At 72.8% G+C, this 99,050-nt stretch carries 78 protein-coding genes, 3 pseudogenes and 1 riboswitch; of the genes and pseudogenes, 44 read left to right on the forward strand and 37 right to left on the reverse strand.

The window, feature by feature from the left end; genetic code table 11:
- The 5 genes from LZF96_RS15160 to LZF96_RS15180 form a co-directional block, all read left to right on the forward strand.
- The coding region (locus LZF96_RS15160) for a copper resistance protein CopC (RefSeq protein ID WP_308294212.1) at nt 1-2,120 on the forward strand (2,120 nt) is incomplete at its 5' end.
- Nucleotides 2,121-2,391: 271 nt separating this feature from the next.
- On the forward strand, nt 2,392-3,678 hold the full coding sequence (gene efeB / locus LZF96_RS15165; RefSeq protein WP_233872010.1) for an iron uptake transporter deferrochelatase/peroxidase subunit: 1,287 nt from the start codon (nt 2,392-2,394) through the stop codon (nt 3,676-3,678).
- Between the two features lie 43 nt (nt 3,679-3,721).
- Entirely contained in the window at nt 3,722-4,669 is a 948-nt protein-coding gene (gene pheA, locus LZF96_RS15170) for a prephenate dehydratase (protein WP_233871828.1), read from the forward strand.
- Nucleotides 4,670-5,624: 955 nt separating this feature from the next.
- Nucleotides 5,625-6,935: a serine--tRNA ligase gene (serS, locus tag LZF96_RS15175; RefSeq protein ID WP_233871830.1), complete on the forward strand. Its 1,311-nt coding sequence runs from the start codon at nt 5,625-5,627 to the stop codon at nt 6,933-6,935.
- Complete coding sequence (locus LZF96_RS15180) at nt 6,932-7,753, forward strand: HAD family hydrolase (RefSeq protein ID WP_233871832.1); 822 nt, start codon at nt 6,932-6,934, stop codon at nt 7,751-7,753. The genes serS and LZF96_RS15180 overlap by 4 nt, the downstream gene beginning before the upstream one ends.
- Before the next feature lie 105 nt (nt 7,754-7,858).
- On the opposite strand, the gene LZF96_RS15185 is transcribed toward LZF96_RS15180, so the two are convergent.
- The 5 genes from LZF96_RS15185 to LZF96_RS15205 form a co-directional block, all read right to left on the reverse strand.
- Nucleotides 7,859-8,626, reverse strand: coding sequence for an ABC transporter permease (locus LZF96_RS15185; protein ID WP_233871834.1), 768 nt, complete (start codon nt 8,624-8,626; stop codon nt 7,859-7,861).
- Nucleotides 8,627-8,638: 12 nt separating this feature from the next.
- The gene (locus LZF96_RS15190; RefSeq protein ID WP_233871836.1) at nt 8,639-9,556 is read right to left on the reverse strand and encodes an ABC transporter ATP-binding protein; all 918 of its coding nucleotides are present in this window, start codon (nt 9,554-9,556) and stop codon (nt 8,639-8,641) included.
- Nucleotides 9,557-9,558: 2 nt separating this feature from the next.
- A complete protein-coding gene (locus LZF96_RS15195; protein ID WP_233871838.1) occupies nt 9,559-10,506 on the reverse strand; it encodes an ABC transporter permease in 948 nt (315 codons plus the stop codon).
- Entirely contained in the window at nt 10,496-11,602 is a 1,107-nt protein-coding gene (locus LZF96_RS15200; RefSeq protein WP_233871840.1) for an ABC transporter ATP-binding protein, read from the reverse strand. The genes LZF96_RS15195 and LZF96_RS15200 overlap by 11 nt, the downstream gene beginning before the upstream one ends.
- 717 nt (nt 11,603-12,319) lie before the next feature.
- Nucleotides 12,320-13,270, reverse strand: a complete 951-nt coding sequence (locus LZF96_RS15205; RefSeq protein ID WP_233871842.1) for an LLM class flavin-dependent oxidoreductase — start codon at nt 13,268-13,270, stop codon at nt 12,320-12,322.
- A gap of 185 nt (nt 13,271-13,455) precedes the next feature.
- Between LZF96_RS15205 and LZF96_RS15210 the strand changes: the two genes are divergently transcribed.
- The gene (locus tag LZF96_RS15210) at nt 13,456-14,304 is read left to right on the forward strand and encodes an HAD hydrolase family protein (protein WP_233872012.1); all 849 of its coding nucleotides are present in this window, start codon (nt 13,456-13,458) and stop codon (nt 14,302-14,304) included.
- A gap of 324 nt (nt 14,305-14,628) precedes the next feature.
- On the opposite strand, the gene LZF96_RS15215 is transcribed toward LZF96_RS15210, so the two are convergent.
- The 4 genes and pseudogenes from LZF96_RS15215 to LZF96_RS15230 form a co-directional block, all read right to left on the reverse strand.
- Entirely contained in the window at nt 14,629-14,922 is a 294-nt protein-coding gene (locus LZF96_RS15215) for a DUF397 domain-containing protein (protein WP_233871844.1), read from the reverse strand.
- Nucleotides 14,919-15,128: pseudogene (locus LZF96_RS15220) on the reverse strand (Scr1 family TA system antitoxin-like transcriptional regulator); the annotation flags it as partial. The gene LZF96_RS15215 and the pseudogene LZF96_RS15220, both read right to left, overlap by 4 nt.
- A 144-nt stretch (nt 15,129-15,272) precedes the next feature.
- Entirely contained in the window at nt 15,273-16,220 is a 948-nt protein-coding gene (locus LZF96_RS15225; RefSeq protein ID WP_233871848.1) for a hypothetical protein, read from the reverse strand.
- A 473-nt stretch (nt 16,221-16,693) separates the two neighbouring features.
- Complete coding sequence (locus tag LZF96_RS15230) at nt 16,694-17,734, reverse strand: metallophosphoesterase (RefSeq protein ID WP_233871850.1); 1,041 nt, start codon at nt 17,732-17,734, stop codon at nt 16,694-16,696.
- 830 nt (nt 17,735-18,564) lie between these two features.
- Between LZF96_RS15230 and hisC the strand changes: the two genes are divergently transcribed.
- From hisC to LZF96_RS15280, 10 genes and pseudogenes are all read left to right on the forward strand, one after another.
- Nucleotides 18,565-19,695 carry a histidinol-phosphate transaminase gene (hisC, locus tag LZF96_RS15235; protein WP_233871852.1) on the forward strand — a complete coding sequence of 377 codons (1,131 nt, stop codon included), beginning with the start codon at nt 18,565-18,567 and terminating at the stop codon, nt 19,693-19,695.
- 439 nt (nt 19,696-20,134) lie between these two features.
- Entirely contained in the window at nt 20,135-21,676 is a 1,542-nt protein-coding gene (locus LZF96_RS15240) for a cytochrome ubiquinol oxidase subunit I (protein ID WP_233872014.1), read from the forward strand.
- Between the two features lie 19 nt (nt 21,677-21,695).
- Complete coding sequence (gene cydB, locus LZF96_RS15245; protein WP_233871854.1) at nt 21,696-22,826, forward strand: cytochrome d ubiquinol oxidase subunit II; 1,131 nt, start codon at nt 21,696-21,698, stop codon at nt 22,824-22,826.
- Complete coding sequence (cydD, locus tag LZF96_RS15250; RefSeq protein WP_233871856.1) at nt 22,823-26,899, forward strand: thiol reductant ABC exporter subunit CydD; 4,077 nt, start codon at nt 22,823-22,825, stop codon at nt 26,897-26,899. Before cydB ends, cydD begins: the two co-directional genes overlap by 4 nt.
- Nucleotides 26,900-26,914: 15 nt before the next feature.
- Nucleotides 26,915-28,648: a GAF domain-containing protein gene (locus LZF96_RS15255; protein WP_233871859.1), complete on the forward strand. Its 1,734-nt coding sequence runs from the start codon at nt 26,915-26,917 to the stop codon at nt 28,646-28,648.
- Between the two features lie 91 nt (nt 28,649-28,739).
- Nucleotides 28,740-29,042, forward strand: a complete 303-nt coding sequence (locus tag LZF96_RS15260; RefSeq protein WP_233871861.1) for a hypothetical protein — start codon at nt 28,740-28,742, stop codon at nt 29,040-29,042.
- 2 nt (nt 29,043-29,044) lie between these two features.
- A complete protein-coding gene (locus LZF96_RS15265) occupies nt 29,045-29,362 on the forward strand; it encodes a type II toxin-antitoxin system PemK/MazF family toxin (RefSeq protein WP_308294213.1) in 318 nt (105 codons plus the stop codon).
- Nucleotides 29,363-29,621: 259 nt separating this feature from the next.
- A pseudogene (locus LZF96_RS15270) lies at nt 29,622-29,969 on the forward strand (SDR family NAD(P)-dependent oxidoreductase); the annotation flags it as partial.
- 143 nt (nt 29,970-30,112) lie between these two features.
- On the forward strand, nt 30,113-30,490 hold the full coding sequence (locus LZF96_RS15275; RefSeq protein ID WP_233871867.1) for a PadR family transcriptional regulator: 378 nt from the start codon (nt 30,113-30,115) through the stop codon (nt 30,488-30,490).
- Nucleotides 30,487-31,305 (forward strand): hypothetical protein, encoded by an 819-nt coding sequence (locus LZF96_RS15280; RefSeq protein WP_233871870.1) that lies wholly within the window; start codon nt 30,487-30,489, stop codon nt 31,303-31,305. The genes LZF96_RS15275 and LZF96_RS15280 overlap by 4 nt, the downstream gene beginning before the upstream one ends.
- Nucleotides 31,306-31,370: 65 nt before the next feature.
- On the opposite strand, the gene LZF96_RS15285 is transcribed toward LZF96_RS15280, so the two are convergent.
- The 3 genes from LZF96_RS15285 to thiC all read right to left on the reverse strand — a co-directional run bounded on the left by LZF96_RS15285 (nt 31,371) and on the right by thiC (nt 34,431).
- The gene (locus tag LZF96_RS15285; protein ID WP_233871873.1) at nt 31,371-31,664 is read right to left on the reverse strand and encodes an MTH1187 family thiamine-binding protein; all 294 of its coding nucleotides are present in this window, start codon (nt 31,662-31,664) and stop codon (nt 31,371-31,373) included.
- A gap of 206 nt (nt 31,665-31,870) precedes the next feature.
- Nucleotides 31,871-32,305 (reverse strand): ester cyclase, encoded by a 435-nt coding sequence (locus tag LZF96_RS15290; RefSeq protein WP_233871876.1) that lies wholly within the window; start codon nt 32,303-32,305, stop codon nt 31,871-31,873.
- Between the two features lie 182 nt (nt 32,306-32,487).
- A complete protein-coding gene (thiC, locus tag LZF96_RS15295; RefSeq protein WP_233871879.1) occupies nt 32,488-34,431 on the reverse strand; it encodes a phosphomethylpyrimidine synthase ThiC in 1,944 nt (647 codons plus the stop codon).
- Nucleotides 34,426-34,538, reverse strand: a riboswitch (TPP riboswitch). It overlaps the preceding gene by 6 nt.
- 73 nt (nt 34,539-34,611) lie before the next feature.
- On the opposite strand from thiC, the gene LZF96_RS15300 reads away from it, so the two are divergent.
- Nucleotides 34,612-35,952, forward strand: a complete 1,341-nt coding sequence (locus LZF96_RS15300; RefSeq protein ID WP_374203244.1) for a YibE/F family protein — start codon at nt 34,612-34,614, stop codon at nt 35,950-35,952.
- Nucleotides 35,953-36,019: 67 nt separating this feature from the next.
- Here the strand turns inward: LZF96_RS15300 and LZF96_RS15305 are convergent, their stop codons facing one another.
- Both LZF96_RS15305 and LZF96_RS15310 read right to left on the reverse strand, forming a co-directional pair.
- The gene (locus LZF96_RS15305) at nt 36,020-36,235 is read right to left on the reverse strand and encodes a DUF5326 family protein (RefSeq protein WP_233871885.1); all 216 of its coding nucleotides are present in this window, start codon (nt 36,233-36,235) and stop codon (nt 36,020-36,022) included.
- 224 nt (nt 36,236-36,459) lie between these two features.
- Nucleotides 36,460-36,777, reverse strand: coding sequence for a cupin domain-containing protein (locus LZF96_RS15310; protein WP_233872016.1), 318 nt, complete (start codon nt 36,775-36,777; stop codon nt 36,460-36,462).
- A gap of 71 nt (nt 36,778-36,848) precedes the next feature.
- Between LZF96_RS15310 and LZF96_RS15315 the strand changes: the two genes are divergently transcribed.
- The 4 genes from LZF96_RS15315 to LZF96_RS15330 all read left to right on the forward strand — a co-directional run bounded on the left by LZF96_RS15315 (nt 36,849) and on the right by LZF96_RS15330 (nt 40,196).
- Nucleotides 36,849-37,220 (forward strand): phage holin family protein, encoded by a 372-nt coding sequence (locus LZF96_RS15315; RefSeq protein WP_233871888.1) that lies wholly within the window; start codon nt 36,849-36,851, stop codon nt 37,218-37,220.
- 163 nt (nt 37,221-37,383) lie between these two features.
- Nucleotides 37,384-38,049 (forward strand): low molecular weight protein-tyrosine-phosphatase, encoded by a 666-nt coding sequence (locus LZF96_RS15320; RefSeq protein ID WP_374203245.1) that lies wholly within the window; start codon nt 37,384-37,386, stop codon nt 38,047-38,049.
- A 202-nt stretch (nt 38,050-38,251) separates the two neighbouring features.
- Nucleotides 38,252-39,511 carry a cystathionine gamma-lyase gene (locus tag LZF96_RS15325; protein WP_233871891.1) on the forward strand — a complete coding sequence of 420 codons (1,260 nt, stop codon included), beginning with the start codon at nt 38,252-38,254 and terminating at the stop codon, nt 39,509-39,511.
- A 145-nt stretch (nt 39,512-39,656) separates the two neighbouring features.
- On the forward strand, nt 39,657-40,196 hold the full coding sequence (locus tag LZF96_RS15330) for an NUDIX domain-containing protein (protein ID WP_233871894.1): 540 nt from the start codon (nt 39,657-39,659) through the stop codon (nt 40,194-40,196).
- A gap of 541 nt (nt 40,197-40,737) precedes the next feature.
- Here LZF96_RS15330 and LZF96_RS15335 read toward each other — a convergent pair.
- Nucleotides 40,738-41,928 (reverse strand): pyridoxamine 5'-phosphate oxidase family protein, encoded by a 1,191-nt coding sequence (locus LZF96_RS15335; RefSeq protein WP_233871897.1) that lies wholly within the window; start codon nt 41,926-41,928, stop codon nt 40,738-40,740.
- 1,149 nt (nt 41,929-43,077) lie between these two features.
- Here LZF96_RS15335 and LZF96_RS15340 point away from each other — a divergent pair.
- Nucleotides 43,078-43,479, forward strand: coding sequence for a GNAT family N-acetyltransferase (locus LZF96_RS15340; protein ID WP_233871900.1), 402 nt, complete (start codon nt 43,078-43,080; stop codon nt 43,477-43,479).
- A 157-nt stretch (nt 43,480-43,636) separates the two neighbouring features.
- Nucleotides 43,637-44,074 carry a VOC family protein gene (locus LZF96_RS15345; RefSeq protein ID WP_233872021.1) on the forward strand — a complete coding sequence of 146 codons (438 nt, stop codon included), beginning with the start codon at nt 43,637-43,639 and terminating at the stop codon, nt 44,072-44,074.
- On the opposite strand, the gene LZF96_RS15350 is transcribed toward LZF96_RS15345, so the two are convergent.
- Together LZF96_RS15350 and LZF96_RS15355 are read right to left on the reverse strand one after the other, a co-directional pair.
- Nucleotides 44,022-44,657, reverse strand: a complete 636-nt coding sequence (locus LZF96_RS15350) for a helix-turn-helix domain-containing protein (RefSeq protein WP_374203246.1) — start codon at nt 44,655-44,657, stop codon at nt 44,022-44,024. The two genes, LZF96_RS15345 and LZF96_RS15350, sit on opposite strands and share 53 nt — an antisense overlap.
- Nucleotides 44,658-45,013: 356 nt before the next feature.
- Complete coding sequence (locus LZF96_RS15355; protein ID WP_233871903.1) at nt 45,014-45,475, reverse strand: MarR family winged helix-turn-helix transcriptional regulator; 462 nt, start codon at nt 45,473-45,475, stop codon at nt 45,014-45,016.
- Nucleotides 45,476-45,991: 516 nt separating this feature from the next.
- On the opposite strand from LZF96_RS15355, the gene LZF96_RS15360 reads away from it, so the two are divergent.
- A complete protein-coding gene (locus LZF96_RS15360; RefSeq protein WP_233871906.1) occupies nt 45,992-47,386 on the forward strand; it encodes an MFS transporter in 1,395 nt (464 codons plus the stop codon).
- A gap of 42 nt (nt 47,387-47,428) precedes the next feature.
- On the opposite strand, the gene LZF96_RS15365 is transcribed toward LZF96_RS15360, so the two are convergent.
- From LZF96_RS15365 to dnaB, 4 genes are all read right to left on the reverse strand, one after another.
- Entirely contained in the window at nt 47,429-47,758 is a 330-nt protein-coding gene (locus tag LZF96_RS15365; protein ID WP_233871909.1) for a hypothetical protein, read from the reverse strand.
- Between the two features lie 203 nt (nt 47,759-47,961).
- The gene (locus tag LZF96_RS15370; RefSeq protein ID WP_233871912.1) at nt 47,962-48,858 is read right to left on the reverse strand and encodes an RNA polymerase sigma-70 factor; all 897 of its coding nucleotides are present in this window, start codon (nt 48,856-48,858) and stop codon (nt 47,962-47,964) included.
- Nucleotides 48,859-49,054: 196 nt separating this feature from the next.
- Nucleotides 49,055-50,302, reverse strand: coding sequence for an FAD-dependent oxidoreductase (locus tag LZF96_RS15375; RefSeq protein ID WP_233871915.1), 1,248 nt, complete (start codon nt 50,300-50,302; stop codon nt 49,055-49,057).
- 199 nt (nt 50,303-50,501) lie between these two features.
- Nucleotides 50,502-51,941 (reverse strand): replicative DNA helicase, encoded by a 1,440-nt coding sequence (gene dnaB, locus LZF96_RS15380; protein ID WP_233871918.1) that lies wholly within the window; start codon nt 51,939-51,941, stop codon nt 50,502-50,504.
- A 579-nt stretch (nt 51,942-52,520) separates the two neighbouring features.
- Here dnaB and LZF96_RS15385 point away from each other — a divergent pair.
- Nucleotides 52,521-53,954, forward strand: coding sequence for an MATE family efflux transporter (locus LZF96_RS15385; protein WP_233871921.1), 1,434 nt, complete (start codon nt 52,521-52,523; stop codon nt 53,952-53,954).
- Between the two features lie 232 nt (nt 53,955-54,186).
- On the opposite strand, the gene rplI is transcribed toward LZF96_RS15385, so the two are convergent.
- From rplI to rpsF, 4 genes are all read right to left on the reverse strand, one after another.
- Nucleotides 54,187-54,636: a 50S ribosomal protein L9 gene (gene rplI / locus LZF96_RS15390; RefSeq protein ID WP_233871924.1), complete on the reverse strand. Its 450-nt coding sequence runs from the start codon at nt 54,634-54,636 to the stop codon at nt 54,187-54,189.
- Nucleotides 54,637-54,652: 16 nt separating this feature from the next.
- Nucleotides 54,653-54,889: a 30S ribosomal protein S18 gene (gene rpsR / locus LZF96_RS15395; protein WP_233871927.1), complete on the reverse strand. Its 237-nt coding sequence runs from the start codon at nt 54,887-54,889 to the stop codon at nt 54,653-54,655.
- Nucleotides 54,890-54,931: 42 nt separating this feature from the next.
- Nucleotides 54,932-55,543, reverse strand: coding sequence for a single-stranded DNA-binding protein (locus tag LZF96_RS15400; RefSeq protein WP_233871930.1), 612 nt, complete (start codon nt 55,541-55,543; stop codon nt 54,932-54,934).
- 160 nt (nt 55,544-55,703) lie between these two features.
- Complete coding sequence (rpsF, locus tag LZF96_RS15405; protein ID WP_233871933.1) at nt 55,704-55,994, reverse strand: 30S ribosomal protein S6; 291 nt, start codon at nt 55,992-55,994, stop codon at nt 55,704-55,706.
- Between the two features lie 337 nt (nt 55,995-56,331).
- On the opposite strand from rpsF, the gene LZF96_RS15410 reads away from it, so the two are divergent.
- The 3 genes from LZF96_RS15410 (at nt 56,332) to LZF96_RS15420 (ending at nt 59,724) form a co-directional block, all read left to right on the forward strand.
- The gene (locus LZF96_RS15410) at nt 56,332-56,628 is read left to right on the forward strand and encodes a hypothetical protein (protein WP_233871936.1); all 297 of its coding nucleotides are present in this window, start codon (nt 56,332-56,334) and stop codon (nt 56,626-56,628) included.
- Between the two features lie 677 nt (nt 56,629-57,305).
- Nucleotides 57,306-58,439 (forward strand): peptidoglycan bridge formation glycyltransferase FemA/FemB family protein, encoded by a 1,134-nt coding sequence (locus tag LZF96_RS15415; protein WP_233871940.1) that lies wholly within the window; start codon nt 57,306-57,308, stop codon nt 58,437-58,439.
- Nucleotides 58,440-58,692: 253 nt separating this feature from the next.
- Nucleotides 58,693-59,724, forward strand: a complete 1,032-nt coding sequence (locus LZF96_RS15420) for an alanine racemase (protein WP_233871943.1) — start codon at nt 58,693-58,695, stop codon at nt 59,722-59,724.
- Between the two features lie 125 nt (nt 59,725-59,849).
- Here the strand turns inward: LZF96_RS15420 and LZF96_RS15425 are convergent, their stop codons facing one another.
- Together LZF96_RS15425 and LZF96_RS15430 are read right to left on the reverse strand one after the other, a co-directional pair.
- Entirely contained in the window at nt 59,850-60,932 is a 1,083-nt protein-coding gene (locus LZF96_RS15425) for an inositol-3-phosphate synthase (RefSeq protein WP_233871946.1), read from the reverse strand.
- Nucleotides 60,933-60,983: 51 nt separating this feature from the next.
- Nucleotides 60,984-61,694, reverse strand: a complete 711-nt coding sequence (locus LZF96_RS15430; RefSeq protein WP_233871948.1) for a PadR family transcriptional regulator — start codon at nt 61,692-61,694, stop codon at nt 60,984-60,986.
- Between the two features lie 480 nt (nt 61,695-62,174).
- On the opposite strand from LZF96_RS15430, the gene LZF96_RS15435 reads away from it, so the two are divergent.
- The 4 genes from LZF96_RS15435 (at nt 62,175) to LZF96_RS15450 (ending at nt 68,766) form a co-directional block, all read left to right on the forward strand.
- Nucleotides 62,175-64,928, forward strand: coding sequence for a transglycosylase domain-containing protein (locus tag LZF96_RS15435; RefSeq protein ID WP_233871951.1), 2,754 nt, complete (start codon nt 62,175-62,177; stop codon nt 64,926-64,928).
- An 85-nt stretch (nt 64,929-65,013) separates the two neighbouring features.
- On the forward strand, nt 65,014-66,744 hold the full coding sequence (locus LZF96_RS15440) for a glycosyltransferase family 87 protein (RefSeq protein ID WP_233871954.1): 1,731 nt from the start codon (nt 65,014-65,016) through the stop codon (nt 66,742-66,744).
- A complete protein-coding gene (locus tag LZF96_RS15445; protein WP_233871957.1) occupies nt 66,744-68,018 on the forward strand; it encodes an MFS transporter in 1,275 nt (424 codons plus the stop codon). Before LZF96_RS15440 ends, LZF96_RS15445 begins: the two co-directional genes overlap by 1 nt.
- A gap of 223 nt (nt 68,019-68,241) precedes the next feature.
- Complete coding sequence (locus LZF96_RS15450) at nt 68,242-68,766, forward strand: hypothetical protein (protein ID WP_233871960.1); 525 nt, start codon at nt 68,242-68,244, stop codon at nt 68,764-68,766.
- Nucleotides 68,767-69,169: 403 nt separating this feature from the next.
- Here the strand turns inward: LZF96_RS15450 and LZF96_RS15455 are convergent, their stop codons facing one another.
- Nucleotides 69,170-70,702, reverse strand: a complete 1,533-nt coding sequence (locus LZF96_RS15455; RefSeq protein ID WP_374203247.1) for a CCA tRNA nucleotidyltransferase — start codon at nt 70,700-70,702, stop codon at nt 69,170-69,172.
- 264 nt (nt 70,703-70,966) lie between these two features.
- Between LZF96_RS15455 and LZF96_RS15460 the strand changes: the two genes are divergently transcribed.
- From LZF96_RS15460 to trxA, 7 genes are all read left to right on the forward strand, one after another.
- The gene (locus tag LZF96_RS15460; protein WP_233871963.1) at nt 70,967-73,459 is read left to right on the forward strand and encodes a DUF6049 family protein; all 2,493 of its coding nucleotides are present in this window, start codon (nt 70,967-70,969) and stop codon (nt 73,457-73,459) included.
- A gap of 134 nt (nt 73,460-73,593) precedes the next feature.
- Entirely contained in the window at nt 73,594-76,050 is a 2,457-nt protein-coding gene (murJ, locus tag LZF96_RS15465; protein WP_374203248.1) for a murein biosynthesis integral membrane protein MurJ, read from the forward strand.
- 432 nt (nt 76,051-76,482) lie between these two features.
- The gene (locus LZF96_RS15470) at nt 76,483-78,132 is read left to right on the forward strand and encodes a protein kinase family protein (RefSeq protein ID WP_233871969.1); all 1,650 of its coding nucleotides are present in this window, start codon (nt 76,483-76,485) and stop codon (nt 78,130-78,132) included.
- 61 nt (nt 78,133-78,193) lie between these two features.
- Nucleotides 78,194-78,919, forward strand: coding sequence for an RNA polymerase sigma factor SigM (gene sigM / locus LZF96_RS15475; protein ID WP_233871972.1), 726 nt, complete (start codon nt 78,194-78,196; stop codon nt 78,917-78,919).
- Nucleotides 78,916-80,139, forward strand: a complete 1,224-nt coding sequence (locus LZF96_RS15480; RefSeq protein ID WP_233871975.1) for an anti-sigma factor — start codon at nt 78,916-78,918, stop codon at nt 80,137-80,139. Before sigM ends, LZF96_RS15480 begins: the two co-directional genes overlap by 4 nt.
- 283 nt (nt 80,140-80,422) lie before the next feature.
- Entirely contained in the window at nt 80,423-81,391 is a 969-nt protein-coding gene (trxB, locus tag LZF96_RS15485; RefSeq protein WP_233871978.1) for a thioredoxin-disulfide reductase, read from the forward strand.
- A gap of 113 nt (nt 81,392-81,504) precedes the next feature.
- Nucleotides 81,505-81,834, forward strand: a complete 330-nt coding sequence (gene trxA / locus LZF96_RS15490; protein WP_233871981.1) for a thioredoxin — start codon at nt 81,505-81,507, stop codon at nt 81,832-81,834.
- Between the two features lie 512 nt (nt 81,835-82,346).
- Here trxA and LZF96_RS15495 read toward each other — a convergent pair.
- The 9 genes from LZF96_RS15495 to rpmH form a co-directional block, all read right to left on the reverse strand.
- Complete coding sequence (locus LZF96_RS15495) at nt 82,347-82,976, reverse strand: GNAT family N-acetyltransferase (RefSeq protein WP_233871984.1); 630 nt, start codon at nt 82,974-82,976, stop codon at nt 82,347-82,349.
- Nucleotides 82,977-83,110: 134 nt separating this feature from the next.
- Nucleotides 83,111-84,367: a ParB/RepB/Spo0J family partition protein gene (locus tag LZF96_RS15500; RefSeq protein ID WP_233871987.1), complete on the reverse strand. Its 1,257-nt coding sequence runs from the start codon at nt 84,365-84,367 to the stop codon at nt 83,111-83,113.
- Nucleotides 84,364-85,425, reverse strand: coding sequence for a ParA family protein (locus LZF96_RS15505; protein WP_233871990.1), 1,062 nt, complete (start codon nt 85,423-85,425; stop codon nt 84,364-84,366). Before LZF96_RS15505 ends, LZF96_RS15500 begins: the two co-directional genes overlap by 4 nt.
- Before the next feature lie 1,513 nt (nt 85,426-86,938).
- On the reverse strand, nt 86,939-87,715 hold the full coding sequence (gene rsmG, locus LZF96_RS15510; RefSeq protein ID WP_233871993.1) for a 16S rRNA (guanine(527)-N(7))-methyltransferase RsmG: 777 nt from the start codon (nt 87,713-87,715) through the stop codon (nt 86,939-86,941).
- The gene (locus LZF96_RS15515) at nt 87,712-88,215 is read right to left on the reverse strand and encodes a R3H domain-containing nucleic acid-binding protein (protein ID WP_233871996.1); all 504 of its coding nucleotides are present in this window, start codon (nt 88,213-88,215) and stop codon (nt 87,712-87,714) included. The genes rsmG and LZF96_RS15515 overlap by 4 nt, the downstream gene beginning before the upstream one ends.
- A 17-nt stretch (nt 88,216-88,232) precedes the next feature.
- Nucleotides 88,233-89,393, reverse strand: a complete 1,161-nt coding sequence (gene yidC, locus LZF96_RS15520) for a membrane protein insertase YidC (RefSeq protein WP_233872026.1) — start codon at nt 89,391-89,393, stop codon at nt 88,233-88,235.
- A gap of 12 nt (nt 89,394-89,405) precedes the next feature.
- Entirely contained in the window at nt 89,406-89,693 is a 288-nt protein-coding gene (gene yidD / locus LZF96_RS15525) for a membrane protein insertion efficiency factor YidD (protein ID WP_374203249.1), read from the reverse strand.
- On the reverse strand, nt 89,690-90,064 hold the full coding sequence (gene rnpA / locus LZF96_RS15530) for a ribonuclease P protein component (protein WP_233871999.1): 375 nt from the start codon (nt 90,062-90,064) through the stop codon (nt 89,690-89,692). Before rnpA ends, yidD begins: the two co-directional genes overlap by 4 nt.
- Before the next feature lie 23 nt (nt 90,065-90,087).
- Complete coding sequence (gene rpmH, locus LZF96_RS15535; RefSeq protein WP_233872002.1) at nt 90,088-90,225, reverse strand: 50S ribosomal protein L34; 138 nt, start codon at nt 90,223-90,225, stop codon at nt 90,088-90,090.
- Nucleotides 90,226-90,747: 522 nt separating this feature from the next.
- On the opposite strand from rpmH, the gene dnaA reads away from it, so the two are divergent.
- The 5 genes and pseudogenes from dnaA to LZF96_RS15560 all read left to right on the forward strand — a co-directional run bounded on the left by dnaA (nt 90,748) and on the right by LZF96_RS15560 (nt 98,776).
- The gene (gene dnaA / locus LZF96_RS15540; RefSeq protein ID WP_308294214.1) at nt 90,748-92,769 is read left to right on the forward strand and encodes a chromosomal replication initiator protein DnaA; all 2,022 of its coding nucleotides are present in this window, start codon (nt 90,748-90,750) and stop codon (nt 92,767-92,769) included.
- 1,969 nt (nt 92,770-94,738) lie between these two features.
- Nucleotides 94,739-95,869 carry a DNA polymerase III subunit beta gene (dnaN, locus tag LZF96_RS15545; protein WP_233872031.1) on the forward strand — a complete coding sequence of 377 codons (1,131 nt, stop codon included), beginning with the start codon at nt 94,739-94,741 and terminating at the stop codon, nt 95,867-95,869.
- A 100-nt stretch (nt 95,870-95,969) separates the two neighbouring features.
- Nucleotides 95,970-96,884 (forward strand): annotated as a pseudogene (gene gnd / locus LZF96_RS15550) (phosphogluconate dehydrogenase (NAD(+)-dependent, decarboxylating)); the annotation flags it as partial.
- Nucleotides 96,885-97,053: 169 nt separating this feature from the next.
- The gene (recF, locus tag LZF96_RS15555) at nt 97,054-98,193 is read left to right on the forward strand and encodes a DNA replication/repair protein RecF (protein ID WP_233872006.1); all 1,140 of its coding nucleotides are present in this window, start codon (nt 97,054-97,056) and stop codon (nt 98,191-98,193) included.
- A gap of 1 nt (nt 98,194) precedes the next feature.
- A complete protein-coding gene (locus LZF96_RS15560; protein ID WP_374203250.1) occupies nt 98,195-98,776 on the forward strand; it encodes a DUF721 domain-containing protein in 582 nt (193 codons plus the stop codon).
- Nucleotides 98,777-99,050: the final 274 nt, after the last annotated feature.

Here is a 99,050-nt window from a genome sequence, read left to right on the forward strand (position 1 = left end):
CCCCCAACCCCACGATCCCCCGGCCGGCTCCTTTCCCCCCGCCGAACGGCGGCCGGGCCAGTGCCGTCCGGCGCGCGGTGGCCCTCGCCGGCGCGACGCTGCTGGCACTGCTCGCCGTCCTGACCGGCGCGGGCCCGGCCGCCGCGCACGCCTCCCTGACCGGTTCCACGCCGGAACGGGACAGCGTGCTGGACGACGCCCCGGTCGGCGTGGAGCTGACCTTCTCCGAGGAGGTCGGCGTCTCCGGCGACTCGATCCGGGTCCTCGACCCCACCGGGGAACGGATCGACGACGGCGAGGTGACCGGCGGATCCGGCGCCTACTCGGTGGGCCTGAACCCCGACCTCCCGGACGGCACCTACACCGTGGTCTGGCAGGTGGTCTCGGCCGACAGCCACCCGGTGGGCGGGGCGTTCACCTTCTCCATCGGGGCGCCCTCCCCCACCGCCGTGGCGATGCCGGAGACCACGGTCGGGGGCGGCCTGCCGGGCTTCCTCTACGACACCGCCCGGTGGACGGCGTACGCGGGATTCCTGCTGCTGGTCGGCGGGGCGGCCTTCGTGCTGCGCTGCCGGCCGGAGGCGGCGGGGTTCCGTCCGGTGCAGCGACTGATCGTGCTGGGCTGGACGCTGATGACGGGGGCCTCCCTCGCCCTGCTGGTGCTGCGCACCCCGTACCTGACCGGGGAGATGGCGGACATCACCCGGCTGTCGGCGGTGCGGGACGTGGTGACGGAGGGATGGGGCACGGCCCTGGTCTCCCGGCTGCTGCTGCTCGCGGCGGCGGGGATGTTCCTGGCGGTCCTGCTGGGCACCTGGGCCCGGTTGACCGTCCCACCGGCGGAGGCGACGACGGACGGGGACACGGCGGCGGACACGGCGGCGTCCGCCGGAACGGGCACCGTCGAGAAGCCGTCCGCGACGGACGGCGCCGGTGTCCCCGGTGTCCCCGGGGACACCGGTGGGAGCGAGGCCGAGCGCCGCGAGGCGGCCCGGCGCGACCTCTCCTTCGGCCTGACCGTCGGCGGCGGCATCGTGGCCTGTGGCCTGGCCGCCACCTGGGCGCTGTCCGAGCACGCCTCCACCGGCCCGCAGACCTCCGTCGCCATCCCGATGGACATCGTGCACCTGCTGGCCGCCGCCGTCTGGCTGGGTGGTCTGGCGACACTGGTACTGCTGTTGTTCCGCGACCCCGCCCTGCCCGGCGAGACGGTGCGACGGTTCTCCCGCCTGGCCTTCGGCAGCGTGGTGCTGCTGGTGGTCACCGGCGTCTACCAGTCCTGGCGACAGGTCGGCTCGGCGGACCTGCTCTTCTCCACCGACTACGGGCAACTGTTGGTCGCCAAGGTCGCGCTGGTGCTGTTGTTGCTGGCCGTGGCGTGGATCTCGCGCCGCTGGACCGCGCTCCTGACCGACCCCGGGCCGGGCGCGCCGGCCGGGCCCGCCCCGGGGCCCGGGGCCGGACGGGACACCGGTGACGACACCGATGGGGGGTCCGGTGAGCCGGTCGCGGTCGCCGTCGGCGGAACCGGGGACGAGGAGCCGGCGGTGGATCCGGCGCGAGCGGCGCAGCTCGCCCGCCAGCGCACCGCCGTACTGCGGGCCGGAAGACGCCGGGAGCTGACGGCCGCCCCCCACCGGGCCGGCCTGCGCCGATCGGTGCTGACGGAGACCCTCATCGCGGTGGTCGTGCTGGTGGTGACCACCGCGTTGACCGGCACGCCCCCGGCGCGCACCGCCGCCGACGCGCCGGCGGAGGCCGGGACGGCCGTACCGGCGGAGGGCGTCTCCCTGGAGCTGCCGTTCAGCACCGGCGGCCCGAACGGCACCGGGACCGCGCTGGTGGACGTGGAGCCCGCCGTCACCGGCGAGAACGTCCTGCACGTGCGCACGGTGGACGCCGACGGGGAACCGATGTCGGTGGAGGAGGTCCGGGTGGCGCTGGTGCTGCCGGCCGAGGACATCGGACCGCTGCGCTTCGAGCCGCTGCGGATCGACACCGGCCACTGGACGGTGGCCGACATGCAATTGCCGCGCCCCGGCGAATGGGGGCTCTCCCTGACCATCCGGACCTCGGAGATCGACCAGATCACCGAGACCGACATCCTGTCGATCGGCTGATCCCGTGAACCTCCGAAGGACCCGCCCCGCACGCACCGGCCCCCCGCGCGACGACGGCACCCCGTCTCACGGCGCCGGTGACGACACCGCGCACCCCGACACCCCGCGCCCCGGTACCGCCCGGGCCGGGAGCGCCCGCACCGGCGAGGGCGACAGCGCCACCCCCACCGCCGCCACCGCACGCCACGGCACCGCACGCCACGGCACCGCGCGCCCCGGCCCGACGCGTGCCGAGGCCGCACGCGCCCGCGCCGCCGGGACCGCCCCCGGCGTGGCCGGCACCGGGCCCGAACCGGCCGCCCCCGGCGCCGGCGTGCGGGCCGGTGTCTCCCGGCGCCGCCTGCTCGGCACGGCCGGCGCGGCGGGCGCGACCGGCCTGGCCGTCGGGGCCGGCGGCGGCAGGCTGCTCACCGGTCCCGACGGGGCGGCCGACCCGAACGCCCCGGGCGGGACCGCGCCGCTCTCCTCCGTCGGTGCCACCCGTCTCGACTTCCACGGCACCCACCAACCGGGCATCACCGGACCCGCCCGCGCGCACGGCGAACTGCTGGCCTTCGACCTGCTGCCCGGCGCGGGGCGCGGGGAGGCCGCGGCGCTGCTGCGGCGCTGGTCCCGGGCGGCCGAGGCGATGATGGCGGGCGAGGCCCCGGACGCGGACAACGGGGTCGCCGGCGGCACCGGACCCTCCGGTCTCGCGGTCACCCTCGGCTTCGGCCACGACTTCTTCGACGCGGTCGGCCTGGTCGACGCCCGGCCCCGGGCACTGGACCCGCTGCCGGAGTTCTCCGCCGACGCACTGGACCCGGAGCGGTCCGGCGGCCAGCTGTGGATCCAGGTGGAGGCGGACGACCCGACCATCGTCTTCCACGCGGTGCGCACCCTCCAGCGGGCCGCCGGCGGCACCGCGCGGGTGCGCCACCGGATGGCCGGCTTCAACCGGGCCCCCGGCGCGGCCTCCGGGGAATCGGGCCCCCGCAACCTGATGGGTCAGATCGACGGCACCAACAACCCCCGTCCCGAACAGGAGGACTTCGCCGGGCGGGTGTTCGTGCCCGCCGACGGGGAGCCCGCCTGGATGGCGGGCGGCAGCTACGTGGTGGTCCGGCGGATCCGAATGCTGCTGGACTCCTGGGAGGAGGAGCCGACGGAGACGCAGGAGCGGATCCTGGGCCGCCGGAAGACCGACGGGGCACCGCTGACCGGGGGCGGGGAGACCTCGCCGGTGGACCTGGCGGCGGTGGACGAGCGGGGCCGGCCGGTGATCCCCGCCGACGCCCACGTGCGGGTCTCGGCACCGGAGAGCAACGGCGGGGCGGCGATGCTGCGGCGCTCGTACTCCTACCACGACGGCTTCACGGAGGACGGCTCCCCCGACGCCGGCCTGTTGTTCGTCTGCTGGCAGGCCGATCCGGTGCTGGGTTTCGTGCCGGTGCAGCGGAAGCTGGACCGGGGGGACGCGCTGTCGGCGTTCATCCGGCACGAGGCGAGCGGCCTGTTCGCGGTGCCCGGCGGCGCCGAACCCGGCGGATACGTCGGGCAACGCCTGCTCGAAGGATGAGATCGAGCGGGCCGGGGCACCGGGGAGCCGCTACCGTGGCGGCATGACTGCCGGCCGCTATACGTATCTGGGCCCGGAGGGCACCTTCACCGAGGCCGCGCTGCGCACGCTGCCGGAGGCCGCGACCCGCGAACTGGTGCCGATGGTATCGGTGCCGGCCGCGCTGGACGCGGTGCGCAACGGCGAGGCGGGGGGCGCCCTGGTCCCGATCGAGAACTCGGTCGAGGGCGGCGTGACCGCGACGGTGGACGAACTGTCCTCCGGTGAACCGCTGTTGATCTACCGTGAGGTGTTGCTGCCGATCGCCTTCGCGTTGCTGGCCCGCCCCGGCACCGAGTTGGACGCGATCAAGACGGTCACCGGGCACCCGGTGGCGCAGGCGCAGGTGCGGCGGTGGCTGCAGCGGAACCTGCCGGACGCCCAGTGGGAGTCGGCGGCCTCCAACGCCGACGGGGCGCGACTGGTGCAGGAGGGGCGCTTCGACGCGGCGTTCGCCGGGGAGTTCGCGGCGGTGACGTACGGGTTGGAGCCGCTGGTCACCGACATCCACGACGCGCAGCACGCGGTGACCCGCTTCGTGCTGGTCGGACGGCCCTCGCGGCCGGCCGCGCCGACGGGTGCGGACAAGACCTCGGTGGCGCTGTGGCTGCGCTCGGACCGGCCGGGCGCGCTGCTGGAGGTGTTGCAGGAGTTCGCGGCCTGCGGGGTGAACCTCATGCGGATCGAGTCGCGGCCGACCGGTGAGGGTATCGGACGGTACTGCTTCCAGATCGACTGTGAGGGGCACCTGGCGGATCGCCGGGTGGGCGAGGCCCTGATGGGGTTGCACCGGCTCTGCTCGGAGGTGCGCTTCCTCGGATCGTACCCGCGCGCGGACGGAGCGCGACCCACCCTTCACCCCGGTACCACGGATGCGGACTTCGTGGCGGCGGCGGAGTGGGTGCACCGCAGCCTGGACGGCCGGCCGGGCGAGGTCCGTCCGCCGCGCTGAGCCCCTCCGTCCCGGGGTGCCGCGGGATGCCCCGGGGCGTGCTGGAGGTCGTTCCCCGGGGAGCGGACCGGGGCGGATTCGGGGTAGGGTTCCCTCTCCTCCCCGTTGATCGGACGAGCGACCGCCGGAGGCCCTCCCGACACTTCGCCGGGCCGGGGTTCCGGGAGTGTGGGGGGACGGGAATCGTTCCGGTTTCCCGTGGTGTTCCGTGCCGACCGGCCCGTCGTGTTCACCGGCGTGACGATCCTCCCGGAGCGCTCCCGACCGGCATCCGGTGGGATGCCGGCCGTTGTCCGACCGGCGAACTCTCCCCCGCCCGGGACTTTCCGCTTCGTGAACAGCCGGCGCCGAGTTTTCCACAGGAAGCTTCACCCGCCTGTGAATAAGTCGATGTTGACGAAGTCGCAAAGCGGACATTTCACCCTCAGCTCCCCAGGGTGATCGAGGATATCCCCAGCGTCGATTCCGCCCTCTCGTGTCAATCTGTTTTACTTAGGTCACACTGGAGGGGGACCACAAAAGGGACAAAACCGGAATTCCCTCAGGCAAACCGGGCGAATCACCATGAGCCGACCAACCCCCTCCGGAGTTTTCCACACCTTCGAGCGATGCCCTGTGGAAAAGCATGTGGACGAGTCACCGGCTGTGGATGTACGCGGAGATCCGGGTATCGCGGAGTATCAACTCAGGCCCGAGCATATCCCGCATAGACCACCATTCCGCGCCATTTGCCACATGAGGGACAAAGAGCCCTAATCGGGCATAACGCTTCATTCGCCCATGATCTACCGCGCACCCCGGCAGCCCTGCATCCCTCGCACGGCCGCCGACCCCGCCGAACACCCCTGGTCCGCGCATCGTGACCGAACGTGACAAGTCCACCGGGGCCCCCGGGGGCCCGCCGGCCCGACACCGGCGGTCCCGGGCCGGCGGGGTTCCCCGGTAGCCTGGGGGCGTGATTGACCTTCGCCTGCTCCGTGAGGACCCCGACCGAGTCCGCGCCTCCCAGCGCGCCCGCGGCGAGGACGTCGACCTCGTCGACGCCCTGCTCGCCGCCGACGAGCGGCGTCGGTCCTCCGGCAGTCGCTTCGACGAGCTGCGGGCCGAGCAGAAGCGACTCGGCCGGCTCATCCCCCGTGCCGAGGGTGGGGAGCGCGCCACCCTGCTGGCCCGGACCGGTGAGTTGGCGGCCGGCGTCAAGGCCGCCGACGCCGAGCGCGACGAGGCCGACGCCACCGCGCGGGAGTTGCTGCTGCGGCTGGGCAACCCGGTGCACCCCGAGGTACCCGTGGGCGGCGAGGACGACTTCGTCGTCCGCGAGACGCACGGCACCATCCGCGACTTCGACGCCGAGGGCTTCCCCGCCCTGGACCACCTCGAGCTCGGCACCCGTCTGGGCGCCATCGACATGGAGCGCGGCGCCAAGGTCTCCGGCTCCCGCTTCTACTACCTGACCGGCGTCGGTGCCCTGCTCGAGCTGGCCCTGGTCAACGCCGCCATCGCCCGCGCGATGGCGGCCGGCTTCACTCCGATGCTCACCCCCGCGCTGGTCAAGCCGCGTGCCATGGAGGGCACCGGCTTCCTCGGCCAGGCCGCCGACGACGTGTACCACCTCGAGAAGGACGACGCCTACCTCGTCGGCACCTCCGAGGTCCCGCTCGCGGCCTACCACATGGACGAGATCCTCCCCGCCGAGAGCCTGCCGCTGCGGTACGCCGGCTTCTCCCCCTGCTTCCGCCGCGAGGCCGGCAGCTACGGCAAGGACACCCGGGGCATCTTCCGGGTCCACCAGTTCGACAAGGTGGAGATGTTCTGCTTCGTGGCCCCCGAGGAGGCCGAGGCGGAGCACGAGCGGTTGCTCGGCTGGGAGAAGGAGTGGCTGACCGCCCTGGAGCTGCCGTTCCGGGTGATCGACGTCGCCTCCGGCGATCTGGGCGCCTCCGCCACCCGCAAGTACGACTGCGAGGCGTGGATCCCCACCCAGGGCAAGTACCGCGAGCTGACCTCCGCCTCCAACTGCACCGAGTTCCAGGCCCGCCGGCTGCGGGTGCGGATGCGCGAGGGGAAGACCACCCGCCCGCTCGCCACCCTCAACGGCACGCTGTGCGCGGTACCGCGCACCATCGTCGCCCTGCTGGAGAACCACCAGCTGCCGGGCGGCGCGGTGCGGGTGCCGGAGGTGCTGCGTCCGTACCTCGCCGGCCGGGAGATCCTGGAGCCGACGGCGGGCGGGACCGGCGCGGCGGGCGGGACGACCGGCTCGTGAGCGGCCCGACGGGATTTCCCTTCGGGCTGGTCGCCACCGATCTCGACGGCACCCTGCTGTGCTCGGACGGCACGGTCTCACCGCGCACCCGCAAGGCGATCCGCGCCGCCCGGGAGGCCGGGGCGCTGCACATCGTGGTCACCGGCCGGGGCGTGCCCTGGACGCGCCCGGTGCTGGACGCGCTCGGCTACACCGGCCTGGCGGTCTGCGGGCAGGGCGCCCAGCTGTACGACGCCGGTGAACACCGGCTGCTGACCTCGGTGACCCTGGACCGGGAGATCGCCCGCCGGGCGGTCACCGCGCTGGAGTCCGAGTTGGGACCGATGTGGGTGGCCGCGAGCCGGGACGGCATCGACGGGGCGGTGATCGTGGACCCGGCCGGGTTCACGGTGGAGCCGGCCCGCGACGGCGCCCTGCCGACCCTGACCTACACCGACCGGGCCGAGCTGTGGGCGGAGCCGCTGGCCAAGCTGTACCTGCGCCACCCGGGGCTGGGGGACGACGAGCTGGCCGGCGCCGCGCACGAGCTGGTCGGTGGATCGGTCGGCATCGTCATGGCCGGACCCGGCACCGTGGAACTGCTGCCGCTGGGACTGTCGAAGGCCACCGGGCTGTCGATGGCCGGACGCCGGCTCGGCGTGCGCGGCGAGGAGACGATCGCGTTCGGCGACATGCCCAACGACATACCGATGTTCGGCTGGTCGGCGCACGGCGTGGCGATGGGTGACGCCCACCCGGAGTTGCGGGCGGTCGCCGACGAGGTCACCTCCGGCTGCGACGAGGACGGCATCGCCGAGGTGCTCGAGCGGCTGCTGTAGTCGGCCGACACCAACGGCGAACCACGTACGGCGACGGGCCGGGCCCGGGGAACGCGCGTCGCGTTTCCCGGGCCCGGCCCGTCGCCGTACCCCGCCGGTGGGCGGTCACTCCCCCGTCATGGTGAGGGCGCGCAGCCGCCGCATCGCGTACCAGGTCGCCGCGCCGGTGGTGACGCACAGCAGGACGACGCCCAGTGTCAGGGACACCTCGGAGGTCACCATCCCGCCCTCGGCGATCCGCGCCGCGACGGACAGCGACCACTGCTGCACGCTGAGGGTCTGCGCACCGGGCACCAACTGCCCGAACAACGCCTCCCACACCAGCGCGTAGATCAGGCCGATGACCACCGCGTTGCGCGAGATCACGCCGAGCAGCAGGAAGATCGCGCCGTAGGCGACCGAGGCGATCGCCGCCGCTACGGCGAAGGCCACCGCGATCCGCCGGCCGTTCTCGTTGAGCAACACGCCGGCGAGCAGGATCGACGGCACGGTGAAGAGCATGGTGACGCCGATGGCGACGACCAGTTTGGTGAGGACGATCGTGGAACGGCGCACCGGCGTGGCGAGCAGGTGCGCGATGGAGCCGTCGTCGATCTCGGGGGCGATCGCGCCGGTACCGGCGACGACGCCGATCAGCGGCACCATCGCGGCCAGCGCGAAGCCGTTGAGGATCTCGACGGCCGCCCGGTCGTCGACCCCGGCCTGGAACCGGACGAGGGCGGCGATGATCAGCAGCAGGACGGGCAGGGCGAGCAGGATGAGCGCCCTGCGACGGCCCAGCAGCGCGCGACGGGTCAGCCGCGCGACGGTCGGGTGGTAGAGGCGCGGTCCGGCGGGTGCTCGGCCGGCCCGGTTCTGGGTGGTGACGGACATCGGACGGACTCCTCAGGCGCTGACCAGGTAGGCGAAGACGCTCTCCAGCGACTCGTCCGAGGGCGAGACGGTGAGCAGACGGACCCGGTGGTCCCGGGCCAGACGGGGCAGGCGCTCCGCGAAGCGGAGGAAGTCGCCGGCCTGGACGCGCAGCGCGTTCTCCGCCGCGTCGAACTCGATACCGCTGACCGAGGGGTCGGCGATGAGCGCGGCGGCCAGGACACGGTCGTCGTCGGAGCGGATCAGGTACCGGTGCGGGCGGTTCGTCATCAACCGCCGGATGCGGCGGAAGTCGCCGGAGGCGGCGTGCCGGCCGGCGACGATCACCTCGATGTGCGAGGCGAGCTGCTCGACCTCCTCCAGGATGTGGGAGGAGAACAGCACGGTGCGGCCCTCGGCCCCCATGCCGCGCAGCAGTTCCATCAGCTGCATCCGCTGGCGCGGGTCCATGCCGTTGAAGGGCTCGTCGAGCAGCAGCACGGTCGGATCGTGCACCAGGGCGGCGGCCATCTTGACCCGCTGGCGCATCCCCTTGCTGTAGCCGGAGACGCGCCGGTCGGCGGCGTACTCCATCTCCACGGTGGCCAGCGCCCGGTCGGTCGCGGCGCCGGGCTCGGGCAGCCCGTGCAGTTCGGCGGCGGCCCGCACGAACTCACGGCCGGTGAGGAAGTCGTACATCCCCTCGCTCTCGGGGACCAGCCCGATGGAGCGGTAGGCCTCGGGGTTGCGCCAGATGACCCGGTCGTCCAGGGTGACGCGGCCGGTGGAGGGGGCCAGGAAGCCCGCCATCATGTGGATGAGGGTCGACTTGCCGGCGCCGTTGGGACCCAGCAGGCCGGTGACGCCGGGGCCGATCTCGAGGCTGATGTCGTTGACGGCGACGACGTTCCCGTACCAGCGGGAGACCTTGTCGATGTGCAGGGTGGCCACGGTCAGATCCCGACCTTCCGGTAACGGCGCGACAGGAGCAGCACGCACAGGGCGGAGACACCGAGCGCGACCAGCAGGAAGACCAGGCCGACGGCGGTGTCCGGCTCGGTGCCCGACGGGTAGTTGGAGGTGCCGCCCAGGAGCGCCGCCTGGAGGCCGTCCAGCAGGGTGCCCGGCGAGAGCAGGCCGAGCCAGGTGACGGCGGTCGTGCCGCCCTGGTCGTGGAGCACCCACTGCACGCTGACCACCGCGAAGTAGGGGATGGTCAGCACGGCGATGACGGCGGCGACGCCGAAGCCGCGGCGGGGGGTGAAGGAGGCGATGAGCAGCGCGATGCAGGCGTGCAGGATCGCGAAGATCACCGCCAGTGCCAGGCCCTGGCCGTACATGCGGGTCTGGTCGGCGAAGTCGAGTTCGCCGAGCAACGCGCCGATCCACATGATGGTCAACGGGATCGCGGTGAAGAGGAAGAGCGCGGCGGTCAGCGCGCCGAGCTTGGCCAGCACGTAGTCGACGCGCTCGATGGGGCGCGAGAAGTACAGCGGGGTGGTGTGGTGGCGCAGGTCCAGGGAGACCATCTGCGGCGCCGCCAGCGCGATGTACAGCGCGACGAGCTGCGCCATGTACAGCGGGTACTCGCTGTAACGGATCGGGAGTTCGTCCAGGCCGACGGTGAGGGCGACCGCGACGAAGATGACCGCGGGGAAGCAGACGATCCCGAAGAGGATGAACGGCATGATCTTGGAACGGGCCGAGCGGCCCAGTCCGTAGGCGCCGCGCAGGGAGTGCTCGAAGAGGGCGCGGCGGCCGGCGGAGCGGCCCAGGCGTTCGCCGGAGTAGCCGCGGTAGCCGATGTCGTGGATGCGGGCGTCGCCGCGTCCGCCGTCACCCGGTGCGTCGGCGGTGGCGGTCGGGGCTCCGGAGGGCGTGCCGGGGGTCTCAGCGGACATCGGCGGTGGCTCCCTTCCGCTCGTCGGGGGCGGCCTGCGTCGAGGGCCGTTGTTGGAAGACCTCGGCGATGCGGTGGCGGCGCTGTTCCATGCGGACCAGGCCCAGGCCGAGGTCGGCGACGGTGTCGCGGACGAGGTCGTGGGTGTCCCGGGTCCCGTCGGCCGAGGTGGCCGGGGCGACCGGGGCGGTGTCCGGTGTGACGCGCGGGTCGGCCGGGTCTCCCGAGGGGGAGGACGCGGACGCGCGCGGGTCGGTCGGCGGGTTCACCGGCTTCGGGGCGGTCGGCTCGGCCAGTTCGACCAGCAGCCGTCGGCCGGGCTCCTCGACGACGGCCAGTCCGGCGGCGGTCAGGGCCTCGCGCAGCGCCGCCGCGCCGTTGGGGTGGGCGTCGGTGTCGGTGACCTCGACGGCCAGCGAGCCGATGGTGGCGGTGAAGCCGGTGGTGGCCTGCGAACTCAGCAGCTTCCCGCCGTCGATGACGACGATGTGGTCACAGGTCCGTTCCAACTCCCCGAGCAGGTGGGAGGTGACGAGCACCGAGATCCCGAAGTCGGTGTGGATCCGGCGGATCAACCCGAGCATCTCGTCGCGGCCGGCCGGGTCCAGGCCGTTGGTCGGCTCGTCCAGCAGCACCAGTTCGGGGTCGTGCACCAGCGCCTGGGCGAGCTTGACCCGCTGCTTCATGCCGGTGGAGTAGCCGCCCATCGACCGGTAGCGCTCCTCGTAGAGCCCCACGTGCCGGAGGGTGTCGGCGGTCCGCTCCCGGGCGGCGGTGCGCGGCAGGCCGGACATCCGGGCCATGTGCACCACGAACTCGGTGGCCGAGACGTCCGGTGGCAGGCAGTCGTGTTCGGGCATGTAGCCGACACGTTCGCGGATGGCGGAGCCGTCGCGCGCGCTGTCGCGGCCGAGCACCCGGGTGCTGCCCTCGGAGGCCGGGGCCAACCCCAGCAGGATCTTGATCAGGGTGGATTTACCGGCGCCGTTGGCGCCCACCAGACCGGTGACCCCCGGCCCGATGTCCACGGTCAGCCGGTCCAGCGCGGTAACCCCGGGGTACCGCTTGCTGAGGCTGTGGGTCTCGATGACTGTCACAGGCCCGACGGTAGACCCCCGGGGCCCCCGGAGTCGTCCCCCCGTGGGGGCACCCGCCGGGGGGAGCGGGTCGGTCCGCAGGGGGACCCGGGGTCCGCCGCCGGTCGGCCGCCGGGGCGGAACGCCCCCGGCTTCCCCCGGGGGTGGAACCGGGGAAACCCCGGGGTCGCGCGGTGGAACCGCCGGCACGGCCGGCCGGGATCGCCGCAACGGCCGGGTCGGGCAACGGGATCGCCGGCCGGGGCGGCGGACCCGACGCCCCGGTGGCCCCGGCGTGGTTCCGCTCCCCGGAGGTCGGGCCGGCGCGTCCGGGCCGGGGCCCGGCGACCCGCGATCCGCGATCCGCGATCCGCGATCCGGGGACGCACACCCGCCGAACAGCCACACCGGGCAACGAAGTGCTCGGGCCCGGAACCGACGAACCCGACACCCCGGATCCGGACCGGGGAACCGGCGACTTCCCAGCCGGGGCACTCGCCGGGCCGAACCGTCGCACCGGACGACGAGGGGGTCGGCTCCCGGTCGGCGAACCCGACGGCCCGGATCCGGAAAGCGGGGAACGTGAACCGAGGGGCCGAAGACCTCCCGCCCGGCCCCGGCGCGGGACCGACTCGGCGGGACCGGGCCGGGGGCCGACAGCCCACGCGCCGGGGGCACGCGCCGGGGCCGAACCGTCGCACCGGACGACGAGGGGCCGGGCCCGGCCCCGGGCCGGGCTCAGCGGGTGAGCTGGGCCGGCCCCTCGGAGGCGATGCGCTCGAAGACCTCCTGGTCGGCCTCGAACGGCGAGTCGGGGATCGGCCAGTGCAGCGCCAGCTCGGTGAAACCGAGTTCGGCGGCCCGACCGGTGAAGTCGACGAAGGCGTCGAGGGAGCGCAGCGGCCGGTGCGGGGTGAAGCCGGTCAGCAGGATCCGTCCCAGCGCGGCGGGCTCCCGACCGGCCTCCTCGCAGATGGCCTCCAGCCGCTCGACCTGACGGGCCAGATCGCGCCAACCCTGCTCCTCGCCCGCCGTCGGGTCGCCGGCCGGATCACCGATGGTGACCCATGCCTGGCCGTGGCGGGCCGCCAGCCGCATACCGCGCGGCCCCCCGGCGGCGACGGCGAAGGGCAGTCGGGGCCGCTGGACGCAGCCGGGGATGTTCCGCACCTCGTGGGCGGAGTAGAAGTCGCCCCGGTAGGAGACACCGGTCGGACCGCCCTCGCTCAGCAGCCGGTCCAGCAGGGGGACGAACTCCGTGAAGCGGTCGGCACGTTCACGCGGGGTCCAGGCGTCGTGCCCCAGGGCGGTGGCGTCGAAGCCGGAGCCGCCGGCACCGATGCCGAGGGTGACACGACCGCCGGAGACGTCGTCCAGGGTGATGAGTTCCTTCGCGAGGGTGACCGGGTGACGGAAGTTGGGCGAGGTCACCAGGGTGCCCAGGCGCATCCGATCGGTCACCGTGGCGGCGGCGGTGAGGGTGGGCAGGGCTCCGAACCACGGGCCGTCGCGGAAGGAGCGCCAGCTCAGGTGGTCGTAGGTGTAGGCGGTGTGGAAGCCCAATTCCTCCGCGCGCCGCCAGGTGTCCCGGCCGCCGTCGGCCCAGCGCCGCACCGGCAGGATCACGGTGGACAGGCGGGGGATGCCGGGGGTCGACGGGAGCGGGGCGTAGCAGTCGGAATCAGCCATGGGGGGCAGCCTAGGCCCTCCGGCCGGCCGGGGGACGCCGATCGGCCATGGCGCAAAGCGGCGCACCACGGCTCACCCGGGCTCACACCCGCACACATGTGCCGGCATATGCGCGATGATGTACCGCTGTGACCTCTCCCTCCTGCCTCTCCGCCTCCGCCCTTTCCGACCGCATTCGTCCGAAGATGATCGCCACGGATCTGGACGGCACACTTCTTCGTCGTGACAAGACCGTCTCCGACCGAACCAGGGCAGCCCTGGCCGCCGCCGACGCCGCGGGCATCGAGGTGGTCTTCGCCACCGGCCGCCCCCTGCGGTGGTTGCGGGTGGTGGAGGGCGTGCCCGGGGCGTCCACGGCGGTGTGCGCCAACGGCGCCGTGGTGGCGGACCTGCGCCCCGACGGACATCGCGTGACCCGACTGCGCCCCCTGGACACCACCGCCGCGCTGCGCGTCGTCGCCGCGCTGCGCGCCGTGGCACCGGGCACCTCCTTCGCCCTGGAGAGCACCGAGGGCATGTGTTACGACCCCGATTACCCGCCGCTCTTCCCCGACCCGGGCGCGGCCGTCGGCCCCATGGAGGACCTGCTGAGCGGGGCGATCGGCCCGGCCGCCGCACGGGACACCGGACCCGGTGGGCCGCCCACCGTGGTCAAACTCCTCGCCCACCACTCCGAGCTGGAGCCCGACCGCTTTCTCGACCTGGGGCGCGGGGCCGCCGCCGGGGACGCCGATGTGACCCGTTCCAGCCCCACGGCCCTGCTGGAGATCAGCGGCGCCGGGGTCACCAAGGCCAGCACGCTGGCCGCCCACTGCGCGCACCGCGACATCTCCCCCACCGAGGTGGTGGCCTTCGGGGACATGCCCAACGACCTGGAGCTGCTCTCCTGGGCCGGCGCCGGGTTCGCCATGGCCAACGCCCACCCCGACGTGCTCGCCGCCACGCCGTGGCACACGGCGGACCACGAGGAGGACGGGGTGGCGATGATCATCGAGCGACTGCTGGAGCTCCCGGCCCCGCCGCCCGGCCCCTGAACCGCCGCCCGGCCCGGTTACCGCTGTCGGCGACGACCCGGCGGACGAGCGGCGCGCACCTCCGGGCGACGGGGACGGTGCTCCCGACCCGGGTCGCTCCCGCGAGCCAATATCTCGAAGTCCGGCTCGGCGGTGATATTCGGTGGCTTTCCCGGGCCTTCTGGCCGTGCGGCTCATCGCACGCCTTCTCCATGGGTGACTGCGCGAGTGCGCGGCAGATGAAGGCAGCTGGAGGTTCTGTGCGGCACAAGTCCGCCGCTCATGCCTCATGTTGACGGCAGAGGCACCTGAACAGGTGATTCGGTACCACTGCCGTATCGAAGCTCACCCAAATGAGTGACTCTGTGCGGTTGCGTGAGTCCCGCATCCGGGCCCCGGGTAGCGGGGAGAGGGGATGCCGACGGCGCGAGGCCGGATGGCTCGGTCCGTGACGGCCGCGATGAAGGTGTTCCAGGCCGGGGCGGAGAGGTTCAGGCCGGGGACGGCGGTGTCCTTGGAGTCTCGGACGGCGAGGCCGCCGGGGATGGGGGCGACCTCCACGCAAGCTTCACCGCCGTTGCTGTAGGAGGACTTGCGCCAGTCGGTGGGCGCCGGGGCGGTGATGTGGTGAGGGGTCACGGGATGCTTCCTTCCATGGTTTTCCCGGTGGTCTCCCGGGAGTCGTCCACCGACAGTGCGGCGGCCGGGACCCGGTCGAAGGCGGTCTCGAAGACCTTCACGTCGTCATCGGCCTCCACGAGGTATCCGTCGCGCGGATTCTCCGGGAAGACGACGGTGGGCCAGGGGCGGGAGAGTCCGACGACTTCGAACAGACCGAGCACGCCGGGGGCGTGCGGTGGCGAGGACCGGCGGACGGACGGGGTCCGCCCCCGGGGGACCGCGGGGCCACCTCTCCGAGGGGCGTCCCGGGCAGGGGAGCGTGAAGGTGGCCGGTGAAGGCGTGCGCCCGGGCGGAGCCCCCGGCGGGATCACTCCCGGCCGGTGGGGCCACCCTCCGCCGGGCTGGTGTACCGGGGGCTGCTGAACCCCGGGTGGTCGTACCCCGGCGAGTCGTATCCGCGACCCGGCTCGCGCTCGGTCCGCCCCTCGTTGGGGCCGCCGAACCCGGGGCTGCTGTAGGACAGTCGCGGGGTGCGGCCGTCCGCGCCGCCCCGGCGGGCGGGCGGACCTCCGGGACCGGACGGGTTCGAGGGGTCGGCCGGCCCGGGGGACTCCTGCGCCGTGTCGCGCAGGAAGGGCAGCAACCCGCGCTCCATGAGTGCCTTCTCCCATGCCTCCCGGGCCCGGCCCACCTCATCCGTTTCCGCCTCCGGCGAGCCCGATTCCACGCCGACCGCGCCGGTTTCCGAACGACCGGAACCGTGTCGACGCGCGGTGATCAACAATTCCGCCCCGGCGACCAGAATTCCGATCCCCATGAGGATGAGGAAGAACCATCCGGCGCCCCGGATGGTCGCCGCCGCGACGGGTTCCGGTTCCATCAACCGCAGTAGGTGGCCGAGGGTGAGGAAGATCGCCGCCGCGATTCCGGCCAGCACCGGGAGCAGCACCGAGATCATGGCGGCCAGGCCGGCGCCGGCCTGGCCACCGGATGCGCCGGACCCCTCTCCGCGAGAGGTGTCGCGGCCCGGGGCGCGGCGGTTCGACCCGTCGGCGGGGTTCGCCGGAGCCCCGTCCGCCGGGCGGTCGCGCTCCCGGGCGTCGAGCAGGCGCCCGTACTCCACCGCCGCCACGGCGGTGATCAGCGGGGCGGCGTCCCGCGCCGTGCGGCGCAGGTTCTCGATGTCCACGCGGGCGGGCCCACGGGCGCCGGTCGAGGAGTCGCCGGGCCCGGGGTGGGTCCGGCGGAGTGCCTCGTCCAGTAGACGTTCGAACTCGGGACGATCCTCCGACAGGAGGTGACGTGCGGTGTTCATGTGGGTTTCCCCCAGTGCTCCGTTGGGCCGGGACTGCCGACCGGGCCGCCGGGAACGGGCGGAGAGCTTGTGGGCAGGACCGATATCGTAAAGCGGTTCGCCCTTTCCGCACAGGGAATGGCGCGATGAACTCCGTTCAACGGGCCCGCTTTCGGATATTCCCCGAACCGACGGTCCGTCCGTCCCCGGGTTCCTCCCCCCGTTCGGCGGTGTTCCGCCGCACTTCGGGCCACAACGGCCTCCGCCCGGGGGAAGTGGAGAGGAAACCGACTTCGCGGGTGAGCCCCTTGATCACCGCCGGTGGGAGAGGCCGGGCACGGGGCGAATTCCGGCCGGCCGGGAGGCTCCCGGGGACGTTCCCGAGACTTCCCCGGCTCGACGCCGGGGAAAACCCGCCCGGACCCGCGGGGCATCCGGACGGGGGAACGATCCGCCCCGAAGGGAGCACCCGCCGACGCCGCGCGCGCCGACGCTCAGTCCTCCAGGGGGAGGCGCACGACGAGCAGTGGGCCGTCCATCGTCACGCCGCCGTCCATGGCGATGGCCAGGTCGTCCGCGTACACGTGGGGAAGGCGCGGACGCGGCGCGGGCGCGCCGTCCACCGGGTCCGGCTCGGGCTCCTCGCCGGTGAGGTAGGGGATCGGGCTGTGCCCGTGCACGACGCGCTCCCCGCCGTAGGCCGCCAACAGCTCCCGGGCGGCCTGCGCGCCACCCTCGTCCCGGAAGGCGAACCGTCGGGTGAAGTCGCGGAACAACTCCCAGGTCTCGTCCGGGTCCTGACGCAGCAACACCTGTTTGATCGTCTCGTTGGCGTCCTCCGGTGTGGCGCCCCGGTCGAGGTAGGCCGTGGTGTCGGAGTGCAACAGCAGGTGGCCGTCGACCACGGCGAGGGAGTCCAGGCGGGACATCCACTGCACGTGGTGGTCGCACAGACGTTCCATGTCGGCGGCCTGGCCGCCGTTGAGCATCCAGGCGGCGCGGAAGGAGGCGGTGCCGGCTCCGGAGTCCACCGGGGTGTCGCCGAAGCGGTGCGCGCCCAGCAGCAGCACCTCGTGATTGCCCAGCAGCGCCTTGCAGTACCCACCGGCGGCGGCGGCCTCCGCGGACAGCCGCATGACCAGGTCGATGACGCCGATGCCGTCCGGTCCCCGGTCGGTGAAGTCACCGAGGAACCACAGTCGGGCGGTGCCGCCGGACCAGGCGTCCTCCGCGTCGATCAACCCGACCTCGCGCAGCGCGGCGCGCAACCGGTCGAGGTAGCCGTGCACGTCGCCGACCACCCACAGCGGGCCGGTGCCCTCCTCCCCGCGGGTCCCGGCGACCGGCTCCGGCGCGGCGACGGCCGGCGGCGGCCCGGCGGGATAGGGAGGGGGGGCGTCGGATGCCCCCTCCCCGGGAGGGGCGACGGGTACCGTCGGCTCGACGGACGGCGGAGCCACCGTCGCCGTCGACACCCCGGTGTCCGGGGTCGTCTCCCACCTCGTCGCGGGCTCCTGGCCGGCCCCCTGAGTCATCGACCCCTCCACCCGTCGCGCGCCACCTCCACCGGTTCACCGCCCGGTCGTGGCGATTCCCGATGCCGTGCGCCCCATCATAGGAATCCCGGGGCGGTTTCGTGAGTCACCGGGGCCCCCGGAAGCGGGAGCGGGAGCGGAACCCGTCCCTCCGCGATCCGATCCGTTCCGCTCCGGTCACCTCCCGATCACCGACGGACGTCCCCGACGGCCATTCGTTCCCACCGGATATCCCGTCGGCGGATCGCGTCCCCGTGCCCGTCCGGCGCCCGAACGCCACCCGTTTGCCGCCCGACCGGCGAGGGTTCCCGCGGGGCCGTTCCCCGGACCGGGTCGACCGGATGACCGATGCCGGCCCGTCCACCCCACCCGGAAGGGCCGGCCTCTCCCGGTCCGGCCCCGCGAGGGGGTGCGGGTACGCACCCGTACCCACCGGCGTACCCGCACCCGTACCCACCGTCCGCGCCGGGTCGGGATGCCCGGCTCCGGTCCCAGCCGCGGTCCCGGGAAGGCGGGAGCGCCCGGAAGAACCCCCCGGAACCTCCGGGGGAAGGAACGACGGGCCGTCCGGGCAGGGGCGCACCCGGCCGGCGCCACGCCCCGGTACCCGTGCGGCACGGAGGGTTCGGGACGCGGCCCCGCCCGGGGCCCGCGCCGTCGCCCCGGGGCGGGGCTCCGGGTGCGGAGAAGGCTTCCGGGCCGGCGTCGCGATCGGGCGCGTGTCGCCCGACGCCTGCCGGGGACCCCGTGTCGGGGCCCCCGGGGCGGGGCGCGAAGGGGTGACGGCCGGGGGATGGGCCCCGCCGACCTTTCCTCCTAAAGTGTGGAGGATGAGCTCTCCGACGCCCTCGCCGATCCCCGCCACGGACGCGCAGACCGGCACCGGTCCCCGTCTGCGCGCGGTACTGGACGACATTCCGACCTACCGCCCGGGGCGTTCCGCCGGCCCCGGCACCGATGGCGGCCCGGTGCCGTACAAGCTCTCCTCCAACGAGAACCCCTACCCGCCGCTGCCCGGTGTGCTGGAGGCCGCGACCACCGCGGCCGGCACGTTCAACCGCTACCCGGACATGTTCTGCGGCGCGCTGATGGCCGAGCTGGCGGAGCGGTTCATGGTGCCGGTGGAGCACCTGGCGACCGGTACCGGCTCGGTCGGGGTGGCCCAGCAACTGCTCCAGGCCACGGCCGGCCCGGGCGACGAGGTGATCTACGCCTGGCGTTCCTTCGAGGCGTACCCGATCATCACCCGGATCTCCGGGGCGACCTCGGTGCGGGTGCCGCTGACCGCCGGCGAGGAGCACGATCTGGACGCGATGGCGGCGGCGATCACCGATCGCACCCGGCTGATCTTCGTCTGCAACCCCAACAACCCGACCGGGACCGCGATCCGCCGCGCGGAGTTGGAGTCCTTCCTCAACCGGGTGCCGGACGACGTGCTGGTGGTGCTGGACGAGGCGTACCGGGAGTTCGTGGACGACCCGCTGATCCCCGACGGCCTGGACCTGTACCGGGAACGGCCCAACGTCTGCGTGCTGCGGACCTTCTCCAAGGCGTACGGTCTGGCCGGCCTGCGGGTCGGCTTCGCGGTGGCGCACGCCCCGGTGGCGGACGCGCTGCGCAAGACGGCGGTGCCGTTCGGCGTGAGCGGCATCGCGCAGGAGGCGGCGATCGCCTCGTTGCGCGCGGAGCCGGCGTTGCGGGAGCGGGTGGCGGCGCTGGTGGCCGAGCGGGGTCGGGTCTCGGCGGAGCTGTCCGGGCAGGGTTGGACGGTGCCGGAGACCCGGGCGAACTTCGTGTGGCTGCGGCTGGGGGCGGAGACGGTGGAGTTCGCGGCGGCCTGCGAGGCGGCCGGGGTGCTGGTGCGGCCGTTCCCGGGCGAGGGGGTGCGGGTGACCATCGGCGAGCCGGAGGCCAACGACCTGTTCCTGCGGGCCGCGGCGGGGTTCCGCAAGGGCCGGTAGGCCCGATCGGGGAGTCCGCCGGCGCCCGGGAGGGACCCGGCGCGCGCCCTACCGTATGGGGGCCGGCGCGGAACCGTCCACGGACGGGCCGCGCCGGTCCAGCCCGTTTCCGGGCGTGGTCGGGGCTCGTGGAGCGCGGGGGGACCGGAGGGATCCGGGCGAGACCGGTCTCACACCCCCCGGGCACGGATGGTCCGGGGGCATGGGGGATACTTGCTTGTGAATGTGAATACGTTCACAAGCTGGCCTTGTCGTGTTCGCTGCCCACCTTCTCGTCCCATCGTGTCCCGAGCGGATGGGTCGGACGGATCCGGCGTTTCGGGAGATTCCTCCCCCGACCCGGAACCCGACCGCCCGTCCCCGACCGGGAACCGACGGCCGGGGACGGGCGCCGAAGAAGGAGAGCACCACCGTGGACCCAACCGCCGCGGCCACAGCCATGAACCTCACGGGCGATCTCGTCGGTCTCGCCCTCGCCGACGAGACCCTCGCCCGGTGGCAGTTCGGCATCACCACCGTCTACCACTTCCTCTTCGTCCCACTGACGATCTCCCTGGCGACCCTCGTGGCCTGTCTCCAGACCGCCTGGGTGCGCACGGGGAAGGACCGCTACCTGCGGGCCACCAAGTTCTGGGGCAAGCTCTTCCTGATCAACATCGCCATGGGCGTGGTCACGGGAATCCTCCAGGAGTTCCAGTTCGGCATGAACTGGTCCGACTACTCCCGCTTCGTCGGCGACGTGTTCGGCGCCCCGCTCGCCTTCGAGGCGCTGATCGCCTTCTTCTTCGAATCCACCTTCATCGGCCTGTGGATCTTCGGCTGGGACAAGCTGCCCAAGAAGCTGCACCTGGCGACCATCTGGATGGTGGCGGTCGGCACGATCCTGTCCGCCTACTTCATCCTCGCCGCCAACTCCTGGATGCAACACCCGGTCGGCTGGACCTACAACGAGGAGGCGGGCCGGGCCGAACTCACCGACTTCGTCGCCGTCCTCACCCAGAACACCGCCGTCGCCCAGTTCTCCCACACCATCACCGCCGCCTTCCTCACCGGCGGCGCCTTCGTCGTCGGCATCGCCGCCTGGCACCTGCGCAAGGGCCGGCACATCGAGGTGATGCGCACCTCGCTGCGGATGGGCCTGGTCACCATGGTCGTCGGCGGCCTGCTCACCGCCGTCAGCGGCGACCACCTCGCCAAGATCATGTACGAGCAGCAGCCCATGAAGATGGCCGCCGCCGAGGCCCTGTGGGACACCGAGGGCCCCGCCCCCTTCTCCGTCTTCGCCATCGGCGACGTCGACGAGGGGCGCAACGTCGTCGCCCTGGAGATACCCGGCCTGCTCTCCTTCCTCGCCCACGGCAACTTCTCCGACCCGGTGCCCGGCATCAACGACACCAACGAGGCCATGCGGGCGGAGTTCGGCCCCGGCGACTACCGGCCCAACATCCCGGTCGCCTACTGGAGCTTCCGCTGGATGATCGGGTTCGGCATGACCTCCTTCGCGCTGGGCGTCGTCGGACTGTGGCTCACCCGCCGCAGGATCTTCCTCTCCGACCGCCTCCGCGAACGCGCCGCCGACACCGAACGGGTACCGCCCCTGGCCCTGACCCGCGACGGCGAACTCGGGCCGACGCTCACCCGCCGGTACTGGCAGCTCGCCTTCCTCACCCTCGCCTTCCCGCTGGCCGCCAACGCCTGGGGCTGGATCTTCACCGAGATGGGCCGTCAGCCCTGGGTGGTCTACGGGGTGCTGCCCACCTCGGCGGGCGTCTCCCCCAACGTCTCGCAGGGCGAGGTCATCCTCTCCATGAGCGTCTACACGGCGCTGTACGCGGTGCTCGCCGTCATCGAGGTCAAACTCCTGGTCAAGTACGCCAAGGCCGGACCACCCGAGCTGACCGACGCGGACCGCAACCCGCCCACCCGCATCGGCGGCCACGACCGCGAGGACGCCGACCGCCCCATGGCCTTCTCCTACTGAGCGGCGAAAGGAACGCACCGTGAATCCCGTCGAACTCGCGCAGAGCGCCCTCGAGCCGCACGCGTTGAACATCGTCTGGTTCTCCCTGATCGCCGTCCTGTGGATCGGCTACTTCTTCCTCGAGGGCTTCGACTTCGGCGTCGGTGTGCTGACCCGGGGCCTGGCCCGCGACCGCCGCGAACGCCGGGTGCTGATCAACACCATCGGCCCCGTCTGGGACGGCAACGAGGTCTGGCTGCTCACCGCCGGCGGCGCCACCTTCGCCGCCTTCCCCGAGTGGTACGCCACCCTCTTCTCCGGCTTCTACATCCCGCTGCTGATCATCCTGATCTGCCTGATCGTGCGCGGCGTGGCCTTCGAGTACCGGTCCAAGCGACCCGAGGAGAACTGGCAGCGCAACTGGGAGCACGCCATCTTCTGGACCTCCCTGCTGCCCGCCTTCCTGTGGGGCGTGGCCTTCGCCAACATCGTGCGCGGCGTCCCGATCGACGCCGACGGCGAGTACGTCGGAAACCTCTTCGACCTGCTCAACGGCCACGCGCTGCTCGGCGGCGCCGTCACCCTCGCCCTCTTCACCTTCCACGGCGCGGTCTTCGTCGCGCTCAAGACGGTGGGGGACATCCGGCGGCGGGCCCGCGCCCTGGCCGGCGGCCTCGGGGCGGTCACCGCCGTCCTCGCGGTGATCTTCCTGGGGTGGACCCAACTGGGCGCCGGCACCGCCTGGTCGCTGCTCGCCATGGTGATCGCCGCGGGCGCGCTGGTCGCCGCCCTGGTCGCCAACCGGGCCGGGCGCGAGGGCTGGGCCTTCGGCCTCTCCGGCGTCACCATCGCCGCCGCCGTGACCATGCTCTTCCTGACCCTCTACCCCGCGGTGATGCCCTCCTCGCTGAACGCCGAGTGGGACCTGACCGTGGTCAACGCCTCCGCCACCCCCTACACCCTGACGATCATGACCTGGGTCGCGGCCATCGCCACCCCGATGGTGCTGCTCTACCAGGGCTGGACGTACTGGGTGTTCCGCAAGCGGATCGGGGTGCAGCACCTCGCCCCCGACCCGCACGGTCCCGCCGACGACGGGACCGGGGGAGGCGGCGGGACGGGCGACCCGTCCGGACCGACCGCCCCCGCACGGAAACCCGGATCGCCATGAAGCCCGTGGACCCCCGCCTCCTCCGCCACGCCCGCGCCACCCGCGGGTTCCTCGTCGGATCGGTCCTGCTCGGCCTCCTCAACGCCGGCCTGGTCATCGCGCAGGCCGTGTTGATCGCCGACATCGTCGTCGGCTCCTTCCAGGGGGGCCTCGGCTCCGACGAGCCGACCGGCCCCGTGGCGCTGCTCGCCGCCACGGCGGTGGGCCGCGCCCTGGTCTCCTGGCTCACCGAGCGCGCCGCCCACCGGGCGGGCGCGGCCGTCAAGTCCGAACTGCGGATGCGGCTGGTCGAACACGCCGCCGCGCTCGGCCCCGGCCGGCTCGACCACCGCCGCAGCGGCGAACTCGCCGTCCTCGCCGGACGCGGCATCGACGCACTGGACGACTACTTCGCCCGCTACCTGCCCCAACTCGGCCTCGCCGTCGCGGTGCCCGCCGCAGTGCTCGCCGTCATCCTCATCGAGGACCGGGTCTCGGCCGCGATCATCCTCGGCACCCTGCCGCTGATCCCCCTGTTCATGGTGCTCATCGGCTGGGCCACCCGCTCCCACATGGACCGGCAGTGGCGCCGGCTGACCCGGCTCTCCCACCACTTCCTGGACGTGGTCGCCGGCCTGCCCACCCTCAAGGTCTTCGGCCGCTCCCGCGCCCAGGTGGAGAACATCCGGGCCATCACCGCCGACTACCGCCGCACCACCGTGCGCACCCTGCGCCTGGCCTTCCTCTCCTCCTTCGCGCTGGAACTGCTCGCCACCATCTCGGTGGCGCTGGTCGCCGTGACCATCGGCATGCGCCTGGTGCACGGCGAGATGGACCTGCACACCGGTCTGGTGGTGCTGATCCTGGCTCCCGAGGCGTACCTGCCGCTGCGCCAGGTCGGCACCCACTACCACGCCGCCGCCGAGGGACTCTCCGCCGCCGACGAGGTGTTCGGAGTGCTGGGGACCGAGCGCCCCCGCCCCGGCACCGACCCGGCCCCCGACGCGCGGACCGCCGAGCTGCGGTTGGAGCGCGTCACCGTGCGGCGGGAGGGCCGCGCCGGCGAGGTGCTGCGGGAGGTGGACCTGACCCTGCGGCCCGGCGAGACGGTCGCCGTGGTCGGCCCCTCGGGCGCCGGCAAGACCACCCTGATCAACGTGCTGCTGGGCTTCGTGCGGCCGGAACCGGGCGGCCGGGTGCTCGTCGGGGACCGCGACCTCGCCGACCTCGACCCCGCCTCCTGGCACCGGCAGGTGGCGTGGGTGCCCCAGCACCCCCACCTGTTCGCCGGGACCATCGCCGAGAACGTCCGGCTGGCCCGTCCCGACGCCGACGACGAGGCCGTGCGCCGCGCCCTGCGCGACGCCGCCGCCGACGCGGACCTGCCCCCGGAGCGCCGGGTGGAGGAGGGCGGCACGGGCCTGTCGGCCGGGCAACGACAGCGCGTCGCGCTGGCCCGCGCCCTGCTCACCGAGCGGCCGGTGCTACTGCTCGACGAGCCGACCGCCGCGCTGGACGGCCTCACCGAGGCGCGGGTGCGCAAGGCGCTGCGGGGAGCCGCCGCCGGACGGACGGTGCTGATCGTCACCCACCGGCCGGCCCTGCGCGACCTCGCCGACCGGGTGGTGGAACTGCCGCCGCCGACACCGCTCCCGGCGGAGACCGCCGGGGCCGGGAGCCCGGCCGGGGCGGCCGGGGCGGCCGGGGCCCGGGACACGGGCGACGCGGGCGACACGGGCGACGCGGACGGACCGACCGGCACGACCCCCGGCGCGGCCGGCCCGGCCGAACCCACCACCGGAACCGGCTCGGGCGCCGGGGCCGCGACCGGTCCCGGGCGCGCCAGCGGAACCGGCGGCCCGATCCACCCGGGGCGGGAGTCCGGGTCCGCCGATCGGCGGACCGCCGGGTCGGCGCACGTCCCCGGCCGCGACCTCCCCTCCGGGGCGGTCCCCGCCGCCGGGGCGGGCCGTTACCGGGTCACGTCCGACACCCCCGTCGGCGACGCGCTCGCGGGCCGGGACGCGGCGGCGTCCCCCGTCGGCGGGTCCGAGGCGCCCGTCCCGGCCCCGGTCGGCACCCACCGGGAGCCGACCGCGCCCGGCGGATGGATCCTCGGCGACTTCCTCGGCGCCCCCGCCGACGGCGACACCCCCACCGACCCCGCCGCCACCTCGACGGCCGGGCCCGCCGCCCGCGCGCCGCGCCGCCTCCCGCCGATCGGCCGGACCACCGGCGCCCGCCGCCTGCTGCGCGACGCCGCCCGCCCCCGGGCCGGCCGGCTCGTCCTGACCGCCGCGTTCGGCGCCCTGGCCCTGGCCTCCGCGACCGGCCTGATGGCCGTCTCCGGCTGGCTGATCTCCCGGGCCTCCGAGCAGCCGCCGGTCCTCTATCTGATGATCGCGGTCACCCTCACCCGCACCTTCGGCATCGGCCGGGCCGTCTTCCGGTACGTCGAGCGGTTGCTGGGCCACGACGCGGTGCTGCGGATGCTGGCCGACCTGCGGGTGACCGTCTACGGGCGGCTGGAGCGACTGGCCCCCGCCGGGCTGCGCCGCACCCGGCGCGGCGACCTGCTCTCCCGCCTGGTCTCCGACGTGGACGCCCTCCAGGACCACTGGTTGCGCTGGTTGCTGCCGGCCGGCGCGGCGGCGGTCGTCTCCACGGCGGCCGTGATCTTCACCGGATGGTTGCTGCCGGGCGCGGGCGCGGTGCTGGCCGCCGGTCTGCTCGCCGCCGGTGTCGGCGTCCCCCTCCTGACGGGGGCGATCGCCCGCCGCACCGAGCGGCGGCTCGCCCCGGCCCGGGGCCGGCTGGGCACCCGGGTGGTGGACCTGCTCACCGGCACCGGTGAGCTGACCGTCGCGGGCGCGCTGCCCGGCCGCATCGCGGCGGTGCGCGACAGTGACCGGGAGCTGACCGGCCTGGCGGCCCGTTCCGGCTCGGCGACCGCCTCGGCGGCGGGGCTGGGCGCGTTGGCCGCCGGCCTGACCGTGGCCGCCGCCGCCCGGGTGGGGGCGGACGGCGTGGCCTCCGGCGCTCTGGCCGGGGTGTGGTTGGCGACCGTGGTGATGGTGCCGCTGGCCGCGTTCGAGGCGGTCAACGGCCTGTCGGTCGCCGTGCAGCACCGGCAGCGCGCGGGTCGGGCGACCGAGCGGGTGGCCGAGGTGCTGGACACGCCGGATCCGGTGCGCGAGCCCGCCGAACCGGCGGAGCCCCCGGCCGGGCCGTTCCCGCTGGTGGTGCGCGGTCTGACCGCCCGCCACCCGGGGCAGTCCCCGGACGCCGCGCCGGCCCTGTCGGGCGTGGACCTGGAGCTGACGCCGGGCCGCCGGATCGCCGTGGTCGGCGCCTCGGGGGCGGGCAAGACGACGCTGGCGCTCTGCCTGCTGCGCTTCCTGGACCCGGAGGCCGGCGGATACACGCTCGCCGGCGTCGACGCGACCTCCCTGCGCGGGGAGGACGTGCGGCGGATGGTCGGCCTGTGCGCGCAGGACGCCCACCTCTTCGACAGCACGCTCCGGGAGAACCTGCGGCTCGCGCGCCCCGGCGCGACGGACGGAGAGCTGCGCGCGGTTCTGCGCCGGGCGCGGCTGCTGGAGTGGGTGGACGAGCTGCCGGCCGGTCTCGACACGTCGGTCGGCGAACACGGCGCGGAGTTGTCCGGCGGCCAGCGGCAGCGTCTGGCGCTGGCCCGGGCCCTGCTGGCGGACTTCCCGGTGCTATTGCTGGACGAGCCGGCCGAGCACCTGGACACCGACACCGCCGACGCGCTGACCGCCGACCTGTTGGCGGCCACCGCCGACCGCACCACGCTGCTGATCACCCACCGGCTGGTCGGCCTGGAGGAGGTGGACGAGTTGCTGGTGCTGGACGGCGGGCGGGTGGTGCAGCGCGGCCCGCACGCGGAGTTGGCGCGGCGCCCCGGACCGTTCCGGCGGATGCTGCGGGCGGCCGACCCCGACGCGAACGCGGGCGCCGACGCGACCCCGGGCGCTGTCCCGGATGACGGGCCCCCCGGGAGCGCACACCTCACGAAATCTCATGAGAGCCGCACATCCGGACACAGCCGACTTTCCTCGCGGGTCGGGTGATTCTAGGCTCACACCATGGCAGAGACAGTGCGGCACCGGTCCGCCGACCGACCGGGATCCCCCGGCGGATCGAACGGGGGGCCGTCCGGGAACGCCGACACCCCGCAGGGGAGCTCCCCCGAGCTGGCCGGACGCATCCCCCGCCTGCTGCGCGCCATGGTCACCATCGGCGGTGACGTCGAACTGCACACCCTGCTCGACCGGGTCGCCGAGGCCGCCGCCGAACTGGTCGGCGCCCGCTACATCGGGATCGGCGTCCTGGACGAGGAGGGCGGCATCGGGGAACTGGTCACCCGGGGCGTGGAGCAGGAGGTCATGGACCGCATATGGAACCTGCCCGACCGGGACCGGCGGATCTCCGTGATGCTGGAGAGCCCCCGCCCGGTCCTCATGGACGACATGAGCGAGGACCCCCGGTACACCGGGCTGCCCGGCCCCGACGGCGTCCCCGCCATCCGCTCGCTGATCGGCGCCCCCATCCGGGTGCACGGCGCCGGCTTCGGCGCCCTCTACCTGGGCGACCCCCGCGCCGGGATCTTCACCCGCGACGACCTCCAGCTGTGCCAGATCCTCGCCACCGAGACCGGCATCGCGATCGGCAACGCCCGGCTCTACGAGGCGGTGCGCCAGCGGGCCCGATGGATGGACGGCAGCGCCGAACTGTCCACCTCCCTGCTCTCCGGGGACGGCGACAACGCGCTGGCGGTCGTCGCCGAACAGGCCCGCCGGTTGGCCGACGCCGACGCCGGCCTGGTGCTCCTCCCCGACGAGGACGGCGGCCTGGTCGTGGTCGCCGTCAGCTCCACCGAACCCGCCGGACTGATCGGTGCCGAGATCCCCCCCGGTGACTGGGCCAACGAACTGCTGCTCTCCGGCGATCCGGCGTTCGTCGAGCACACCGAGGACGACCCCTGGCGCTCCACCCACCTGGCCGGCCGGTACGGGCCGAACATGCTGCTGCCGTTGGGCAGCGACGGTGAACTGATCGGTGTGCTGTCCGTGCCGCGCGCCCCCGGCGCACCCCGCTTCACCTTCGCCGAACGGGCGATGGCCACCCAGTTCGCCCAGCAGGCGGCGCTGGCGCTGCTGCTCACCGAGGCCCGCCGGGACCGCGAACAGCTCGCCGTCTACGCCGACCGCGACCGGATCGCCCGGGACCTGCACGACCTCGTCATCCAACGACTGTTCGCCACCGGGATGCTGTTGGAGAGCGCCCGGCGCGCGGCCGGGGAGCCGCGCCTGTCGGCGCGCATCGGCAAGGCCGTGGACGAACTCGACGCCACCATCCAGGAGATCCGTACCGCCATCTTCGCCCTGCAACAGGGCCCGGAGGACGCGCCGACCGGCCTGCGCACCCGGGTGCTGCGGGAGACCGGGACGGCCGCCCGGTCCCTGGGCTTCCAGCCGTCCGTCTCCTTCGTCGGACCGGTGGACGCCCGGGTGGACGACCTGATCGCCAAGAACATGATCGCGGCGGTGCGCGAGACGCTCTCGAACGTGGCCCGGCACGCCGGCGCCAGCCGGGTGGAGGTGGTCGTCGACGTCACCGAACCGCTGCCGGACGGTCGGCCCACGGTTCGACTGACCGTCGCCGACGACGGGGTCGGCCTGCCGCCGGACGGGACGGGGCGGCGCAGCGGGCTGGTGAACCTGCGGCGACGGGCTGAGTCGCTGGGCGGCGGCGTGGAGTACGGCCCCGGTCCGGACGGCCGGGGCACCTCGGTCCGCTGGTGGTCCCCCCTGGGGTGAGCCGCCGGAGACCGGGCGACGGAGCCCTTGATCCACATGAAGCACATGGTGAGGCTTGCAGGGCGGCAAAAAACGCATCACACTGTGAAGCATGGCCACGCCCACCCGGAAGAGCATCCCGATAACGGAAGAAGACCAGTCCATCGCGACCCGAATCCGCGACACGGACAGCAGTGAACGTGCGGCTCTCCTCGCACTGGGAGTGGAGCTGTCCTCACGCCCCTCCGAGGCCGAGGTTCTTCATGCCCTGCTCACCGCGGGGCGCAAAGCCGTCGAAGAGGGAGCGATGCTCCACGGCTACGCCGCCCTCGCCGCACAGGAGGATGAGGAGGATCGCGAGTTCCACGCGGCCGTGCGCGGGCGACGACGCGGCACCGGGGAAGAGGAGGCGTAGCCGTGTCGGAGATCATTCCGATCAGAGGACGGGTTTACACGGCCGATGTGGGCCATGGCAGGAAGCCCTGGCTGGTCGTCTCGAACAATGCCCGCAACACTCGGCTCAAGGACTGTCTCGCCACACGCATCACCACGAGTACCAAGCCCCCCCTTCCCTCGATCGTGGAGTTGAGCACCGCCGATCCACTCGTGGGAAGAGTGTTGTGCGATGACCTCGTCAACCTCTATCGGGACGAACTGCTGGAAGATCGCGGGGCCCTGTCCCACCACACCATGGTGAAGGTAAGCCAGGGACTCCGAGCCGCCCTGGCCATCTGAGACCTCCCCGTTCCGGGTGTACGGGGAGGGGTGCCCCGAAGGACCATGGATTCCATGGATTCACTCTCATGGGCAGGTGAGGGGCCGGCAAGCCGGGAGGGATGGGCGACAACCGCCGGCGATCGGGTCGTGATGTGCCTGGCGTGAGGCCATGTCCCCCTCCTCGGCTTCCCCGGCTTCCTCCACTTCCGACTCCCCCTCCCCGCACGCCGATTCCTCCGACCACGGGCACGGGGGTACCGGTCCGTCCCGCCGCGTCCTGATCACCGGGGGCGGGACCGGCATCGGCCTGGCCGCCGCCCGGGCCTTCGCCTCCTCCGGCGACCGCACCCTGCTGGTCGGCCGTCGATCCGAGGTGATCGAGCGGGCAGCCGCCGCCATCGACGGCGCCGGGGCGTTCACCGCCGACCTCACGGAACCCACCGGGGCCGCCGCCCCGGCCGACGCCGTCCGGGAGCGGTGGGGCGGGGTGGCGGAGACGGTCAACGGCCGGGCGGGCACCCCGGAGGACGTGGCGGCCACCCCGCACCGGCTCGCCTCCCCGGCGGCGGGGGGGCACGTCACCTCGCAGATCATCCGGGTCAACGGCGGTGCCGAGCGCGGTCACCGACCCGCCCCGCGCGCCGGGACCCCCACTTCCGGCTTCCGTGCCGATCCTCCGGGGCCCGATCCCCCGGGACCCCGGAGGATCGGGAGATCGGCGCGGCCACATAGGTTGTGTTCCTAACTAGATCGGTGTTCAATACGTGTATGGCCACCGACCGCAGAGCCAGTTGGCTCAAAGGCGTCCTCGACCTGCTCGTCCTCGCCTGCCTCACCGAGGAGGAGAGCTACGGCTACGAGATCGCCCGTCGACTGGAGGAGGCCGGACTCGGCACCATCCGGGGCGGCACCCTCTACCCGGTGCTCAACCGACTGGAGGAGGCGGGCCTGCTCGACGCCGAGTTCCGCGCCGCCGAGCGCGGGCCGGGCCGTCGCTACTACCGACTCACCGACGCCGGCACCGCCGTCCTGCGGGAGCAGGGCGCGGCGTGGGCGGAGTTCCACCGTCTCGTCGGTGAACACCTCGCCAACGGGCTCACCGGGGGACCCGCCGGGGGACCCACCGAGGGAGGACCGACCGCATGACCACCGAACGGGGGAACGACGAGATGGGCACCACGAACGCCACCGGCGGAACGGGCACCGCGAACGGCACCGGATGGTTCACCGAGTTGGCGGAGGAACTGCGCCGGCGGGGGATGGCCGAGCGGCGGGTCGGCGAGACCGTCACCGAACTCTCGGACCACCTGCTGGACAGCGGCGCGGACCCGGCCGACGAGTTCGGCCCCGCCGCCGACCTGGCCGCCCGCCTCGCCGGCGACGGCACCGGCCCGACCGACGGCGACGCCCTCCCGGAGAGCGCCGACGACGCCGGGGCCCGCGAGTGGCGCTTCGTCTGCGACCAGTACGTGGACCGCGATGTCCTCAACCGCCAGGGGGACCTCGGCTGGGAGGTGGTCCGCATCGACGCGCTCGGTCGCTTCGTCTGCCGGCGCGACCCGGCGGAGCCGCTGCGCTGGGAGTACCGGCGCGAGGTGGTGCGTCGCCGCGAGCGCGGGGAGCACGCGGCCGAACTGGCCCCGGACGGCTGGGAGCCGTGCGGGTACTGGCTGTACATGGCGTACTACAAGCGGCCGTTGTCGGCGGCCACCGGTACGGCCGGGGCGCTGGAGCCGGGTGACGCCGAGCCGGGCCGCCCGTGGTACTTCGGTCGACGGGTCCGGGTGATGTACCTCGCCTGCGGCGTCGTGCTGCTGTGCACCGTTCCCGGCGTCTTCCTCAACGGCGGCCCGGATACCGCGACCTGGATCGGCGCGGCCGTGGGCGGGGTCATCGGCGGGGGCGTGGGCTGGTGGGCCATGCGCCGGGACATCGTGCGCGGCGTGCGCGACGACATCTGAGACCGGGGGGAGGGCCGTCGGGACGGGGGCGCACGGGGGTCGCGCCCGTCCCGACGGCCGGACGGTCACTGCGCCAGGTACCGCTCCACGGTCTCCACCTTCGAGGTCAGACCGTCGGTGACGCCCTCGCGGATGTCCGCCTTGAGCACCACGCTCACCCGGGAGGAGCGGGCCCGCACCGCGTCCACGGCCCGCCGGACGACGTCCATCACCTCGTCCCACTCGCCCTCGACGCTGGTGAACATCGCGTCGGTGCGGTGGGGCAGGCCGCTCTCGCGCACCACCCGCACCGCCTCGGCCACCGCCTCCCCCACGTCCTCGCCGGTGCCGATCGGGGTCACCGAGAACGCCACGATCACGTCGTTCCTCCCTGCTCCGCGCGTTCGCGCGCGGCTCGCCGCCTGTCGTCGCCGTTCGCGGCCGACCGACCCGTACCGTGCCGGCCGGCCGCGACACCGCGCGCCGGGGACCGGTGTCCCCGGCCCCCATCGTGCCCGGCCCGGACGGCGGAAAGCCCGCTCCCGCGCGGGGCAGCCGGGCGGGAGCGGGCGGTGCGGGTCTCCTCTCAGGATGTGGACTCCGGCAGGAGTCCGAGTTGACCGAGGAACTCCACGCGGTCGAAGTAGACGCGGTGCTCGACGATGTGCCCGTCCGCGACGGTGGCGCGATCGCAGCTGACGACCCGGATGCGCCGGCCGGTCGGAGGGATCCTCTCCCCGTCGGGGGCGCTGAGCGGGCCGGTGTTGGTCCCGACCATGAATCCCTCGTCGATGGCGGAGTCGCCGTCCTCGTGGAGGGCGAGCGGCTCGAAGGAGGCGTCGGGCACGGCGTCGATGAACTGACGCCAGTACTCGACGATCCGCTCCCGCCCCCGGAGTTCCCCGGCGTCCGGGGTGACGACCACGGCGTCCTCCGCGAAGCACTCCGCGACGGTCTTGAGGTCCCGGGTCGTGGTGAGCGCCTCGGTGAGGCGGTCCATGACCTCGCGTGCCTGTCCCATGATTCACCTCCCATCGTGCGGAGGTCCTTCCACCGTACATCCGACAAAAGCCGCACAACAGGTGTCGCAGGGAGGAACGCGCCCCCGGGCACCGCGCCGCGCCCCGATGCCGTCGGGACACGGCGCGGGCCACCCCCGGGGTGGGGGACGGCCCGCGCGCGGGTACCGCGAAAGGGGCGGGATCAGTCCGCGAGCGGGAGGTAGACGCGGTTGCCGGACTCGGCGAACTCGCGGGACTTCTCCAACATCCCCGCCTCGATCTCCTCCGGGGTGGCGTCCCCGGCGCCGAGGTCGCCGCCGAACCGCTCCCCGATCTCCCGACTGATCTTCATCGAACAGAACTTCGGCCCACACATCGAACAGAAGTGCGCGGTCTTCGCCGGCTCCGCCGGAAGCGTCTCGTCGTGGTACTCACGGGCGGTGACCGGGTCCAGGGAGAGGTTGAACTGATCCTCCCAGCGGAACTCGAACCGGGCGTCGGACAGCGCGTCGTCCCACTCCTGCGCCCCCGGGTGCCCCTTGGCCAGGTCGGCGGCGTGCGCGGCGATCTTGTACGTGATCACCCCGGTCTTCACGTCGTCCGGGTTCGGCAGTCCCAGGTGCTCCTTGGGGGTGACGTAGCAGAGCATCGCCGTGCCCCACCAGGCGATCATCGCCGCGCCGATGCCACTGGTGATGTGGTCGTACGCCGGGGCGATGTCCGTGGTCAGCGGACCGAGCGTGTAGAACGGCGCCTCGTCGCAGATCTCCTGCTGGAGGTCGACGTTCTCCTTGATCTTGTGCATCGGGACGTGACCCGGGCCCTCGATCATGGTCTGCACGTCGTGCGACTTGGCGATCCGGTTCAGCTCGCCCAGCGTGCGCAACTCGGCGAACTGCGCCTCGTCGTTGGCGTCCGCGATGGAGCCCGGCCGCAGACCGTCGCCGAGCGAGAAGGTGATGTCGTAGGCGCGCAGAATCTCGCAGAGTTCCTCGAAGTGCGTGTAGAGGAAGCTCTCCTTGTGGTGGGCCAGGCACCAGGCGGCCATGATCGAACCACCGCGCGAGACGATGCCGGTCTTGCGGCGCGCGGTCAGCGGCACGTACCGCAGCAGTACGCCGGCGTGCACCGTCATATAGTCCACGCCCTGCTCGGCCTGCTCGATCACGGTGTCCCGGTAGACCTCCCAGCTCAACTCCTCCGCCCGGCCGTCCACCTTCTCCAGCGCCTGGTAGAGCGGCACCGTGCCGATCGGGACGGGGGAGTTGCGCAGCACCCACTCGCGGGTGGTGTGGATGTTGCGGCCGGTGGACAGGTCCATCACGGTGTCCGCGCCCCAACGGGTGGCCCGGGTCATCTTCTCCACCTCCTCCTCGATGGAGGAGGTGACGGCGGAGTTGCCGATGTTGGCGTTGATCTTCACCAGGAACCGCTTGCCGATGATCATCGGCTCGATCTCCGGGTGGTTGACGTTGGCCGGCAGCACGGCCCGACCGGCGGCGATCTCCTCGCGCACCACCTCGGGTTCCACGTTCTCCCGGATCGCGACGAATTCCATCTCCGGGGTGATCTCCCCCCGGCGGGCGTAAGCGAGTTGGGTGACGGCCCGGCCCTCGAGGGCCCGCCGGGGACGACGCGGGCGACCCGGGAAGACGGCGTCGAGGTTGCGCAACCCGCCCCGGGGCGAGGTGTGCTTGATCCCGTCGTCCTCGGGGCGCGGCTCCCGCCCGGCGTACTCCTCGGTGTCGCCGCGTTCGATGATCCACCCCCGGCGCAGCGGCTCCAGGCCGCGCCGCACGTCGGTCTCGACACCGGGGTCGGTGTACGGACCGGAGGTGTCGTACAGGGTGATGTCCCGGCCGGTGGTCAGGTGCACCCGCCGGACGGGAACCCGCAGGTCGGGGCGGCCTCCCTCCAGGTAGCCCTTGTGCCAACCGAGCCGGCGCCCGGGGGCGTCCGGGCCGGCGGGCCCGTCGGCGGTGGTGTCGGTGTCGGCGGTGGCCGTGTCCCCCTCGGTGGCCGTGGCGGTGGCCGTGGCGGTTGTGGTGGCGGTGTTCGTCGTGTCGGTGACACCGGAACCGTTCGCACTCGCGTCGATACGGTTGGTGTCGGTGGTGGCGCGCGTGTGCGCGTCCCGTGCGGTCATCGAAGACCCACTCCCTACGCCGGCATTACCCGGTAACAGGTTCGGCGGTCGGCGCAGCTGTTCAGCGCCCTCTCAGCCCCGTGCTCGGAGCTCCCGCGATGTCACATGAACGTCCCTCACGCTAACGGCACACCGGTGGGGATGGCCAGGGGGCACCCCCTCTCTTGCGATGATCCTCCCGTGAAGCCTCCCCACAGCACACCCGAGAGCCACGGTCCGCACGGGCACGGTGACGACCCCGGCGACGCGTTCGACGCGCACGCCCACCCGCACGGGCACACCCACCAACACGGCCCCGCCGCCCCCGTCTCCGGCCGGCTGCGCCGGGTGATCGCGGCGGTCCTGGTGCCGTTCGCGGCCTTCGTCGGCGTCGGCATGCTCCTGCTGTGGCCCGGCGGTGTGCCCGACCAGGACGACCGCACCGGCGTCGGATTCGACCGGCAGATCCAGGACGCCCGGGTGACCGAGGTGCGGGAGGCCCCGTGCGCGGACCTCGGGGTGGCGGTGCGGCAGGGGGTGAGCGGACCGTGCGAGCTGGCCACGGTGGAGGTGACCACCGGCCCGGACGCGGGCCGCACCTTCGAGGAGGTCGTCCCGCCGGACGCCACCCAGCGCTTCGACACCGGCCAGGAGGTGAAGGTCGCCTACGCGCCCGACGCCCCGGAGGAGTTGCAGTACTCCGTCTTCGACGTCGAGCGGTCGGTGCCGATCCTGCTGCTCGCGGCGATCTTCGCGGTCGCGGTGGTGCTGGTGGGCCGGCTGCGGGGATTCCTGGCGCTGATCGGTCTGATCGTCAGCTTCGCGATCCTGACGCTGTTCATCCTCCCGGCGATCCTGCAGGGCTCCAATCCGCTACTGGTCGCGGTGATCGGCGGCAGCGCCATCATGTTGGCGACGCTCTACCTGTGCCACGGATTGACCGCGCGCACCTCGGTCGCGGTGTTGGGAACGCTGATCTCGTTGGTGCTGATCGGCTTCCTGGGCTCGGCGTTCATCGACTGGGCCGCCCTGTCGGGCAACACCAACGACCAGACCGGGCTGGTGAACGCGCTCTACCCCGACATCGAGATCCGGGGCCTGCTGCTGGCCGGCATCCTGATCGGCTCCCTGGGCGTGCTCGACGACGTGACGGTCACCCAGACCTCCGCCGTGTGGGAACTCAAGCAGGCCGAGCCGGACGCGAGCTGGCTGAAACTGTACCGAGCGGGGATGCGGATCGGTCGGGACCACATCGCCTCGGTGGTGAACACGCTGGTGCTGGCGTACGCGGGTGCCGCGCTGCCGCTGCTGCTGCTCTTCTCCATCGCCGGGCAGAGCGTGGGAACCGTCGCCTTCAGTGAACTGGTGGCCGAGGAGATCGTGCGCACCATGGTGGGTTCGATCGGGCTGGTGGCCTCGGTGCCGATCACCACCGTCCTGGCGGCGCTGGTGGTCAGCGCCGACCGGGAGGGAGTACTGCCCTCCCCCGGCACGGCGCCGGGCCGGGGCGGCGGGGGACGCCGGCGGCGGGCCCGCCGCTGACGGCGCGGGCCGGGGGGCCGGCGGACCCCGGGGATCGGCGGACGACCGACGCCGGCCGGCGGCTCCGCTACCAGCCCCCGGAACCCGACGAGGAGGACGAGGAGAACTTCCGCACCAGGAAGATCACCAGGGCCACCAGGACGGCGAAGACCAGGATCTTGAACGCCAGACCCACCACGAAGGCGATCAGGTCGAGCAGCAGCCCTCCGAAAACCGCCAGGGCCAACAGCGGAATGACCACCCACCGCACCCACCACGGCAGGCTCATGAAGGTGTCCTTCATCGCCGACTCTCCTCTCCACATGTCGCTCGGGACCGGGAAGGGCGGGCGGCGCGCCGGATGCGCCGCGAGGAACGCCTTCCCTTCATCCCACCGCCGATGCTAGGCGGCGTCCGTACCGGACGGGGGCCCGCGACCCCTCGTTGGTCCCTGAGCGAACCCCTACGGGGCCCGGGGCCGCCGGAGGCCCGGCGGAGGCCGGTGGAAGGGCTCCGAAGGTCGCCGGATCAGCTCTCCGGGGGAGAGAAGACCACCAGGACCCGCAGGTCCTCGGTGATGTGGTGGAAGCGGTGCGGGACGCCGGCGGGCACGTACACCACGCTGCCCCGGCCCACCTGGACGGTCTCCTCACCGACCGTGAGCGAACCCCGGCCACTGACCACCACGTACACCTCGTCCTCGCGGTGGGGCGACTGCGGGTCGGGCTCCCCCGCGTTGAGCGCGTACAGCCCCACCGACATGTTCCGTTCGCGCAGGAACTGCAGGTACGCCCCATCGTTGGCGAGGCGCTCCGCCTCCAGTTGGTCGAGTCGAAACGCCTTGATCACGCCGTCATCCCCGTCATACCCGCCTGCCCTCTTGCCCCGGTACCGGTGTCGTCTGGAACGATCCCCATATGACGAACCTTCTGATCAAGTTCATCGCCAACGCGCTGGCGTTGGCCGCGGCCGTCTGGCTGGTCGGTGGCATCTCCCTCGGTGGCGAGAGTGCGGAAACCGGCAGCCAGGTCCTGACCCTGGTGATCGTCGCGCTGATCTTCGGCCTGGTGAACCTCTTCGTCAAGCCGGTCCTCCAGTTCTTCGCCCTTCCCCTGCTGATCCTCACCCTCGGGCTGTTCGCCCTGGTGATCAACGCCCTGATGCTGATGCTGACCGGCTGGCTGGCCGGCGGTTCCTTCCAGGTGGACGGTTTCTGGTCCGCGCTGCTCGGTGGTCTGATCATCTCCATCGTCACCTGGGCGGTCACCTCCCTGCTCGACCGGGAGTGACCCGCCGGCCCGGGGCGCGACCGGGGTTCGCCCCGGGCCGATCTCCTGCCGGTGCCCCGTGGTCGCGCCGGTGAGCCGGTGAACGGTGGGGTTCGGGCGGTCGGCGGATGGGGCGGCGCGAGCCCACTCACGGGGCGCGGCACGCACCACTACCCTGTCGCACATGCCCGATTCCCCGTCCGAACCGGTGACCGACCCCGCGCGTCCGACCGACCACCGCGCCACGCGCCGTATCCGCACCCGCACCGACCCCTCGGTGCGGGTGTGTTTCGTCTGCACCGGCAACATCTGCCGCTCCCCCATGGCCGCCGCCGTGCTGCGCGAACGCCTGGCCGAGGAGGGCCTGACCGATCGGGTGGCGGTGGAGAGCGCCGGGACGGACGGGTGGCACGCCGGGGACCCCGCCGACACCCGGGCCGCCGCCACCCTGCTGGCCGCCGGCTACGACGCCGGGCACACCGCCCGCCGTTTCGAGGCCGACGAGTTCCCCCGCCACGACCTGGTGGTCGCCCTGGACACCGGCCACCTGCGCCGCCTGCGCGCGCTCGCCCCCGGACCGGCCGAGGCGGCACGGGTGCGACTGCTGCGGTCCTTCGACCCGTCGCCGGGGGCCCACCGCCTGCCGGACGTCCCCGACCCCTACTGGGGCGAGACGGAGGCCTTCGCCGAATGCCTGGAGATGATCGAGGCGGCGATGCCGGGTCTGCTCACGGAGATCGGGGAGCTGCTCCCCGACCGGGGCGGCGACAGCGACGAGGACGGCGACCGTGACGACGCCGGAGCGGCCCACCGCGGCGCGGATCACGGCGGGGCACCCCGTCCGGGGTGACACCGGCAAACCGGCGCCCGGGCGCGCGCCCGGGCGAACCGCTCGGGGGTCCTCGCCCCCACGTCCCTCCCCGGCGGGGGTTACGGTGCGCGGTGCGGGGCGGTGACACGCGCCGCCCGGGCCGGGTGACCACCGGCACCGCGAGGCATCACACGCACCCCGACCGGCGGTCGGCGGGGCGCGGCGAGAAAGGCGGAGAGGGATGACGGGGAACAACGGGGGCCCGGTGGCGCGGAACGCGGCCACGGGGGCGGGCCGCGGGGACGCGGGGGGCACCGGGGGCACCGCCCCGGGACCCACCGGCGAGGCGACCCGGGCCGTGCACGCGGGTCTGCCGGAGGCGGAGCCGTACCGGGCGCCGATGCCCGGACCGGTGCTCGCCGCCCACTACCACCTGCCGGGCGATCCGACGGGTGCCGAGTACGCCTACGGTCGGGACTCCAACCCCACCTGGACCGCCCTGGAGCGGGCCGTCGCCGAGCTGGAGGACCCCACCGGCGGGGCCCGGGCGGTGGCGTTCGGTTCCGGCATGGCGGCCATCTCCGCCGCGTTGCTCGCCCTCACCGGGCCCGGTGACACCGTCGTCCTCCCGGCCGACGGCTACAACCTGCTGCAGCGGGTGCGGGAGCGACTGGAGGCCGGCGGCGTGACCGTGTCGACCGTTCCCACCCCGGGGCCGGAGGCACTGCGGGCCGTGGAGTCCGCGACCAACCTGCGGATGCTGTGGCTGGAGACCCCCTCCAACCCCGGGCTCGACGTCTGCGACGTGCGGGAACTGGCGGCGGCGGCGCACGCCCGGGGCGCGCTGGTGGCCGTGGACAACACCCTCGCCACGCCGCTGGGCCAGCGCCCGCTGGAACTGGGCGCCGACCTCTCGGTGGCCAGCGGCACCAAGGCCCTCAACGGCCACGGGGACGTGCTGCTCGGCTACGTCGCCGCCCGGGACGCCTCGGTGATCGAGCGGGTGGTGGGATGGCGCAAGATCGTCGGCGCCATCCCCGGCCCGATGGAGGCGTGGCTGGTCCACCGCGGCCTGGCCACCCTGGAGCTGCGCACCTCCCGCCAGCAGACCAACGCGCTCGCGGTGGCCGAGGCCCTGTCGGACCGGACCGCGACCCGGGGGGACGTGACCGGCGTGCGGTACCCGGGGCTGCCCGGTGACCCGGCGCACGCCCTCGCCGCGCGGCAGATGCGGCGCTTCGGTTGCGTGATCGGCTTCACCCTGCCCGACCGGGGGTTCGCCGAGCGGTTCCTGGCCGCGCTGCGGATCGTGGAGGAGGCCACCAGCTTCGGCGGGGTGCGCTCCACCGCCGAGCGGCGGGGCCGGTGGACGACACCGGGCGGCGCGTCCGCGGACGCGGTGGCCGAGGGCTTCGTACGGATGTCGATGGGCGTGGAGGACCCGGCGGACCTGGTCACGGATGTGCGGCGGGCACTGGAGATCGCGCGCGGGGGCGCCTGACCCCACCATCGCGCGCCGGGGCGTTCCGGGGTGTCGGTCCGGGGCCCGTGCGCGCCGGTGCTCCGGTGCCCCGGCGCGACGCCCGGCGGCGACGGATCGGCGGCGGCGAGGTTTGGCCCGGGCCCGGGCCGGCGAGATCCCTCCCATGACCGACGCGCCATCCGTGGTCAAGCGCACCGCCCGGGCCATCCTCCTGGACACCGGGCCCCCCGGGTGCGGGGAGCGGCCCCGTGCCCCCGAGATGATCGTCATCAAGCGGACCAAGCCCGGCATGGCCCCGTATTGGATCACCCCGGGCGGCGGCGTGGAGCCGGGGGACGCCACGGTGCTGGACGCCCTGCACCGCGAGGTGTTCGAGGAACTGGGCGCCAAGGTCACCGATGTGGTCCCGGCCTTCGTGGACACCGTGCCGATCGGCCCCGCCGACGGGCACGAGGCGTTGCGGGCAGCCGGACCGCACGCGGTGAAGGTGCAGCACTTCTTCGTCTGCCGTCCCGCCTCCATCGATCCCTCCCTGCGGCACGGTCCGGAGGTGGACGAGCCGTGCGGCGAGTACGAGACGGTGCGGTTGCCGTTCACCCGGGCCGGGCTGTCCTCGGTGAACCTGGTGCCGGAGACGCTCTACCGATACCTGATGCGGAACATTCCCGGCGTCCTCTCCCTGCTCGCCCCCGACCTGCGCTGACGCCCCGTGTCGGAGGTCGCCGGAGTCCGTGCCCGGGGACGCGACACCACCGTGTCGGCCCTCGTGTCGTCGCCGGACGTGCGCACGGCCGGCGACGGGGCCCGGAGGCCCGCCCCGCACCGGGCCGCGCAGGCTCCCACTCCGGGGAACCGATGGGCGCCCGGCACCTCGCGGCACCCTCCCGAACCCCCGCCGCCACGCCGCGCCCGGCGCCGAACCGACCGCACGAGCCATACCACCGAACGGCCGCACCGCCGCGGGGATCCACCGGCCACGGAGCACGCCCGCCCGACCGCGCCGACTCCCGCGCGGGGAAGGCGGGAGGCACCCGAAACGTCGCCGCGCCCTTCCGGACCCCCGACATCACGCCGCCTCCGGCGCCCCCGGTGATCCACCGGCGACGGGACGCCCGCGCCGAGGGTCTCACCCCTCCGTCGGCACCGTGCCGCACCGTTTCCGGTCCTCGCCGCCGGGCCACGGCGCGTCGGCGGGACCCTGGACCCGGGACCCGGTCCGGCCGACCACGGCCACGGTCGCCGGCTCAGCGACGGGCGCCGAACCAGTCGGCGGGCCCCGTACGGGTCGGATATCCGTACCGCGCGCCGCGCCGTTCGACCTCGGCCACCAGTCGTGCCGCCTCCGCGAGCCAGGCCGCCGAGGTGGGCGACACCGCCGCTCCGGGGACGGTGCCCGACGGGCCGTCCTGCGCCCCGACACCGGTGTCGGGGCGCGCGCGCCGGTTCTGGGCCTCCCGGGCGGCGCCGAAGAACTCACCGGTGCGGGCCGCCCCCACCGCCCCCGCGCGGGAGACCGTGAGGTCGTCCCCTCCGGGCGCGTACGTCCCGTCATCGGCGGCCCGGGCACCGGGCACACCCGCACCGGGCGATCCGTGGCCCGCGCCGACCGGCTCGACCGGGTCGCGCGCCCACGAGGGTCGGTGTGTCGGCGGGGTGACATTCCCACCCGCCGCGGAGACGGCGGCGGCGCGCACCCGGTCGTGCGAGCCGGGGGAGCGCACCGGCAGCGGCCCGGGGTGGGCGGGGCGCGCGGGGGCGGGTGTCCGGTCGATCTCCGTGGTTCCCCGCGCGGATGATCCGGCCGAGGAGTCGGCCGGAACCTTCGCGGGGCGCTCGACCGCCGGCAACGGGGCGGTCGGTCCGATTCGCAGGACCAGGCCGTCGGGGGCGTCGGGGGTCTCCGGCGCGTACCGGAAGACCTCCTCCACGTCGAGTCGCACCCACAGCGGGGCCTCGGTGTCCGGCGCCATCAGGTCGGGGAATTGGAGTCGCATCTGTTCGGGGAGCAGCACCCGGGCGCGTCCGTTGACCCGCATACCGGTGCCCGCCGGGCCGTGCGCGCCATCGGCGTCGATCGCCAGGAGGCCGGCCCGGGGGTTCTCGGTGATGTTCCCGACCGACGCGTGCACACCGCGGCCCGTCCCGACCGGGAACAGCAGCGTGCGGTCGTCGGGCACCCGCAGGAAGCCGGGCGCGCCGGAGCGGATCGAGCAGTCGCACGCCCCCTCGCGGTCGGCCGTCGCCAGGAAGAAGACGCGCTGCCGGGAGAGCAGGGCCCGCAGCCCGGCGTCGAGGTGGTCGCGCAGTTCGTCGGCGTAGAAACGCTCGGCCCGTTCGGTGGTGCCCAGGCGTTGCTGGATCGCCCGTTCACCGTCGTTCCCGGGACGCGCCCGGGGTATCAGCGATCCCGGTCGAGCCCCGACCACACTGTTCACATCCGTCACCCCTACCGCGTCCGTCACGCCCTGTACCGCGTCGACGGTGTGCGTCGGCGCGCACCACGACGGATCCGCCGCACACCGCGCCGTACGGCGCCCACCCGGCGCGGGCACACCCCGGGGGGTGCCGCGGCACCGTCCGGCGGCGGGCGGGTGAAGGGGGCGGTGATCCGGCGCCCCGACGGAGGGACGGGACCGCGCACTTCGGGGTACGGGCGGCTCCGACGCGCACCTCGGCGGGAGGTGGTCCGTCGTGCCGCACACATCCTCACATCACCCGATTACCCAACGCCAGACCGATGGTGGATTCAACTTGACTCAACTTACAATCCACGCAACTTATATGACGATCCGTCATTCAATGTCCACACCCTCGTTCATACCCCCGTCCACACCCGCTCCACGGGCCCCTCCATTCACCCGTCCGGTACACCTCGGGCGCCCCACCCCTCCGGTACGGCGCCCGGCCGTGCACCCGGATCGTCACGAACCGATCCGCGCCCGGCAACGTTCCCCTCCCACTCCCCCGGGCGCCGGCGCACCGTCCCACCCTGCTCACGCAGGCGACGACACGGGGAGAGCGCGTGGAACCACCGCAGGCGGATGGCTCGGGGGACATCGGCGGCCGGGAGGACGCCCGGGTCGGGGAGGGCGGGGGAGCGCCGGGCACCGGTCCCCTCACCACCGTCCAGGAGCCGGCCGGCGGCGAGATGGGCGAAGTGGTGGGAGCTGTCGAGACCAGCGCGATCGACGACCTCCTCGGGATCGACCACGGCTGCGCGGAGACGCTGCGCCCGGAGGAGGTCATCGACGCGGCCGGCGTGACGCCGCGGGTCGTCGAGACCCGGAGCGTGGAGGTCGACCGGCCGGACGACGGCTGCCCCGGGACACCGTCCACACGATGCATCCGGAAGAGAAGGGGGACGGCTCCGACACCATCCGGGTGGACTCCGACCAACCACCGCGGGAGGATGTCGAGGACGCCGAACACCCGGAGCGGAGCGAATGACCCAACCCCCGCGTACCTCACCGGTCCCACCCCCGTCGCCCTCACCGCGGTCGTCGTCACGACCGTCACCCGGCGGGGACGGGGCGGGTGTCCGTCCGCGTCGCGCCCGGGCGGAGGACCTCCCGGCGATCGTCGCCATGCTCGCCGACGACCCGCTGGGCGCCCGCCGCGAGAATCCCGACGACCCCGCCCCCTACCGGGATGCCTTCGAGCGGATCGCCGCCGACCCGGCCCAGTCCCTGCTCGTCGCGGAGCGGGAGGCGGACGGGAAGGTCGTCGGCACCCTCCAACTGACCGTGATCCCGGGGTTGTCCCGGTGTGGCTCCGACCGGGCCCTGATCGAGGCGGTGCGGGTGCACGCCTCGGAGCGCGGGTCCGGCCTCGGCACCCGGTTGGTGGAGTGGGCGATCGCGGAGGCCCGGCGCCGGGGATGCGCGATGGTGCAGTTGACCTCGGACGCCGCCCGGGAGGACGCGCACCGTTTCTACGAACGGCTGGGCTTCGTCCCCTCCCACGTGGGCTTCAAGCTCCCGCTGTGAGCCGGCCCCCGGGGCCGCACCGGGACACGGGGCCCCGGGTGTCCGAAACCTTCAAGACCGGTGGCGCCCACCCGCCTACCCTCGCCGCATGAGCACCTCATCCAGTACCTCGCCCGACACCTCCTTCGGCCCGTCCTCCAGCCGCTCCGTGCCCGCCGTGACCCCGCGCGTCGACATGGTGGGGTTCGTGACCGCCGACCTGCGCGCCTCCCTGGCCTTCTACCGCCGACTGGGCATCGACGTCCCCGTGGACGCCGAGGGCCCGCACGTGGAGGCGACGCTGCCCGGTGGCCCGCGGATCGCCTGGGACACCGAGGAGTCGATGCGCTCCCTCGCCCCGGGGTGGACCCCGCCGACCGGCAGCCCCCGCATGGTCCTGGCCTTCCACTGCGGGACCCCGGCCGGCGTGGACGCGCTGTACGCGGAGCTGACCTCCGAGCGTCCCGCCGCCGCCGAGCGGGCCCCGTGGGACGCGCCCTGGGGCCAGCGGTACGCCGTGGTGCGGGACCCGGACGACATCCCCGTGGACCTGTTCGCCCCGCTCACGGAGGCGTCCGACGAAGCTCCCGCAACGGAACCCCCGCCAGTGTCCTGATCTCGCGCGACAGGTGTGGTTGGTCGGCGTAGCCGGCCAGGTGGGCCGCCTCGGCGAAGGTCCGGCCGGCGTCGATCATCACCAGGGCGCGGCGCATCCGCAGCACCCGGTGCAGGGTCCGGGGGCCGTAACCGAAGGCCGCCAGGCAGTGGCGGTGCAGCCGGCGCTCGCCGAGCCCCAACCGCTCGGCGAGTTCGGCCACGCCCAACCCCGGGCGGGCCGCGGCCCGCGCCACCGCCCGCAACCGGGGATCGACCGGGGGAGCGGCGCGCAGCCGGACCGCCGCGTGTTCCTCCAGTACCGCGCCGGGTGTCGCGGCGTGGGCCAGTCGGTCCTCCAGTTCACGCACCTCGGCGGCGGGCCACAGCTCCGTCAGGGGGATCCGGGCGTCACGGAGTTCGACCGCCGGTACCCCGAGGACGAGGGGAGCGGTACCGGGCGGGAACCGCAACCCCAGCCAGTCACGGCCGGGTGGATCGTGCGCGAGATGGGCCCGGGTGTCGGGGCCGGCGACCAGCAGGCGGCCCTCGCTCCACAGCAGGTCCATGCAGCCGTCGGGGAGGACGCGGGCGGTACCGGACACCGGGCGGGGCGGTCGGCTCCACAGGGTGCCACCGACGGCGGGTGCGGGGCGCTCGCGGTAACCGTGATCCGTCGCCGGGGGCCCGGCGGGATCGGCGCCGGGTTCATCCGGTTTCCCCGGGTGCTCCGGGTCGGCACCGGATGGACACTCCGCCCGCGCCCATCCACGGGCCGACGCGGGGCGGGCCGGGGGAGCCGGCCGCGTCCCGCCTCCGGGGCCGGTGGGACGCGGGGCCGCCCCGTGGGTGTCGGGCGAGGGGCGTTCCTCCCGCTCCGACACTCCCCGTCCCGGCACCGGGGTGGGGGCCCGTCGGTTACGGGGCCGGGCCGGTGCGGACGGGAGCGCCCGGCGGGACATCAGAGGCGGCCCGGCGCGTGGTGGCGCAGCAGGCGGGTGAGGAGGTCGGCGAACCGATCCCGATCCTCGGAGGCGAGGGGGGCGAGCAGGCGATCCTGCACCTCGTCCAGCGCCTTTCCGGTGCGTCGCGCCTGTTCACGACCGGCGGGGGTGACGGTGACGACGTTGCGTCGGCGGTCGGTGGGGTCGGGGCGGCGTTCCGCGTGGCCGCGTTCGACCAGTTCGTTGAGGGCGGCGACGACGTCGCTGCGGTCGATGCCGCAGCGACGGCCGAGGGCCGCCTGACTGGCGGGACCGCCCTCCTCGAGAGCGACGAGCAGGGCGTAGTGGTAGCGACCGGCGCCGGCGGCGGCGAAGGCGTCACGGGCCAGGTGGGCGGCGTGGTCGGACAGTCGGGTCAGCAGCCAACTGGGGGTGGTGCGCAGTCGCTCGGGGGCGCGGTCGTCCGCCGGGGTGGTCATGGGGCGAGCCTACCGCCGCGCTTTCCCACTTGTTGGTCCGACCCACGATATGTATGTTGGTAGGGCCAATATTGGAATGACCAACTTTGTCAAGCGGTAGCCCGTCTCGCCCCCGTCACACCTGCCACCTCCGCCGAGCCCGCCGAGCCCGGACCGCGCCGACGCCCCCGCCCGGGCGCCACCACCTCGTCTCCGCCGCGTACCGGGGCGGCACCATCCCGAGGAGTCCCCGTGCCCCTTCACCCCGCCGATCCGGCTTCCACCCCGGACCTCCCATCCGGTCCGGTCCCCACCCACCACCCCTCCGTCCCACCGATGACGCCACCGGCGTCGATCCCGACACCCGGCGCCGACGCGGGGACAGGCGCCCGTTCCGCAGCCGGAGGCGGAACGGGAACGAGTACCGGGAGGGGGCCGGCTACCGGGGCCGGAACGCACGCCGGTGCCGGGATCCGGATCGGGACCCGGATCGGAACGTCCGCAGGCGCCGGGACCGGAACCGGCGCGGGTACCGGGGTGAGGACCGGGGGCGATCTCGGCGCACGTCGCTGGTGGGCCCTGGTCGCCGTGGCCGTCGGCCAACTGATGATCGCCGCCGACGCCACCGTCCTGCACATCGCCCTGCCATCGATCCAGCCCGACCTCGGCCTCGGGGACGGCACCCGTCACTGGCCGATCACCGCCTTCGCCCTCGCATACGCCGGGCTGCTCCTGCTCGGCGGTCGGCTCTCGCCGATCCTCGGACGCCGCACCTGTCTCCTGGTCGGACTCGGGGGCTTCACCGCCGCCTCACTCCTGGCCGGTCTCGCCCGGGACCCGGGGACACTCATCGCCGCCCGGGGGCTCCAGGGGGCCTTCGGCGCCCTCTACACTCCATCGGTCCTGGCCCTCCTCGGCACGACCTTCACCGTCCCGGTGGATCGCGCCCGGGCCTTCGGGATCTACGGCACGATCATGGGATCGAGCTCCGCCGTGGGGATGGTGCTCGGGGGCACCCTCACCGCATGGGCGGGGTGGCGCTGGAGTCTCCTGGCGGCGGTTCCCATCGCGCTGATCGCGATCGCCGGCGTCCTGTTGACCGTGCGCGCCGACGCGCCGGGCGACCGGAGGCGGCTGGATGTACCGGGTGCCCTGCTCGGCACCGCCGGACTGATCGCCTTGGTACACGGATGCGGCCGCGCGGGCACCGCGGGCTGGGACGATCCACTGACACCCCTCTCCCTCGTCCTCGGCATCACCCTGCTGGCCGCCTTCGTCCGGGTTCAGCGGCGGTCATCCCACCCACTGCTTCCGCTCCGGCTCTTCGCGGACCGCGCGCGGCTCGTCTCCTACCTGTCGGTGTTCGCCATGGCGCTGGGCACCTTCGCGGGGTTCTTCCTCCTCACCTTCGCCCTCCAGGACGCCCGGGGCCTCGATCCGCTGCGGACCGGGCTCGCCTTCCTGCCCTATCCCCTGGCCATGATCATCGGCGTCCGGTACCTGCGCCGCCTGTTGGAGCGGGTGCCGCCGCACCGACTCCTCATCCCCGGCCTCCTGCTCACGGGGGCCGGGCTCGCGCTCCTCCCGGCTCTCGGCCCGGACAGCCCCTACCCCACCCACATCCTGCCGATCTTCGCCCTGTTCGGCCTCGGCGGCGCGGCCGTACTGGTGACCGCCAACAGCACGGCGACCCGGAACGCCGGACCGGACACCGCCGTGGCCGGGGCTCTCGTCATGATCTCCATGCAGGTCGGCTCGGCACTCGGGGTGGCCGGCCCGGGGGCGTTGGCCGCCGCGGCGGCGGCCGGGGACGATTCCGTCACCGGCGTCATGCACGGCTACGGGATCGCCGGGGTCGCGACGGCCGGCGTGCTCGTGGCGACCGCGCTCCTGGTGTTCGGCCTCTCCCGATCCGGACGCCGTTTCACGTGAAACATCGCACGCCGCCGACCGACCCCGGTTGCCCGACGGGCGTCACCCCTCCCCGGCGCGGGAGGCCCGCCGGGCGAGCTCCCGCCGAGCCTCCCGCCACACCCGCTCGAATTCCTCGACCGTCAACCACTCCGGTTCGTGCCCCTCCCACTCCGAGACGGGAAGCTCCGTGGTTTCCCCGTACCCGGCGACATACGCCGCGGCGGTTCCGGCACGCCACGCCACCTCCCACTCCTCCGAGTCCGCGGCCGTCACGGGGATCCGGTCGGGCCCCCTGAGTTCCACCTGCCGGCGAACCCCGCCGTCGTCTCCCACTTCGAAGAGGAACAGCAGGTCCCCCTCCGCCCAGTGGCAGCGCATCCACGTCGTCACCACGCCATCATGCCAACCGCTCCCGGCCCGGGCGTCGGCCGAACACTCACCCCGACTCCGGGCCGGCACCTCACCCGAGGGGTGACGGCGCGCCCCCGCTATGAGCCCGGTGACCCGCACCCCGCTCCCCGTGTCGCCGGCGACACGGGGAGCGGGGTGCGGGTCACCGGAGGTCCGGCGGCGCGCTCCGTGTCGGCCGGGAATCACCGCAGGGTGAGCGGGGTCTCCGACTCGACGCGGCGCAGCTTCTCCGGATTGCGCACGTAGTAGAGGCCGGTGACGCGGGCCTCCTCGACACGGGCCGCCAGAACTCCGTCGATCTCCCCGTCCAGGCACATCAGGAGAGCCGGATTGCCATTGACCACGGTGGGAATGACGGTGACCGGGAGTTCGTTCCTGCCGAGACCGCCGCCCAGGTAGCGAACGACCTTGTCGGCGCCGATGATCGGTCGCAGCGCGGCCTGCCTGATGCCGCCTCCGTCGGTCACCAGGACGACCTCGGGGGCGAGCACGTCCAGGAGTCCCTGCAGGTTCCCGGTTTCGATCGCGCGCCGGAACGACTCCAGAACCGCCCTGGCCTCACCCGGCGGGACCGCCCGGCGGGGGCGGCGGGCGTCGACGTGCCCACGGGCGCGGGACGCGATCCGGCGAACGGCCACGGGGGTCTTGTCGACGGCGGCCGCGATCTCGTCGTAGCTCACCTCGAAGACCTCGCGGAGCACGAAAACGGCGCGCTCGGTCGGTGACAGCGTCTCCAGGACGAGCATCATCGCCATCGACACGCTCTCGGCGAGCTCCACGTCCCGGGCGACATCCGGCGCGGTCAGCATCGGCTCGGGCAGCCAGGGGCCGACATACGTCTCCTTGCGACGGCTCATGGTGCGCAGCCGGTTGAGCGACTGCCGGGTCGTGACGCGGATCAGGTAGGCGCGCCGGTCGCGCACCTGCTCCAGGTCCACCCCGGACCATCGAAGCCAGGTTTCCTGGAGGACGTCCTCCGCGTCGGCCGCCGATCCGAGCATCTCGTACGCGACGGTGAAGAGCAGGTTCCGGTGGGCGACGAACACCTCGGTCGCCGCGTCGGTGACGTGCTCGCTCATGGCCCCAACCTCTTTTTCTCGCGTCTTCCCCGCGCCCGGCCTCTGCCGTCGGCGGTCTCGAGCCGTGCGTCCACGGCCGGATTCTTTTCCCGGATCGCCGTGCCGCGGCGCCCCGCATCGGGGCGACACCCGCACGACGGCGAGCCGGGCAACGTACCGATCGACCGGAACGGCCACGGTTACCCGGGTGGGACGGCTACACCGCGCGCTCGGCGGTCGCCGGTGTCCCGCCTTCCCCGGCCCGCAGCAGCCGTCGGCGCCCGGCGTCCGTGAACCTCCGGGCGCGCGAACCGGGTTCGGCCGCCTCGTCCGCCAATTGTTTGACGGTGTGCCCGCAGATGAACTCCTTGAGCTTCGCGCCGGCGCGGCCGCCGAGATGGAATCTGTTGGCGGTGTCGTCGCGACGGGCGAATTGGAAGACACCGACACCACGACCCAGGCTGATGCACTGGCCGGCGAACGCCACCCCGAGCGGCTCGGGGTGCTCGCCCGCGATCCGACTGACTACCGTGTCGGCGGCTTGCGGACCCAGCTGAACCGCGGCCTGGCAGCTCATCCGAAACGGCAGATCGGAGGGCGCGGCCGAATCGCCGGCCGCGACGATGCGCGGGTCGTCCACGCTCGTCAACGTCTCGTCCGTGAGCAGCCGGCCGAGGGTGTCGGTGCTCAACCCGCTGCGCGCGGCCAGGTCCGGTACCCCGAAGCCGACGGTCCACACGGTCACCCCGCTCGGCAGCTCGCGGCCGTCGTCGAGTCGCACGGCCTCGTGGGTCACCTCGGTCACCGTCGCCCCGGGGCCCTCGATCACGGTCACCCCGAGCGTGACCAGCCGCTTGGTCACCGAGCGGCGCACCCGGGGGTGCAGGTACGGGCCGAGTACCCGGCCGCACACCAGGGTCACGGCCCGGCCGCCCTCCGCCAGTTCGGCGGCGGTCTCGATGCCGGTCGGACCGGCCCCGACCACCGTCACCGGTGCCGTGGCGGGGGTGGCGTCGAGGGCCGCCCGCAGCCGCTCGGCCTCCTCCAACCCGGCGATCGGGTGGGCGAACTCGGCGGCCCCGGGCACCCTCGGCTCGGCACTGCCACTGCCCACCGCGTAGATCAGATGGTCGTAGCCGAGCGTGCCGCCGGCCGCGAGCCCCACCTCCCGCCCGGGGGCGTTGATCCGGGTCACGGTGTCGACGACCAGCCGGACGTCGCCGGCCAGGATGTCCCGGTACTCCACGACCGCGTCGTCGGTGCCGGCCACCAGTTGGTGCAGGCGGATCCGCTCGACGAAGGTCGGGCGCGGATTGATCAGCGTCACGGCCACGTCGTCGCGTCGCGTCAGGCGGTTGGCCGCCAGGACGCCCGCGTATCCGCCGCCGATCACGATCACATCGGTTTTCCCGGTGCTCTTCCCCGTGGTTCCGCCGGTGCTTCTCCCGGTGCTTCTCTCGCGCACGATGTCTCCTTCGGTGCCGGATGGTCGCCCCGAAGACACCGCGAAATCGATTCTTGTGACACCCGCACACCATAATGTGACGCGGATCACTCCCGATGCCGGACCCGGGGCCCCGGCGTCGCCGTGGGAGGGCCACCCCGGCATCGTGTCCATCGATGTGCGGGCGCGCTGCCACTCCTCGCGGGGCGACACGGCGGCGCTAGAAGCCGCCCTCCATGTTGACGAAGCGGGAGTAGTGGCCCTGGAAGGCAACGGTGATGGTGGCGGTGGGGCCGTTGCGGTGCTTGGCGACGATCAGGTCGGCCTCACCGGCACGCGGGGACTCCTTCTCGTAGGCGTCCTCGCGGTGGAGCAGGATCACCATGTCGGCGTCCTGCTCGATGGAGCCCGACTCCCGCAGGTCGGAGACCATCGGCTTCTTGTCGGTGCGCTGCTCCGGGCCACGGTTGAGCTGGGACAGCGCGATGACCGGGAGCTCCAGCTCCTTGGCCAGCAGCTTGAGGTTTCGGGACATCTCCGAGACCTCCTGCTGCCGGGACTCCGGGCGCCGGGACCCGCCGCTCTGCATGAGCTGGAGGTAGTCGATGACGACCAGGCGCAGGTCGTGCCGCTGCTTCAATCGGCGGCACTTGGCGCGGATCTCCATCATGCTCAGGTTGGGCGAGTCGTCGATGAACAGCGGGGCCTCGTTGACCTCGGCCATCTGCCGGGCGACGCGGTTCCAGTCCTCGTCGGTCATGCTGCCCGAGCGCATGTGGTGCAGGGCGACCCGGGCCTCGGCGGAGAGCAGGCGCATGGCGATCTCGTTGCGCCCCATCTCCAGGGAGAAGATCACGCTGGGCAGATTGTGCTTGATCGAGCAGGCGCGCGCGAAATCCAGGGCGAGGGTCGACTTACCCATCGCGGGACGAGCGGCGATGACGATCATCTGGCCGGGGTGCAGGCCGTTGGTCAGCGCGTCGAGGTCGGTGAACCCGGTGGGCACACCGGTCATCTCGCCGCTGCGGTTGCTGATCGCCTCGATCTCGTCGAGAGCGCCCTCCATGATGTCGCCGAGCGGCAGGAAGTCCTCCGCCGTGCGCTGCTCGGTGACGGCGTAGATCTCGGCCTGCGCGGAGTTGACGATGTCGTCCACGTCGCCATCGGCGGCGTACCCCATCTGAGTGATGCGGGTACCGGCCTGCACCAGGCGGCGCAACACCGCGCGGTCGTGGACGATCTCGGCGTAGTACTCGGCGTTGGCGGCCGTGGGCACGGTCTGCACCAGCGAGTGCAGGTAACCGGCGCCACCGATCTTGGCCAACTCGCCGCGCTTGGTCAGTTCGTTGGCGACCGTGATGGGGTCGGCGGGCTCGCCCCGGGCGTAGAGGTCGAGGATCGCCGTGTAGACCGTCTCGTGGGCGGGCTTGTAGAAATCGTGGCCCTTGATGGCCTCGACCACGTCGGCGATGGCGTCCTTGGACAGCAACATGCCGCCCAGCACGGACTGCTCGGCGTCGAGGTCCTGGGGCGGGAGCCGCTCGAAGGCCGCCCGCTCCTCGGAGCCGTCCTCCCAGCGGGGGGAGCCGGTACCTCCGCGCCGGGGTGCCGGGGGCGCGCTCTCGGCCCACTCGCCCTCGGCGTACTCCAGATCCGCCATGCGGGCCCGCCCTCCCTCCCGGCTCACCGGGCCGCGGGCCCGCGGCCCGTCACCCGTCGGAACATGCTGAACGTGATCGACGCGGGCCGACCCGGAGTGATCGCGATGAACCCGCCGCGCCGGTGATCCGGTGATCCGACGGTTCGTTCCGTCGCTGTCCACAGTTGTACGCCACGGCACCGACAGGCACCGTTCGGGGGCCGCGTCCGCCGTCGTCGGGGGACCCGGGACAGACCTGCGGGCGCCCCACGGTACGTGCTCCGGCGGTGCCCGCCAAACCGGTTATCCACAGGCTGGGGGCAACGCCTGTGGACAGCGCCCCGGACACTGTGGAAGAACCCCCGTTTTCTGTGGACCTCTCAGGGGATGACATTGTGGATTCTCCCGAAAGATAATCAGAAAACCTGTGCTGACCTGCGGTGATGCGATGACCTTCGACACCGACCCGAGACTGTCGAAAAAAGTTCGCGGACCATGCCCCGCGCGCGCCGGACGGGAGAGCGGTTCACGCCCCTCCCACACAGAGGTAAGGGTCACAAAACCATTGCATCCATTACCTGTGGATGCTTGGATCATCGCATGAGCCCACCCCCCGCGCGTCGGTCCGCGCCCCCCGGCGAGCCCGCCGGGGCCCCGACCGGGAAGAACGCGGTCACCACGCCCGACGGGGAATCCTCCCGCGCCACCCGACGACGGATCGCCCGCCGGTACGACCGGGAGATCCTCGCCCTCGCGCTGCCCGCCTTCGGCGCGTTGGTCGCCGAACCCCTCTTCCTCCTCGTCGACAGCGCCATGGTCGGTCACCTCGGCACCGACCGCCTCGCCGGCCTCGGTGTCTCCGCCGCGCTGCTGACCACCGGCGTCAACATCTTCGTCTTCCTCGCCTACGCCACCACCGCCGCCGTCGCGCGCCGTCTCGGCGCCGGCGATCTGCCCGCCGCCCTCCGCCAGGGCGTGGACGGGATCTGGCTGGCGCTGTTCATCGGCCTGGCCGTGGCCGCCGCGCTGATCCCCGGCGCCCCGGCCCTGGTCGACCTCCTCGGCACCTCCGCCGAGGCCACCCCGCACGCGGTGACCTACCTGCGGATCAGCGCGCTCGGCATTCCCGCCATGTTGATCGTGCTCGCCGCCACCGGGGTGTTGCGCGGACTACAGGACACCCGCACCCCGTTGTACGTCGCCATCGGTGGTTTCACGGCCAACGCCGCGCTCAACGCCCTGTTGATATACGGCGTCGGCCTCGACATCGCCGGCTCGGCCTGGGGCACCGTCATCGCCCAGGTGGGCATGGCGGCGGTGTACCTGACCGTGGTGGTGCGCGGCGCCCGCCGACACGGCGCCCCGCTGCGCCCGGACGCGGCGGGCATCCGGGCCTGCGCCCGGGCCGGCACCCCACTGTTGATCCGCACCCTCTCGCTGCGGGCGGTACTGCTCATCGCGACCGGCGTCGCCGCCCGGCTGGGCGACGTCTCCATCGCCTCCCACCAGGTGGCCCTCACCATCTGGACCCTGACCGCCTTCGCGCTGGACGCCATCGCCATCGCCGGGCAGGCCATCATCGGCCGCCTGCTGGGCGCGGACGACGCGGCCGGGGCCCGGGCGATGTGCGCCCGCATGGTGCGCTGGGGGATCGGTTCCGGAGTGGTGCTCGGCGTCCTGATCGCCGCGGGCAGCCCGCTGATCGTACGGATCTTCAGCCCCGACCCGGAGGTGCACCGGGCGTTGCTCCCGGTGCTGCTGATCGTGGCGGTCACCCAGCCGATCGCCGGGGTGGTCTTCGTCCTCGACGGGGTGTTGATGGGCGCCGGGGACGGCCCCTACCTGGCGGGGGCGATGCTGGTGACCCTCGTCGTCTTCGCTCCCGCGGCCCTGTTGGTGCCGGTGCTCGGGTGGGGCGTGGCCGGTCTGTGGTGGATGGTGGCGGGGCTGATGATGATCACCCGGATGGTGACCCTGGGTCTGCGGGTGCGGGCCGGACGCTGGATGGTCACCGGCGCGGTCCGCGCCCGCTGAGGACGGGAGTCCGGCGGGACCCGGTGGACCTCCGGCACATCGACCCGCCCCGTTCCGGGCCGCCGGGCGGCACGGAGGCCTCGGACTCCCCGCCCCCGGACACGACGAAGCGGTCCGGGGGACATCACACGGATGTCCCCCGGACCGCTCGAATCGTCACGGGCCGGCGCCGGGCCGACCCCGCCGCGCCACGATCGCCACGCGGGCGGATCGGGGCGGACGCCCGGGGGCGTCACTTGGAGGCGTCGACCTCCAGGCCGACGTTGGCCACGACCTCGGGGTGCAGGCGAACCGAGACCTGGTGGGTACCCAGGCTCTTGATCGGCCGGCCGAGCTCGATGCGGCGCTTGTCGATGTCCGGACCACCGGCGTTCTTCACCGCGGAGGCGATGTCGGCCGGGGTGACGGAACCGAAGAGGCGACCGCCCTCGCCGGCGCGAACGCGCAGACGAACCTTGACACCCTCGATCCGGCCCTTGACCTCGTTGGCCTGCTCGATGGTGGCGATCTCACGGATCTTGCGGGCCCGGCGGAGCTGGTCGACGTCCTTCTGGCCGCCGCGGGTCCACCGGATGGCCACCCCGCGGGGCAGCAGGAAGTTGCGGGCGTAGCCGTCCTTCACCTCGACGACATCGCCGGCGGCACCGAGGCCGGGGACCTCACTGGTCAGGATGATCTTCATGTCTCGTCACCCTTTCTCAGCGCGCGGTGGAGGTGTAGGGCAGCAGAGCCATCTCACGGCTGTTCTTCACGGCCGTGGCGACGTCCCGCTGGTGCTGGGTGCAGTTGCCGGTCACCCGGCGGGCACGGATCTTGCCACGGTCGGAAATGAACTTCCGCAGCAGGTTCGTGTCCTTGTAGTCGACGTAGGAGATTTTCTCCTTGCAGAACGCGCAAACCTTCTTCTTCGGCTTGCGCACAGGCGGCTTCGCCATGGTGTCTCTCCGTTAAAAGATCAGGAAGCTTGGGGGAGCCCGTCAGAAGGGGGGCTCGTCCGAGTAACCACCGCCCGAGCCACCGCCCGAGCCGCCACCGGGGCCTCCGCCCCAGCCGCCACCAGCGCCGCCACCCTGGCCACCGCCGGACGGACCCGAGGTCGCCCACGGGTCGTCGGCCGGACCGTCCTGGCGACCGCCGCCGCCCTGACCGCCGGGGCTTCCGCCCCAGCCGCCCTGGCCGCCGCCGTAGCCACCACCCTGGCCACCACCCTGGCCGCCACCGCGACCGGCGGTCTTGGTGACCTTGGTCGTGGCGTTGCGCAGGCTGGGACCGACCTCGTCGACCTCCAGCTCGAAGACCGTCCGCTTGATGCCCTCGCGGTCCTCGTAGCTACGCTGCTTCAGCCGGCCCTGAACGATGACCCGGGTGCCCTTGGTGAGGGACTCGGCGACGTTCTCGGCCGCCTGTCGCCAGACCGAGCAGGTGAGGAAGAGGCTCTCGCCGTCCCGCCACTCACTGGTCTGCCGGTCGAAGATGCGGGGGGTGGACGCGACACGAAACTTCGCGACCGCCGCACCGGAGGGGGTGAAGCGCAGCTCGGGGTCGTCGACGAGATTGCCGACGACCGTGATGACGGTCTCGCCTGCCATGGGGGAACCTCTCGGCGGGTGCTAACTGCTGGTGCTGCGATGATGACAGGGGCCTGTGACACCCGCGGTGATCCACTGTCCGGCGGGGATGTCCGGCAGGACATCCGACGCGTGAGCGGTTCGTCGCGGAGCACGGCCCGGGCCCGGGAGGAGCCGGGGCTCAGTGGGTGGCGGGGCGGAGCACCTTGGTGCGGAGCACGGACTCGTTCAGATTCATCTGACGGTCCATCTCCTTGACCACGGCCGGCTCGGCCTGGATGTCGAGCACCGCGTAGAAGCCCTCGGGCTTCTTGTCGATCTCGTAGGCCAGGCGGCGGCGACCCCAGGTGTCCACCTTCTCGACCTTCCCGTTGCCCTCGCGGATCACGGTGGCGAAGCTCTCGATCAGGGGGGCGATGGAGCGCTCCTCCAGCTCGGAGTCGAGGATGATCATCACCTCGTAGTGGCGCATGTGGAACCCACCTCCTTCGGACTCGACGGCCACGGACGTTCCGTGGCAGGAGGTTCTCACGCGTCCCGCGCCGCGCCCGGGCGCCGACCCTCCCCCGGAGCCCCACCGACGCGACCGCCCCCCGGGGGGGCGACGACGATCGGGAGCGGGACGCCGGCGCTCCGAGCGCACCGAACGGCTCGGGATCGAGCCGGGGACGGGACGCGCGGTGCCGGGGAGTGTCGAACGGACACCGACACGATGCGGACACCACAGCCTACCCGTCGCGGCCGTCCGGTTGAAATCCGGGCAGAAGCCGCCACACTCGTGGGTACCGGCACACGCCAGGAGGTGCGTCATGGCCCATGCCCAGCGCAGCCCGTTGTCGCTGCTCAACACCGACGGCCGCGCCCATCCCCGGGAGAACGCGCTCGCCTTCGTGACCCTCGCCCTGGGGCTCGTCGCGGTCCTCAGCGGCTTCTTCACCGGCCTCCACGCCCTCGCCTCGTGGGTGGGACTGGTCGGTGTCGTGGTGGGCGGCTGGGGACAGATGGTCTCCGCGACCACCGGTGAGCGCTTCCTGCTCGTCATCGGGATGGGCGGTTCCGCCCTCGGGCTGTACCTCGGGATCGTCAACGGCGGGTTCCTGTCCTGAACCGCCCGGCCCTCCGGGGGAGCCCCCCTCCGGGGGCGCACCCGGCCCCGGGGCGCGTCCCGCCCGGGGCCGCCCGGCTCGGCGCGTCCCGCCGCCCCGTTCCCCCCGCGGTACGCCCGCCCCCGGGCGGCGGGCTCCGGCCGGCCCCGGGCGGGGAAACGATCCATCGCCCCGCACACCGGGCACCCCACCACCCCGTGCCACCGTCCCGGACGGCACCGGGCCCCGCACGCCGGCATCGGATCCGCGCCGTGCGCCCACTGCCGGACCCCGATCACGGGACGGTGGGGAAGTGAACCCGCCGTGGCCGCCCCACCATTCCGGAGGGCCCCGTGCCCGGCCGGGAGGTGAACCCCGCGCATCACACGCCGGCGACCCCACCACCGCGCCACCGGCCTCCTGGCGGGCGCCGGCGCCACGCCGTGCGCCACGGAGCGCGCACGGAGCGCGTGTGGGGCACACCGGGCGCGCCGGAAGGGTGACGGCGCACACATTCCTCCCCCGCGCTCCCCGGTCCTCCCGGCACCCGACCCCATCACCTCTCCCCGTGCTCCTCCGACGCCCTTCCCGCACCTTCCGGTCCCGGTGAGGCCCCCGGAGGGCCACCTCGGCCCAATCCCCGCCGAGTAGGCTTCCGGCCAGACCCTGCGAAGTGCCCGCCGGAGGAGCGCCCCGACATGAGCCCGACCCTGAGGACCATCAGCCGCGAGCAGCATCTGGCGTACATCCGCTCGCTGCCCTCGGCCAGCCACATGCAGGTGCCGGCCTGGGGCGACGTGAAGTCGGAATGGCGCTCGGAGTCGCTGGGCTGGTTCGACGGCAACGACCGGCTGGTCGGCGTCGGGCTGGTGCTCTACCGGCAGTTGCCCAAGGTCAAGCGGTACCTCGCCTATCTGCCCGAGGGCCCGGTCATCAACTGGTTCGCCCCGAACCTGGAGGAGTGGCTGCGCCCCATGCTGGCCCACCTCAAGCAGCAGGGCGCCTTCTCCGTGAAGATGGGCCCGCCGGTCGTGATCCGCCGCTGGGACGCCAAGGCGATCAAGGCCGGCATCCAGGACCCCGAGGTCAAGCGGCTGCGCGACGTGGAGGCCACCCAACTGGAGCCGCGCGCCTTCGAGGTCGCCGACCGGCTGCGCCGGATGGGCTGGCAGCAGGGCGAGGACGAGGGCGCGGGCTTCGGTGACGTGCAGCCGCGCTACGTCTTCCAGATCCCGCTGCGCGACCGCTCCCTGGAGGAGATCCACAAGGACTTCAACCAGCTGTGGCGACGCAACATCAAGAAGGCCGAGAAGGCGGGCGTGGTCGTCGAGCGGGCCGGCTACGAGGACCTGGAGGAGTGGCAGCGGCTGTACGAGATCACGGCCGAACGCGACCGCTTCCGCCCCCGCCCGCTGTCGTACTTCCAGCTCATGTGGCGCGCGTTGAACGCCGAGACCACCTCCCCCGTGGAGGAGGACCGGATGCGGCTGTACATCGCCCGTCACGAGGGCGAGGCGGTGGCCGCGGCGACCATGCTCGTGGTCGGCGGGCACATCTGGTACTCCTACGGCGCCTCCGCCAACCACAAGCGGGAGGTGCGGCCCTCCAACGCCATGCAGTGGCAGATGCTGCGCGACGCCCACGCCATGGGTGCCCACACCTACGACCTCCGGGGCATCGGTGACATCCTCGACGAGTCCGACCACCTGTTCGGTCTGATTCAGTTCAAGGTCGGCACCGGGGGAGAAGCCGCCGAGTATCTGGGCGAGTGGGACTTCCCGCTCAATAAGCTGTTGCACAAGGCGCTCGACATCTACATGTCGCGGCGCTGAGCCGTCGGTCCCCGGCCCCGCGCGGATTCCGTCGCCCACCACCCGCCCGGCCGTCCCGTCCCCACCGGGACGCGGAGGGGCGGGGGACGGTCCGGGGGAGACGGACCGGTGGGAGACGGACCGCGAACGCCGGGCCCCACCACCGGCGCCCCGTGCACCACCCCGCGTCGCCGCGGGTCCCGTCGTCCAGCCGATCCGTCCCGGGTCACCGACCCGCCCGTGCGGCCCCGCCGCAGAAAGGTGTTCCTCCGCCATGGCGCTCACCCTGTACGTCGACACCGACCGCTGGCGTGCGCACCAGCGGTCCGTGCTGGTCGACTTCCCGGATCTCGTCCCGGTCTGCAAGGGCAACGGCTACGGCTTCGGCCACGAGCGGTTGGCCGAGGAGGTCTCGCTGCTGGACCTGCCGATGATCGCGGTCGGCACCACCTACGAGGCGGCCCGCATGCGCGAGTTGTTCAGCGGTGACATCCTCGTGCTGACTCCGTACCGTCGCAACGAGGAACCCGTGCCGCTGCCGGACCGCGTGGTGCGCTCCGCCTCCTCGGTGGACGGCGTGTACGGGCTGGTCGGCTCGCGGGTCGTCGTCGAGGTGATGAGCTCCATGCGCCGGCACGGCGTGACCCCCGGCGAGTTGGGCAAGCTGCGGGCCGCCCTGGAGGACGTGCGCCTGGAGGGCTTCGCGATCCACCTCCCGCTGGACCGCACCGACGGCACGGACGCCGTGGAGGAGGTCATCGGCTGGATCGACCGACTGCGGTCCGCCCGGCTGCCGCTGGAGACGATGTTCGTCAGCCATCTCAGCGGTGAGGAGTTGGCCCGTCTGCGGCAGCAGTTCCCGCAGACCCGCTTCCGGGCCCGGGTCGGGACCCGGCTGTGGCTGGGCGACCACGAGGCGACGGACTACCGGGGCACCGTGCTGGACGTCACTCCGGTGGCCAAGGGCGACCGCTTCGGCTACCGGCAGCAGAAGGCGCCGGGGGACGGCTGGTTGGCGGTCGTCTCCGGTGGCACCTCGCACGGGGTGGGGCTGGAGGCGCCCAAGGCGCTGCACGGCATGACCTCCCGGGCCAAGGGGGTCGCGCGGGCGGGCCTGGCGACGGTGAACCGCAACCTCTCGCCGTTCGTGTGGGACGGCAAGCAGCGGTGGTTCGCGGAGCCGCCGCACATGCAGGTGTCGATCCTCTTCGTGCCCGGTGAGGCCGCCGGGCCGCAGGTGGGGGACGAGATGCGGGCGATCCTGCGGCACACCACCACCCAGTACGACAGGGTCGTGGAGAGCTGAGGACCGCACCGGGGGTTCCGGGGGCCCGCCCGGCCCTCCCCCGCGCCCCGACGGATCCCGACCGCGGAGACGGTGGCGGGCCCCGCGTCACACGGCGGCCGATCGGCCGCCGACCGGGTCGTCGATCAGCTGTCGATCTCGCCCCGGATGAACTTCTCGACCTCGTCGCGGGCCACGTCGTCGAAGTACTGCACCGGCGGGGACTTCATGAAGTAGGAGGACGCGGAGAGGATCGGGCCACCGATGCCCCGGTCCTTGGCGATCTTCGCGGCGCGCAGGGCGTCGATGATCACGCCGGCGGAGTTGGGGGAGTCCCAGACCTCCAGCTTGTACTCCAGGTTCAGCGGGGCGTCACCGAAGGCGCGACCCTCCAGGCGGACGTAGGCCCACTTGCGGTCGTCCAGCCAGGCCACGTAGTCGGACGGGCCGATGTGGACGTTCTTCTCGCCCATGTCGCGGTCGGGGATCTGGGAGGTGACGGCCTGCGTCTTGGAGATCTTCTTGGACTCCAGCCGGTCGCGCTCCAGCATGTTCTTGAAGTCCATGTTGCCGCCGACGTTCAGCTGCATGGTGCGGTCCAGGATGACGCCCCGGTCCTCGAACAGCTTGGCCATCACGCGGTGGGTGATGGTCGCGCCCACCTGCGACTTGATGTCGTCACCGATGATCGGCACACCGGCGGCGGTGAACTTGTCCGCCCACTCCTTGGTGCCGGCGATGAAGACGGGCAGCGCGTTGACGAAGGCCACGCCCGCGTCCAGGGCGCACTGCGCGTAGTACTTGGCGGCGTCCTCGGAACCCACCGGCATGTAGCAGACCAGCACGTCGGCGCGGGTCTCGCGGAGCACCTGCGTCACGTCCACCGCGGGCTCGTCGGACTCGACGATGGTCTCGCGGTAGTAGCGGCCCAGGCCGTCGCGGGTCTCGCCGCGCTGGACGTTCACACCGGTCGGCGGGACGTCACAGATCTTGATGGTGTTGTTCTCACTGGCGCCGATGGCGTCGGCCAGGTCGATGCCGACCTTCTTGGCGTCGACGTCGAAGGCGGCGACGAACTCGATGTCCCCGACGTGGTACTCGCCGAACCGGACGTGCATCAGGCCCGGGACCTTGCTGTCCGGGGCAGCGTCCTTGTAGTACTCGACGCCCTGTACCAGCGAGGCGGCGCAGTTGCCCACGCCGGCGATGGCTACGCGAACCGAACCCATTCCGGTTGCTCCCTAAATGTTCTCGACGATTCCCCGCGTCCTCGCGGGGTTTCAGGTGGTGGTGTCCTCGGAGGGATCCGGTCCGGCGTCGCCCCGTTCCCGGGGCGGGCCGTCCGGTTCTCCCGGCGATGACGGGGTGGCGGAGGCGGAGGTCTCGTCGGCCCCCGACTCACCGGACGTCGGACGACGCCCCCGTCGGTCGCGTCCTTCCCGCTCGCTCTCGATCAGCTCGTTGAGCCAGCGGACCTCGCGCTCCACGGATTCCATTCCGTGGCGCTGCAACTCGAGGGTGTAGTCGTCCAACTTCTCGCGGGTGCGGGCCAGCGAGGCCCGCATACGGTCCAGCCGTTCCTCCAGCCGGCTGCGACGCCCCTCCAGGACGCGCATCCGCACATCGCGGGAGGTCTGTCCGAAGAAGGCGAAGCGCACGCCGAAGTGCTCGTCCTCCCAGGAGTCGGGCCCGGTCTGGGCGAGCAACTCCTCGAAGCGCTCCTTGCCCTCGGCGGTGAGACGGTAGACGATCCGCGCCCGACGTCCGGTGAGCGGGGCTGCGACCGGTTCCTCCGGGCCGTGGCCCGATTCCTCGGTCAACCATCCCTGCCCCACCAGCGTTTTCAGACACGGGTAGAGGGAGCCGTAGCTGAAGGCACGGAAGACGCCGAGGGAGGTGTTCAGTCGCTTGCGCAGTTCGTAGCCGTGCATCGGGGCTTCGCGGAGCAGGCCGAGAACGGCGAACTCCAGCACGCCGGAGCGCCTGCTCATGGAGAGTCGCCACCTCCGTCCGCATAGCGCCGTCGTGCCCGTTCATGCCGTGTTCCGTACCGATGCCGGGGCGATCGATCGATCATCGATCCCCTTCCACTGCCCGCCCGCGAGGGGTGGTGTACCGACCCGATGTATCGAGTCGATACATCTGAACGATAGAACGCCGCGGAGGGTACGGCAAGAAGAAACGGGGGCGACGGGAGGGTGAAGGGGATCACATCCGGGATTCCCCGCACACACGTTGTCTCCTATGCCGGAAATGCGCGCGAAAGGCATGTTCCCTCCCTGCGTACGCTGGTGCCGTGCAGCACACATGCGGGGCAGCCGGGAACCACGGGGCGCGCGGAAGCGTCCTCCTCCGTGGTGTCGTGTGCCCTGAGCCGTTGGCTGAAGCACACATCGGGGGAGTGGAGTGGCCGGCGGCGACGGATACCGCCGGTCCCAGACGTCTGTGTCCGTCCTAGGAGAAGCTGTCCCATGAGCGAGCACCGTCGCAAGCCGCCGCAGTCGCGCGGCCGCCGCGCCGCGGGATCCTCCGGCCGCCGGGCCGCCCCGCCGCCCGGTGGACACCGGGGGGAAACGTCGGCCTTCGGCAACGAAGGCCCGGAGGGCCCGCCGGGCGGCCGCGCCGGGTCCCGCCGCGCCCCGCAGGGCGGCGGTCGTCGGCGCGCCGCCGGAGGTGCCGCCGCACTGGGTGCCGGAGGCGCCGCCGCGGCCCTGCCCGCCGGCCGCTCCGGGCGCCGACGGGCCCCCGAGATGCCGGAGAAGAAGCGCCTGATCGACTACCCCCGGGCGGGGAAGTACGGCGCGTGGCGCTGGATCCCGTCCTGGAAGCAGTGGCTCGCCGCCGCGGTCGCCTGCTGCGGCATGATGCTCGGCATGGTCGGCCTGGCCTACGCGATGGTCGATGTCCCCGACCAGAACATCGCGGCCAAGCAGCAGAAGAACGTCTACCACTGGGCCGACGGCACCCAGATGGTGGTCGCCGGTGGCGGTGAGTTCAACCGGCAGAACATCCCGCTGGAGCAGATGCCGACGCATCTGCAGGAGGCGGTGATCGTCGCCGAGAACCACACCTTCCGCGACGACAGCGGTGTTGACCCGGTGGGCATCGCCCGCGCGGTGGTCAACATGGCCCGCGGCGGCAACACCCAGTCCGGTTCGACCATCACCCAGCAGTTCGTCAAGAACAACTTCCTCACCCAGGAGCAGACCCTCGAGCGCAAGTTCAAGGAGCTGATGATCTCCGTCAAGGTGGGGACCCAGATGGAGAAGGACGACATCCTCGAGGGGTACCTCAACACCGCCTACTTCGGACGCGGCGCCTACGGCATCCAGGCCGCCTCCCACGCCTACTACGGCAAGGACGCGGAGAAGCTCGACCCGAGCGAGGCCGCGTTCATGACCACCCTGCTCAAGGGCCCGGACTACTACGACCCGGCCGGTGGCACCCGGGGCGAGGGCGCCGCGCAGGAGAACCTGGAGCGGGCCGCCGACCGGTGGGCCTGGGTGCTGGACCGACGCGTCGAGGTGGGCACCCTCGACACGTCGGAGCGCCGGGAGTACAACGAGTTCCCGATGCCCAAGCCGCCGCGCACCGCCACCGAGAAGGCGGGCCAGATCGGCTACCTGACCGACCTCGTCGACGGCTACATCACCGCCAACGAGATCCTGACCGTCGAGGACCTCGCCCGCGGCGGCTACCAGATCCACACCACCTTCGACCGCCAGAAGATGAAGGAGATGGAGGACGCGGTCAAGGAGGTCATGGAGAACTTCGACCCCGAGGAGCGGGAGGCCGACCGCTACGTGCAGTTCGGCGGCGCCGCGGTGGTGCCGAAGGACGGCGCGATCGTCGCCCTGTACGGCGGTGTCTCGGCCACCGAGCACTTCGTCAACAACGCCAACCGCGAGGACGTACAGGTCGGTTCGACCTTCAAGCCGTTCGTGTTGGCGGCGGCGCTGCGCGACGGTGTCCGCGACCCGCTCAAGCCGGCCGACCAGCCCGACGACGCCCGCACCCCGCTCTCCCCGGAGAGCGTCTACAACAGCGAGAACGGGCTCCTCATCGAGTACTGGAACGGTGAGGTCTGGAAGGGCGAGGACCCGGACACCGGCGAGGACGTGGAGCTGCGCCAGAACAACTTCGAGGGCAACGAGGAGGGTGAGATCACCCTGCGCCGGGCCATGGAGGTCTCGGCCAACTCCCCCTTCGTGCAGCTGGCGATGGACATCGGCATCAACCGGGTGGCCCGGGCCGCCATCGACGCCGGTCTGCGCGAGGGCAGCCTCGGCCCCCACAACGACAGCGTCCCCTCCTTCGCCCTGGGTGTCTCCACCCCCAGCGCCATCCGGATGGCCGACGGCTACGCCACCTTCGCCGCCAGCGGCGAGCAGGCCGAGCCCTACTCGGTGACCCGGGTGGAGGACAAGGACGGCGTCCTCTACGAGCACGAGACCACGCTCAAGCGGGTCTTCGACACCGCCGTCGCCGACAACGTCACCAATGTCCTGGCGGACGTCGTGGAGAACGGCACCGGCAAGCCGGCACAGGAGCTGGGACGTCCGGTGGCGGCCAAGACCGGCACCACCGATGACAACGTCAGCGCCTGGTTCGTGGGGTACACCCCGCATCTGTCCACCGCGGTCGGCATGTTCCGCTACCCGCAGGAGCTGGAATCGGGCGATCCGGACCGCCGCTTCATGTCCATGCAGGGCACCGGTGGCGTGCCGAAGGTCCACGGCTCCGGCTTCCCGGCCGACGTGTGGGTGAGCTTCATGAAGGAAGCCACCAAGGACGACGAGAAGACCGCCTTCCCCGAGGCCCGCGACATCGGTGAGGTCTGGTACGGCGCCGGCGCCCGCAGCCCGGAGCCCACCCCCGTCGAGACCATCGAGGAGGTCGAGGAGGTCGAGGAGACCGAGGAACCGGAGCCCGAGCCGGAGCCGGAGCCCGAGCCGGAGCCCGAGCCCGAGCCGGAGCCCGAGCCGGAGCCCTCCGACGGTGACAACCAGGGCAACGGCGGCTGGTGGACCGGCGGCAACAACAACGGCGGTGGCGGCAACAACGGTGGTGGCGGCAACGTCACCGGCGGGGAAACCGGCGCCGACGGCGGTGGGGAGACCGTCGGCGAGACCGGTGACGACAGCGGCGCCGACGAGGGAACCACCGATCAACCGAGCGGCGGCCAGGGAGCGATCCTGGGCCGCAACAGCGGGGGCACCGGCTAGTCCGGTACCCGGGGAACCGCGGCCCGGCCGGGCCGGACCGCGGTCCTGATCGCCCGGCGAGGGGCCGTGCGGCAGGATGTGGGTCATGGTGCACAGCGACCCGCCGTCCTCCGCACGGCCCCTTCCGCGTGCCGGGGCGCCGGAGGAGCCGGCCCGGGCGGGCCGGGTGGTGGACGCGGCGGGCCGGGCGGCGGGCCGGGGAGCGGGCCGGTCCGCGCCTCGCGGGAGATCCGGGGACGCCGGGCGGGACCCGGTGGCCGAGGCCGGCAGCGAGCTGATCGGGGGTCCGCGCGGCCGACACGCCGGGGTCGGCGTCGGCTGGTGGACGCCCCTGCGGGTGGTGGCCCTGACCTCGATCGGGATGTTCGCGCTCGGCATGGTGCAGAAGCTGCCCTGCTGGACCACCGGCTGGTTCCACGGCGCGGCCACCCAGTACACCGCCGCCTGCTACTCGGACATCCCCCACCTGTACCGGGCGCGCGGCTTCGCGGACGGTCTGATCCCCTACCTCGACCGCATCCCCGAGGAGTTGGGGGCGGGGATGGAGTTCCTCGAGTACCCCGTCCTGACCGGCGCGTTCATGGAGGTGACGGCCTGGCTCACCCCCGGCGGTGCGCAGACCTACCGCCCCGAGCAGTACTACTGGTCGGTGAACGCGGGCCTGCTGATGATCTGCGCCGTGGTGATCGCGCTGTGCGTCTCCCGGATCCACCCCCGCCGTCCACTGGACGGCCTGATGGTGGCGCTCTCCCCCGCGCTGGCCCTCACCGCCACCATCAACTGGGACCTCTTCGCCGGCGCCCTGTTGATGGTCGCCCTGCTGCTGTGGTCCCGTGGTCGGCCGTTCGCGGCGGGCGTGCTGATCGGTCTGGCGACCGCCGCCAAGCTGTACCCGGTGCTCGTGCTGGGGCCGCTGCTGTTGCTGTGTCTGCGTGCGGGCCGGTTCCGTCCCCTCCTCGCCGCCTGCTGTGGTGCCCTGCTCTCCTGGACGGCGGTCAACCTGCCGGTGATGGTGGTGGCCCGGGAGGGATGGGCGACCTTCTACACCTTCAGCCGGGAACGCTCCGTCGACTTCGGTTCGCTCTGGTTGCTACTGGTCCAGCGCACCGACCTCTCCCTCGGCACCGAGCGGGTGAACCTGCTGGCCACCGGGGCGACCCTGGCGGGCTGGGCGGTCCTGGTGGTGGTGACCTTCGTGGCCCCCCGCCGTCCGCGCCTGCCACAACTGGTCTTCCTGGCGGTGGCGATCTTCATCCTCTTCAACAAGGTGTACTCACCCCAGTACGTTCTGTGGTTGATTCCGCTGGCCGTCCTGGCCCGACCACGGTGGCGGGACCTGCTGATCTGGCAGTCCGCCGAGGTGTTGTACTTCCTGGCGATCTGGATGTATCTGGCACAGACCACCGGGGAGCCGGGCCTGCCCCGGGGCGGCTACCACTTCGCCATCGCCCTGCACCTGGCCGCCACCGCGTACCTGTGCCTGGTGGTGCTGCGGGATACCCTGCGACCGGATCGGGATCCGGTGCGCGCCGACGGCTCGGACGACCCGGCGGGCGGGGTGCTGGACGGCGCGGCGGACCGATTCGCCTTGCGACCCCACATCCCGTCTCCCCCGCCGGACGGCCGAAGGGTCGTGCTCGAGCGGGCCGGAGCGGGAGACGGCGGCGGAGGGAAACCTCCGGCGGCGCCGGCGGGCATCGCGTTTCACGTGAAACAACGCCCCGAATCCGAAAGGGCCGGAAAGCCCGGCACGCCCGGCACGCCCGACGAGAAGACCACCCGGGACGCCGGGCCGTCGGAGCGGAACGATTCCTGATGTCGGTCATCGCGGATGTGCGGACCCTCTGGCGGTTCCGCGGCTTCCGGCGACTACTCGCCGTTCGTCTGTTCTCCCAGTTCTCCGACGGCGTCTTCCAGGTGGGGCTGGCGACCTACGTGGTCTTCTCCCCGGAGCAACAGGCGACCCCGGCCGACATCGCGGCGGCGATGGCGATTCTCCTGCTCCCCTACTCGGTCCTCGGCCCCTTCGCCGGCGTCCTGCTCGACCGCTTGAGCAGACGTCAGGTGCTGCTGTACGGGAACCTGTTGCGCGCCGGCCTCACCGCCGCCAGTTGCACGCTGGTCCTGGGCGGGGCCCCCATCTGGCTGTTCTACCTCTCGGCTCTGATGGTCACGGCGGTCAACCGCTTCATCCTCGCCGGGCTCTCCGCCTCGCTGCCCCGGGTGGTGGACCGGGAGCGCCTGGTGGTCGCCAACTCCCTCTCGCCGACCGCCGGGACGGTGGCCGCCACCATCGGCGGTGCCTCCGGATTCGCCCTGCACGCGGTGGTGGACACCCGGGGTACGGGAGATGTCCTCGCGCTGATCTGCGCCTCGATGATCTACGTCCTCGCCGGCATGGCGGCCCTCTCCCTGGGGCGCGATCAGCTCGGCCCCGAGCCGGGGGAGGCCCGGGGGACGGTGCGCCGGGCCCTGCGGGAGACCGTGCGCGGCCTGATCGACGGCCTGCGACACCTCGCCCACCGCCTCCCGGCGGCACGCGTTCTGGGCGCGCTCGGTGTGATGCGCTTCTGCTACGGGGCGCTGCTGGTGACCGTCCTGATGCTGGCCCGGCACGCCTGGGGCGGGGACGCCGAGGTGGGCGCCGGGATGGCGATGCTGGGACTGGTCGTCGCGGTCTCCGGGGCCGGCTTCTTCGTCGCGGCGGTGCTCACTCCGTGGGCGGTGGAGCGACTCGGGCGACTGGGGTGGTTCGCCGTCTGCGCCACCATCGCGGCCGTGTTGGTGCCGGCACTGGGGCTGACCTTCCGTCCGGTGCCCGTCCTCATCGCCTCCTTCGTGCTCGGCGTGGTCACCCAGGGATCGAAGATCGTGACGGACACCGTGGTGCAGTCCACGGTGGACGACGGCTTCCGGGGTCGGGTCTTCTCCCTCTACGACATGTTGTTCAACGTGGCCTTCGTGGGAGCCGCGGGGGTGGCCGCCCTGATGCTGCCCCCCGACGGTCGCTCCGTACCGCTCCTGGCGGCGGTCTCGCTGCTGTACGCGATCACGGCGGTGGCGGTGCACCGCTTCCGCCGTCTCGGCTGAGATCGGCGGGGAGCCCGCGGAGAGCCCGCGCGCGTCACCATCGAGCCCTCATCGAGTCGATGGGAGACCCGCCCGGTACCTCCCCGTACACCCCATGTAGATGTCACATCAATGCCACAGAACCCCCGGAGGTTTGAAAGTTTTCCCCACGGATCCCCGCCGACCACTAGGGTTCCGAAGGCGACAAGATGCGCCACGCAAGGATGTTTCGGAGGGGACCGACATGAGCACGCCGCCGCCCGCTGGGGCCAATCCGTACGGCTCGTCACCGCAGCCCGGCCAGCAGCCGCCGCAGCCCGGCTACGGCTATCCGCAGCAGCCGGGAGCCCCGGCCGCCGGTGCTCGGCCGACGGCGGGTTTCGGCGTCCCCGGCTCGGCCCCGCAGGCCGGCTTCGGCGCGCCGGGTGCCCCCGGCGCCCCCGGCCCCGAGGAGCCCAAGAAGAACAAGAAGTGGCTGCGCGCGGTCGGCCCGGTGGTGGCGCTCGCGATCGCGGGTGGCTTCTACTTCCTCGGCGGCAGCGACGCCAAGGGCTCCGAGGTGGGGGACTGCCTGCGCAACGAGGGCACCATGGTCTCCCCGGACATGAAGAAGGTCGACTGCGCCTCGGACGAGGCCGAGTACAAGGTCCTGGAGCGAGTGGAGGGCGACACCTCCGACACCGTCTGCGAGAACGTGGCGAACTCCACCATCCAGTACTACGAGGAGCAGAGGGGCCGGACTTTCTCGCTCTGCCTGAGCCAGGTCTGACACCCACGGGACGGGCCGTCGAGTACGACGGCACACGTGGTTCTCCCGGCACCGCGAGAAGAGGGGCACGTTTCACGTGAAACGTGCCCCTCTTCTCGTGTTCCTCCAGCCGCCCCTGAACACTCGACTCCTCGTCCGGGGGATACCGCCCGGGCTCTGCGGGGGCGTGGCCTCACAAAACGAGCCGGATGACCGGACGCGGGTCCCCCATCGTCTCCGAGGAGAACGCTCCCGGGGCCCACCTCACGGTCACCACCGCGCGACCACTCGCATCGATACCCGGCCGGGTCGAGCGTCACATCACGCCATCCCCACCGCCACCGCCCCCGGCGAACGGGGAAACAGCAGGTACAGCGGCCGGCGAAACGTCGGGGTGCCGTCAGCCCGGGCGGCGCGGAACCGCTCAGGCCCCGCCGTCCCCCTCGGCGGCCCACCACTCCTTCAGCGCCGCCTCCGCGCCCTCCGGTCCCAGCGGCCCCTTCTCCAGCCGCAACTCCAGCAGGTGCCGGTAGGCACGACCCACCCCCGGCCCCGGGCCGATCCCCAGTACCCGCATGATGTCGTTGCCGTCCAGGTCCGGGCGGAGGGAGTCCAGCTCCTCCTGCTCCCGGAGCCGCTCGATCCGCTCCTCCAACGCGTCGTAGGAGCGGGAGAGTGCGACGGCCTTCCGCTTGTTGCGAGTGGTGCAATCGGACCGGGTCAGCTTGTGCAGCCGGTCCAGGAGCGGACCGGCGTCCCGCACGTACCGCCGCACCGCCGAGTCGGTCCACTCCCCGCTGCCGTACCCGTGGAAGCGCAGGTGCAGTTCGACCAGCCGCGAGACGTCCCTGATCATCTCGTTGGAGTACTTCAGCTTCCCCATCCGGGAGCGGGTCATCTTCGCCCCCACCACCTCGTGGTGGTGGAAGGAGACCCTGCCGTCCTTCTCGAACCGTCGCGTCCTCGGCTTGCCGATGTCGTGCAGCAGGGCCGCCAGCCGCAGCACCAGGTCCGGGCCGTCGTCCTCGAGATCGATCGCCTGCTCCATCACGGTCAGGCTGTGCTCGTAGACATCCTTGTGCCGGTGGTGCTCGTCGCGCTCCAGCCGCAGGGCCGGGAGTTCCGGCAGCACCCTCGCCGCCAGGCCGGTGTCCACCAGCAGGGCCAGCCCCTGCCGGGGACGGGCGCCCAGCACCAGCTTGTTCACCTCGTCGCGCACCCGCTCGGCGGAGACGATGTCGATCCGCTCGGCCATCGCCGTCATCGCCGCCACCGTCGGCGGGTCCACCTCGAAGTCGAGCTGGGAGGCGAACCTCGCGGCGCGCATCATCCGCAGCGGATCGTCGGTGAAGGAGTCCTCCGGGGCCCCCGGGGTGCGCAGCCGGCGCCGGGCCAGGTCCTCCAGACCACCGTGGGGGTCGATGAAGGCCTTCTCCGGCAGGGCCACCGCCATCGCGTTCACCGTGAAGTCCCGGCGGAGCAGGTCGCCCTCGATCGAGTCGCCGTAGGCCACTTCCGGCTTGCGGGAGGAGGAGTCGTAGGACTCGGACCGGTAGGTGGTGACCTCCAACTGGAAGTCCTGTTTGCGGCAGGCCACCGTCCCGAAGGCGATGCCCACCTCCCACACCGCGTCGGCCCACGGCTTGACGATCCGCAGCACCTGCTCCGGCCGGGCGTCGGTGGTGAAGTCGAGGTCGTGTCCGAGACGGCCCAGTAGCGCGTCCCGCACGGACCCGCCCACCAGCGCCAGGGAGAATCCCTCCGCCTCGAAGCGCCGGGCCAGGTCGTCGGCCACCGGGGAGACCCGCAGGAGTTCGGTCACCGCCCGACGTTGGGCCTTCCCCAGTTCCACCGGCCCACCGGCTGTGGAGGCGCCGGTCTCCGCCGGCTCCCGGGTCGTGGAGGTGGTACCGGCATCGCCGGCGCCTACGGTGCTGTCATTCCTGTCGTTCGGCACAACAGCACAGGGTACGTGGGTTTCCGCACCCGTTCCGCACCCGTTCCGCTTCCCGCGCCGTACGCGGCCCCGGTCCCACACCCCCGATCCCCCGGTCCCGGCATCGGTTCCCCGGACCACCCCCGCGGACGGGTGCCGGGGCATCCCGCGAGCCGCCCCGGACGGCTTCCGGCGGGTCATGCGGCGTGTCATACGGCTCCCGCCCGCCGGCTACCATGAGCAGCACAGTGAGTGGCAGCGGCGTTGAGGGATCGAGGCATGGGCGTGGCCGAACCTGTGGGGACCGCATCCCGTGAGCCGTCGGGCGGGCGGCGGGCCCTCCGCTGTCTGCTGGCCGCCCTGGGTCTCTCCCTCCTCCTGTCGCCCCTCTCCGGCGGGGCGGTCCTCCTGGCCGCCGCTCCGGCGTCCGCCGAGGAGACCCCGGACGGCACCCCCGCCGCGGAGGACACGGACATCGGCGCGGCCCGGGTGACCGTCACCGAGGTCTCACCCGCCGTACCGGGCCCGGACTCCGTCATCACCCTGCGCGGAACCGTCACCAACACCGGTGACTCCACCATCACCACCGCCGGCGCCGCCCCCCGGCTCGCGGTACCCCTCACCGACCGGGCCGCCATCGACGCGGCCGGCTCCCGTCAGGGCTTCGACATCGGCCTGGACGGTTCCTACCTGAGCGGGTACGGGGTCGAGCTGGAGCCGATCGCACCGGAGCAGGCCCGTCCCTTCACCCTCCGGGTCCCGATCTCCGAACTGGGCGCCGGAACAGCCGGCGTGCACCAGGTGACGGTCGCGGTGACCGGCCGCACCGAGGCCGAGCAGTGGGACCAGATCCTCGGTGCCGGGCGCGTCGTGCTGCCCCTGGCCGGTCCGGAGGGCCGGGAGGAGGAGGACGGTGGTACGGCCCTGACCGTGCTCTGGCCGCTGATCTCCACCCCCCACCTGCTGCCCGGCTCCCGCAACGGCGACGAGCAGGTGCCCGTCCTGCGGGACGACACCCTCCTCACCGAGATCTCCTCCGGCGGTCGGCTGCACCAGATGGTGAACCTCGGCGCCGATCTGCCGGTCACCTGGCTGATCGACCCCGACCTGTTGGCCTCCGTGGACGCCATGACCGACGAGTACCGGGTGCAGGGCCCCGAAGGGCTGGTCGAGGGACAGGGCCAGGAGGTGGCACGGGCCTGGCTGCACCGCCTCCGGGAGGCGGTGGCCGACGCGGAGGTCGTCGCACTGCCCTACGCCGACCCCGACCTGGCCTCCCTCGCCCACCAGGGCAAGTCCGTCCCCGGTACCCTCGCCCAGCTGCGGGCCGCCACCCAGCTGGCGCCGGTGACCGTGGAGACCATTCTGGGGGTGCGCCCCCTCACCGATTTCACCTGGCCCGTCGAGGGCGCCCTGGACCCGGAGATCGTCTCGGTCGCCACCTCCGCCGGGGCGCAGTGGATCATCGCGCGGGACGACAGCGTCCGCACCGGCACCGGGGAGAACCACACCCCCTCGGCCGCCGGTCCCATCGGTGGCGGCGTCACCGCCGTGGTGGCCGACTCCCGGATCTCCTCCCTGGTCGATGGCCGGATGAGCCGGGCGGGAGAGGTCACCACCGCCCGCCAGTCGCTGCTGGCGCACACGCTCGCCGTCGCCGACCAGACGCCGGCGGCGGAGCGGCACATGGTCCTGGCCCCTCAACGGATGCCGACCACCGCCGGTGCCCGGGCTCTCGCGGAGGCCGTGGAGACGCTGGCGGAGGAGGCCGACTGGGCCCGCTTCGCCGATCTCGACGAGGCCGCGCGCGCCGAACCCGACCCGCTGTCCGCCCTCTCCGTCGCCGGCACCGACGCCTACCCGGAGAGGCTGCGCGAGCGGGAACAGCCGACCGGCTCCTTCGAGGCCATGCGGGAGACCCGACGGGCCCTGGACGACTTCGCGGTGATCCTCACCCGGGCCGACCGCGTGGTCACCCCCTTCGGCAACGCCATCCGCCGCGAGATGTCCACCTCCTGGCGCGGTGACCCCGTGGACGCCGCCCGCTACCGGGCCGAGGTCCGTGCGGAGCTGCGGGACCTGACCGAGCAGGTTCACCTGATCGAGAAGAGCCCTATCACCCTGTCGGGACGCAGTGCGATCATCCCGGTGACGGTGCAGAACGACCTCATGCAGGACGTGCAGGGGCTGGAGTTGCGGCTCACCTCCAGTCGGCGGATCGGCCTGGAGGTGGACGAGGCGCGCGAGGTCCTCGTGGGCGGGGGGCACAGCCAGTCCGTCAAGTTCGAGGCCACCGCGCGAGCCAACGGCCGCACCGTGCTGGAGGCCCAGCTGTACACCGCCGACGGCAAGCCGTACGGCGAGGCGATGCGATTCCACGCCCGGGTCACCTCCATCACCTCGGCGGTGATGTTGGTGATCGCCGGCGGGGTGTTGCTGGTGGTGCTGGCCGGTATCCGCGTGTACACCCAACGGAAGCGGGCGGAGGGCGCCGCCGGAGCGGCCCCGGAGGAGCCGGCGGGTCCCGGTGGCGGGGCACCCGACGGAACCACCGGGGAAATCCCGGACTCCGGTCCCGCCTCCGGCACCGGCACCGACACCGACACCGGCACCGGCACCGGCACCGGCACCGGCACCGACGGGGAAACCCCCCGGGGCCCCGGTGACACGGCCGATCCGCCCGCCCCGGGCACCCCGGCGGGTGAGCCGGGGGCCGACACCGCCGGCGGCGACACGGCGTCCGTCCGACGGGGTGAGACAGTGGAGCGCGGCCGATGACCCGGGACCGCCGCGTTCCGCGCGGGCGTCCGGGCATCCGTCGGCGCCGCCCGTCGAGCCGGCGCACACAGCAGGCACACGCCGGAGCAGGTCGGTGATCCTCCGACCGCCGCGATTCGAGGTGGGGTAACCACATGCAAGCGCCATACGATCGTGACCCGGAGGCCGGGGGTCCCACCCCGGCGGGCACGGCGGGCCGGGGCCGCGCGGACGGCTCGGACCCGGAGGGCCCGCACGGCCCCGGCGCGGGGGAGCGGGCCGGCACACCGGTTGGTCCATACGACCCGTACACCGAGCAGAGCTTCGGACGGGTGCCCCGGGCCGATCGTGACCCCTTGGCGCAGGACCCGGTGGACGACACCCTGTACGACCGTGCCGCGCACCCCCCGCCCTCCCCCGGCAGCGCTCCCGACCCCCGGGCGTGGACACCGCCTCCCGCACCGGAGCCGGGCGGCGCCCCCCGGTCCGGTCCGTACGGGAGCCGCCCCGCCGCCGATGGGTACCCCGGCACCCCCGGCCCCCCGGTCGCGGCACAGACGTACGGCGGACCGGACGCCGACCACGGCACCGGTGGGAGCCGCCCGCATCCCGTCGGCCCGCCGCCGCGCCCGTACCCCCCGATGGGCACCCTCCCACCCGGCGGCCCCGCCGGGCCCCGGGCGCACGCCGGGCCCCCGCCACCTCCCCACCGCACCGACCACCCGGGACACCCCGGATACCCCGGACCGGGCGAGCCCGCCGACCCCCGGCAGCCGAACGGGGCGGAGGAGGAGCCGGGCCGCGACGCCTTCGCCCATCTCTACCGCGACCAGCGGGAGGTCGGCCCCACCGCGCCCGCCGGACCCGGCGGGGCCGCCGCGCCCGGTGCCGTCCCGCCCGTCGCCGCCGCGACGACCGGCGGACCCGCCGAACCGCCGTCGATCCCGGAGCCGGTCGCCGAGCCCCGCAAGCCCGGTCGCGGCAGCAGCCTGCTGAAGTCCAGCGCCGTCATGGCGGCGGGCACCCTGGTCTCCCGGATCACCGGCTTCGTCCGCCAGTTGATCATCGTCGCCGCACTGGGCGCCGCCGTCCTCGGCGACACCTACGCCATCGCCTGGGCCCTGCCCTCGATGATCTACATCCTCACCATCGGCGGCGGCCTGAACTCCGTCTTCGTGCCCCAGCTGGTGCGCTCGATGAAGAACGACGAGGACGGCGGCGAGGCCTACGCCAACCGCCTGCTCACCCTCGTCATGGTGGTGCTGGCGGCACTGGTGCTGATCGCCGTGCTCATCGCGCCGCTGCTGATCCGGATGATGTCGGCGAAGATCGCCTCCGACCCCGCCGCCAACGAGGTGGCCGTCACCTTCGCCCGCTACTGCCTGCCCACCATCTTCTTCATGGGTGTGCACGTGGTGATGGGTCAGATCCTCAACGCCCGTGACCGGTTCGGGCCGATGATGTGGACCCCGGTCCTCAACAACATCGTCGTCATCGCGACCTTCGGTCTCTTCCTCTGGGTCCACGGCACCCAGCGCGCCTCCGGCGTGGCGGTGGACACCATCACCCCCGAGGGCATCCGCCTGCTGGGCATCGGCACCCTGCTCGGCCTGGTGGTCCAGTCGCTGGCGATGATCCCCTACTTGCGCGCCGCCGGCTTCCGGGTCCGTCCCCGCTTCGACTGGGTCGGCCAGGGCATGGGCAAGGCGATGCGGTTGGCCAAGTGGACGGTGCTGTTCGTCTTCGCCAACCAGATCGGCCTGGTGGTCATCTCCCAGCTCGCCACCTGGGCCGGCGACAACGCCGAACGCGCGGGTTTCCCCGGCACCGGTTTCCTCGCCTACAGCAGTGCCCTGCTGATCTGGCAGATGCCGCAGGCGATCATCACCGTCTCGGTCATGGCGGCCCTGCTGCCACGGATCTCCCGCTCCGCCGCCGACGGCGACAACGCGGCGGTGCGCGACGACCTCTCCCAGGGGCTGCGCACCTCGGCCGTGGCCATCGTGCCGATCGCCTTCGCCTTCGTGGCGTTGGGCGTCCCGATGTGCACCCTGCTGTTCGGCAGCGCGGGGGACACCGCCGCCCGGTCCTTCGGCCACATCCTCATGGCCTTCGGCATCGGGTTGATCCCGTTCTCCGCCCAGTACGTCGTGCTGCGCGCCTTCTACGCCTACGAGGACACCCGGACGCCCTTCTACAACACGGTCATCGTCTCACTCAACTGGATCGCGCTCTCCGTCCTCTCCTTCGTGCTGCTGCCGGACCGCTGGGTGGTGGCGGGCATCGCCTTCTCCTACGGCGTGGCCTACACCGTCGGGGTCGGGATCGCCTGGCGGCGGCTGCGCTCCCGCATGGGAACCGACCTCGACGGGGCCCGGGTGGTGCGGACCTACATCCGGCTCTGCGGCGCGGCGATCCCCGCCGCGGTGCCGGCCGGCGTGGCGGCATGGGCGATCATGGAAGCGCTGGGCAGTGGAGTGGTGGGGTCGCTGCTCGCCCTCGCGGGCGGGGGTGTGATCCTTGCGGTGGTCTTCGTCCTCGCCGCGCGCCGGATGCGGATCGAGGAGCTGACCACCCTGATCGGTATGGTGCGATCGCGACTGGGTCGCTGACCTGCACACATCATCGGGGTGCCCCCCGGTCGTCCACGCCTGTCGTGCGGCGGCGCCGAGGGGCGGCACAATTGGACCTGGCCGGGCTCATCGGACGGCAGTCGAGATCGGGGAGGCGGACTCACGGTGGCGAAACGATTGACGACACCGAGCGCCGTCTCCCCGGTGTCCTCCACCTCGCCGGGATCGACCGGGCCCGTCATGTCCTCCGCCCCCGCCGCGCCGTTTCCCCCGGGGTCGTCGAACGGGCCGGGCGGCCCCGGTGTTTCCCGGCCGCCGGCGTCGGGAGCGGGCCCCGCCGGCGGCGACGGAGTCCCCGGGGACTCCCCGGAGACCCAGCGCCTCCCGTCCACCACCCCCTCCGGCGAAGGTGCCCCGGCGCCGGCTCCGGGCGCCCCCTCCGCGGCCGACGCGGGCCCCGGTTCCCCCGTCGTGAAGACGGCCGGCGAGCCGGCCGCCGGTTCCACCGACTCCGGTGGAGCGGCGGGCCCCGGCGGCCGGGGTACGGCCCGGAGCCGGGGGCCGCACGGCACCCGCCAGCACGAACTGCACTCCGGCCACCGCCTGGTGCGGCGCTACCGCCTCGAGGAGTGCATCACCCGGCTCGAGGGCTTCAGCAGTTGGCGCGCGGTGGACGAGAAGCTCCGTCGTGCCGTGGGGGTTCACGTGCTGCCGGCCCGCCACCCCCGGGCCAAGGCGGTGCTCGCCGCGGCCCGGTCGGCCGCGCTGATGGCCGACCCCCGCTTCGTGCAGGTGCTGGACGCCGACGAGCACGACGGGCTGGTCCAGGTCATCCACGAGTGGCTGCCCGACGCCGTACCGGTGAGCAGCCTCCTGCAGGCCGGCCCGATGGACGCCCACGCGGCACGCGGCATGGTGGGCGAGGTCGCCGAGGCCATGGCCGCCTCCCACGCGGCGGGCCTGGCGCACCTGCGGCTGACGCCGGCCACCGTACTGCGCGCGGGCGGCGGACAGTTCCGGATCCGGGGGTTGGCCGTGGACGCCGCTCTGCGCGGCATCGCCTCCGCCCATCCGGCCCGTACCGACGCCGAGTCGATCGGCGCCCTCCTGTACGCCGCCCTGACCGCCCGTTGGCCCTACCACGAAGGCGCCTACGGGCTGCTGGGCGTGGCCGGTCTGGGCCGGGGCTCCCGCGACCCGCTCGCCACCCCGGAACAGGTCCGCGCGGGTGTCCACCGGGGGCTCTCCGACCTCGCCATGCGGGCCCTGGTCAACGACGGGGCCACCGCCGCGAGCGAACAGCGTCCGTGCACCACTCCGGAGGAGGTGGTGCTGGCCCTGGCGGCGATGCCACCCATCCCGGCGCCGGAACCCGAGGTCGTGTTGCTCCCGGACTTCTCCGTCCCCGCCCGCTCCGCCCGTGGGTCCGTCCTGGCCGGGGAACGCGCCGTGGCCGCACACGACATGGTGCCGCCCGCCCTGCCCGGCCGCACCGGCAAGGTACTCAAGTGGGGTGTCGCCGCACTCGTCATCGCCGCTCTGGGGCTGGGCAGTTGGCAGATCGCCGATGCCCTGCTGGAAGGTGACCCGCCGGTGGAGTCCGCCGCCCCGCAGCGCCCCGCGTCGGGCGACACCGACGAGGAGGAACCCCCCGCCGGGGAGGATACGGAGCCGGGGCCGGTGGAGATCGCCGGGGTCATCGACTTCGATCCCTTCGGCTCCGGTGGATCGCAGAACGCCTCCGCCGCGCCGCTGGCCGTCGACGGTGACCCGGAGACCTTCTGGCACACCCGCAACTACTTCGGTCCGGGCTTCGGCAACCTCAAGCCGGGCCTGGGCCTGGTCCTGGACCTCGGGGAGACCCGCTCGGTGCGTTCGGTGGAGGTGGCGGCGCTCGGCGACCACGACATCGAGCTGCGGGTCGCCCCCGCGGAAACGGAGACGATGCCGGGCTCGCACAACGACTACGAGGCGGTCGCCGCCGGCTCGGGGTCCTCGCTGAGCCTGACGCCGGACGAACCGGTGGAGACCCGTTACGTGCTGATCTGGCTCACCGAACTCCCCGTGGGGAACGACGGCAACTACCGTGGGCGCATCACGAACATCAGCGTGACCGGCTGAGCACGTGCCCCCGGCACGTTCGACGTCGACTCACCGACCGAGCTCGACCAAGGGGGCCCGGGTGGAACCGGACGAGGATCTCCTGGCGCGTCATGTCGCCGGGGACCCGGACGCCTTCGCGGAGTTGGTCCGCCGGCACCGCGACCGGCTGTGGGCCGTGGCCCTGCGCACCCTCGGCGACCGCGAGGAGGCGGCCGACGCCCTGCAGGACGCGTTCGTCTCGGCGCACCGGGCGGCCCCGTCCTTCCAGGGCAGGTCCGCCGTCACCACCTGGCTGCACCGCATCGTGGTCAACGCCTGCCTGGACCGCCTGCGGCGGGCACGCTCGCGTCGCACCTCCCCGCTCCCGGAACCGGAACGGCTGGAGACCCTGCTGGAGCCGCAGGAGCCCGCCTCCATCCCGGCCGAGCGGGGTGAGGTCCGGCGGGAACTGGCCCGGGCCCTGGCCCGGCTCCCCGAGGAGCAGCGCGCGGCCCTGGTCCTGGTCGATCTCCAGGGGTATCCGGTGGCGGAGGCCGCCGAACTCCTCGGCGCGCCGGTGGGCACGGTGAAGAGCCGGTGCGCCCGTGGACGCGCCCGCCTACTGCCCCTGTTGCGTCACCTGCGCGAGGACCCGCCGCCCGATCGCGGGGCGTCGACCGCGGGTGATGGGGATCACCCGCGGGGAAGCGCCTCTTCCGGTTCCTCACCGGCGCCGGTGAGGAACCGGACAAGCGGCTCATCCGTCCCATCGACGAGGCACGGCGACAGCAGCGATGTGGTGAGGGGTGGAGGTGGACATCCGTGAGTGAGCGGCACCCGGACGATATGCGGCTCGCGGAGTGGGCGGAAGGACTGCTGCCCCCCGACCAGACCGCTTCCGTCCGCGCCCACCTGGGGGAGTGCGCGCGGTGTCGGACCGTCGAGGAGGACCTGGTCCTGCTGCGCGAGGAGTTGGCCCACCTCAACGACGACCTGCGGATGCCCGGGGATGTCGCCGCCAGACTGGATCTGGCCCTGTCCGCGCTACCGCTCATCGCGACGGTCTCCGGACCGGGGATGGCGGAGCCCGACGGCGCGGACGGGGACGCCCCGGGCCCGCGTGGCGTCACCCGCCCCGAATGGCTCGCGGGTGGGGGGAAGATCCCGGGTGCCGGAGAGCCCACTCCCGGCGAGCCCGACTCGAACGGGGCCGGATCGGGAGAGCCGGAGACCGCCCCCGTTTCACGTGAAACATCGCGGGCCCCAGGAGACCCGTCCCCCACCCCTTCGCCGGATTCCCCCGACGCCGTTTCCGTCCGACTCGACGGGGAAGGCCCCGGGGCCCCGGTGTCGATCGGGGCTCCTGATCCCTCCGGGCACCGCGGTGTCCGGAGGCGACGTCCGGCTCTCGTACTCGCCGCCTCGGCGGCGATCCTGACTCTGGGCGCCGGGGGTGTCCTGCTCCCCGCGCTGCTCGGGAACGACACCTCCGAACTCGCCACCGACTCGAGTGGCGCCCCGCGGGAGGACTCCGCCGAGGCCGCGGAAGCGGAGGCCACCCCGGACGCGCGAGAGGTCGGCGACCGGGTGCGGTGGCTGTTGCTCGCCTCTCGGGAGGACACCGGACTCTTCAGTGGGAGTGCCGATGACGCGGACCCCGGAGCCGACACCGAGACGGAGGACTCCCTGCCCGAGGAGGGCGAAGCCCGGGACGGGGAGAGCGCGGAGACCGGGGGAACGGAACGGTTCGAGTCGGAGGACTTCCCACTCGACCCGATGGAGGGAGCGGAGGAGGATCTCGACACCTCCGACCTGACCGACGAGGTGCCCGGGTGCATCCGTACCGCGATCGGACGGGGGGACGACCTGTTGGTGGCGGAGGAGAACTACGACTACGGCGGTACCCGAACCTATCTGGTGGTGCTCCCGCACGGGAGGAACACACGTCTGGTGGACGCCTTCATCGTCGATGCCTCCTGTGTGACGGAGGCGACGGCGGCCGACCGGGAGGATGTCCTGTTCGAGACCAGCTTCATCCGCGAGTGACCCGAGGGAGCCGGTGCCGGGTCCGTCCCGGTGCCCCGGTGTCCGCAGGTCCCCGGACAGGGGTGCGCGAGGGGGCGCCGGGACATCGGGGCGGGTCGGCGTCCCTCCCGCGCCGGGGCATCGCGGGGCCCGGAAGAGCGAGAGGCTTCACACAACCCTTTCGGGTGCCGGGAGGCTTCACGGGAATGTCCGAGGCCTAGGATCCGTTGGGGCATGGTGAGGCCCTCCCCGGGCTCGGTCGGTCCGGGGTGAACGGATTATCCCCGAGACAAGGAAGACACCCGTGAGCGAAGTCCGCAACGTCATCGTCATCGGTTCCGGGCCGGCCGGTTACACCGCCGCCCTGTACACCGCTCGTGCCTCGCTCAATCCCCTTGTCCTCGAGGGTTCGGTCACCGCCGGTGGCGCCCTGATGAACACCACCGAGGTCGAGAATTTCCCCGGTTTCCGGGACGGCATCATGGGCCCGGACCTCATGGACAACATGCGCGCCCAGGCCGAGCGCTTCGGCGCGGAGTTGGTCCCGGACGACGTGACTGCGGTCGACCTGAGCGGTGACATCAAGACGGTGACCGACGGGGCGGGGAACATCCACCGCGCCCGCGCGGTGATCGTCACCACCGGCTCCCAGCACCGCAAGCTGAACCTGCCGATGGAGGACGAACTCTCCGGGCGCGGGGTCTCCTACTGCGCCACCTGTGACGGCTTCTTCTTCCGGGAGCAGGACATCGTGGTGGTCGGGGGCGGCGACACCGCCATGGAGGAGGCCACCTTCCTCTCCCGCTTCGCCCGGAGCGTCACCATCGTCCACCGGCGTGACACCCTGCGTGCCTCCGCCGCGATGCAGGAGCGCGCCTTCGCCGACCCGAAGATCACCTTCCGCTGGAACAGCGAGGTGACGGAACTGCACGACGAGGGCGGCAAGCTCACGGGGCTGACCCTGCGCGACACCGTCACCGGGGAGAGCTCCCCCCTCGCGGCCACCGGCCTGTTCGTCGCGATCGGTCATGACCCGCGGGTCGAGCTCTTCAAGGGTCAGCTCGACCTCGACTCGGAGGGCTACCTCGAGGTGGCCGCCCCCTCCACCCGTACCAATGTTCCCGGCGTCTTCGCGGCGGGCGACGTGGTCGACCACACCTACCGCCAGGCGATCACCGCCGCGGGCACCGGTTGTTCCGCGGCTCTGGACGCCGAGCGCTACCTGGCCGCCCTCGAGGACATCGAGGACGACCGCGAGCCGGCTCTGCCCTGACGTTCCTCCGGAGATGGCCCCGGGCCACCTCCGGTACCGAGCCCGCCGGGCTCGTTCCCCACGAGCCGTGCGCGTCATTTCCCTGACACACCTTCAACCCCGAGGAGAAAACCATGGCCGGTGCGACCGTCACCGTCACCGACGACAATTTCGAGGCGATCGTCCTGAAGAGCGACAAGCCGGTGCTGGTCGATTTCTGGGCCGAGTGGTGCGGTCCCTGCCGCCAGGTGGCCCCCTCGCTGGAGGCCATCGCCTCCGAGCACTCCGAGAAGCTGGTCATCGCGAAGCTCAACATCGACCAGAACCCGAACATCACCACCAAGTACGGCGTGATGTCCATCCCGACGATGAACGTCTACCAGGGCGGCGAGGTGGTGAAGACCATCGTGGGCGCCAAGCCGAAGGCCGCCCTCGAGCGGGATCTCGCCGAGTTCCTGGCCTGACCTCGACGGGGTGGGGGAGTCCGTCGTTCGTCACCCCACCCCTTGGTCCCACCTCACGAGCGCGGTGGGGGATTCCGGTGCCTCCGGCCCGGGGTCGCTGTTTCACGTGAAACAGCGACGCGGCCACCGGAGTCGGAATCCCCCACCGCGCTCGCCGCGTTCCCCGTGGAACCGTCGGGACGTCGGAACCTCTGAAGGTCGGGGCACGGATCGACCCCGGGACCCGAACCGACCCGCCCGGGAGAACCGGCCACCGGGCCTCGTCCCCGGGCCCCACCCGCGGCCACTCGCCACCGGACCATCCCGGCACGGCCTCGGGGAACGCTTCCTCATCCGGGACGAACCCGCGGGGAGCCTCCCGACGCCGGTGTCCTGCGCGGAGGAGCGCTCACCCTCCCCCGGCCCCTCCTTTCCGCACCCCCGGCCTCCGGGTACCGCCCTCCCATCGGCTCCTCCCCGTGGCCCTCGTGTGCCTCCGGGGCCCCTGGTTCCGGGGCCCCGGAGGGGAACACTCAGGCCGGGGAGGGGTGCACGGCGCCACCGGCGGGCAGGCGGGCGCCGCCCAGAAGCCGATCGATGACGGCCCCCATATCCGCGACACGGTCGGCGAGGGAGCGCAGATCCATGCGCAGACGGGGATACACCGGGTGCTCGCGCACCACCCGGAAGCCCACTGCCTCCAGGTGTCCGACGGGCAGGACGCATCCGCCCGCCGCGGCGGGCGAGGCCCCGAACGCTTCCAGGGCGCGGAAGCCACGCCCGAGGACATCCTTGGCCGCCGCCTGGAGCAGCGCGCGGCCCAACCCCTGTCCCCGTGCCTCCGGATGGAGCCAGGAGGTCATCAACAGGATGGCGTCGGAGGAGACCGGGCCACTGGAGAACAGCCGAGCCCTCGGCACCGCCCCGGGCGGCGCGTAGCTCACGAAACCCACCGGATTCCGATCCACGTAGGCCACTCTTCCGCAGGCGCCCCACTCCAGCAGCACGGCGGAGAGCCACGCCTCCTTCTCCACGAGGGTCTGGCCCCGTCGGCGGACGACGGCCGCCTCCACCGGATCCATCTCCCAGAAAACACAGGACAGACAGCGCACCGGCAGGTCGGGCACGGTCTCGAGGTTGAGCGGCACAAGCTGGCGCCCCATGGCTCCCATGGTAGTCAGGAGGAGACGAAACGGCCCGGGGGAAGGCCTCCTCCCCGCGGGAGGAGGGGCAGGGAGGGAAGTGCTCAGGGGATGTCGGTCGGCGGCGATGTGGAAGGGGGCCGGTGGTACCGGCGTCACCGCTGTCGGACGTTCTCCCCGTCGTCCTCCGCGCCCTCGGTGGGGCCTGCGGAGAGCTGCGCCTCCAGCGTTTCGTTCTCCCCCGGGGCGAGCTGTCCGAGGATGCGCTCCAGATCCTCCAGCGAGGCGAACTCGACGACGATCTTGCCCTTCTTCTGTCCCAGGTCCACCTTCACCCGGGTCTCGAAGCGATCCGAGAGCCGGCCCGCCAGGTTCTCCAGGGCGGGGGAGATGAGACGTCCGGGACGGGGCCCGCGCGACTTGGCGGGCTTGCCGTTCTCCCGGGCCCGCAGCGTGACGATCTCCTCTATGGCCCGTACCGAGAGCCCCTCGGCGACGATCCGGTACGCCAGTCGGTCCTGCTCCTCCGCGTCATCCACGGACAGCAACGCCCGGGCGTGACCGGCCGACAGCACTCCTGCCGCGACCCGACGCTGCACGGCGGGGGAGAGCCTGAGCAACCGCAGGGTGTTGGAGACCTGGGGACGCGAACGGCCGATGCGGTCGGCGAGTTCGTCATGGGTGCATTTGAAGTCGCGCAGCAACTGGTCGTAGGCGGCCGCCTCCTCCAGCGGATTGAGCTGTGCCCGGTGCAGGTTCTCCAGCAACGCGTCGAGCAGGAGCCGGTCGTCCTCGGTGGAGCGGACGATGGCGGGGATGGCGGTCAGGCCCGCCTCCCGACAGGCGCGCAGCCGGCGCTCGCCCATGATCAGCTCGTAACGACCGGACTCCAGGCGCCGCACCACCACGGGCTGGAGAAGACCGACCTCCTTGATGGAGGTCACCAACTCGGCGAGGGCGTCCTCATCGAAGACCTCGCGCGGCTGCCGGGGATTGGGAGCGATCGTGTCGAGGGGGAGTTCGGCGAAGTGCGCGCCGTCCACGGTGCCGGCGAGAGGGTCGGCGGGAGCGCTCACCCCCGTCCCGGCGTCACGGCCGGCCGCCGCGGCGATCTCGGCCACCGTGCCCCGGACCGCGGGCGCACCGGGCACCGGAAAGGAGTCCGGGGCGGAACCCGGCTCGGGCACGCTCACCGGACGGGCGGGAATCGCGCCCCGACCCCGGGGAAGCACCGGCGGGATCGCCCCCGGGGAAACGGCGGCGCCGGTCCGTGCCTCCACCGTGCCGACCGTGTTCACCGCCTCCGTCGCCTCGTCCCGCGGCGGGGCGACCGGCGGTCGGTCCTCGCTCACCGGCGCGGCGGGGATCAGTGCCCCCAGACCTCGACCGAGTCCTCTGCGTCGTTCACTCACTGGGGGCCCTCCACCGTGGCGTGTGTGTTCCGCTGTGCGCCACTGCCGCGCAGCGCGATCTCCCGAGCGGCTTCCAGGTAGGACAGCGCCCCGCTGGAACTCGGGTCGTATGTGAGGACGGTCTGTCCGTAGCTGGGCGCCTCGGAGATGCGGACGGACCGGGGGATGTTGGTCCGCAGCACCTCCTGACCGAAGTGGCTGCGGACCTCCTCGGCGACCTGCGAGGCCAGCCGGGTGCGGCCGTCGTACATCGTCAGCAGGATGGTGGAGACGTGCAGATCGGGATTGAGGTGCCCCCGCACCAGTTCCACGTTCCGCAACAGCTGCCCCAGGCCCTCCAGAGCGTAGTACTCGCACTGAATGGGAATGACCACCTCGGCACCGGCGACCAGGGCGTTCACCGTGAGCAGTCCCAGGGACGGCGGACAGTCGATGAAGACGTAGTCCAGCGGCTGCTCGTAAGCCTCCAGAGCGCGGCTCAGCCGGCTCTCCCGGGCGACCAACGAGACGAGTTCGATCTCGGCGCCGGCCAGGTCGATGGTGGCCGGCGCGCAGAAGAGGCCCTCCACGTCGGTGACCGGCTGGACCACGTCCGAGAGCGGCTTGCCCTCGACCAGAACGTCGTAGATGGACGGCACCTCGGCGTGGTGGTCGATGCCCAGCGCGGTGGAGGCGTTGCCCTGGGGGTCGAGGTCGATCACCAGGACCCGGGCGCCGTGCAACGCGAGGGAGGCGGCGAGGTTGACCGTGGTGGTGGTCTTGCCGACGCCGCCCTTCTGGTTGGCGACGATCATGACACGGGTACGGTCCGGGCGGGGCAGGGAGCCACCGCTGCGGTGGAGGGCGGCGACCGCCTGTTGGGCGGCGCGACCGACCGGCAGGTCACCGGGGGCCGAGGGCGCGGCGCGGCCGAGGTCGACGGCGCCGCCGGGAGCGTCCCCGTTCTCACTTCGGGGACCGGGTACCGGCTCGGCCGTCGGGCCGGCGGTGTTGGCGTCGGACCGCACTGGCTCACTCTCCTCGACATGCGCAGCCTTCGTGGAGTCACAGACTGCCATGTCTCCGGGGTGGTGAACCAGCGAGCCCCGCCTTTCGCGGGTGGAAGCCGTGCCGGGGGAGAACCTTCTCGCCCGTTCCAGGGATCGGGTAAGGGGGAGCGGGAGAGCGAGGGAGCCGGGTTCGTACCCCTCCGAGGGGGCCGGCCCGGCGGGGTTCCCCGGGGGAGACGTCCCCTCCGGGGAACCGGGCCCGGGCCGTGTCGAGCCGGCGGAACCGGTCGTCGGGGACACGCCCCCGGCGGAACCGGCATCGGGTGCCGCCGCCCCGGCCGGGGCGGACCCCGCCGAGCGGGCCGTGGACGTCGTGCCCCGGCCGGTAGCCGACTCCGGGAACACCCCCTCGGGCGACGCGGCGCCGAGGTTCTCCGCACCGGAGCCGGCTGCGCCTGAGAGGTCGCTCGCCGACCCACCGGCTCCACGCGTCGCGGCTCCGGGGGGAACCGTCGGCCGGGACCCTCCCACGGCGGAGCCGACCCCCCGGGAGCCGGTGTCCTCCGGCACGGCTCCGGGAATCGTCGCCCCGTGTCCCGCGGGACGGGGGACATCGGATCGCGGGGGCGCCGAGTCATCGGGGATCGACACCGCCCGGCGTTTTCCACCGGCCGCCCCGCTCCGTCCCCTGCCGGGGCCGGGGGACGCGGTATCGGCTTCGGGGGCACCGGTGGTGACGGGTCGCGCGGGTGACACCGGTCCGGCGGTACGTTCCCCGGGGGAAACGGGGGAGCCCGGGGGTTCGTTCGGTCCGTTCCGTGCGAAGCGGGGCGTCGGGGCGGGGAGGGCGGCCTTCCGCTCGGCATCCCGTTCCGCCGTTCCCCGGTCCGGCTCCGGAACGCCGGATGGGGCGGAGGGCCTCGAAGGGGACGTGCCCCCGGTGGGAGTCCCGCGATCCGGCGAACCGACGACGGAGGAAGCGGAGGGGCCCGATGACCCCGGGGCTCCGGTGAGGACTGGACAGGGGACTGCGTCGTCCGGGCCCCGGGATCCCCGTTCGGCCGAAGCCGGTGCCGGGGCGGGTGCCGGGGCCGGGCCGGAGGCCCGTGCCGGAGCCGGGTCGGCGGTACCGTCCACCACCGGAGCGGGAGGACCGGTGGGGCCGACCGGCCGGCCCGCCGCACCGGGTGGCTCAGCGGGGCGGGAAGCGACCGGCGCGGCCCGGGAACCGGGGGATCCGGCGCAGGGTGTCGGCCCGGCGGGGGGTGCGGAACGGGAATCGGGTGGCCCGGGGGCGTGCGTGGAACGAGGCGAAGGCCCGGCGGCCATCCGGCGACGGCCGATGATGCCTTGCAGCAGAGCGCGTGGTTTCACGTGAAACACGATGCGCGCCGGACGGAAACCGTCCGGCGCGACACTCCGCGTCCCGGGCCGGAGCCCCGGGATGGAGTAACGGGGCGAGGGGGCGTACGGGCCCGGACGCGAACACCCGCCCCGGGGAGTCGCGCCCCCACCCCCACGGCTCCGGGCTCCGGGCTCCGGGCTCCGGGCTCCGGGCTCCGGGCTCCGAGAGGAGTGAACCTCAGCCGCGCCGCCGACGCCCCCGCTCCAACCGGGCCGCCTTGGCCCGTTTGGTGGCGAAGCGAATCCCCCCGGGGCTCTCTCCCACCCGCACCCGCACGATGGTGGCCGGGGGATCGACCACTCCCTCACCCACCCGGAGCAGGGAGGTCTCCACGACTCCGAGTTTGCCGAGCGCCCCCCGAGCGGCCTTCAGCTCCTCCGGGGCCCCACTGCCCTTGATGGCGAGCATCTCGCCGTAGGGCCGCAACAGGGGAACCCCCCAGCTCGCCAGCCGATCCAGGGGCGCCACCGCACGGGCGGTCACCACGTGCACCGGCTTGAAGCTGCCCATGACCTCCTCCGCGCGCCCCCGGAGCACGGTGACGTGCCGCAGGTCGAGCAACTCCACGACCTCCTGGAGGAAGTTGGTGCGCCGCAGCAACGGCTCCAGGAGGGTGATCTCCAAGTCGGGTCGGGCCAGGGCCAGGGGGATGCCGGGAAGACCCGCACCGGAGCCGACGTCGCAGACCGACACCCGCTCCGGCACGGCCTCCGCGAGCACCGCGCAGTTCAGCAGGTGGCGTTCCCAGAGGCGGGGCACCTCCCGGGGACCGATGAGTCCCCGTGCTACGGCGACTTCGGCGAGGATTTCCGCGTAGCGCACCGCGTCGGGGAGCCGGTCACCGAAGACCCGCTCCGCCGCCGGCGGGGGGTCCCCCGGGACCGGCGCGACCTCGTCGGCCTCCGGGGAGTCCTCCGGCTCCCCGGGACCATCGGCTCGCGCGGCGCCGCTCACGGAAGGACGACCACGCGGCGCTGCGGCTCCTCGCCCTCGGACTCGCTGCGCAGTCCGGCGTCGGCCACGGCGTCATGCACGACCTTGCGCTCGAACGGGGTCATCGGTTCCAGCCGCTTGGACTCACCGGTCTCGCGGACCTCGGCCACCGCCTCGCGAGCCAGGTCGGTGAGCCGTTCCCGCTTGCGGGCCCGGAAGCCGGCGATGTCCAGCATCAGGCGACTGCGCTCACCCGTCTCGCGGAGCACGGCCAGTCGGGTCAGTTCCTGGATGGCCTCCAGTACCTCGCCGTCCCGGCCCACGAGCCGCTGGAGGTCGCGGGAGTCGCCCTCGGCGACCACCGACACGGAGGCCCGATCGGCTTCGACGTCCATGTCGATGTCGCCGTCGAGGTCGGCGATGTCGAGCAGACCCTCCAGGTAGTCGGCCGCGATCTCGCCCTCCTGCTCCAGCCGGGAGAGAGTGTCGGTGGCCGGGGCGGCGGCGGTGGTGTCCGTCACGACGGGACTCCTTCTTCTTACTTCTTGGTCTTGGCGGAGGGCTTGCGCTTGGGCTGCTGCTTGGGACCGTGGGCCCCGGTACCGGCGGGCTTGCGCCCGGCGACGGTGTCGGTGCCGTTCACCTCCGCGGCGCCCCCGGCATCGCCCGCGGCGCCGGCATCGCCCTGGCCGGCGGCGGTCGCGACCGGGTCGGCGGTGGGGTCGGCGGCCGCGGCGGGCACCGAACCGTTGGCACCGGGGCGGGTGGTGCCCGCCTGACGCTTCGCCTTGGTCTGCCGCTTGGGCTGGCGGCGGGTGGCGCGGGCCTGTTCGACGGTCTTCTTCGCCTCGACCTCCGCCGGGTCCTCCTTCAGCTTGCCCTTCTTGCGCAGCCGCTCCTGGCGCTGCTGGTAGGCGATGCTGCCCGGCGTGGGGTTGCGGTTGATCACGTACATCTGCTGGCCGAGCGTCCACACGTTGGTGGTGAGCCAGTAGATCAGGACGCCGACGGGGAAGTTGATACCGAAGACGGCGAACATGATCGGGAAGATGTACATCAGCATCTTCTGCTGGTTCATGAACGGCGTCTTGACCGTGAGGTCGACGTTCTTCGTCATCAACTGGCGCTGCGTGTAGAACTGCGACAGCGACATCAGGACGATCATGATGACGGTGACGACGCGCACGTCGACGAGGGAGGCGCCGAACTCGGCGAGGCGGTCCGCGCCATCCATGAACTTGGCCGCGATCGGGGCCCCGAAGATGGTGGCCTCACGGGCGCTCTCGACCTGGTCGGCGGTGAGGATGCCGAGCCGCTGGTTGTTCGCGATGTGGTTCAGCACCTGGAAGAGGGCCAGGAAGAACGGGGACTGCGCGAGGATCGGGAGACAGCTGGCGAGCGGGTTGGTACCCGTCTCCTTGTACAGCTTCATCATCTCTTCCGACTGGCGCTGCCGGTCGTTCTTGTACCGCTCCTGGATCTTCTTCATCCGCGGCTGGATGGCCTGCATGTTCCGCGTGGCCTTGATCTGCTTGAAGAACAGCGGGATCAGCAGGATTCGGATCACGACCACGAGGGAGACGATCGACAGCCCCCACGCCCAGCCGCTGTCGGGATCGAAGACCTGGCTGTAGGCGTTGTGGAAGAAGATGATCACATGGGTGACCAACCAGTACAGGGGACTGAGGATCGAGTTGATCGTGTCCACGGATCAGGCTCCTAGGGCATTCGTGTGGGCCCGGTGCCGCCGGCGGTTCCGCAAACGCTCATGCCAGACGGGGTGCTTCCGGGGAGGGACGTGGTCGACCCCTCCGGGAGACCACGGGTTGCAACGGAGCACGCGCCAGGCCGTCAGGGTCGTTCCCTTGATGGCGCCGTGCCGGTCGATCGCGCCGTACCCGTAGTGGGAGCACGACGGGTAGTAACGACACACCGGACCGAGCAGCGGACTGATCGTCCACTGGTACAGCTTGATCAGCAGCAGCAGCGGGTACTTCATGCCCGTACCCCTCCCAGCAGCCGCTCCAGGGCGGCGTCCACCTCGCGGGCCAGCCGCGCGTACTCGGCCTCACCCGCACCGGGCAACGCCCGGACCACTACCAGGCTACCCGGGGGGAGCAGGGAGAGCCGGTCTCGTACCACGTGACGCAGACGACGCTGCACACGATGCCGGACCACGGAGTTGCCCACGGCTTTGCTCACGACGAAACCCGCACGCGGTGGAGGGGGCTCCCCCGGGGCGTGCGGGTTCGTGGTGTCGGACCGTTTGGTCAGGTGGACGACCAAGTGGGTCTTCCCGGACCTGCGACCGCGACGAACCGCGGCCGCGAAGTCCTCGCGCCGCCGCATCCGGTTCTCGGGAGGCAGCACGACGGAAACACCCGGGTCGGCCCTCAGGCCGACAGGCGGGCGCGGCCCTTGCCGCGACGGTTGGTGATGATGGCGCGGCCGGCGCGGGTCCGCATGCGCAGACGGAAACCGTGGGTCTTCGCGCGACGCCGGTTGTTCGGCTGGAAGGTGCGCTTGCTCACTCGGGGGCTCCAGTATTTTCCTCGGTGTGCTCCGGGGCGGCGTCCGTCGGAGCACTGGTGTGGCATCGATCGGCTGTCACCGTGCGCCCACGAGGAGCTCGCAGAGGCCCTGGTAAGCCGCTCGGCGGAGTTCGGCCACACCGCGCCGGGGCGGCGGAGCCGGGGTCCCCCGGGGGTCTGCCCATCGGAGGCAGGCGGCAGCAGCCGTCGACAACTCGACTGTGCAACGGTACGCGGGGGCCGGTGTTCCGGTCAAACTCCGACGAAACCCGTGCCCGTCGCCCTCGTTGTACACACCCTGTGGACAATGACTTGAAGCCCGGATGCGGTGCTGACTAACGTATCCGGACTCGACACGACCACTCCGACCACTCCGACCACGTCGGGCCATTCACCCCTTTTCACCCCTTCGCCGTCTTTTCCCGGGCTTCCCCGGACCCCCCAGTATTCCCGGCCGACCGGGCGTCACCACCCGGTGGCAGCCCATCACGGCCGGTCACCGCGACCCGAGAGAGCGATTCAGTGGCCGACCTCCCAGCAGACCTCGCGGCGGTATGGCCACGCGCGCTCGCATCGATGCTCTCCGCCGAACAAGGGCTGGAGCCGAAGGACCACCGCTGGCTGCAGGAGTGCGTACCTCTCGCCCTGGTCTCCGACACCGCCCTGCTCGGTGTCCCCAATGAGTACGCCAAAAGCGTTCTCGAGGGGCGCCTGGCCCCCCTGATCGGCTCGGCGCTCAGCAAGGAGTGCGGGCAGCCGGTCCGCCTGGCCATCACCGTGAACACGCCCCCCTCCGAGCCGGCCCGGTCCGCGGGTCGCGCGGGGGACCACCCGGGCAGCGCGTCCGACGCCGAGGAGCACCCCGACCACCGGGGCCCCGACCACCGGGATCCGGCCGGGCACCGCGACCGGGCGGACCACGACGACCGGCACGATCCCACCGGTGGACACGGCGGTCGCCCCGGCCGCGGGGAACGCCCGGGCTACGAGGGACGGCACGACGGACGGCAGGACGGCCGACACGAGAACCAACCGGACGGCCGGCACGAGGGACGGCACGACGGGTGGGCGGACGATCTCCCCACCCCGCGCCCGGCCTACCCCGACCATCCGCACGCCCCCGCTCCCCGCCCGGGCGCCTGGCCCGGGGCCAGCGAGGAGCGGGCCGGCGATCGGCGCCCCGGCGACTACGGCCGCGAGGCCCCCGGATACGGCGGCGAGTACCGCGGCGAGGGCTACCCCGACGACTACGGTCGCGACTGGTCGGGTGCACGGCCGCCGGGACCGGGCGGGCGCTCCGACCCCTACTCCGGACGTGAGGAGTACGGCGCCCCACGGGGATACGGCCGGGGCGGATACGACAGGGAGTACGAGCGTCCCTACGACCAACAGCCCCCCTACGTGCCGCGCGGCTCCCGACCGGGTGGCGGGCCCGGCGGTCCGTCCCGACCCACCGGCGCCGGGACCGGACGGCCCGGTGGCCCCTCGGGCAACGGGGGTCCACCCGAACCGACCGCCCGGCTGAACCCGAAGTACCTCTTCGACACCTTCGTCATCGGTGCCTCCAACCGCTTCGCGCACGCCGCCGCGGTCGCCGTGGCCGAAGCGCCCGCCAAGGCGTACAACCCGCTGTTCATCTACGGGGAGTCCGGCCTCGGCAAGACCCACCTGTTGCACGCCATCGGGCACTACGCGCGCAGCCTGTACCCCGGCACCCGGGTGCGCTACGTCAGCTCCGAGGAGTTCACCAACGAGTTCATCAACTCGATCCGGGACGGCAAGGCCGACGCGTTCCGCAAGCGCTACCGGGACATGGACATCCTGCTCGTCGACGACGTGCAGTTCCTGGCGAGCAAGGAGTCCACGCAGGAGGAGTTCTTCCACACCTTCAACACCCTGCACAACGCCAACAAGCAGATCGTGCTCTCCTCGGACCGGCCGCCCAAGCAACTGATGACCCTGGAGGACCGGCTGCGCAACCGCTTCGAGTGGGGGCTGATCACCGACGTCCAGCCCCCCGAACTGGAGACGCGCATCGCGATCCTGCGCAAGAAGGCGGTACAGGAGCAGTTGAACGCGCCGCCGGAGGTGCTGGAGTTCATCGCCTCCCGCATCTCGCGCAACATCCGCGAGTTGGAGGGCGCGCTGATCCGGGTGACGGCCTTCGCCAGCCTCAACCGGCAGCCGGTCGACCTGGGGTTGAGCGAGATCGTGTTGAAGGACCTGATCCCGGGCGGCGAGGACTCCGCGCCGGAGATCACGGCCGACGACATCACCGCGGCCACCGCCGCCTACTTCGGGTTGAGCGGGGAGGACCTGGCGGGCTCCTCGCGCAGCCGCATGTTGGTGACCGCCCGGCAGATCGCGATGTATCTGTGCCGCGAGTTGACCGACCTGTCACTGCCGAAGATCGGCCAGCACTTCGGTGGGCGCGACCACACCACGGTGATGCACGCGGACCGGAAGATCCGCGCGCTGATGGCCGAGCGCCGCTCGATCTACAACCAGGTCACCGAGTTGACCAACCGCATCAAGAACGGCTGACGCCCCTCCACTCCACTCCCCGTCCTCGCCGCCGGGGCGGGGAGGGCGGGTCCACCCGGCACCGGGAGCGCCGAGGGCCGCCCGGGACGACGCCGGCGCGACAGGCCGCGCTCCTCCCCTCTTCATCCGGTCATCCGGCGGACGGGCCCCACCACACCGGGGACCCCTGCGCTCGGCCGGGTACGTACCCCTCTCCGTACCCGGGTACGTACCCCTCCCCGTATACGAGGAGGGGTACGTCCGGCCCGTACCTTCCTCCGCGTGGGTCCCGTCACCATCCCGGTCCGGCCGGACCCACCTCTCATCCCGGCGGGGTGCCGGCCGGGCACCGGCCCCGGGATGGGGTGCGCGCCCATCCCCGCGCCGGTCGGCGGAGGTCGTCCGGACGACCTCCGGGAAGGCCGCCATCCCCGCGGATCGCGGCCCCCACGGGACCCCGCACCGAGCCACCGTCATCCGTGCCCCGTCGGTGGATGCCGACACCGGTGCCCGGGGACACCCACCGATGAGCGCCCGCTCCCAAAAGGGCCCGGGAAGTGACGGAGGCCCGGCGGGAACGGTCCGTGGTCCCGGTCCGCGCGACCCCCTCGCCCCGTCGTACGGGCGAGCGCCGGCATCTCCTGTGTCCAGCGGGCGATGGAGGAGACACCTTCACCCCCTCGCCCGGTTGTGCGGGCACCACCATCGCTCCGGGGCTGCTCCCGTTCCCTCTTCTTCCTCCCGCCCACCACCTCTCCCGACGCTCCGCCACCTCTCCCACACGTTCCGATTCCGGCCGCCCCTCCTCCACCTCTCCCGATCGGTGCCGTGTCCGGACCACTCACCGGCCCGACGGGCCGGTGAGTGGTCCGGCAGGTCCCACAGGTGAGCGGGCCGACCGGGCGGACCGGCGAACGGGCGGGCGCCGAGCGATCCCGCCGCTCGGACGGGCCTCGGCAGGCCGACCGACCGGCGGGAGATGCCGGCCCGCGGGAACCCGATGGGGGTGTCCCCGAGCCCATCCGAGGGATGGCACCCGGTGCCGCCAACGCTCTCCGGAACGCTTCCCGACCCCCCGCGTCAACCCGATGACACACACGACACGCCCGAAGGTGGGGTTTCCGAGCACGGGTTTGGGCGTCACACGCCGGGGGATTTTCCCTGGTGACGGCGGAGCGACCGACCCGGAGAGGCCCACGGGAAGCCGTCCGGGAGGCCTCCCGGACGGCGAAGCGGCCCCCGCGCCCCGCTCGCGACAGGGGGAAGTGTTCGATTACGGGGTCCGCCGGCCCCGATGTCCACAGTTTTCAGCGCCCGAGGCCGTCCACATCCCGGGGATGGCTCGGCTCCGCCCACAGGGCGTCCACAGCAAGGCGTTGAATCAACGGTTCACCCAGCTCACTGGCCCGGGGACATGTGGATTCAGGTTTTCCACAGGCTGTGGATCCGTCAGGGGATCAACATCGCCCGGAAGCGTCGTCCACCGGTTCCGGGCCTCGGCCCACAGGAAATCGGAGTTGTGCACAGGCTGTCCACAGCCCTGTCCACTGTTCGGCAACGCGTCGACGACTTTCACCGTCCGGAGTGAATCAGCTCACAGCGGCCGTCCACCCGGCCTGTTGAGAACCGTGGAAAACCCGGGGACGGAGCTGTCGATAACCCGGGGACTCCCGGGGACGGAGTGTGGACACAGACGGCTCATCCACAGATACCCCCTCCCCGTCCCCGGGTCCGTCCCCGGGCCCCGGGGACAAAAAATCGCTTCCGGCCTGCGAAAACGAGGTTGTCCACCGTTTCCACAGCCCCTACTACTACGACCAGAGAGATAGACCGGGAAACTCGGTTGGAAGCAGGGGCTGTGCACAACCGGACCGATCGGGGCCCGTCGCCTCCCGCCCCGGCTTGACGAGCGGCGACCCGGGATGTCGGTCCGGTGCGTCAGACTGGAGCCCTGCACCAGACCGGCCGGCAACCACAGGAGGCGGCGGAAGTGAAGATCCGGGTGGAACGCGATGTGCTCGCGGAGGCGGTGGCCTGGGCTGCCCGCAGCCTCCCGGCCCGGCCTTCGGTGCCGGTCCTGGCGGGTCTGCTGTTGAAGGCCGAGGAGGGCAGCCTGAGCCTGTCCGGCTTCGACTACGAGGTGTCCGCCCGGGTCTCGGTCGAGGCCGAGATCGAGGAGGAGGGCACCGTCCTGGTCTCCGGCCGTCTGCTGGCCGACATCTGCCGCGCCCTGCCGAACCGCCCGGTGGAGCTGTCCACCGACGGCGTGCGGGTCAGCCTGGTCTGCGGCTCGTCCCGGTTCACCCTCCACACCCTGCCGGTGGAGGAGTACCCGGCGCTGCCGCAGATGCCCGGGGCCACCGGCACCGTCCCCGCCGAGGTCTTCGCCTCCGCGGTCTCCCAGGTCGCCATCGCCGCCGGTCGCGACGACACCCTCCCGGTGCTCACCGGCGTGCGGGTGGAGATCGAGGGCGACACCGTCACCCTGGCCTCCACCGACCGCTACCGGTTCGCGGTCCGCGAGTTCCTGTGGAAGCCGGAGAACCCGGACATCTCGTCGGTCGCCCTGGTCCCGGCGAAGACCCTGCTGGACACCGCCAAGTCGCTGGCCGGCGGCGACGTGGTCTCCATCGCCCTGGCCGGTTCCGGCTCCGGCGAGGGCCTGATCGGTTTCGAGGGCGCGGGACGGCGCACCACCACCCGCCTGCTCGAGGGCGATCTGCCCAAGTACCGCACCCTCTTCCCCACCGAGTTCAACTCCGTGGCCGTGGTGGAGACGCCCCCGTTCGTGGAGGCCGTCAAGCGTGTGGCGTTGGTCGCCGAGCGCAACACCCCCGTGCGGCTGAGCTTCGAGCAGGGGGTGCTCACCCTGGAGGCCGGTTCCAGCGACGACGCCCAGGCGGTCGAGCGGCTGGACATCCAGCTGGACGGTGACGACATCTCGATCGCTTTCAACCCGGCGTTCCTGCTGGAGGGCCTGAGCGCGATCGACTCCCCGGTCGCCCAGCTCTCCTTCACGACCTCCACCAAGCCGGCGCTGCTCAGCGGTCGACCGGCCCTCGACGCCGAGGCGAATGATTCCTACAAGTACCTGATCATGCCGGTGCGGCTCAGCGGCTGATCCGCCCATCGGCCCGCCCGCGCCCGCCGTCCGGGCCGCGGCGTAGGCTCGTGGGGGCGGGGCCCGCCGGCCCGCCCGCAGCACACCCGCAGACAGCAGAAAGGCGTCCTCGATGCAGCTCGGTCTCATCGGTCTCGGCAAGATGGGCGGCAACATGCGCGAGCGGATCCGCCGCGCCGGCCACACCGTCGTCGGGTACGACCGCAATGCCGACATCGCCGATGTCCACAGTCTCAAGGAGCTGGTGGAGACCCTGGACGCCCCCCGCGTGGTGTGGGTCATGGTCCCGTCCGGTGACGCGACGCACGAGACGATCACCGCGCTCGGCGAGCTGCTGTCCCCCGGTGACATCGTGGTGGACGGCGGCAACTCCCGCTGGACCGACGACGAGCGGCACGGCGAGCAGTTGGCCGCCCGCGGCATCGGCTTCGTCGACTGCGGCGTCTCGGGTGGGGTCTGGGGCCTGGAGAACGGCTACGCCCTGATGTACGGCGGTGAGACCGAGCACGTCGAGCGGGTGCAGCCGATCTTCGACGCCCTCCGTCCGGTGGGCGACTTCGGTTCGGTGCACGCGGGGAAGGTCGGTGCCGGCCACTTCGCGAAGATGGTCCACAACGGCATCGAGTACGCGATGATGCAGGCCTTCGCCGAGGGCTGGGAGCTGCTGGAGGCCGCCGACCCGGTGACGGACGTGCGGGAGGTCTTCCGGGCCTGGCAGGAGGGCACTGTCATCCGTTCCTGGCTGCTGGACCTGGCGGTCCGCGCGCTGGACGACGACGAGCACCTGGTCGGCCTGCGCGGCTACGCGGCCGACTCCGGCGAGGGCCGGTGGACGGTCGAGGCGGCGATCGACCACGCGGTGCCGCTGCCGGCCATCACCGCCTCGCTCTTCGCCCGCTTCTCCTCCCGCCAGGTGGACTCCCCGCAGATGAAGATGATCGCCGCGCTGCGCAACCAGTTCGGTGGGCACGCGGTGGAGGCCACCGACGGCAAGGCCGGTCCGATCGAGAAGTGAGAGGCGGTGGGCCGGGGCGCGCACGGCGTCCCGGCCCACCGCGTCGGCCCGTCCACAGCGGTGGACGACGGTTGAGGAGGACGCCGGTTCGGCGTCATGGCGCGCGACCGGCGCGCGACCGTCCCCGGTGGGACGGCGGGAAAGGGCGGCGAGAGGAGGCCGGGTCACGATGCGGGTCACCCACCTGTCGCTGGCCGACTTCCGGTCCTACGTCCGGGCGGAGCTCGCCCTGGACCGCGGGGTCTCGGTGCTCATCGGCCCCAATGGCCAGGGCAAGACCAATCTCGTCGAGGCGGTCGGCTACCTGGCCACCCTGGGCAGCCACCGGGCCGCCTCCGACGCCCCGCTGGTACGGGCCGGCGCCGATCGCGCCGTGATCCGCGCGGCGGTGGTCGAGGGGGAGCGGCAGCAGACCGTCGAGCTGGAGCTCAACCCCGGCCGGGCCAACCGCGCGCGGATCAACCGCTCGGACCGGGTCCGGCCGCGCGACGCGCTGGGCATAGTCCGCACCGTGCTCTTCGCCCCCGAGGACCTGGCCCTGGTCAAGGGTGACCCGGGGGAGCGGCGGCGCTTCCTGGACGAGCTGATCACCGCCCGGGCGCCCCGGCTGGCCGGGGTCCGGGCGGACTACGAGCGGGTGCTGCGCCAGCGCAACACCCTGTTGAAGTCGGCGGCGATGGCCCGTCGGCACGGCGGTCGCCGGATGGACCTGTCCACCCTCGACGTGTGGGACGGCCACCTGGCCCGGGTCGGGGCGGAGTTGCTGGACCGCCGGCTGGCGTTGGTGGAGCTGCTGGGACCGGTCGCGGACAAGGCGTACGAGCAGGTCGCGCCGGGCGGCGGGCCGGTCTCGTTGGAGTACCGCTGCTCGGCGGAGCCGGAGGGCGGTCCGCCGCCGGTGACCGGTCCGGAGCTGGAGGCGTGGCTGTTGGCGGCGCTGTCCGAGGCCCGGCCCCGGGAGGTCGAGCGCGGTGTGACCCTGGTGGGTCCGCATCGCGACGACCTGTCGCTGCGGTTGGGGGCGCTGCCCGCGCGCGGGTACGCCAGCCACGGTGAGTCCTGGTCGCTGGCGCTGGCGCTGCGGCTGGCCTCCTACGGTGTGCTGCGGGAGGAGGGCCCGGAACCGGTGCTGGTGCTGGACGACGTCTTCGCCGAGCTGGACGCGCGCCGGCGCGAGCGGCTGGCGGAGCTGGTGCTGCCGGGGGAGCAGGTGCTGGTGACGGCGGCGGTGGCGGAGGACGTGCCGGCGGTGTTGCGCGGTGCGCGGTACACGGTCTCGGAAGGGAACGTGGAACGTGTCGAGGGATGATGTGAGCCGCTCCGGGCGGGACGCGGCGGGCGCCGGAGGGGGCCCCGCCGGCCCGGCGGAGGGGCCCGATCGGCCCGCGCCGGCCGAGCCGACCGGGGTCGACCTGGCCCGGGTGGCGCTGCGCGCGGCCCGACAGCGGGCCCGCGAGCGCGGGGTGCCGGATCGGCAGGGACGGGTCCGGCGGGCCGGGGTCCGGTCGGGGGCCCGCCCCGGCGGTCGGGATCCGCTGCTGCTGGGCGCGGCGCTGGACCGGTTGACCTCGGAGCGCGGGTGGGAGATGCCGCTGGCGGTCGGTGGTGTGTGGGGCCGCTGGCCGGACGTGGTGGGGCCGGAGATCGGTCGGCACTGTCTTCCCGAGCGGTACGACGAGGAGGAGCGGGTGTTGACGGTGCGTTGCGACTCCACCGCGTGGGCGACGCAACTCCGTCTGTTGGCACCCCAGTTGGTGGCGAAGTTGAACGCGGCGGCGGGACAGGGGTCGGTGCGGTTGCTGCGGGTGCTGGGGCCGGGGGGACCGCCTCGGGGCCGGACGGGCGCACTGCGCGCGCCGGGCAGTCGGGGGCCGGGGGACACCTACGGCTGACCCCGCGCCGGAGCGGGGCGATCCGCCGGAACACACGCCGGGGCGCCCCGGCCGACGGTTGATCCGCTCCGACGCGGGCCGCCCGTGGCGGGGTTCCCGCGTCCTGCGGACCGTTCCCGGTCGGGCGGTCCCCGCGCCTCGCCCCGCTTCCCGGTGCGGGGCTCCGGCCCGGCTCCCCGGCGTTCCCGTTCCACCGGGGGTCCCGCCCCCCCCCCCGGGCCCCCCCCCCGGCCCCCCGCCCCCCGCAAACACACCCGAAGCCCCCCCCCCCCCC

Source organism: Streptomyces sp. ST2-7A (assembly GCF_021390475.1).
Taxonomy (GTDB): domain Bacteria; phylum Actinomycetota; class Actinomycetes; order Streptomycetales; family Streptomycetaceae; genus Streptomyces.

Bases quoted from the DNA above. Each gene is read 5' to 3' on its own strand.
- recF (WP_233872006.1), top strand. From the start codon at position 97,054: ATGCGGGTCACCCACCTGTCGCTGGCCGACTTCCGGTCCTACGTCCGG.
- hisC (WP_233871852.1), top strand. From the start codon at position 18,565: ATGAGCTCTCCGACGCCCTCGCCGATCCCCGCCACGGACGCGCAGACC.
- LZF96_RS15385 (WP_233871921.1), top strand. From the start codon at position 52,521: ATGAGCCCACCCCCCGCGCGTCGGTCCGCGCCCCCCGGCGAGCCCGCC.
- LZF96_RS15435 (WP_233871951.1), top strand. From the start codon at position 62,175: ATGAGCGAGCACCGTCGCAAGCCGCCGCAGTCGCGCGGCCGCCGCGCC.
- LZF96_RS15400 (WP_233871930.1), bottom strand. From the start codon at position 55,543: ATGGCAGGCGAGACCGTCATCACGGTCGTCGGCAATCTCGTCGACGAC.
- LZF96_RS15325 (WP_233871891.1), top strand. From the start codon at position 38,252: ATGACGGGGAACAACGGGGGCCCGGTGGCGCGGAACGCGGCCACGGGG.
- LZF96_RS15420 (WP_233871943.1), top strand. From the start codon at position 58,693: ATGGCGCTCACCCTGTACGTCGACACCGACCGCTGGCGTGCGCACCAG.
- rpsR (WP_233871927.1), bottom strand. From the start codon at position 54,889: ATGGCGAAGCCGCCTGTGCGCAAGCCGAAGAAGAAGGTTTGCGCGTTC.
- murJ (WP_374203248.1), top strand. From the start codon at position 73,594: ATGCAAGCGCCATACGATCGTGACCCGGAGGCCGGGGGTCCCACCCCG.
- LZF96_RS15185 (WP_233871834.1), bottom strand. From the start codon at position 8,626: ATGTCCGTCACCACCCAGAACCGGGCCGGCCGAGCACCCGCCGGACCG.
- LZF96_RS15425 (WP_233871946.1), bottom strand. From the start codon at position 60,932: ATGGGTTCGGTTCGCGTAGCCATCGCCGGCGTGGGCAACTGCGCCGCC.
- LZF96_RS15225 (WP_233871848.1), bottom strand. From the start codon at position 16,220: ATGAACACCGCACGTCACCTCCTGTCGGAGGATCGTCCCGAGTTCGAA.
- LZF96_RS15240 (WP_233872014.1), top strand. From the start codon at position 20,135: ATGAACCTCACGGGCGATCTCGTCGGTCTCGCCCTCGCCGACGAGACC.
- LZF96_RS15495 (WP_233871984.1), bottom strand. From the start codon at position 82,976: ATGGGGCGCCAGCTTGTGCCGCTCAACCTCGAGACCGTGCCCGACCTG.
- LZF96_RS15355 (WP_233871903.1), bottom strand. From the start codon at position 45,475: ATGACCACCCCGGCGGACGACCGCGCCCCCGAGCGACTGCGCACCACC.
- LZF96_RS15440 (WP_233871954.1), top strand. From the start codon at position 65,014: ATGGTGCACAGCGACCCGCCGTCCTCCGCACGGCCCCTTCCGCGTGCC.
- dnaB (WP_233871918.1), bottom strand. From the start codon at position 51,941: ATGGCGGATCTGGAGTACGCCGAGGGCGAGTGGGCCGAGAGCGCGCCC.
- LZF96_RS15320 (WP_374203245.1), top strand. From the start codon at position 37,384: ATGCCCGATTCCCCGTCCGAACCGGTGACCGACCCCGCGCGTCCGACC.
- thiC (WP_233871879.1), bottom strand. From the start codon at position 34,431: ATGACCGCACGGGACGCGCACACGCGCGCCACCACCGACACCAACCGT.
- LZF96_RS15280 (WP_233871870.1), top strand. From the start codon at position 30,487: ATGACCACCGAACGGGGGAACGACGAGATGGGCACCACGAACGCCACC.
- LZF96_RS15275 (WP_233871867.1), top strand. From the start codon at position 30,113: ATGGCCACCGACCGCAGAGCCAGTTGGCTCAAAGGCGTCCTCGACCTG.
- LZF96_RS15230 (WP_233871850.1), bottom strand. From the start codon at position 17,734: ATGACTCAGGGGGCCGGCCAGGAGCCCGCGACGAGGTGGGAGACGACC.
- LZF96_RS15205 (WP_233871842.1), bottom strand. From the start codon at position 13,270: ATGGCTGATTCCGACTGCTACGCCCCGCTCCCGTCGACCCCCGGCATC.
- LZF96_RS15445 (WP_233871957.1), top strand. From the start codon at position 66,744: ATGTCGGTCATCGCGGATGTGCGGACCCTCTGGCGGTTCCGCGGCTTC.
- LZF96_RS15430 (WP_233871948.1), bottom strand. From the start codon at position 61,694: ATGAGCAGGCGCTCCGGCGTGCTGGAGTTCGCCGTTCTCGGCCTGCTC.
- LZF96_RS15450 (WP_233871960.1), top strand. From the start codon at position 68,242: ATGAGCACGCCGCCGCCCGCTGGGGCCAATCCGTACGGCTCGTCACCG.
- LZF96_RS15415 (WP_233871940.1), top strand. From the start codon at position 57,306: ATGAGCCCGACCCTGAGGACCATCAGCCGCGAGCAGCATCTGGCGTAC.
- LZF96_RS15315 (WP_233871888.1), top strand. From the start codon at position 36,849: ATGACGAACCTTCTGATCAAGTTCATCGCCAACGCGCTGGCGTTGGCC.
- LZF96_RS15260 (WP_233871861.1), top strand. From the start codon at position 28,740: ATGGCCACGCCCACCCGGAAGAGCATCCCGATAACGGAAGAAGACCAG.
- LZF96_RS15305 (WP_233871885.1), bottom strand. From the start codon at position 36,235: ATGAAGGACACCTTCATGAGCCTGCCGTGGTGGGTGCGGTGGGTGGTC.
- LZF96_RS15410 (WP_233871936.1), top strand. From the start codon at position 56,332: ATGGCCCATGCCCAGCGCAGCCCGTTGTCGCTGCTCAACACCGACGGC.
- pheA (WP_233871828.1), top strand. From the start codon at position 3,722: ATGACTGCCGGCCGCTATACGTATCTGGGCCCGGAGGGCACCTTCACC.
- LZF96_RS15340 (WP_233871900.1), top strand. From the start codon at position 43,078: ATGCTCGCCGACGACCCGCTGGGCGCCCGCCGCGAGAATCCCGACGAC.
- LZF96_RS15210 (WP_233872012.1), top strand. From the start codon at position 13,456: ATGATCGCCACGGATCTGGACGGCACACTTCTTCGTCGTGACAAGACC.
- rplI (WP_233871924.1), bottom strand. From the start codon at position 54,636: ATGAAGATCATCCTGACCAGTGAGGTCCCCGGCCTCGGTGCCGCCGGC.
- rpsF (WP_233871933.1), bottom strand. From the start codon at position 55,994: ATGCGCCACTACGAGGTGATGATCATCCTCGACTCCGAGCTGGAGGAG.
- LZF96_RS15290 (WP_233871876.1), bottom strand. From the start codon at position 32,305: ATGGGACAGGCACGCGAGGTCATGGACCGCCTCACCGAGGCGCTCACC.
- LZF96_RS15195 (WP_233871838.1), bottom strand. From the start codon at position 10,506: ATGTCCGCTGAGACCCCCGGCACGCCCTCCGGAGCCCCGACCGCCACC.
- LZF96_RS15505 (WP_233871990.1), bottom strand. From the start codon at position 85,425: ATGGCAGTCTGTGACTCCACGAAGGCTGCGCATGTCGAGGAGAGTGAG.
- cydD (WP_233871856.1), top strand. From the start codon at position 22,823: ATGAAGCCCGTGGACCCCCGCCTCCTCCGCCACGCCCGCGCCACCCGC.
- LZF96_RS15255 (WP_233871859.1), top strand. From the start codon at position 26,915: ATGGCAGAGACAGTGCGGCACCGGTCCGCCGACCGACCGGGATCCCCC.
- yidD (WP_374203249.1), bottom strand. From the start codon at position 89,693: ATGAAGTACCCGCTGCTGCTGCTGATCAAGCTGTACCAGTGGACGATC.
- trxA (WP_233871981.1), top strand. From the start codon at position 81,505: ATGGCCGGTGCGACCGTCACCGTCACCGACGACAATTTCGAGGCGATC.
- LZF96_RS15370 (WP_233871912.1), bottom strand. From the start codon at position 48,858: ATGAGCGAGCACGTCACCGACGCGGCGACCGAGGTGTTCGTCGCCCAC.
- LZF96_RS15330 (WP_233871894.1), top strand. From the start codon at position 39,657: ATGACCGACGCGCCATCCGTGGTCAAGCGCACCGCCCGGGCCATCCTC.